This window comes from Planotetraspora kaengkrachanensis, assembly GCF_016862895.1.
GTDB lineage: Bacteria > Actinomycetota > Actinomycetes > Streptosporangiales > Streptosporangiaceae > Planotetraspora > Planotetraspora kaengkrachanensis.
On record NZ_BONV01000051.1, the window covers coordinates 1 to 90,579 of the forward strand.

At 69.7% G+C, this 90,579-nt stretch carries 82 protein-coding genes; 58 read left to right on the forward strand and 24 right to left on the reverse strand.

What is annotated here, in order from left to right:
- Window positions 1-189: 189 nt before the first annotated feature.
- The 4 genes from Pka01_RS37030 to Pka01_RS37045 are packed head-to-tail and all read right to left on the reverse strand — an operon-like array spanning window position 190 to window position 4,404.
- Window positions 190-885: a gamma-glutamyl-gamma-aminobutyrate hydrolase family protein gene (locus tag Pka01_RS37030; RefSeq protein ID WP_203887667.1), complete on the reverse strand. Its 696-nt coding sequence runs from the start codon at window positions 883-885 to the stop codon at window positions 190-192.
- A 27-nt stretch (window positions 886-912) separates the two neighbouring features.
- Window positions 913-1,677, reverse strand: a complete 765-nt coding sequence (locus Pka01_RS37035) for a 3-oxoacyl-ACP reductase (RefSeq protein WP_203887668.1) — start codon at window positions 1,675-1,677, stop codon at window positions 913-915.
- A 4-nt stretch (window positions 1,678-1,681) separates the two neighbouring features.
- Window positions 1,682-3,013, reverse strand: coding sequence for an aldehyde dehydrogenase family protein (locus tag Pka01_RS37040; protein WP_239116087.1), 1,332 nt, complete (start codon window positions 3,011-3,013; stop codon window positions 1,682-1,684).
- Window positions 3,014-3,057: 44 nt separating this feature from the next.
- On the reverse strand, window positions 3,058-4,404 hold the full coding sequence (locus Pka01_RS37045; RefSeq protein ID WP_239116024.1) for a glutamine synthetase family protein: 1,347 nt from the start codon (window positions 4,402-4,404) through the stop codon (window positions 3,058-3,060).
- 131 nt (window positions 4,405-4,535) lie between these two features.
- Between Pka01_RS37045 and Pka01_RS37050 the strand changes: the two genes are divergently transcribed.
- From Pka01_RS37050 to Pka01_RS37195, 30 genes are all read left to right on the forward strand, one after another.
- On the forward strand, window positions 4,536-5,264 hold the full coding sequence (locus Pka01_RS37050; RefSeq protein ID WP_203887671.1) for a FadR/GntR family transcriptional regulator: 729 nt from the start codon (window positions 4,536-4,538) through the stop codon (window positions 5,262-5,264).
- Window positions 5,265-5,310: 46 nt separating this feature from the next.
- Entirely contained in the window at window positions 5,311-6,117 is an 807-nt protein-coding gene (locus tag Pka01_RS37055) for a hypothetical protein (RefSeq protein ID WP_203887672.1), read from the forward strand.
- An 85-nt stretch (window positions 6,118-6,202) separates the two neighbouring features.
- Complete coding sequence (locus Pka01_RS37060; RefSeq protein ID WP_203887673.1) at window positions 6,203-6,364, forward strand: hypothetical protein; 162 nt, start codon at window positions 6,203-6,205, stop codon at window positions 6,362-6,364.
- Window positions 6,365-6,503: 139 nt separating this feature from the next.
- A complete protein-coding gene (locus Pka01_RS37065; RefSeq protein ID WP_239116026.1) occupies window positions 6,504-8,282 on the forward strand; it encodes an ABC transporter ATP-binding protein in 1,779 nt (592 codons plus the stop codon).
- A 388-nt stretch (window positions 8,283-8,670) separates the two neighbouring features.
- Window positions 8,671-10,014, forward strand: a complete 1,344-nt coding sequence (locus tag Pka01_RS37070) for a formimidoylglutamate deiminase (RefSeq protein ID WP_203887674.1) — start codon at window positions 8,671-8,673, stop codon at window positions 10,012-10,014.
- A 68-nt stretch (window positions 10,015-10,082) separates the two neighbouring features.
- Window positions 10,083-11,231, forward strand: a complete 1,149-nt coding sequence (hutI, locus tag Pka01_RS37075; RefSeq protein ID WP_203887675.1) for an imidazolonepropionase — start codon at window positions 10,083-10,085, stop codon at window positions 11,229-11,231.
- A gap of 233 nt (window positions 11,232-11,464) precedes the next feature.
- Entirely contained in the window at window positions 11,465-12,400 is a 936-nt protein-coding gene (locus tag Pka01_RS37080) for a sigma-70 family RNA polymerase sigma factor (protein ID WP_203887676.1), read from the forward strand.
- Between the two features lie 293 nt (window positions 12,401-12,693).
- On the forward strand, window positions 12,694-14,010 hold the full coding sequence (locus Pka01_RS37085; protein ID WP_203887677.1) for an ammonium transporter: 1,317 nt from the start codon (window positions 12,694-12,696) through the stop codon (window positions 14,008-14,010).
- Window positions 14,007-14,345, forward strand: coding sequence for a P-II family nitrogen regulator (locus Pka01_RS37090; RefSeq protein ID WP_203887678.1), 339 nt, complete (start codon window positions 14,007-14,009; stop codon window positions 14,343-14,345). Before Pka01_RS37085 ends, Pka01_RS37090 begins: the two co-directional genes overlap by 4 nt.
- A gap of 4 nt (window positions 14,346-14,349) precedes the next feature.
- Window positions 14,350-16,662 carry a [protein-PII] uridylyltransferase gene (locus Pka01_RS37095; RefSeq protein ID WP_239116028.1) on the forward strand — a complete coding sequence of 771 codons (2,313 nt, stop codon included), beginning with the start codon at window positions 14,350-14,352 and terminating at the stop codon, window positions 16,660-16,662.
- Between the two features lie 243 nt (window positions 16,663-16,905).
- Window positions 16,906-19,926, forward strand: a complete 3,021-nt coding sequence (locus tag Pka01_RS37100) for a sensor histidine kinase (RefSeq protein WP_203887679.1) — start codon at window positions 16,906-16,908, stop codon at window positions 19,924-19,926.
- Window positions 19,923-20,342, forward strand: coding sequence for a roadblock/LC7 domain-containing protein (locus tag Pka01_RS37105; RefSeq protein ID WP_203887680.1), 420 nt, complete (start codon window positions 19,923-19,925; stop codon window positions 20,340-20,342). The genes Pka01_RS37100 and Pka01_RS37105 overlap by 4 nt, the downstream gene beginning before the upstream one ends.
- An 18-nt stretch (window positions 20,343-20,360) precedes the next feature.
- A complete protein-coding gene (locus tag Pka01_RS37110) occupies window positions 20,361-20,720 on the forward strand; it encodes a DUF742 domain-containing protein (RefSeq protein ID WP_203887681.1) in 360 nt (119 codons plus the stop codon).
- Complete coding sequence (locus Pka01_RS37115) at window positions 20,701-21,285, forward strand: GTP-binding protein (RefSeq protein ID WP_373318233.1); 585 nt, start codon at window positions 20,701-20,703, stop codon at window positions 21,283-21,285. The genes Pka01_RS37110 and Pka01_RS37115 overlap by 20 nt, the downstream gene beginning before the upstream one ends.
- A gap of 424 nt (window positions 21,286-21,709) precedes the next feature.
- Window positions 21,710-24,640 (forward strand): sensor histidine kinase, encoded by a 2,931-nt coding sequence (locus Pka01_RS37120; protein WP_239116030.1) that lies wholly within the window; start codon window positions 21,710-21,712, stop codon window positions 24,638-24,640.
- Window positions 24,637-25,059: a roadblock/LC7 domain-containing protein gene (locus Pka01_RS37125; RefSeq protein ID WP_275414539.1), complete on the forward strand. Its 423-nt coding sequence runs from the start codon at window positions 24,637-24,639 to the stop codon at window positions 25,057-25,059. The genes Pka01_RS37120 and Pka01_RS37125 overlap by 4 nt, the downstream gene beginning before the upstream one ends.
- A 101-nt stretch (window positions 25,060-25,160) precedes the next feature.
- Window positions 25,161-25,604 carry a DUF742 domain-containing protein gene (locus Pka01_RS37130; RefSeq protein WP_373318234.1) on the forward strand — a complete coding sequence of 148 codons (444 nt, stop codon included), beginning with the start codon at window positions 25,161-25,163 and terminating at the stop codon, window positions 25,602-25,604.
- Window positions 25,605-25,611: 7 nt separating this feature from the next.
- Window positions 25,612-26,175, forward strand: coding sequence for a GTP-binding protein (locus tag Pka01_RS37135; RefSeq protein ID WP_203887739.1), 564 nt, complete (start codon window positions 25,612-25,614; stop codon window positions 26,173-26,175).
- Window positions 26,176-26,305: 130 nt separating this feature from the next.
- A complete protein-coding gene (locus Pka01_RS37140) occupies window positions 26,306-27,778 on the forward strand; it encodes a glycosyltransferase family 39 protein (RefSeq protein ID WP_203887683.1) in 1,473 nt (490 codons plus the stop codon).
- Between the two features lie 214 nt (window positions 27,779-27,992).
- The gene (ffh, locus tag Pka01_RS37145) at window positions 27,993-29,522 is read left to right on the forward strand and encodes a signal recognition particle protein (protein WP_203887684.1); all 1,530 of its coding nucleotides are present in this window, start codon (window positions 27,993-27,995) and stop codon (window positions 29,520-29,522) included.
- Between the two features lie 244 nt (window positions 29,523-29,766).
- Window positions 29,767-30,219 carry a 30S ribosomal protein S16 gene (rpsP, locus tag Pka01_RS37150; protein WP_203887685.1) on the forward strand — a complete coding sequence of 151 codons (453 nt, stop codon included), beginning with the start codon at window positions 29,767-29,769 and terminating at the stop codon, window positions 30,217-30,219.
- A gap of 1 nt (window position 30,220) precedes the next feature.
- On the forward strand, window positions 30,221-30,463 hold the full coding sequence (locus tag Pka01_RS37155) for an RNA-binding protein (protein WP_203887686.1): 243 nt from the start codon (window positions 30,221-30,223) through the stop codon (window positions 30,461-30,463).
- A 109-nt stretch (window positions 30,464-30,572) separates the two neighbouring features.
- Window positions 30,573-31,091 carry a ribosome maturation factor RimM gene (gene rimM, locus Pka01_RS37160; RefSeq protein WP_203887687.1) on the forward strand — a complete coding sequence of 173 codons (519 nt, stop codon included), beginning with the start codon at window positions 30,573-30,575 and terminating at the stop codon, window positions 31,089-31,091.
- Between the two features lie 12 nt (window positions 31,092-31,103).
- Window positions 31,104-31,928: a tRNA (guanosine(37)-N1)-methyltransferase TrmD gene (gene trmD / locus Pka01_RS37165; RefSeq protein WP_203887688.1), complete on the forward strand. Its 825-nt coding sequence runs from the start codon at window positions 31,104-31,106 to the stop codon at window positions 31,926-31,928.
- A gap of 172 nt (window positions 31,929-32,100) precedes the next feature.
- Window positions 32,101-32,463, forward strand: a complete 363-nt coding sequence (gene rplS / locus Pka01_RS37170) for a 50S ribosomal protein L19 (RefSeq protein ID WP_203887689.1) — start codon at window positions 32,101-32,103, stop codon at window positions 32,461-32,463.
- A gap of 111 nt (window positions 32,464-32,574) precedes the next feature.
- The gene (gene lepB, locus Pka01_RS37175) at window positions 32,575-33,423 is read left to right on the forward strand and encodes a signal peptidase I (RefSeq protein ID WP_373318235.1); all 849 of its coding nucleotides are present in this window, start codon (window positions 32,575-32,577) and stop codon (window positions 33,421-33,423) included.
- Between the two features lie 10 nt (window positions 33,424-33,433).
- Complete coding sequence (lepB, locus tag Pka01_RS37180) at window positions 33,434-34,027, forward strand: signal peptidase I (protein WP_203887690.1); 594 nt, start codon at window positions 33,434-33,436, stop codon at window positions 34,025-34,027.
- A 78-nt stretch (window positions 34,028-34,105) separates the two neighbouring features.
- The gene (locus Pka01_RS37185) at window positions 34,106-34,831 is read left to right on the forward strand and encodes a ribonuclease HII (protein WP_203887691.1); all 726 of its coding nucleotides are present in this window, start codon (window positions 34,106-34,108) and stop codon (window positions 34,829-34,831) included.
- 39 nt (window positions 34,832-34,870) lie between these two features.
- The gene (locus Pka01_RS37190; RefSeq protein WP_012888569.1) at window positions 34,871-35,194 is read left to right on the forward strand and encodes a DUF2469 domain-containing protein; all 324 of its coding nucleotides are present in this window, start codon (window positions 34,871-34,873) and stop codon (window positions 35,192-35,194) included.
- A 78-nt stretch (window positions 35,195-35,272) separates the two neighbouring features.
- Window positions 35,273-36,187 (forward strand): murein hydrolase activator EnvC family protein, encoded by a 915-nt coding sequence (locus Pka01_RS37195; protein WP_239116032.1) that lies wholly within the window; start codon window positions 35,273-35,275, stop codon window positions 36,185-36,187.
- On the opposite strand, the gene Pka01_RS37200 is transcribed toward Pka01_RS37195, so the two are convergent.
- From Pka01_RS37200 to Pka01_RS37215, 4 genes are read right to left on the reverse strand one after another with little or no spacing between them, the layout of a single operon-like run.
- Complete coding sequence (locus Pka01_RS37200) at window positions 36,150-37,073, reverse strand: tyrosine recombinase XerC (protein WP_239116034.1); 924 nt, start codon at window positions 37,071-37,073, stop codon at window positions 36,150-36,152. The two genes, Pka01_RS37195 and Pka01_RS37200, sit on opposite strands and share 38 nt — an antisense overlap.
- A 10-nt stretch (window positions 37,074-37,083) precedes the next feature.
- Window positions 37,084-38,295, reverse strand: coding sequence for a DNA-processing protein DprA (gene dprA, locus Pka01_RS37205; protein WP_239116036.1), 1,212 nt, complete (start codon window positions 38,293-38,295; stop codon window positions 37,084-37,086).
- Window positions 38,295-39,947, reverse strand: a complete 1,653-nt coding sequence (locus Pka01_RS37210; protein ID WP_203887693.1) for a YifB family Mg chelatase-like AAA ATPase — start codon at window positions 39,945-39,947, stop codon at window positions 38,295-38,297. Before Pka01_RS37210 ends, dprA begins: the two co-directional genes overlap by 1 nt.
- A gap of 1 nt (window position 39,948) precedes the next feature.
- Complete coding sequence (locus tag Pka01_RS37215) at window positions 39,949-40,302, reverse strand: YraN family protein (RefSeq protein ID WP_239116057.1); 354 nt, start codon at window positions 40,300-40,302, stop codon at window positions 39,949-39,951.
- Between the two features lie 280 nt (window positions 40,303-40,582).
- Between Pka01_RS37215 and Pka01_RS37220 the strand changes: the two genes are divergently transcribed.
- Complete coding sequence (locus Pka01_RS37220) at window positions 40,583-41,995, forward strand: CoA transferase (protein ID WP_203887695.1); 1,413 nt, start codon at window positions 40,583-40,585, stop codon at window positions 41,993-41,995.
- On the opposite strand, the gene Pka01_RS37225 is transcribed toward Pka01_RS37220, so the two are convergent.
- Window positions 41,880-43,190: an MFS transporter gene (locus Pka01_RS37225; protein WP_239116060.1), complete on the reverse strand. Its 1,311-nt coding sequence runs from the start codon at window positions 43,188-43,190 to the stop codon at window positions 41,880-41,882. The two genes, Pka01_RS37220 and Pka01_RS37225, sit on opposite strands and share 116 nt — an antisense overlap.
- Window positions 43,191-43,271: 81 nt before the next feature.
- On the opposite strand from Pka01_RS37225, the gene Pka01_RS37230 reads away from it, so the two are divergent.
- The 6 genes from Pka01_RS37230 (at window position 43,272) to Pka01_RS37255 (ending at window position 48,730) form a co-directional block, all read left to right on the forward strand.
- Entirely contained in the window at window positions 43,272-44,036 is a 765-nt protein-coding gene (locus Pka01_RS37230; RefSeq protein ID WP_203887696.1) for a helix-turn-helix domain-containing protein, read from the forward strand.
- Between the two features lie 322 nt (window positions 44,037-44,358).
- Window positions 44,359-45,306 carry a 30S ribosomal protein S2 gene (rpsB, locus tag Pka01_RS37235; protein WP_203887697.1) on the forward strand — a complete coding sequence of 316 codons (948 nt, stop codon included), beginning with the start codon at window positions 44,359-44,361 and terminating at the stop codon, window positions 45,304-45,306.
- A gap of 118 nt (window positions 45,307-45,424) precedes the next feature.
- On the forward strand, window positions 45,425-46,258 hold the full coding sequence (gene tsf / locus Pka01_RS37240; RefSeq protein WP_203887698.1) for a translation elongation factor Ts: 834 nt from the start codon (window positions 45,425-45,427) through the stop codon (window positions 46,256-46,258).
- A gap of 124 nt (window positions 46,259-46,382) precedes the next feature.
- Window positions 46,383-47,081 (forward strand): UMP kinase, encoded by a 699-nt coding sequence (gene pyrH, locus Pka01_RS37245; RefSeq protein ID WP_239116096.1) that lies wholly within the window; start codon window positions 46,383-46,385, stop codon window positions 47,079-47,081.
- A 9-nt stretch (window positions 47,082-47,090) separates the two neighbouring features.
- Window positions 47,091-47,648 (forward strand): ribosome recycling factor, encoded by a 558-nt coding sequence (gene frr, locus Pka01_RS37250; RefSeq protein WP_203887699.1) that lies wholly within the window; start codon window positions 47,091-47,093, stop codon window positions 47,646-47,648.
- Window positions 47,649-47,863: 215 nt separating this feature from the next.
- Complete coding sequence (locus tag Pka01_RS37255; protein WP_203887700.1) at window positions 47,864-48,730, forward strand: phosphatidate cytidylyltransferase; 867 nt, start codon at window positions 47,864-47,866, stop codon at window positions 48,728-48,730.
- Between the two features lie 53 nt (window positions 48,731-48,783).
- Here Pka01_RS37255 and Pka01_RS37260 read toward each other — a convergent pair whose 3' ends face one another.
- The gene (locus tag Pka01_RS37260) at window positions 48,784-49,827 is read right to left on the reverse strand and encodes a suppressor of fused domain protein (protein ID WP_373318236.1); all 1,044 of its coding nucleotides are present in this window, start codon (window positions 49,825-49,827) and stop codon (window positions 48,784-48,786) included.
- A 76-nt stretch (window positions 49,828-49,903) separates the two neighbouring features.
- Here Pka01_RS37260 and rlmN point away from each other — a divergent pair, with 76 nt between their 5' ends.
- Window positions 49,904-51,022 (forward strand): dual-specificity RNA methyltransferase RlmN, encoded by a 1,119-nt coding sequence (gene rlmN, locus Pka01_RS37265; RefSeq protein WP_203887702.1) that lies wholly within the window; start codon window positions 49,904-49,906, stop codon window positions 51,020-51,022.
- A 157-nt stretch (window positions 51,023-51,179) separates the two neighbouring features.
- On the opposite strand, the gene Pka01_RS37270 is transcribed toward rlmN, so the two are convergent.
- The 3 genes from Pka01_RS37270 to Pka01_RS37280 form a co-directional block, all read right to left on the reverse strand.
- Entirely contained in the window at window positions 51,180-53,312 is a 2,133-nt protein-coding gene (locus Pka01_RS37270) for an HNH endonuclease signature motif containing protein (protein ID WP_203887703.1), read from the reverse strand.
- A 207-nt stretch (window positions 53,313-53,519) separates the two neighbouring features.
- Window positions 53,520-54,182 (reverse strand): hypothetical protein, encoded by a 663-nt coding sequence (locus tag Pka01_RS37275; RefSeq protein WP_203887704.1) that lies wholly within the window; start codon window positions 54,180-54,182, stop codon window positions 53,520-53,522.
- Window positions 54,179-55,063: an ATP-binding cassette domain-containing protein gene (locus Pka01_RS37280; protein ID WP_203887705.1), complete on the reverse strand. Its 885-nt coding sequence runs from the start codon at window positions 55,061-55,063 to the stop codon at window positions 54,179-54,181. The genes Pka01_RS37275 and Pka01_RS37280 overlap by 4 nt, the downstream gene beginning before the upstream one ends.
- 136 nt (window positions 55,064-55,199) lie before the next feature.
- Between Pka01_RS37280 and Pka01_RS37285 the strand changes: the two genes are divergently transcribed.
- The 3 genes from Pka01_RS37285 (at window position 55,200) to Pka01_RS37295 (ending at window position 57,665) form a co-directional block, all read left to right on the forward strand.
- Window positions 55,200-56,063: a DivIVA domain-containing protein gene (locus tag Pka01_RS37285; RefSeq protein WP_203887706.1), complete on the forward strand. Its 864-nt coding sequence runs from the start codon at window positions 55,200-55,202 to the stop codon at window positions 56,061-56,063.
- 88 nt (window positions 56,064-56,151) lie between these two features.
- A complete protein-coding gene (locus Pka01_RS37290) occupies window positions 56,152-56,982 on the forward strand; it encodes a nitrilase-related carbon-nitrogen hydrolase (protein ID WP_203887707.1) in 831 nt (276 codons plus the stop codon).
- Window positions 56,979-57,665 (forward strand): cyclase family protein, encoded by a 687-nt coding sequence (locus Pka01_RS37295; protein ID WP_239116074.1) that lies wholly within the window; start codon window positions 56,979-56,981, stop codon window positions 57,663-57,665. The genes Pka01_RS37290 and Pka01_RS37295 overlap by 4 nt, the downstream gene beginning before the upstream one ends.
- Here the strand turns inward: Pka01_RS37295 and Pka01_RS37300 are convergent.
- The gene (locus Pka01_RS37300; RefSeq protein ID WP_203887708.1) at window positions 57,644-58,132 is read right to left on the reverse strand and encodes an Lrp/AsnC family transcriptional regulator; all 489 of its coding nucleotides are present in this window, start codon (window positions 58,130-58,132) and stop codon (window positions 57,644-57,646) included. The genes Pka01_RS37295 and Pka01_RS37300 overlap by 22 nt on opposite strands.
- Window positions 58,133-58,346: 214 nt before the next feature.
- Here Pka01_RS37300 and Pka01_RS37305 point away from each other — a divergent pair, with 214 nt between their 5' ends.
- From Pka01_RS37305 to Pka01_RS37330, 6 genes are read left to right on the forward strand one after another with little or no spacing between them, the layout of a single operon-like run.
- Window positions 58,347-59,780 (forward strand): gamma-aminobutyraldehyde dehydrogenase, encoded by a 1,434-nt coding sequence (locus Pka01_RS37305; RefSeq protein WP_203887709.1) that lies wholly within the window; start codon window positions 58,347-58,349, stop codon window positions 59,778-59,780.
- A gap of 49 nt (window positions 59,781-59,829) precedes the next feature.
- On the forward strand, window positions 59,830-60,978 hold the full coding sequence (locus tag Pka01_RS37310; protein WP_203887710.1) for an ABC transporter ATP-binding protein: 1,149 nt from the start codon (window positions 59,830-59,832) through the stop codon (window positions 60,976-60,978).
- Between the two features lie 31 nt (window positions 60,979-61,009).
- On the forward strand, window positions 61,010-62,269 hold the full coding sequence (locus Pka01_RS37315; RefSeq protein ID WP_203887711.1) for a polyamine ABC transporter substrate-binding protein: 1,260 nt from the start codon (window positions 61,010-61,012) through the stop codon (window positions 62,267-62,269).
- A gap of 34 nt (window positions 62,270-62,303) precedes the next feature.
- Window positions 62,304-63,167 carry an ABC transporter permease gene (locus Pka01_RS37320; protein WP_203887712.1) on the forward strand — a complete coding sequence of 288 codons (864 nt, stop codon included), beginning with the start codon at window positions 62,304-62,306 and terminating at the stop codon, window positions 63,165-63,167.
- A complete protein-coding gene (locus Pka01_RS37325) occupies window positions 63,164-63,952 on the forward strand; it encodes an ABC transporter permease (RefSeq protein ID WP_203887713.1) in 789 nt (262 codons plus the stop codon). The genes Pka01_RS37320 and Pka01_RS37325 overlap by 4 nt, the downstream gene beginning before the upstream one ends.
- Before the next feature lie 19 nt (window positions 63,953-63,971).
- Window positions 63,972-65,366 (forward strand): NAD(P)/FAD-dependent oxidoreductase, encoded by a 1,395-nt coding sequence (locus Pka01_RS37330; protein ID WP_203887714.1) that lies wholly within the window; start codon window positions 63,972-63,974, stop codon window positions 65,364-65,366.
- A gap of 18 nt (window positions 65,367-65,384) precedes the next feature.
- On the opposite strand, the gene Pka01_RS37335 is transcribed toward Pka01_RS37330, so the two are convergent.
- The 4 genes from Pka01_RS37335 to Pka01_RS37350 all read right to left on the reverse strand — a co-directional run bounded on the left by Pka01_RS37335 (window position 65,385) and on the right by Pka01_RS37350 (window position 69,321).
- Window positions 65,385-66,257: a phosphotriesterase family protein gene (locus tag Pka01_RS37335; RefSeq protein ID WP_203887715.1), complete on the reverse strand. Its 873-nt coding sequence runs from the start codon at window positions 66,255-66,257 to the stop codon at window positions 65,385-65,387.
- Window positions 66,258-66,297: 40 nt separating this feature from the next.
- Window positions 66,298-67,536 carry a glycosyltransferase gene (locus Pka01_RS37340; RefSeq protein WP_203887716.1) on the reverse strand — a complete coding sequence of 413 codons (1,239 nt, stop codon included), beginning with the start codon at window positions 67,534-67,536 and terminating at the stop codon, window positions 66,298-66,300.
- Window positions 67,537-67,597: 61 nt separating this feature from the next.
- Window positions 67,598-68,401 carry a DMT family transporter gene (locus tag Pka01_RS37345; RefSeq protein ID WP_203887717.1) on the reverse strand — a complete coding sequence of 268 codons (804 nt, stop codon included), beginning with the start codon at window positions 68,399-68,401 and terminating at the stop codon, window positions 67,598-67,600.
- Window positions 68,402-68,595: 194 nt separating this feature from the next.
- A complete protein-coding gene (locus Pka01_RS37350) occupies window positions 68,596-69,321 on the reverse strand; it encodes an SDR family oxidoreductase (protein WP_203887718.1) in 726 nt (241 codons plus the stop codon).
- Window positions 69,322-69,403: 82 nt separating this feature from the next.
- On the opposite strand from Pka01_RS37350, the gene Pka01_RS37355 reads away from it, so the two are divergent.
- Window positions 69,404-69,859, forward strand: a complete 456-nt coding sequence (locus Pka01_RS37355) for a nuclear transport factor 2 family protein (protein ID WP_203887719.1) — start codon at window positions 69,404-69,406, stop codon at window positions 69,857-69,859.
- An 81-nt stretch (window positions 69,860-69,940) separates the two neighbouring features.
- On the opposite strand, the gene Pka01_RS37360 is transcribed toward Pka01_RS37355, so the two are convergent.
- On the reverse strand, window positions 69,941-70,594 hold the full coding sequence (locus tag Pka01_RS37360) for a VC0807 family protein (protein WP_203887720.1): 654 nt from the start codon (window positions 70,592-70,594) through the stop codon (window positions 69,941-69,943).
- Window positions 70,595-70,859: 265 nt separating this feature from the next.
- On the opposite strand from Pka01_RS37360, the gene Pka01_RS37365 reads away from it, so the two are divergent.
- Window positions 70,860-71,711 (forward strand): TIGR03619 family F420-dependent LLM class oxidoreductase, encoded by an 852-nt coding sequence (locus tag Pka01_RS37365; protein ID WP_203887721.1) that lies wholly within the window; start codon window positions 70,860-70,862, stop codon window positions 71,709-71,711.
- Window positions 71,712-71,725: 14 nt separating this feature from the next.
- On the opposite strand, the gene leuE is transcribed toward Pka01_RS37365, so the two are convergent.
- Window positions 71,726-72,388 carry a leucine efflux protein LeuE gene (gene leuE / locus Pka01_RS37370; protein ID WP_203887722.1) on the reverse strand — a complete coding sequence of 221 codons (663 nt, stop codon included), beginning with the start codon at window positions 72,386-72,388 and terminating at the stop codon, window positions 71,726-71,728.
- 119 nt (window positions 72,389-72,507) lie between these two features.
- Here leuE and Pka01_RS37375 point away from each other — a divergent pair, with 119 nt between their 5' ends.
- The 4 genes from Pka01_RS37375 (at window position 72,508) to Pka01_RS37390 (ending at window position 78,554) form a co-directional block, all read left to right on the forward strand.
- Window positions 72,508-73,896: a selenium-binding protein SBP56-related protein gene (locus tag Pka01_RS37375; protein WP_203887723.1), complete on the forward strand. Its 1,389-nt coding sequence runs from the start codon at window positions 72,508-72,510 to the stop codon at window positions 73,894-73,896.
- On the forward strand, window positions 73,893-74,513 hold the full coding sequence (locus Pka01_RS37380; RefSeq protein WP_239116076.1) for a hypothetical protein: 621 nt from the start codon (window positions 73,893-73,895) through the stop codon (window positions 74,511-74,513). Before Pka01_RS37375 ends, Pka01_RS37380 begins: the two co-directional genes overlap by 4 nt.
- Before the next feature lie 84 nt (window positions 74,514-74,597).
- Window positions 74,598-75,332 carry a siderophore-interacting protein gene (locus tag Pka01_RS37385; protein ID WP_203887724.1) on the forward strand — a complete coding sequence of 245 codons (735 nt, stop codon included), beginning with the start codon at window positions 74,598-74,600 and terminating at the stop codon, window positions 75,330-75,332.
- A 69-nt stretch (window positions 75,333-75,401) separates the two neighbouring features.
- On the forward strand, window positions 75,402-78,554 hold the full coding sequence (locus Pka01_RS37390; protein WP_203887725.1) for an AfsR/SARP family transcriptional regulator: 3,153 nt from the start codon (window positions 75,402-75,404) through the stop codon (window positions 78,552-78,554).
- Window positions 78,555-78,563: 9 nt separating this feature from the next.
- Here Pka01_RS37390 and Pka01_RS37395 read toward each other — a convergent pair whose 3' ends face one another.
- Entirely contained in the window at window positions 78,564-79,328 is a 765-nt protein-coding gene (locus Pka01_RS37395) for an ABC transporter permease (RefSeq protein ID WP_203887726.1), read from the reverse strand.
- The gene (locus Pka01_RS37400; RefSeq protein ID WP_203887727.1) at window positions 79,325-80,302 is read right to left on the reverse strand and encodes an ATP-binding cassette domain-containing protein; all 978 of its coding nucleotides are present in this window, start codon (window positions 80,300-80,302) and stop codon (window positions 79,325-79,327) included. Before Pka01_RS37400 ends, Pka01_RS37395 begins: the two co-directional genes overlap by 4 nt.
- A 396-nt stretch (window positions 80,303-80,698) precedes the next feature.
- On the opposite strand from Pka01_RS37400, the gene Pka01_RS37405 reads away from it, so the two are divergent.
- From Pka01_RS37405 to Pka01_RS37425, 5 genes are all read left to right on the forward strand, one after another.
- Complete coding sequence (locus Pka01_RS37405) at window positions 80,699-82,039, forward strand: cellulose binding domain-containing protein (protein ID WP_203887728.1); 1,341 nt, start codon at window positions 80,699-80,701, stop codon at window positions 82,037-82,039.
- A gap of 4 nt (window positions 82,040-82,043) precedes the next feature.
- The gene (locus tag Pka01_RS37410; protein WP_203887729.1) at window positions 82,044-83,477 is read left to right on the forward strand and encodes a carbohydrate binding domain-containing protein; all 1,434 of its coding nucleotides are present in this window, start codon (window positions 82,044-82,046) and stop codon (window positions 83,475-83,477) included.
- Window positions 83,478-83,849: 372 nt separating this feature from the next.
- Window positions 83,850-85,442 (forward strand): chitinase, encoded by a 1,593-nt coding sequence (locus Pka01_RS37415; protein ID WP_203887730.1) that lies wholly within the window; start codon window positions 83,850-83,852, stop codon window positions 85,440-85,442.
- A 25-nt stretch (window positions 85,443-85,467) separates the two neighbouring features.
- Window positions 85,468-87,084, forward strand: a complete 1,617-nt coding sequence (locus tag Pka01_RS37420) for a cellulose binding domain-containing protein (protein WP_203887731.1) — start codon at window positions 85,468-85,470, stop codon at window positions 87,082-87,084.
- Window positions 87,085-87,362: 278 nt separating this feature from the next.
- Window positions 87,363-88,691 carry a putative hexosyltransferase gene (locus tag Pka01_RS37425; RefSeq protein ID WP_203887732.1) on the forward strand — a complete coding sequence of 443 codons (1,329 nt, stop codon included), beginning with the start codon at window positions 87,363-87,365 and terminating at the stop codon, window positions 88,689-88,691.
- 15 nt (window positions 88,692-88,706) lie between these two features.
- Here Pka01_RS37425 and Pka01_RS37430 read toward each other — a convergent pair whose 3' ends face one another.
- Both Pka01_RS37430 and Pka01_RS37435 read right to left on the reverse strand, forming a co-directional pair.
- Window positions 88,707-89,117, reverse strand: a complete 411-nt coding sequence (locus Pka01_RS37430) for a hypothetical protein (protein ID WP_203887733.1) — start codon at window positions 89,115-89,117, stop codon at window positions 88,707-88,709.
- A 35-nt stretch (window positions 89,118-89,152) separates the two neighbouring features.
- Window positions 89,153-90,259, reverse strand: coding sequence for an AI-2E family transporter (locus tag Pka01_RS37435; RefSeq protein ID WP_239116085.1), 1,107 nt, complete (start codon window positions 90,257-90,259; stop codon window positions 89,153-89,155).
- Between the last annotated feature and the right edge of the window lie 320 nt (window positions 90,260-90,579).

The window sequence follows — 90,579 nt, forward strand, 5'->3', positions numbered from 1 at the left end:
AGGAAGGTCGAGCGGAGGGCGAGGCTGCGGCGATCTTGGCTGTGCTCGATGCCCGTGGCCTGGAGATCTCCTCTGACACGCGCGACCGGATCACTCGCTGCGACGATCTGAAGGTGCTGGAGACCTGGATCCGCCGGGCGGTCACGGTGAACTCGGCGGACGAACTCTTCGCGTGAAGCGAGCGCCAGGTCAGTCGTCTCGCTTGGCGGCGGTGAGGAGCGCGTCGAACAGGGGGCCATCCTCGTCGGCCTCGGGATGCCACTGGACGGCCAGCGCGAACGGATGACCGACTAGTTCGACGGCCTCGATCGTGCCGTCCTCCGACCGGGCGGTGACCTCCAGGCCGTGCCCCGGCCGATCGATCGCCTGGTGGTGGTAGTGCGCCGGGAGGAGGCGGTCGTCCCGGTAGATCTCGGCCAGCGCGGGCGAGAGCCGTACGGGGACGCGGCCGAAGGTCCCGGGGGCGGGCGAGTGGCCGGCGTGGCCGACCACCTCGGGGAGATGCTGGTGGAGCGTGCCCCCCAGGGCCACGTTGAGGACCTGGAGTCCGCGGCAGATGCCGAGGAACGGCAGGTTCGCCTCCAGCGCGGCCCGCATCAATCCGAACTCCGCCTCATCACGAAATTTCCGTACGTATCCGGTTTGCTCGTGCGCGGTGGAGCCGTAGCGGGCGGGGTCGATGTCGCCGCCGCCCGCGATGATCAGGCCGTCGAGCCGACCGGCCAGCTCGGCGGGATCGCCCGCGGGCGGGATGATCACCGGCTGGCCGCCGGCCCGCGCGACGTGCTCCACGTACGCGTACGGCAGCAGCGCGGTGGTCATGTCCCAGACCGTGAACTGGGCGGGCTCCACGTAACACGTGATGCCGATGACCGGTCGTGACATGACCACCTCCTCGAGCGGGACCGTCGGTTACAGGGGGGTGACGTACGCCCCGGAGATGCCGCCGTCGACCAGGAACTCCGACGCGGTGATGAAACTCGAGTCGTCGGACGCGAGGAAGGCGACGGCGGCCGCGATCTCCTCGGCGCGGGCGAACCGCCCGATCGGCACGTGGACGAGCCGGCGCTGCGCCCGCTCGGGGTCCTTGGCGAACAGCTCGCGCAGCAGGGGAGTGTCCACCGGCCCCGGGCAGAGCGCGTTCACCCGGATGCCCTCGCGCGCGAACTGCACGCCGAGTTCGCGGCTCATCGCGAGCACGCCGCCCTTGGACGCGGTGTAGGAGATCTGCGACGTCGCCGAGCCCAGGACCGCCACGAACGACGCCGTGTTGATGATCGAGCCCTTGCCCTGCCGCCGCATGTACGGAAGGACGTGCTTGCAGCACAGGTAGACGCTGGTGAGGTTGACCTCCTGGACCCTGCGCCACGCCTCGATGCCGGTCTCGAGGATCGAGTCGTCCTCCGGCGGCGAGATCCCCGCGTTGTTGAAGGCGACGTCGACGCTGCCGTAGGTGTCGAAAGCGGTCTGGTACATCCGCACGACGTCGTCCTCGTTGGCCACGTCGGCGCGGACGAACAGTCCGCCGACCTCGTCGGCGACCTTCGACCCGGCCGCCTCGTCGAGGTCAACGGCCACGATCTTCGCGCCCTCCTGGGCGAACCGCTGCGCGGTGGCGAGGCCGATGCCGCTGCCCGCCCCCGTGATGACGGCGACGCGGTCTTGCAAACGCTGCATGTCTCTACTCCGTGGAAATGAAGACGTTCTTGGTCTCGGTGAAGGCGGCCAGGGCGTCGGGGCCGAGCTCCCGGCCGAGGCCGGACTGCTTGAAGCCGCCGAACGGCGTCCAGTAGCGGACGCTGGAATGGGAGTTCACCGACAGGTTGCCCGCCTCGACCGCCCGGGCGACCCGCAGGGCGCGCCCGACGTCCCGCGTCCAGATCGACCCGGACAGGCCGTACGCCGTGTGGTTGGCGATCCGAACGGCATGGGCCTCGTCGTCGAACGGGACGACGGACACGACCGGCCCGAAGATCTCCTCGGTGAACGCCCGGTGGAAGGCGCCGGATCCGTCGGCCAGCGGGTCGAACCCGGCGGGCGCGGCCAGAACGGTGGGGGCGAACCAGAAGCCGGGTCCGTCCGGGCACGACCCCGTCGTGTGCACGCCCTCGGCGGCCACGAACGACGCCACCCTTTCGCGGTGCTCGGCGCTGATCAGCGGGCCCATCTGCGTGGCGGGGTCGAGCGGGTCGCCGACCTTCACGTCGCGGACCGCCCGCGAGAGCCGTCCGAGGAAGTCGTCGTAGACGGAACGCTCCACCAGGATGCGCGACCGGGCGCAGCAGTCCTGCCCGGAGTTGTCGAAGACCGCCATCGGGGCGGACGCCGCCGCCCTGTCCAGGTCGGAATCGGCGAAGATGATGTTGGCGCTCTTGCCGCCGAGCTCCAGCGTCAGCCGCTTCACCTGGGCGGCGGCCTGGGCCGCGATCAGCTTGCCCACCTCGGTCGAACCCGTGAACACGATCTTGCGCACGTCCGGGTGCCCGACGAGCCGGGCGCCCGCCACCTCGCCCGCACCGGGGACGACCTGCAGCACGCCCTCGGGAATGCCGGCCTCGAGGGCCAGCTCAGCCAGCCGCAGCGCCGTCAGCGGGGTCCACTCCGCGGGCTTGACGACGACGGTGTTCCCCGCGGCAAGGGCCGGAGCCACCCCCCAGGTCATGATGACCATGGGGAAGTTCCACGGCACGATGACGCCGACGACACCCAGCGGCTCCTGGAACGTGATGTCCACACCGCCCGCGACGGGGATCTGCCTTCCGTGGTCGCGCTCGGGCGCTCCCGCGTAGAAGTTCAGGACGTCACGGACGTTTCCGGCCTCCCAGCGGGCGTTGCCGATCGTGTGGCCGGCGCCCGCGATCTCGAGCTGGGCCAGTTCCTCCGCGTGGTCCTCGACCACCTGGGCGAACCGCCGCAGCAGCCGAGCCCTCTCGCCCGGGGCGACCGACCGCCATGCGGGGAACGCCCGGCGCGCCCGCTCGACCACCCGGTCGACTTCGGCGGCGTCGGCCATGCCGACTTCGGCGACCACGCCCTCGGTCGCCGGATTGAGTACCTTCACAGCCTCTCGAACCCCCGATAGAGCTCCCAGTCGGTGACCGCCGCGTCGTAGGCGGCCAGCTCGACCCGTGCGTTGTTCGCGTAGTGCTCGACCACATCCTTGCCGAAGGCCGCCTCGGCGAGGTCGGACCCCTCCCACAGGGACAGTGCGTCGCGGAGCGTGGCCGGCACCGTCTCCGCCCCCGCGGCGTAGGCGTTCCCCGCGTAGGGCTCCTCCAGCGGCAGTTCCTCCTCGATCCCGCGCAGGCCCGCCGCGATCAGGGCGGACACCGCCAGGTACGGGTTCACGTCGCCGCCGGGCACGCGGTTCTCCACCCGGAGCGAGGGCCCGTGGCCGACGAGGCGCAGCGAGCAGGTCCGGTTGTCGATGCCCCACTTCACGGCGGTGGGGGCGAAGCTGCCCGGGACGTACCGCTTGTAGGAGTTGATGTTGGGCGCGTAGAAGAGGGTCAGCTCCCTGAGCGCGGCGAGCTGGCCGGCGATGAAGTGCTCGCCGACCTTGGAGAGCCCGTGCGGCTCCGTCCCCGCCATCACCGGCCGGCCCTCGGAGTCCCGCAGGGAGATGTGGATGTGGCAGGAGTTGCCCTCGCGCTGGTTCGGCTTGGCCATGAAGGTGATCGAGCTCCCCTCCTGGGCGGCGATCTCCTTGGCCCCGTTCTTGTAGATGACGTGGTTGTCGCACGTCGTCAGCGCGTCGGAGAACCGGAAGGCGATCTCGTGCTGGCCGAGGTTGCACTCGCCCTTGGCCGACTCCACGTACAGGCCGGCACCCTCCATGGCGAGCCGGATCCTCCGCAGCAGCGGCTCGATCCTGGCGGTGCCGAGCAGGGAGTAGTCGACGTTGTAGAGGTTGGCGGGCGTCAGGTCGCGGTAGCCGCGCCGCCACGCGTCCTCGTAGGTGTCGTTGTAGACGCAGAATTCCAGCTCGGTGCCGACGAAGGCGGTCCATCCCCGGTCGGCCAGCCGGGCGATCTGCCGGCGCAGGATCTGCCGGGGGGAGGGGACGACGTCGGACCCGTCCTCCCAGACCAGGTCGGCCAGCAGCAGCGCGGTTCCCTCCTGCCAGGGGACCCGGCGCAGCGTCGCGAGGTCGGGCCGCATCACGAAGTCGCCGTAGCCGCGGTCCCACGACGACATGGCGTAGCCGTCCACCGTGTTCATGTCGACGTCGACCGCGAGCAGGTAGTTGCACCCCTCCGCCGCGTGGCCCAGTACCTCCTCGAGGAAGTACCGCGCCGACAGGCGCTTGCCCTGCAGCCTGCCCTGCATGTCGGTGACCGCGAGCAGGACGGTGTCCACGCGACCGGCCTCGATGTCGCCGCGGAGCTGCTCAACGTCAAGCACGGCGCCTCCTGTCAAAAGTCTGGAAACAGACCATTGAAGGGCATGCAAGCACCAGGGCTGCCCCTGAGTCAACAACGCTCCGTGGGTTAACCTCGGCCCACGGGGGCCGATTCGCGAAGGGACGGTGGAGCATGGACGGGTCCGCGACAGGGGCCGTCTCGCTCCTCAGGCCGGTTCGGGCGGGCAACGCGTTCGAGGAGACCGTCGAACGGCTGTTGCAGGCCATCAAGCTCGGCGTCGTCGCCCACGGGGAGAAGCTCCCGCCGGAGCGTGAGCTCGCCGCTCAGCTCGGGATCAGCCGCGTCACCTTACGTGAGGCGATCCGCGCGCTCCAGGAGGCCGGCTTCCTCGACGTACGGCGAGGCCGTTACGGCGGAGCGTTCGTCGTCTACCGGCCGCCGAGCCCGCGCAAGGGAGACCTGCGCCGCGCCGTCAACGAGATGGGGGCGGGCGGCCTGGAGGACGCGCTGACCTTCCGGATGGCGGTCGAGTGCGGCGCGGCCCAGATCCTGGCGGGGACGGAGCTCACCGACGGGCAGCGGGAGACGCTCGCCGCCCGTCTGGCCGGGGTGAACGACGCGGCGCCGGCCGACTACCGGCGGCTGGACACCGCCTTCCACCTCTCCATCGCCGAGCTGACCGGATCGCCCCTGCTGGCCGCCGCGTGCGCGGACGCCCGTCTGCGCGTGACCGACCTGCTGAACGCCATCCCGGTGCTCCGGCCCAACATCGAGCACGCCGCGACGCAGCACGCGGCCATCGTGGAAGCGATCCTGGAAGGCGATCCCGAGGGCGCTCGGCGTGCGGTGGCCGAGCACCTGGAGGGGACGGCCGCGCTGCTGCGCGCCTTCCTCGGCTGACCCGCCCCCCGCCTTCACCCGCAGTTCCGCCGATCGAGGACTCATCATGGCCGACTGGTACCTGGCTGGCGCGTCGCTCCACGAGGGTGCGCGCAGGTTGCCGCTGTTCTGCTTCTTCGTGGCGCTGATCGTCGCCTTCGTGGGCACGCGCGTGAACGTCCGGCTGATCCGTTCGCGGGTGCGCTGGTTCGGCAACGTCAGCGTCGGGGAGACGCACATCCACCACGTCGTGTTCGGCGTCGTGCTCATGTTGCTCAGCGGGGTCGCCGGTCTGATCCTGTCCAGCGTCTCCATCGGGTGGTACGCCTTCTCCGCGGCGCTCTTCGGCGTCGGGGCGGCGCTCGTGCTCGACGAGTTCGCCCTGCTGCTGCACCTGCGCGACGTCTACTGGCAGGAGGAGGGGCGCACCTCCGTCGACGCCGTCTTCGTGGCCGTGGCGGCGACCGGTCTGCTGCTGCTCGGGCTGCGCCCGCTCGCCTGGGGCGGCTCGGACGGCGCCTTCGGCGGCAGAGGGACGGCGGTGGCGATCCTCGTCGTCAATCTCGTCTTCGCCGTGATCACCCTGCTCAAGGGGAAGATCTGGAGCGGCCTCATCGGGTTGTTCGTTCCGCCGTTCGTCTACATCGGCGCCATACGGCTCGCCCGCCCCGGATCGCCGTGGGCCCGGTGGTACTACTCGGAGGTCGCCAGGAGGCCCAAGCCGCGCCGGATGGCGAAAGCCGTTCATCGTGAGGAACGGTGGCGCAGGCCCGTCATCCGCGTGAAGATCGCTTTTCAGGAGTTCGTCTCCGGACGCCATGACGTTCCGTCGTCACACCGCCGATCCCGCCGCCATGAATCAATAGATAACTGAAATACGGGTATTTATCCATGCGAAGTCGTTTCCGGGGTGGGGAGTCGGCGGCATGGAATCGAAGGGGCATTTCGAATTTCAGGAAATGGCGGCGCGGTTGAAACGGGAAGCCGCCCTGCTGACGGGCGACGGACTGCTCGCCGCCGAGGCACGCACCGAGGAGGCGGAGGCGAGGTTGTGCCTGACCTGGCACGCCGTCGCCGAGACCGCCAGGGAGATGCGTCAGCTGTACGGCGTGGCGGGCTGACCGCCGTGTCCCCCGACCTCCCCGACCTCCCTGACCTGGACTGATCGGATTGCCCGCTCTGGGCGCGCACACGGCCGCCGTCGGCGACCTACGGTCGCAGTGAACCGACGAAACGGCGTGGCCGCGCACAGGGAGTGTCATGGGGACGGACGACGCGGAGCCGGGGGACCGGCCGGCAGGCATGGTGCGCGACCGGGGGTCCTGGCGGCTTCTGCTCGGCCAGGTGCGACCGAACAGGAAGGCGCTGGTGCTCGGCGCCTCGCTCAGCCTGATCGGCACCTTCGCCGGGCTGGCCATGCCCGTTCTCGCCAAGTCGGTCATCGACGCGTTCGGCCGGGGCGCCGCCCTGGCCGGGCCGCTGGCGGGGTTGTCGCTGGCCGTCCTGGCGGGCGCACTGATCGCCGCCTGGGGCCGGTTCGTGCTGGAGCGGATGGGCGAGGGCATCGTGCTGGCGACTCGCAAGAGCCTCGTCGAGCGCATCCTCCGCCTCAAGGTGCCGGACGTGGACAGGCTCAAGCCGGGAGACCTGCTCTCGCGGGTCAGCGCCGACACGACGCTGCTGCGCGCCGTCTACACCGACGCGCTGGCAGGCACGGTGGGGTCGGTGTTCATGTTCCTGGGCGCCGTGGTCCTCATGGCGATCATGGACGGTCTGCTGCTCCTGGTCACCCTCGGCGTGGTGGCCCTGGTGGGCCTCATGGGCCTGGCGGTCGCGCCCAGGATCCGCCGCGCTTCCCTTGAGGCGCAGACGGCCCTCGGGGAGATGGGCTCCGTCCTCGACCGCGCGCTGCAGGCGTTCCGCACGGTGAAGGCCAACGGCGCGGAGTCACGTGAGATCGCCGTGGTGTCCGGCGCGGCGACGCTCGCGCGCGACCGCGGCGTCACGGCCGCCGCGTGGACCTCCGTCGCGGGCACCGGAGCCTGGACGTCTGTCCAGCTCGCGTTCATCGCGGTGCTCGGCGTGGGCGGCGCGCGCGTCGCGAGCGGGGCGATGGAGGTCTCCGCGCTCATCGCGTTCATGCTGTACCTGTTCTATCTGGTCGCCCCGATCGGGCAGCTCATCCAGAGCCTCACCCAGCTCCAGGTCGCCATGGCGGCGGTCACCCGGATCCAGGAGGTGACCGCGCTCGACGCCGAGCCCGCGGCCTCCGTCGGCGCGGCGCGGCCGCTGGACCGCACACCCGTCGGCGTGCGCTTCGACGGCGTGGCCTTCCGATACGGCGAGGACCGCCCGGTCGTCCACGACCGGGTCAGCTTCGAGGTGGCCGCGGGCGGCATGACGGCCCTCGTGGGACCGTCCGGAGCGGGCAAGTCCACGGTCTTCGGGCTGATCGAGCGCTTCTACGAGCCGCAGGCGGGGACGGTCCTCGTCGGTGGGCGTGACGTCAGGGAATGGCCCCTCGGCGAGCTGCGGGCCGCGCTCGGCTATGTGGAGCAGGACGCGCCGGTCCTGGCCGGCACGCTCAGGGAGAACCTCGTCTTCGGCGCCCCGGAGGCCACGGACGAGGAGATCGCGCGGGCCCTCGCGCGGACCCGGCTCGACGACCTGGTCGAGCGGCTGCCCGCAGGCGTGGAGACCATGGTGGGCCATCGCGGGGTGCTGCTCTCGGGCGGCGAGCGCCAGCGGGTCGCCATCGCCAGGGCGTTGCTCCGCCGGCCGTCCCTGCTCCTCCTGGACGAGGCCACCTCGCAGCTCGACGCCGTCAACGAACTCCGGCTGCGCGAGGTGGTGGCCGAGGTCGCCAGGGAGACCACGGTGCTGGTGATCGCCCACCGCCTGTCCACGGTGACCGGCGCCGACCGGATCATCGTGATGGAGGCGGGCAGGGTGCGCGCCACGGGCACGCACGAGGAACTCGTCGACTCCGACGACCTCTACCGGGAGCTGGCGGCGACCCAGTTCCTCGTGTCGTCCTGACACCGGGCGTCGTCACACCGGGCATCGTCGCGTGGCCGTGGACGCCTGTGCGGCCGGAGGATCCGGTGACGTACGGCGACCGTGATGGCAAAGCCGTACGCAGCCTTTACGCCGGTCCACAGCTTGGCGGCTCAGGAAATCGGGAACTCCCGGAGTGCGGAACCTCTCCTTCACCTCAGCCGGAGTCGCCGGGTCCAACGCGCGTGCGGGCGCGTCCGGGGACGAAGGCCGAAGACGGGGCGTCCCGGGGGGTGTACCCCGGGGCGCCCCGTCACCAGAAGACTCGCCAGGAGAGCCGCGCCTGCGGACGCGTTCACTAGAGTGTCGGGGTGCCGCCCGGCCCCGGCCGTAGCGGGCCGGACGAGTGCGGCGCTGCCCTGGAGGATCTGTGCGCGTGACCTACTGGTGCGAGATGGCGTGGCTGCCGCCAGGTGAGGTCGTGGAGAGCGTGGCCGTGATCGTCGACGGCGCGCGCGTCGCCGAGGTGCATGCCGGCGTCCCTGCCCCGCCCGGAGCCGTGCTGCTGACCGGGCTGACCCTTCCCGGACTCGCCAACGGCCACTCGCACGCGTTCCACCGGGCGCTGCGCGGTCACACGCAGGTCGGCAGGGGCAGCTTCTGGACGTGGCGCGAGCAGATGTACGGCGTGGCGGCCCGGCTCGATCCTGACACCTACCTGGACCTGGCCAGGGCGGTCTACGCGGAGATGGCACTGGCCGGGATCACCTGTGTCGCCGAGTTCCACTACCTGCACCACGGCCCCGGCGGCGTGCCGTACGACGACCCCAACGTCATGGGCCACGTCCTGGTGCGCGCGGCCCGGGAGGCCGGTCTGCGGATCGTGCTGCTCGACACGTGCTATCTCACCGGCGGAATCGGCAACGCCCTCACCGGCCCCCAGGTGCGCTTCGGCGACGGCGACGCGGACGGCTGGGCGTCGCGGGCCGAGGAACTGGCGCTGGCGTACGAGGGGCAGGAGGACGTGGAGATCGGCGCCGCGATCCACTCCGTGCGCGCGGTGCCGCCGGAGCAGATGCACGTGGTCGTCGACTTCACCCACCGGCACTCGGGGCCGCTGCACGTCCACGTGTCCGAGCAGCGCGCCGAGAACGAGGCGTGTGTCGAGGCCTACTCCGCCACTCCCGTGCAGGTGCTGCATGATCACGGCGTCCTCGGGCCGCGCTCGACCGCCGTGCACGCGACGCACCTGTCGGACGTGGACGTGGCGCTGCTCGGCGGCTCGACCACGCACGTGTGCATGTGCCCGACGACCGAGCGCGACCTCGCCGACGGCATCGGGCCGGCCCGCCGCCTGTTCGACGCCGGGTCGCCGATCACGCTGGGCTCCGACAGCCAGGCGGTGGTCGACCTGTTCGAGGAGGCCAGGGCCGTCGAACTGGACGAGCGCCTGGCCACCATGGAGCGCGGGCACTGGCGCGCCGCCGACCTGCTGAACGCCGCCACCGCCGCGGGCCACGCGTCGCTGGGCTACCCCGACGCGGGCAGCCTGGTCCCGGGAGCCTGGGCCGACCTGGTGTCCGTCCGCCTCGACTCGGTCCGTACGGCGGGGGCGACCCGGCCGACGGCCGCGGAGTCCGTGGTGTTCGCGGCGACGGCGGCGGACGTCCACTCGGTGGTCTCGGGCGGCCACGTGATCGTGCAGGACGGACGGCACGTGCTCGGCGACGTCGGCGCCCTCCTGCGTGACGCCGTCGCACGGGTCCGGGCGTAGATCGTCCGGAATCAGCGGTTTGCGCCCCGCGTACGGTGGCGAGGATAGGGAATCGTGGAGCGAGGCCGATGACTTCAACGGTGTTCGACGGGATCGGGCTGCTGTACACGGCGGACCCGTCCCGCGAGGAGATCGAGGACGCCGCGGTGGTGGTGGAGGACGGCGTCGTCCGATGGATCGGGCGGTCCGCCGACGCGCCCGCGGCCGACGAGCGGGTGGACGCGGAGGGACGCGCGGTGATCCCCGGGTTCGTGGACAGCCACGCGCACCTGGTGTTCGCCGGAGACCGCACCGCCGAGTTCGCCGCGCGGATGGCCGGGCAGCGCTACTCGGCCGGCGGCATCCGCACCACGGTCGCCGCGACCAGGGAGGCGACCGTACCGGAACTGGCCGCCACCACCGCGCTGCTGGTGACCGAGATGACCGCGCAGGGCACGACGACCTTCGAGATCAAGAGCGGTTACGGCCTGACGGTCGAGAGCGAGCGGCGCTGCCTGGAGATCGCCGGCCAGTTCACCACGGAGACGACCTACCTCGGGGCCCATGTGGTGCCCCCGGAGGTGTCGCCCGATGACTACGTCCGCACCGTGACCGGCCCCATGCTGGACGCGTGCGCGCCCCACGCGCGATGGATCGACGTGTTCTGCGAGCGCGGCGCGTTCGACGAGGAGCAGAGCAGGGAGATCCTGGGCGCGGGGATCAAGGCAGGCCTCCGGGCGAGGATCCACGCCAACCAACTGGGTGAGGGCCCGGGCGTGCGGGTCGCCTGCGAGATGGGAGCGGCGTCGGCCGACCACTGCACCCATCTGACCGACGCGGACGTCGCCGCCCTGGCGGACTCCGGCGTGGTCGCGACACTGCTGCCCGGAGCGGAGTTCTCCACGCGGTCGCCCTATCCGGACGCCCGCCGGCTGCTCGACGCCGGGGTCGCCGTCGCGCTCGCCACCGACTGCAACCCGGGCTCCTCCTTCACGACGTCCATGCCGTTCTGCGTGGCCCTGGCCGTGCGGGAGATGCGGATGACGCCGCTCGAGGCCGTACGCGCGGCCACCCGCGGCGGGGCGCAGGCTCTGCTGCGCGACGACGTCGGCACGCTGCGGGAGGGCGCCCAGGCCGATCTCGTGATGCTGAACGCGCCGTCCTACGTCCATCTCGCCTACCGGCCGGGGGTTCCTCTGGTGGCCCAGGTGTGGCGGTCGGGCCGCAGAGCCGTTTGATCATCCTCTACCGGGGTAATCGGTCTTTTTCTGGGGATCACATCCTCCTTGGGGATGAATCCGAAACCATTCCGCGGGCGTATTAATTTAGGGAATCTTTGCCCCGCATAAACCGTTGTCAGGTTCAGGACGTCGAAGTCGAGGAATCCGTGTTCACTCGCGGGGGAACCGGCTCCGGGGGCCGGCTTCTAACACGGTGCAGACTGCGGCGCGGCGGAACGAGGTGCCATCGAATGGCGACGGGGAATCGGACGCAGGATCAGCAGGTATCCGACCGGGATCTGTTGGGGACATATCTCGCCGAGATCGGGCGGGTGCCGCTTTTGACCGCGGAGCAGGAGGTCGAGCTCGCCAAGCGCATCGAGGCCGGCCTGCTCGCGGAGCACCTGCTCGACGGCGGCCGGGCGGAGCCCAAGGTCTCCGATGCGGCCGATGAGGAGCTTGAGCGCATAGCGATTTCCGGCAGGCGGGCCAAGGACGAGTTCATTCAGGCCAACCTGCGTCTCGTGGTCGCCGTGGCGAGGAAGTACTCGGGGCGGGGGATGCCCCTGATCGATCTCGTCCAGGAGGGGAACCTGGGCCTGGTCCGGGCGGTCGAGAAGTTCGACTACCAGCGGGGGTACAAGTTCTCGACCTACGCCACGTGGTGGATCAGGCAGTCGGTGGGCCGCTCGATCCACGAGCAGGCGCGCCCGGTGCGCCTCCCCACGCACGCCGGGGAGCAGATGACACGCCTGATGCGCGTCCGCAGGGACATGCTGGCCGAGTTCGACGCCGAGCCGACGGACGCCGATCTGGCGGCGGTGCTCGACCTGCCGATCGAGCGGGTGCAGGAGCTGCGCCGGTGGGCCTCGGATCCGGTGTCCCTCCAGCTCGGCGTGGGCGACGAGGACGAGACCGAGCTCGGCGACATGATCGCCGATGAGACGTGGGCGGATCCGGAGCAGCAGGCGCTCGCGACGCTGGAGAAGGAGCGCCTCGAGGAGTGGCTGACCGGGCTCGAAGGCCGGACCCGCGAGATACTCCGCTGGCGTTACGGCCTCGTCGACGGCCGTGAGCACACCCTCACCGAGGTGGGCGAGCGCTACGGCATCGGCCGTGACCGGGCCAGGAGGCTGGAGCGGGACGCGCTGTCGCGGCTGCGGAAGATGGCCACCGCGGCGGCCTGACGTCCGGCCGGGCCGTGGCCGGAAACCTCCGCGACGCACGGGGGCAGGTTTTTTCCCCGAACGCGCACCCTTAGGGGTGCGCGTTTTGCGTTCGCCGGAGCTGTCCGAAACCTCCCTGTAACGCTCGTTCCCTGTGTTTCACAGATGTGAAACACGAAGAGGCGTGACCTGAAACGGCGGAAGAACACGCTGTCGCCAACGTCAGTGCGCCCGCCGGCCGATGATGCCCCGGACGAAGCCACTGCGGGAGTGATAACCGGCCACACGGCAAATTTGTAAGGAGGGCCGCGTCGATGAAGATCGATACCGGCACCACCGCCTGGATGATCACAGCCACCGCCCTGGTGCTGCTGATGACTCCCGGCCTCGCGTTCTTCTACGGGGGCATGACCAGGGCCAAGAGCGTCCTGAACATGATGATGATGTCGTTCGTCAGCATCATCACAGTGACAATCGCCTGGGTTCTGTATGGGCATTCGCTCGCTTTCGACACCTTCGGCGACGGCAGTGGTTTCCTGAACAAGATCATCGGTGGTGGTGACGCGCTCGGGCTGCAAAGCCTCGTCGACACGGCGACCAAGGACGACGGCACCGGCATGCCGAGCCTGGTGTTCTCGGCCTTCCAGCTCACCTTCGCCATCATCACGGTCGCCCTCATCAGCGGCGCCATCGCCGACCGTGCCAAGTTCGGCGCGTGGGTCGTCTTCGGCGTCGCGTGGGCGACGCTGGTCTACTTCCCCGTGGCGCACTGGGTGTGGGGCGGCGGCTGGCTCGCCGGGCTCGGCATCGAGGACTTCGCCGGCGGCACCGTCGTCCATGTGAACGCCGGAGCCGCGGGCCTCGCACTCGCCTTCGTGCTCGGGAAGCGGACCGGCTGGCGCAAGGACCCCATGCGCCCGCACAACCTGACCCTGGTCCTCCTCGGCGTCGGCCTGCTGTGGTTCGGCTGGTTCGGCTTCAACGCGGGCTCGGAGCTGGCGGTCGACGGCACCGCCGGTCTGGCCTTCATGAACACCCAGATCGCCACCGCTGTCGCCGCGGGCGCCTGGCTTCTGGTGGAGAAGCTGCGTGACGGGCACTCGACGACGCTGGGCGTCGCGTCCGGCGCCGTCGCCGGTCTGGTCGCCATCACCCCCGCCTGTGGTTTCGTCGACCCGTGGGCGGCCGGAGTGCTGGGCGCCATCGCCGGTACGGTCTGCGCCTACGCCGTCGGTCTGAAGTACAAGTTCGGGTTCGACGACTCGCTCGACGTGGTGGGCGTGCACCTGGTCGGCGGTGCGATCGGCGCCGTCTCCCTCGGCATCATCGCGGCCTACCCGTTCGCGGACGGCCAGGAGAAGGGTCTCCTGTACGGCGGTCCGATCTCCCAGCTCGGTGTCCAGGCGCTCGGCCCTCTGGTCGTGGGTTTGTACTCCTTCGCCATGGCGTGGATCATCGGAAAGATCATCGACAAGACGATGGGCTTCCGCATCGACCAGGAGGAAGAGGTCACCGGCATCGACATCACCACCCACGCCGAGACCGGGTACGACCTCGGCACCGTCCACTCCTCGGGGGTGGCCTCCGTCAACGGGCCCGTCCCCGCTTCGGCGAAGAAGGTTGACGCATGAAACTCATCACGGCAGTGATCAAGCCCTTCAAGCTCGACGACGTCAAGGCGGCGTTGGAGCAGTTCGGCATCAAGGGCATGACGGTCAGCGAGGCCAGCGGCTACGGCCGGCAGCGCGGCCACACCGAGGTGTACCGCGGCGCCGAGTACCAGGTCGACCTGGTGCCCAAGGTGCGCCTCGAGGTCCTGGCCGAGGAGGACGACGCCGAGGACGTCATCGACGTGATCGTCAAGGCCGCGCAGACAGGGAAGATCGGCGACGGCAAGGTCTGGTCCGTCCCCGTGGACACGGTCGTCCGGGTCCGCACGGGGGAGCGCGGGCCAGAGGCCCTGTAACCGGATGATGAGGGGGGAAGCCCGTTCGTTCGCCGCGGCCCGCAAGGATCGGGCCGCGGACATCGACAGGTGGCTCACCGATCTGTTCCGCACTGCGGGTGCGCAGCCGTACGCGCGTGAGGGACGGGCCGGTTCGGGCGGCAAGGGCGGACTCCCCGACGAACGAGGCACGCCCGGTCCCAACGGGATCGGAGGCGTCGCCCTCATGGCGGTCGGCAGCCTGGGGCGAGGAGAACTCGCCCCAGGCAGCGACCTCGACCTGGTGCTGCTCCACAACGGCCACGACGACGTCGCGCGGATCGCGGACCGTATCTGGTACCCCATCTGGGACTCCGGGATCGGGCTGGACCATTCGGTCCGCACGGTCGACGAGGCCGTGAAGGTCGCACGCGAGGACCTCAAGGCCGTGCTCGGGCTCATCCAGGCGCGCCACATCGTGGGCGATCCCGAGCTCACGCGCGCGGCCCGCGAGGCCGTCCTCGCGGAATGGCGGGCCGACTCCCGGCGCAGGCTCGGCGAGCTCAGGAGCGCGGTCGACCAACGCGCCGAGTCGAGCGGTGAACTGGCCTTCCTCCTCGAGCCCGACCTGCGGGACTCCCGGGGCGGCCTGCGCGACGTGCAGGCGATGCAGGCCGTCGCCGCGGCCTGGGTCGCCTCCGCTCCGGGCCCGCGCGTGCGTGAGGCCTACGAGTTCTTGCTGGACATCCGCCACGGCCTGCAGCTGGTCACCGCACGCGGCGCGGACCGCCTGGTCCTCCAGGAACAGGACGCCGTCGCCGGGACCCTCGGCCTGCTGGACGCGGAGGCGCTGATGCGCCGGCTCGCCGAGGCCGGCCGTACGGTCTCCCACTCGTTCGACGCCACCTGGCGGACCGTCGACCGGCTGCTTTCCGGCCCCGTGCCGCGCGGCCGGCGTCCGCTCGCCGACGGCGTGGTGGAGCACGGCGGCGAGGTCGTCCTGGCCCGCGGGGTGAGCCCGCGCAAGGATCCGACGCTCGTGCTCCGCGCCGCGGCCGCCGCCGCGGAGGCCGGGCTGCCCCTCGCGCCCGCCACCGTCTCCGTGCTCGCCGGGCAGTCGGCTCCCATCGACGTGCCGTGGCCCGAGGAGGCCCGTGCCGCTCTCGTGGCGTTGCTCGGTGCGGGCCGCGCCGCCGTACCGGTGTGGGAGGAGCTGGACCAGGCGGGCATCCTGGTGCGCCTGCTGCCCGACTGGGAGCGCGTACGGCACCGCCCGCAGCGCAATCCCGTGCACCGCTACACGGTCGACCGGCATCTGATCGAGACCGCGGCGGGGGCCGCGGCGTTCACCCGCGAGGTCTCGCGGCCCGACCTGTTGCTGATCTCCGCGCTCCTGCACGACATCGGCAAGGGATGGCCGGGCGACCACTCGACGACGGGCGAGGTCGTCGCCCGCGACATCGGCGTCAGGATGGGCCTGCCCCCGGCCGACGTCGAGATCGTGGCCACCGTCGTCCGCCACCACCTGCTGCTGCCCGAGACCGCGACCCGGCGGGACCTCGACGATCCGGTGACCATCGCCCGGGTGGCCGAGGCCGTCGGATCGCGTGAGGTCCTCGAACTGCTCGCGGCCCTCGCCGTCGCCGACGGGACCGCCACCGGCCCGGCCGCGTGGAACGCCTGGAAGGCCTCCCTCGTGTCCGACCTGGTCCGCCGGGTCAGGTCGGTGTTGTCCGGCACTCCGCCGACGCCCGCGCCCGTCCTGTCGCCGGAACAGGCTGCGCTCGCTCGGCACGGCGGCGGTGCCGTACGGGTCAACAAGGGCGCCGTCACCGTGGTCGCGCCCGACCGGCCCGGTCTGCTGTGGCGGGCGGCGGGCGTGCTGGCCGCGCACCGGATGGTCGTGCGGTCGGCGTCCGCCGCGTCCGCGGGGTCCACCGCGGTGATCGAGTTCGTCGTCGTGCCCGAGTACGGCACACCCCCCGACCCCGCGACGCTGGAGGCGGACCTCCGCCTGGTGCTCGCCGGGCGGCTCGACATCGAGGCGAGGCTGGCCAGGCGGACGAGGTCGATGCGGCCGCCCCGGGTGCCGGTTGCGCCTCCCCGCGTCACGCTCATCGACGACGCGTCCAACACGGCGACCGTGGTCGAAGTACGCGCGCACGACCGGCCGGGGTTGCTGTGGAAGATCGGGCGGGCCTTCGGCGAATGCGGTCTTGACGTGAGGGCTGCTCGCGTAGAGACTCTCGGCGCAGAGGCCGTTGACGTCTTCTACGTGGTGGACCGGACCGGCCAACCCATCGCTGACGAGGGACAACGCGCCCAGGTACGCGAGCACGTGCTGGCCGCCCTGCGGTGAGGAGAGCGACGATCGGCTTTCCTGTTGGTAACGATTGGGTGAGCCGACATGCGTACGGCCTCCGGCGCCCTTGACCTTGTGGTCGAATTGTCCCCGCCTGTATAGCTATGTAACTTCATGCTGTCCAGACGCATGAAGACATGCCGAAAGATGGCGGGGCCGGTGAGCACGGAGCAGTCGAAAAGCGATAAACACGCGCGGAAGAGGCGTTTCGCGCCGCGTAACTGGCGCGTACCCACCCGCGTGACGGCCCTCATCGTCGCTCCCACACTCGTGGCCGTGCTCCTCGCCGGCATCCGCGTCGTGGGGTCGATCGAAAGCCTCAACGGATATCAGCAGGTGAGGCAGAGCGCCGAGTACTCCGTCCGGCTGCGGGACCTGATCCAGCAGCTGGGCCTAGAGCGGGACATCTCCGTTTGGGGACCCAAGAAGAAGATCAAGCTGGGCACGGGCAAGTCCATCACGCTCGCCCAGCAGACACCGGTCGTGGACGGCCTGGTCAAGCAGGTGAACGCCGATCTCGATGAGATCGACGCCGGCTACGGAGTCCGCGCCGAGCAGGACGCCGAGCAGGCCGCCACAGGGCTGGCGGGGCTGGGCAACCTGCGGAAAAAGAGGGTGATCGACGGATACACCGCTCTCATCGCCACGCTCCTGCGACTTCACGACGAACTCGCCCAGACCAGCGACGACCCTGAAGTGGTCGGCGACGCGCGCGCGCTGACCGCGCTCGCCCACGCCAAGGAGGAGGCGTCCGAACAGCGGGGGACCCTCACCAGGGAACTGCTGGAGCGCAGGCAGGGGTTCGTCGGCACCGAGCTGACGGACTTCATCGCCTCCCAGTCGCGGCAGCAGTCGGACACCGACACCTTCATCACCGAGAGTCAGCCTGAGCAGTCCAAGCAACTGGTGACGCTGCTCAGCGACCCGGACGTCGTCGACGCCGAACTGGCCAAGGCCTGGGCGATCCAGCTCGGGACCCGGAACACGCCGCTGTCCACGTACAACGCGACGACCCGTTCGGAGACCCTGCAGCGCTGGTTCCAGCACAGCACCAAGACCATCGACCAGATGGCCACCGTCGAGCACCAGGTCTCGGCCGCGGTACTCGACCGGGCGCGGGACCTGCAGTCGTCGGAACAGCGCAACGTGCTGATCGCCGGTGGCCTGATCCTCGCGCTGCTCCTCCTCGTCCTCGCCACCACCGTCCTCATCGCGCGCTCGATGGTCCGGCCGCTGCGCCGCCTGCGCGTCGAGGCCCTCGAGATCGCGGGCCTGCGCCTGCCGGACATGGTCCGGCGGATGCGCGAGTCGGACGACACGAGCGAGCCCCATGTGCGGCCGATCTCCGTCGGCACGGAGGACGAGATCGGTGAAGTCGCCCAGGCCTTCGACGAGGTCCACCGGCAGGCCGTCCGCCTGGCGGCGGAGGAGTCGCGCCTGCGCGCCAACGTCAACGCGATGTTCGTGAACCTCTCACGTCGCACGCAGACGCTGGTGGAACGGCAGATCGCCCTGATCGACGGTCTGGAGCGAGGTGAGGAGGACGGACAGCGTCTGTCCGACCTGTTCAAGCTCGACCACCTGGCCACCCGCATGCGCCGTAACAGTGAGAACCTCCTGGTCCTCGCCGGGCACGAACCCGCGCGCAAGCGAAGCCAGCCCGCCCGACTGGTGGACGTGGTCCGCGCCTCCCTGTCGGAGATCGAGGACTACGAGCGAGTCACCGTCAAGGTCCACCGCAGCATCGCGATCGCCGGGCACGCGGCGAACGACATCGTCCACCTGGTCGCGGAGCTCGTCGAGAACGCCATCGCGTTCTCGCCGCGCAACACCCGGGTCATCGTGTCGAGCAACCCCGTCGAGGGCGGCGCGGTGATGCTGGGCGTGAGCGACGCCGGCATCGGCATGTCGCCCGAGGAGGTGGCGGACATCAACCACCGCCTCGCCGAGCCGCCCACCGTCGACGTTTCGGTCTCCCGGCGAATGGGCCTGTTCGTGGTCGGCCGCCTGGCGCTCCGCCACGGCATCCGGGTGCAGATGCGCCGCGGCGAGCAGGGCGGCATGATCGCCATGGTGCTGTTCCCCACGGAGATGATCTCCAACGCGGACCAGCCCGCGGCGGCCCAGCCGGCGACGGCCACGGTCGGGGCGTTCTCCGACCAGCCACAGGCGGGCGGCTCGTCGACGAGCGGCTTCCAGCCGTGGAGCGCGACTCAGTCGACGCCGGAGGCCCCCGGGACGTTCGCACCGTGGACCTCCTCCGCTCCGACGCCGCCCTCCAACGGCCTGCCCTCGCGCAGGTCGCCCGGGCGCGACGGCGGGCCGCTCGCGGCTCGAGGGGGAGCGGGTTCCGACCTGTCCTCGGACTCGGGCGCGTTCACACCCTCCGACTCGGGAGCCTTCTCGAGCAGCGACTCGGGCAGCTTCACCCGTACCGACTCGGGCAGCTTCTCGAGCAGCGACTCGGGAAGCTTCGCGCGTACCGACTCGGGAAGCTTCGCGCGTACCGACTCGGGAAGCTTCACGCGCACCGATTCGGGAGCTTTCGCACCCTTTGGCGCGCCGCCGGAGGAGACCACGGCCAGCTTCCCCGCGGTGGGCGACACCAACGGCGGACTGCCGGGTCGCCAGCGGCCGGGGCGTCCCACGTTCACCGAGCACTCCGGGGCGTTCCCCATCATGGAGTCCGGAGCGGCGACGGGACCTCTGCCTGTCGTGGAGGACGCGCCGCTCGAGCGTGGTGACGAGTACCTGCCGATCTTCGCGGCCGTCGAGTCGGCCTGGTTCCGTCGTCCGGCGCCCAACGGCGCGGGCACCGCGCCGCCGGCCCGGAACGACAAGACGGGTCAGGCGGGGAACGGGACGGTGCCGGATCCCGGCGCGTCGCGTCCCGCGGCCGCGGGGACTCCCGGAAGGGAGACGGGTCCCGTCCAGGGGTCGCCCGATCCGCTCGGCGCGAGTCCTGGCCAGGGAGCCTGGTGGTCCCGTGCGGACAGCGGCTTCGAAAAGGCGGCCGGTGTGGCGAAGGATCCCTCGCAGGGCGGGGTGACGGCGGCGGGTCTGCCGAAGCGGACGCCGAAGGCCAACCTGGTTCCGGGTTCGGTGGGCGGGGAAACCCCGGCCGCCGCGCCGCGGCCCCCGGTGTCGGCCGACGCGGTCCGCAGTCGTCTGTCGAGCTTGCAGCAGGGTGTACGGCGGGGCCGGGCCGATCTGGCCGGCGGGTCCGTCGATGGCTTGGGTAATGAGGAGGAGGGCTCGTGACTGAGCTCAGCGTGGAAGCACGCAGGTTCGACTGGCTGATCACCGAGTTCGTCGGTTCCACACCTGGTGTGGCACACGCGGTGGTGGTGTCGGCCGACGGTCTGCGGCTGGCACAATCCGACGGCTTCCCGGCTGACCGTGCCGACCAGTTGGCGGCCGTCGCCGCGGGTCTGCTCAGCCTCACGATGGGCGCCTCCCGGGTGTTCGAGGGGGGCGCGGTCACTCAGACCGTCGTGGAGATGCAGCGCGGACTGCTGTTGGTCATGGCGATCAGCGACGGTTCGTGTCTGACCGTGCTGGCCGCCCCCGACTGCGACATGGGCCTGGTGGCGTACCAGATGACTCTGCTTGTGGAGCGGGCCGGTCAGGTGCTCACGCCGGCGCTGCGCGCCGAGCTTCAGGTGTCTCGCCGATGACCACCGCAGGAGAGGGGTATGCGCGGGTCTGACGGGACAGAGGACGAGCCTCTGTTCCGTCCGTACGCCGTCACCGGTGGGCGTTCCGAGCCGCGCTACCACATGGCGATGGAAACGCTCGTATCATCGGTGACCTTGATGAGCGACGAATATTCTCTGCTCACCCCTGAGCAGGAATCGATCATGATGTTGTGCCGTTCCGTACGATCGGTCGCGGAGATCTCGGCGTTGCTGCGGGTCCCGCTCGGCGTGGCCAGGGTGCTCATCGCCGACATGGCCGACGAGGGTCTGGTCCGGCTGCACATGCCGCAGCTCAGCCAGGGACAGCCAGACCTCAACCTGCTCGAAAGGGTGCTCAGTGGACTACGCAGGCTCTAGCCGTGGTCTGACCTCGACGAAGATCGTCGTCGCGGGTGGGTTCGGCGTGGGGAAGACGACCTTCGTCGGGGCCGTCTCGGAGATCCTTCCCCTGACGACCGAGGCCGTGATGACCGACGCCAGCGCGGGAATCGACGACCTCGGGCTCACACCGAACAAGACGACGACCACCGTCGCCATGGACTTCGGCCGCCTCTCGCTGGACCAGGACCTGATCCTGTACCTGTTCGGTACTCCCGGCCAGCACCGGTTCTGGTTCATGTGGGACGACCTCGTCCGGGGTGCCATCGGGGCCGTCGTGCTCGTGGACAGCCGCCGGCTGGCGGACTGCTTCCCGGCGATCGACTACTTCGAGGAGGCGCAGCTGCCCTTCCTGGTCGCGCTGAACGGCTGGGACGGCAGCTTCGTCCACACGGAGGACGAGGTCAGGGAGGCGTTGTCGCTTCCGCCGCACGTTCCCGTCGTCCGCACGGACGCGCGTTCGCGGGATGCGGTTAAGACGACGCTCATCAGCCTGGTGGAGTACGTTCTGACAGTTCGTGCGGCGTACGGCCGGGCCCTCTGACGGTTTCCGGACGATTTCCGCGCCATGGGCGCGGTGGGTTTTCGAGGGCGGCGCCTGACAAGGCGCCGCCCTCTTTCAATGTCGGAGGAGTGACCTCCTTGCCGACGGGGCACAATTTGCTAATAAAGACAGCCTGATATTTGACCAATTAACGCCATACACCTCCCCCTTTAGGCTATTTGGGGCCGGGTGTTCGGTTGGCCTCGCTGGTGTCGGTGTGTTGCAATTACCCTCGCCCGCGGGAAGTCTCTGGTGTCTCGTCTGTCACACTCGTGGAGAGGCTTCCCACCGCGCGCACATACGGCGAGAGGTTCGAAAGCCTGTGAGGACCAAAGACCCCCGGAGTGACCAGCGCCCGAGGACTGGAGTTCCGGCTGAGCGCGAGCCTGGCGAGGGCAGCCGCTTCCGGTTAAGGAACTGGCGTGTGCGGTCCCGCCTCGTCGCCCTGATCCTGGTCCCCACTCTGGCGGCGCTCCTGCTCGGCGGCCTCCGCGTGCTCACCTCGGTCAGCACGGCCTCCGACTACCAGCAGGTCAACGACCTCGCACGGCTCGTCGACTCCGTGGCCGTGCTCACCCACGAGCTTCAGTCAGAACGGGACCGGGCGGCGTGGAACGCCTCCATCGGCCGGACGGACAAGTCCACCGCGACCGTGACCACCCAGATCGCCAAGGTCGACCAGGCGGCGACGTCCGTCAGGCAGCTCGCCACCGGTCTGCGGTCCAAGGTCGAAGGGCGCGCCGGCGACGAGATCGAGCACATCATCGGCAAGCTCGACAGCCTCGACCCGCTCCGCGCCCAGGCCGTGCGGGGCAGCCTGCTGCCGGGCGCGGTGATGACCCAGTACACCCTCGTCATCGACGACCTTCTGGCGCTGCAGGACGAGCTGGCCAAGGGCACGCAGGACGACCAGCTGGCCGCGATGTCGGTCACCCTGGCCGCCCTCGCCAAGGCCAAGGAGAACCTCTCCGTCCAGCGGGGCCTGCTGACGACCGTCCTGCCGGTCCACCGGTTCGACCAGACGCAGCTGCAGGACTTCCTCGGTGCGGTGTCCGCCGAGAACAGCGAGCTGAACGCCTTCCGCAAGAGCGCGACGACGCAGGAGCGTGCTGACTTCGACAACACGGTCACCGGTAACAAGGTCGACCAGGCCGAGTTCCTCCGCACCCTCGTGCTCGACCGGGCCAACGCCGGTTTCCCGCTCGACAACCTCGACTACACCACCAAGGACGAGACCCGCGAGTGGTACGACGCCGTGTCGGACCCCATCAACCGCATGCGGACCGTCGAGACCAAGCTGACCGCCTCCATCGTCGCCAGGAGCGCGACGCTGGGCGACGACGAGCAGCAGCGCGCGGTCATCGTCGGTGTCGCCGTGGCCGCGCTGCTGATCGCGGTCCTGCTCTTCACCACGGGCGTCGCGCGGTCGCTCGTCGGCCCCCTGCGCCGACTGCGCAGGGAGGCCCTGGAGATCGCCGGACGGCGTCTGCCGGACATGGTCCAGAAGCTGCGTGAGGCCGGTGAGGCGAGCGAGGCCCCGGCCATCGCCCCGATCGGCGTGGTCAACCGCGACGAGATCGGTGAAGTCGCCCGGGCCTTCGACGAGGTCCACCGCGAAGCCGTGAGGCTGGCCGGTGACGAGGCCCGTCTGCGCAGCAACGTCAACTCGATGTTCGTCAACCTGTCGCGCCGCACGCAGACTCTGGTCGAGCGGCAGCTCTCGCTGATCGACGGCCTGGAGCAGGGCGAGCAGGACGAACAGCGGCTCGGCAACCTCTTCAAGCTCGACCACCTGGCGACGCGCATGCGGCGCAACAGTGAGAACCTCCTGGTCCTCGCCGGTCAGGAACCCGCACGGCGCTGGGGCCAGCCTGTCCCCGTCGTCGACGTGGTCCGCGCCTCGTTGTCCGAGGTCGAAAACTACGAGCGGGTCGACATCCAGGTGCAGTCCGGCGTGGCCGTGGTCGGACAGTCCGTCAACGACGTCGTCCACCTCGTGGCCGAGCTGGTCGAGAACGCGATCGCCTTCTCGTCGGGCGAGACCAAGGTCACCGTATCGAGCAACCTCATCGACGGCGGCGGCCTGATCATCTCGGTCAGCGACGTGGGCATCGGGATGTCGGCCGAGGAACTGGTCCAGGTGAACCACCGGCTCGCCAACCCGCCGGTCGTGGACGTCTCGGTCTCCCGCAGAATGGGCCTGTTCGTGGTCGGCCGGCTGGCGCTGCGTCACGGCATCCGGGTGCAGATGCGCTCGCAGGAGTCCGGCGGTCTCACCGCCATGGTCCTGCTGCCCGAGTCGTTGCTCGCCAGCGCGGGCCCCGCGTACCCGGGAATGCCCCAGCCCGAGCTGACCAGCCCGATGCCCGCCCTCGGCGGCACCGGCGGCACCGGTCAGTTCGGCGCCCCATCGTTCGGCGCGCCGGCGCTCGCCAGCCCCACCCCGTTCGAGGCGATGCCGCGGACGCCGGTGTTCGGAGCCGACGAGCCCAGCGCGGCCAGGAGCGGCGGCCCCGAGCGAGGGCCGTTCGAGACCTTCGCCCACGACCCGTTCGACCCGGCTCCGTTCCAGCGCGACCAGAAGGACGCGCTCCCGCGCGACCCCTTCGACCCCGCTCCGTTCCAGCGTGGTCCGGAGCCGGATCCCTTCTCGCGCAACCCGCTCGATTCCGGTGCATTCGACCGGGGCTCATTCGAGCCGAACACCTTCGGGCAGGCCAGGATCGGCGAGGCTCCCGTCGACACGCCGTGGCCGGGGCACCTGCCCTCGCCGGGAAGTCAGTCGTGGCCGGGACAGAAGCAGCAGAACGGCGGCTGGCCGGGACGGTCCGGCCGAGGCCCCTACGAGGGCGACATCGACAACACGGGTCCGCTGCCGGTGGTGCGGAACTCGCCAATGGAGGCGGAGGAGGAGTTCTTGCCGATCTTCGCGGCTGTCGAGTCCGACTGGTTCAAGAAGGTCGACCCGCAGGTCGAGAAGACGGACTCCGACGAACAGGCGGAGACCAAGGCGTGGTCGTCGCCGGCCGACGTCGGTTGGCAGGCGGCCAAGGCGGCCAGCGAGCCGGCGCTCGGAGGGGTGACCGCTTCGGGACTGCCCAAGCGCGTGCCCAAGGCGAACCTGGTGCCCGGCTCGGCCACCGGCTCCGCTCCCGAGGCCGCCGCGGCTCCCGTGGCCTCCCCGCCGCCCACGCTCTCGCCCGATCGGGTGCGGAGCAGGCTCTCCAGCTTCCAGCAGGGAGTCCGGCAGGCGCGGGCGGCCGCCAAGGAAGACGCGAACGAGGAAATGGGCTACCCCGGGGCGGTGCCACTGGGCGAGAACGGTGCCCACGGCACTGAGAAGGAGGACCGATGAGGGAAATGAGCCAGGCCGCGCGCGGCATCAACTGGTTGATCACCGATTTCGTCAACAACGTGCCCGGAGTGGCGCACACCGTCGTGGTGTCGGCGGACGGGCTGCCCCTGGCGTACTCCGACGGGTTTCCGAAGGACCGCGCGGATCAGCTGGCCGCGGTGTCCGCCGGATTGATCAGTTTGACCCAGGGAGCCTCCCGGGTCTTCGAAGGCGGCCCGGTGACCCAGACGGTCGTCGAGATGCAGCGGGGCCTACTGTTGATCATGTCGATCAGTGACGGCTCTTGTCTCGCGGTGCTGGCGTCGGCCGACTCCGATATGGGTTTGGTGGCCTATCAGATGACGTTGCTGGTCGAGCGTGCTGGACAGGTGCTGACGCCGGCGGTTCGCGCCGAGCTTCAGGCGTCTCATCCGCGGTGACGAGAAGTTCGAAGCAGTCGAGCCTAGGGCGGAAGACGGCCTGACAGCGAGGCGGCCAGGGGGGTCAGGGAGTTCCCGAGCGAACAGGTCAGGAGGACGTTGTGGCAGGCGGCGGCTGGAGCAATGAGCCATATCCGCCGGTGGACGACGCCCACCGGTACTACGGCGGCACGAACCCGGTTCCATCGGCTCCGCCCCCCGCACCGGAGCGCAGTTCGCTGGTGCGCCCATACGCGGTGACCGGGGGGCGGACGGCCCCCCGCCTCCAGCTCGCCATGGAGGCCCTCGTGTCCTCCGCCACGTCGATTCACCAGGATCTGTCCATCCTCACTCCGGAGCGTCAGGCGATCAGCACGCTCTGCCGTCAGGTGCGGTCGGTGGCGGAGATCTCCGCCCTGCTACGGATGCCGCTGGGTGTGGTGCGTGTGGTGGTCGGGGACATGGCGGCGGAAGGGCTGGTGCACGTGCACCAGCCGCAGCTGGACGCGGGTAAGCCGGATCTGAACTTGCTGGAAAGGGTGCTCAGTGGACTTCGCAGGCTCTAGTCGGGGGCTGACCTCGACGAAGATCGTCGTTGCGGGTGGTTTCGGTGTCGGCAAGACGACGTTCGTCGGAGCGGTGTCGGAAATCGTCCCCCTGACGACCGAGGCGGTGATGACGGACGCCTCCGCGGGCATCGACGATGTCGGACTGACGCCGCACAAGACCACGACGACGGTGGCGATGGACTTCGGCCGCGTGTCGCTGGACCAGGATTTGATCCTTTACTTGTTCGGAACCCCTGGTCAGCACCGATTCTGGTTCATGTGGGACGACCTGGTCCGTGGGGCGATCGGCGCCGTGGTGCTGGTGGACACGCGGCGGCTCGCCGACAGCTTCCCCGCGGTCGACTACTTCGAAGAGGCCCGGTTGCCGTTCGTCGTGGGCCTCAACGGCTTCGGCGGTCATTACCCGCACAGTGAGAACGAGGTGCGCGAGGCGCTCACGCTGTCGTCGCACATCCCGGTCGTCCGGACCGACGCCCGCGACCGGGACTCGGTGAAGGGCACGCTCATCACGCTCGTAGAGCACGCGCTGACCATGCGGGTGGCCGTCCCCGACGCGAACCGCGCGTAATCGTCACCCGAACCGTCACCCGAACCGTCACCCGACGTCCGGGCCGAGGGAGCCCGCGCCCGGGCACGACGTCTCCGCTCACCTCCGGGGGTGTCCAGGTAGGGGCGATCTTGTCCGCTATTGTTCCCGCATGACAAGCCTCCGAGGCCCGCTTCCGGGCGCTCCCGCCGCCGGGACCCCGCCGCGGGAGAGCGCGGACGGCCCATCACTTGACGGGTCGCGTCGGCGCCGCCTGAGAGCGGCCGTCGTGTGGCTGCCCGCCCTCGCCGCCCTTGCGATCGGTGGGTGGGGGATCACCGTTCCCTCCCTGTGGCGAGACGAGTCCGTGAGCGCGGTCGTCGCTCGTTCGCCGTTGTCGTACATGCGGCAGTTGATGGGAGAGATCGACGCCGTCCACGCCCTTTACTACCTGCTTCTGCGACCGTTCGCCGCCTTCGGGGGATCCGAGTTCCTGCTACGCCTTCCTTCGCTGATCGCGTTCGTCGCCACCGCGTACGGGATCGCGGTGCTGGGCCGCAGGCTCGTCGGACCGATGGCCGGGTTGTACGGCGGCCTCCTCTACGCGCTGCTGCCCATGGCGAGCCGGTACGCCCAGGAGGTCAGGAGTTACGCGATCGTCAGCTTCGTCGCCGTTTTGGCGACATGGCTGCTGCTCAACGCGTTGGACAGTCCTTCGAGGTGGCGGTATGTCGCATATGCGGCGAGCGTTGCCGTGCTCGGATGGTTCCACCTCTATGCTCTGCTGCTGGTCGGCGTCCATGCTGTCGCCGTATGGACGGCCCGGCCCCGTCGAATCCTGCCGTGGGTCCTGGCCGTCGCGGGGGCAGGGATCATTCTCTTGCCACTCGTGGCCGTGGCCTCAGGTCAGCGCGATACGCAGTTGTTCTGGCTTCATCCGCCGGGTTTCGAGGACCTGACCGCGTTCCTGGAGGAGATCGCCGGAAACGCCGCGGCGGCTGTGGTCCTGTTGGCGCTGGCGGCTTGTGGTGTCTGGTGGTCCCGCCGGACCCCGATCGTGGCCCTATGGGCGTTCGCTCCGATTCTGGCGTCATTCCTGATTTCGCAGGTGTATCCGGTCTACGACCCGCGCTATGTGCTGTTCGTGGTCCCTGCGATCGCGCTGCTCGCAGGGATCGGCGTGCATGCGGTCACCACGTCGCTCCGTGGACACATCGCCGTCCCGATCATCGCTTTCGCGCTGGTCGGGGCGTTGACCTTCAGCGCTCACGTGGCGATCAGGCAACCGGCGAGCCGCCCGGACGACCTGCGGTCACTGTCCGCGGTGCTGGGTGCGGAGCAGCGGCCAGGTGACGGCGTCCTGTACGTCCCGCAGCGGTACCGCTTGTTCGTGAGCGTGTACGGGGAGCCCTTCCAGAAACTGACCGATCTGACGAACGCGCCCGGGACATACGAGCCGCGAACGGCTGCTCAGCTCACGGCGGCGGCCGCAGGCCTGGATCGAGTGTGGCTGGTCGCGCCCCCTGTCACGCCGAGGAACATCGGGGACCCGCGTTTCGTCGAGCTCCGCCGCACCTTCAATCTGGTGTCGTCCAGATCGTTCGGCTATACCCGTCTGGCCCTTTACGTCAGAAAAGGCCGCTGATTCCGGAGGCATGCTCCTGCTCGTGGCTGGTCGCCGCCGTCGCGATTTTCTCTCCGTTGAGGCCTCGTCAGACCGTGCCGGTCCCCGTCCCGGGCGGTCCCGGCCGACGATGTGATCGCGACGGCTCGGGCGCGCAGGCCGTCCGGACGGATAGGCTGGGGGACGCGACGCATAGTCCACCGACCGTTCACTTGCTTCGAGGCTGGCCAATCACGTGTTCGAGACCCTTTCCGACCGGCTGACTTCGGTCTTCTCCTCTCTTCGGTCCAAAGGCAGGCTTTCCGACGCCGACATCGACGCGACCTGCCGCGAGATTCGCATCGCGCTGCTCGAGGCGGACGTCTCACTGGCGGTCGTCAAGGACTTCGTGGCGCGGATCAAGGAACGGGCGCGCGGAGCCGAGGTCTCCCAGGCGCTGAACCCCGCCCAGCAGGTCGTGAAGATCGTCAACGACGAGCTGATCGAGATCCTCGGTGGCGAGACGCGGCGGCTCCGCTACGCCAAGACGCCGCCGACCGTCATCATGCTGGCCGGCCTCCAGGGCTCAGGTAAGACGACGCTCGCGGGAAAGCTGGCCAAGTGGCTGCGAGACCAGGGGCACGCGCCGCTGCTCGTCGCGTGTGACCTTCAGCGTCCCAACGCGGTCCAGCAGTTGTCGGTCGTGGCCGAGCGCGCGGAGGTCGCCGTCTACGCCCCCGAGCCGGGCAACGGCGTGGGCGACCCGGTCGCGGTCGCCCGGCAGTCGATCGACCACGCGCGGCGCCAGCAGCATGACGTGGTCATCGTCGACACCGCCGGCCGGCTGGGCATCGACCAGGAGCTGATGAAGCAGGCCGCAGACATCCGCGACGCGATCAGCCCCGACGAGGTGCTGTTCGTGGTCGACGCGATGATCGGCCAGGACGCCGTCAGCACCGCCCAGGCGTTCATGGACGGGGTCGGCTTCGACGGCGTCGTCCTCACCAAGCTCGACGGCGACGCCCGCGGCGGCGCCGCCCTGTCCGTCCGGCACGTCACCGGCCGCCCGATCATGTTCGCGTCGACGGGTGAGAAGCTCGCCGACTTCGACGCGTTCCACCCGGACCGCATGGCGGGCCGGATCCTCGACATGGGTGACATCCTCACCCTGATCGAGCAGGCGCAGAAGACGTTCGACGAAGAGCAGGCCGCCAAGATGGCGGAGAAGCTCGTCGCCGGGGACGGCTTCACGCTCGACGACTTCCTCGAGCAGATGATGATGGTCCGCAAGATGGGCCCCATCAAGAACCTCCTCGGCATGATGCCCGGCATGGGGCAGATGCGGGACCAGCTCAACCAGGTCGACGACCGCGATCTCGACCGCATCGCCGCGATCATCCGCTCGATGACCCCGGGTGAGCGCCAGGAGCCGAAGCTCATCAACGGCTCGCGCCGCGCCCGCATCGCGAAGGGCTCCGGCGTGAGCGTCACCGAGGTGAGCGGCCTCGTCGTCCGCTTCTTCGAAGCGCAGAAGATGATGAAGCGGATGAGCCAGGGCATGGGCATTCCGGGCCTTCCCGGGGGTCGCAACAAGGCGCAGAAGGCGCAGAAGGCCAAGAAGGGCCGTCGCGTGAGCGGTGACCCGCGCAAGGCCGGTCAGCCCAAGTCCGGAGCGGGAGCCGGAGCCGGGGCGGAGGAGACGGCTCAGCCTCGGGGCGGGGCGCTCGGCAACCTGCAGCTTCCGCCCGGGTTCGACCCGTCCAAGTTCAAGCTGCCCGGTCAGTAAGCGGGGGTCCGGCGGCGGTTCCGGCCGCCGGCCCGCACAACGATCACGAATTCGTCGACGTCACATCGGCGACGATTGGCCGAGCACCCGCATGCGTCTGGCAGAATGTCTAGCTGGAACATCGTGACCAGGCGGGTGCCCTCTCACCCCCGCCGGTCGCGTCTGTCCCTCGGGCGGGCTCCCATCGTGCCCCACTCGATGAGACACCGCTCACCCACGCTCTAATGCAGGAGAGACCACACCCGTGGCAGTCAAGATCAAGCTCAAGCGGCTCGGCATGATCCGCAACCCGCAGTACCGCATCGTCGTCGCCGACAGCCGCACCAAGCGTGACGGCCGTGCGATCGAGGAGATCGGTCTGTACCACCCGAAGGAGAACCCCTCGCGCATCGAGGTGAACTCCGACCGGGCGCAGTACTGGCTGGGCGTCGGCGCGCAGCCGACCGAGCCGGTCCTCAAGCTCTTCAAGCTGACCGGCGACTGGCAGAAGTTCAAGGGCGAGCCCGCTCCGGCGCCGCTCCTGGTCGCCGAGCCGAAGGCCGACCGCCACGCCGCCTACGAGGCGGCGGCGAAGGAGACGCTGGCCAGCGACGCCGGCGCCGCCACCACGCCGAAGAAGGCGAAGAAGCCGGCCAAGTCCGAAGAGACCGCTGAGGCGCCCGCCGCCACCGAGGAGAAGCCGGAAGGCGGGTCCTGAGGTGCTCGAGGAAGCCCTCGAGCATCTGGTGAAGGGCATCGTCGAACATCCCGACGAAGTCCAGGTCCGAGCCCGGCGCATCCGCACCGGGCGCGTCCTCGAGGTTCGGGTACATCCCGAGGACCTCGGCAAGGTCATCGGCCGCGGGGGCCGTACGGCCAAGGCGCTGCGCACCGTGGTGACAGCGCTGGCCGACGGCAAGTACGTCCGGGTCGACCTGGTCGATCTGGACGAGGCCCGCTGAGTAGAACCGCACGGCCGGGGGACCCTCACACGAGGGTCCCCCGGCTCGTTTCCGGGGGCGTGACGACGTCGCGGCCGGGGTTCCACAGACGTTCGGAGGAAGGCGACAAGTGCAGCTAGTCGTGGGCAGGATCGGCCGGCCCCACGGAGTGCGGGGCGAGGTCACGATCGAGGTGCGCACCGACGACCCCGACCTGCGGTTCGCCCCCGGTACGGCTCTCGCCACCGATCCTCCGGGCCGCGGGCCGCTCGTCGTCGAGCGGGCTCGCTGGAACGCGGGCATCCTGCTGCTTGCCGTCGCCGGCGTGCACGACAGGGACGCCGCCGAGTCGCTGCGCGGGACGTTGCTGGTGGTCGACTCGGCCGACATCCCCGCGCTGGATGATCCGGACGAGTTCCACGACCACGAACTGGTCGGCCTCTCCGTGATCACGGCCGGCGGGGAGGGCGTGGGGGAGGTCGCCGAGGTCCTCCATCATGGACAGGACCTGCTGGTGGTGCGCCGCCCGGGCGGGGACGAGGTATACGTGCCGTTCGTCAAGGCGCTCGTGCCCGAGATCGACCTCGAGAAGGGCCTGCTCGTCGTGGACGCCCCGCCGGGCCTGCTGGACCTCGGCGAGACGGAGTAGGAGGCCGGGACCGTGCGCGTCGACATCATCTCGATCTTCCCGGAGTACTTCGCACCGCTTGACGTGTCGCTCATGGGCAAGGCCCGCGAGCGCGGCATCCTGGACATCCGGCTCCACCAGCTCCGTGACTGGACCCGAGACGTCCACAAGACCGTCGACGACACTCCGTACGGCGGCGGCCCCGGCATGGTGATGAAGCCGGAGATCTGGGGCGAGGCGATCGACACCGTGGTCGAGCGGGGCCGGTCGGAGGGCGACACGTCCGCCCTGCCGCGGATGATCGTGCCGACGCCGAGCGGCCGGCCGTTCACCCAGGAAGTGGCCCTGGACTACGCCAGGGAGCCCTGGCTGCTGTTCGCCCCCGCCCGATACGAGGGCATCGACTCCCGCGTCATGGCCGAGTACGGCTCCCGCCTGCGCGTCGACGAGGTGAGCATCGGCGACTATGTTCTGGCGGGGGGAGAGGCGGCCGTGCTCGTCATCGTCGAGGCCGTCGGCCGCCTGCTGCCGGGGGTCCTGGGCAACGCGTGCTCGGTCGCGGACGACTCCTTCGCCCCCGGGGCGATGGCCAACCTGTTAGAAGGCCCCGTCTACACCAAGCCGCCCGTGTGGCGCGGCCACGAGGTCCCGGAGATCCTTCTGTCGGGCCACCACGGCAAGATCGCCCGGTGGCGCCGCGACGAGGCGTTCCGCCGGACCCTGGCCAAGCGGCCGGAACTCATCGCGAGACTCGACCCCGAGGCCCTGGACAAGCACGACAGGCGGGTTCTGGATGAGCTGGAACGTAAGGCTTCCGGCGACGCGTTTCGCGCGGGGCCGGAAGATATGGCAAACTGAGTCGCTGCTGCCGATTTTCGTTGTGGCGGTGTGATCCGGGCGCGGCCCGGTCCACAATCAGTACGCAGTAAGTCAGACGTATCAAGCCAAGCGTGCGCGTCCCCCTCGCTGCCGACCCTTCCGGATCGGCCGGGCGGACCTCCGCGCGCCCATGTCAAGAGGAACCGCTGCCATGCACACGCAGATCCAGGAGCTCGAGAAGGCCGCTCTCCGGAGCGACGTACCGGCGTTCCGCCCCGGTGACACGCTGGAGGTCCACGTCCGCGTCGTCGAGGGCAACCGGTCCCGTATCCAGGTGTTCAAGGGATTCGTCCTGCGCCGCCAGGGCGGTGGCGCCCGTGAGACGTTCACCGTGCGCAAGGTGAGCTACGGCGTCGGCGTCGAGCGCACCTTCCCCGTGCACAGCCCGGTGATCGAGAAGATCACCGTGGTCACCCGCGGTGACGTCCGCAGGGCGAAGCTGTACTACATGCGCGACCTGCGCGGCAAGGCCGCCCGCATCCGCGAGAAGCGCGAAGCGCTCCCCGCCAAGTAGACCAGGCGATGACGATGGCCCGTGCCCGGTGGCGCGGGCCATTTTCTTTTTGCCGGTGAAGCCGAGTCCCCCGGCGGTGACTGCCAGGGACATCATTTAGGCTCAGCAGCATTGACTAACGAGGGGCGGGGGTTCGAAGTGCACCTGCCTGCCGAGGACGGGGTGGACGTGGTCGCGGAAGACACCCAGCAGGCCGCCAAGGGCGGCGAGGGGAAGAAGGGCTCTTTCTGGCGGGAATTGCCCGTTCTGGTCGTGGTCGCGCTACTCCTCGCGCTGCTCATCAAGTCGTTCGTGGTGCAGGCCTTCTACATCCCGTCCGAATCGATGGAGGACACCCTGCTCAAGAACGACAGGGTGCTCGTCAACAAGCTCGTCTACCACGTGCGCGACATCGAGCGCGGCGACGTCGTGGTCTTCAGCGGCGTGGACTCCTGGGATCCCGAGATCCAGCTGGAGGAGCCGACGAACCCGGTGGCGGCGTTCTTCCGCTGGGTCGGCACGGCGTTCGGCGTCGTCCCCGGTGAGAAGGACTACATCAAGCGGGTGATCGGCGTCCCCGGGGACAAGGTCAAGTGCTGCGACGCCAAGGGCCGCGTCACGGTGAACGGGACCCCGATCGACGAGCAGGGCTACCTCTACCCGGGCGACCAGCCCTCCCAGAGCGACTTCGAGGTGACGGTGCCCCCGGACCGGCTCTGGGTGATGGGCGACCACCGGTCGGTCTCCCTCGACTCCCGGTCGCACGTCGGCGACCCGGGCGGAGGGACCATCCCCATCGACAAGGTGATCGGGCGGGCATTCGTGATCGTCTGGCCGTTCGACCGCGCGAAGATCCTGCCGATCCCCGACACCTTCTCCCAGCCCGCTCTCCAGACCGCGGTCAGCGCCGCCCCGCTGGCCGCCGGATTCGTCGGAGCGGTGCCGCTCGTCCTGCTGCGCCGTCGCATGACCAGGCGATAGCCGGCGCGTCATGGCCGAAGAGAAGGATCCTCCGGCCGCGAAACGCTCAGGAACGCTTGAGACGATCCTGTTCCTGCTGGGCGGTGTCGCCGTGGCCGTGCTCGTCCACATGTTCGCGCTGCAGTCGTTCTACATCCCGTCCGAGTCCATGGAGAACACCCTCCTCGTCAACGACCGCGTGCTGGTGAACAAGCTCGCCTACCGCTTCGGCGACGTGGAACGCGGCGACATCGTCGTCTTCAAGGGCTGGACGGGTGAGGACACCATCAAGCGGGTGATCGCGAAGGGCGGGGACACCGTCCGGTGCTGCGACGCGCGTAACCGGATCACGGTCAACGGCACCCCGCTCGACGAGCAGGGCGGCTACGTGTACCCCGGCGCCTCTCCCTCGGACCGGCCCTTCGATGTCACGGTGCCCGAGGGCCGCCTCTGGCTGATGGGTGATCATCGTGACGACTCCCAGGACTCCCGGGCGTTCATCCGGGACGGCCACCAAGGGACGATCTCGGAGGGCGATGTGATCGGCCGGGCCTTCGTCCTGTACTGGCCGTTGTCCCGAGGGACGTTGCTGTCCCCTCCCGAGACTTTCGCGGCGATTCACTGAGCCGACCTGCCGCTGCTCCGATCGAGTGTGCTCTGGCCGTACCGTGAGGCCCGAATGGAGCGTAATCTGCTTGTCGTCATGACAGCTGCGTATCGCCCGCGTCCCAGTGTCGTACGGCGGGATTCGGGACTCTACGGCTACGAGCGTGCTCTCGCCCGACGAGGGTTCACGCCGGTCGCCGGGGTGGACGAGGCCGGGCGTGGGGCCTGCGCCGGGCCGCTGGTGGTCGCCGCCGTGGTGCTGGGCCGGGAGATCGACGGCCTGACCGACTCCAAACTCGTGGCGGAGCCGACACGCGAACGCCTGTACGATCAAGTGCTCGCCTCGGCCAAGGCCGTGAGCGTCGTGGTGATACCTCCGGAGGAGATCGACTCACGCGGCCTGCACAAGTGCAACATCGCCGGAATGCGCAGGGCGGTGGCCGGTCTGGAGATCGACCTCGGGTACGTGCTGATCGACGGTTTCCCCGTCCCCGGCCTTCCCGCCCCGTCGCTCGCGGTGTGGAAGGGCGATCAGGTCGCGGCCTGTGTGGCTGCGGCGTCGATCGTGGCCAAGGTGACCAGGGATCGCATGATGCACGCTCTGGACGGCGTCCACCCGGAGTACGGCTTCGCTGAGCACAAGGGGTACGTCACCCCCGCTCATCGGCGGGCTTTGGGCGTACACGGACCGACCCCGCATCATCGGTTCTCGTTCGTGACGGTGGCGAGGGTGACTCGTGGCTCGCCGCTCCGGGATGCGAGCCCATGGGCCAGGCAGGATGGGGACATGCGCGAGAATGAGGTAGGGGCCGGTGTCGTCTGAAAGGGCGATCTCGACGGGGAGTGGAAGAGGAGGACCGGGATGAGCGCGGAGGATCTCGAGAAATACGAGACCGAGATGGAGTTGCAGCTCTACCGGGAGTACCGCGACGTGGTCGGGCTGTTCACCTATGTCGTGGAGACCGAGCGGCGCTTCTACCTGACCAACTCCGTTGATCTCGACGTCCGAACGGCTGAGAACGGGGATGTCTTCTTCGACGTGAAGATGCAGGACGCCTGGGTCTGGGACATGTACCGCCCGGCCAGGTTCGTCAAGAACGTCCGGGTCGTCACCTTCAAGGACGTCAACGTCGAAGAGCTGGCCAAACCCGATCTGGAGATGCCCAAGGAGGGCTTCTCCAACTGACGTCCCCGCTCGGGCCGGTTTTCCACAGAGCGGGGTTCGGCGGCTTCCGGCCGCGGCCGTTCGCCGCAGACTTCCGTCATGCGTCGTGCTTCATCCGCCGGCTCCCTGAGCGTCCTTGATCCGCCGACCTTTTGTGCCGCCGCGGCTCTGGTCCTGGTGACGGTCGGGCTGGTGGCCTTCTCGGCGGTGCCGGCGGCCGCCGACGCCGACCCGTCCGCCTGGCGCTGGCCGGTGGCGGGCGGGCGAACGGTGATCAGGCATTTCGATCCGCCCGCTCAGCCCTGGCTCGCCGGGCACCGGGGGATCGACGTCGCGGCGCTGCCGGGCGACGAGGTCCGTGCGGCCGGGGCCGGGACGGTCGGATTCGCCGGTTCGGTGGGCGGCAGGGGCGCCGTCACGATCGTCCACCCGGGCGGCCTGCGGACCACCTACCTGCCGATCCAGCCCACGGTGCGGCCGGGCCACGTCGTCGTGGCGGGCCAGGTGATCGGCGTCCTGGATGGCGGGCCAGGTCACTGCCGGGTGGCATGCCTGCACTGGGGGCTGCTGCGGGGGAACATCTACCTCGATCCGCTCGTCCTTTTCGGCTCCGGCCGGGTGCGTCTGTTGCCGAGATGGGGTGAGGACCCGCCCTTCCGGCCCGCTCTTCGAGCCTGGGGACATGCGGGCCCGAGCGACGCTCAGCGGCCGCGGCCGACGTCCCCGTCGGCAGCATGGCCGGTCTCGTCTCCGTCGGCAGCGCCGCCGGGCTTGCCAGGCCGCCGTGTGGGGGTTGCGAGGATGTCGGCGGTGTCGGATCTGCGAGATTCTGATGTCCTGCCGACTGTCCTGCCGACTGTCCTGCCGACTGTCCTGCCGACTGTGCTGCCGGCCGGAGCGGTGGTCGCCCTCCTGACCGGACTCCTGGCCATGCGCCGAGCCCTGCGCCGTCGGAGGGCCGGACCGCAGGGGCGAGTCAGGCCCGGGGGTGCGCCTGGCGGTAGGCGGTCCTGAGCCGCTCGATCGAGACGTGGGTGTAGACCTGGGTCGTGGCCAGAGAGGCGTGGCCGAGCATCTCCTGGACACTGCGCAGGTCGGCGCCGCCTTCCAGCATGTGCGTCGCGGCCGTGTGACGGAGGCCGTGCGGTCCCATGTCCGTGCTCTCGGCCCGGTTCAGGCGGGCGTGCACCACACGCCGGACGGTGCCCTGGTCGATGCGGCCTCCTCTGACGCCGAGGAACAGAGCCGGGCCGGTTCCTTCACGGATCCACAGCGGGCGTCCCCGGACGCACCAGGCGTCCAGGGCGTGGAGCGCCGGGAGTCCGAACGGCACCGTGCGCTCCTTGCGTCCCTTGCCCATCACCCGCAGGGTCGTGCGCTCCCGGTCGACGTCGTCGACGTCGAGGCCGCACAACTCGCTCACGCGGACGCCCGTGGCGTACAGCACCTCCATGATCGCCCGATCGCGCAGGTCCTTGGGGTCGCCCGGCCCGTCGAGGGCGAGCACGGCCTCGGCCTCGGCCTGGTCGAGGACAGCCGGCAACGACCGGGTCGACTTCGCGGTGCCCAGGAGCAGCCCGGGATCGGCGGCCAGCCAGCCGCGCCGATGGCAGAACGCCGTGAAGACCCGGGCACAGGCGGTGCGGCGGGCGAGCGTCGCGCGGGAACGGCCCGCCTGATGCTGGTCGCCGAGCCATTCCCGCAGGGCGGCGACGTCCAGGGTGCCGAGAGTGTCATGAGCGGTGGCACGGAGGTGGCCGAGAAGCGATGTGACGTCACCGATGTACGCCCGCACCGTGTGCGGCGAAAGGTCCCTCTCCAGGCGCAGATGACGCTCGAACAGGGTCAGGACGGCCTCCGCCGTCTCGCCTGTGCCGTGGACCACGATGTCGCCGGTCATGCCCTCCATGCTAACGACCGTGATCTCCCCGGCCGCGGAGATCGTCCTGCCGCCGCAGGCGCCATCCGCGGTCGACCGGCTCGACGAAACCGGCCGCCGCGAGGCCGCCGAGGCAGCCGATCGCCGTGGTGAGGTCGACTCCGGCCTCGACGGCGATCACGGCGGTGCCCGCGCCTCCGCGCGCGGGCACGGCCTCGAGCACACGCAGGGTCTCGTCGTTCAGCCCGTCGCGGGGGCGGGCGGGCCCGCGGCGCTCCGGCGCGAGGTCGTCGCCCAGCGAGCCGACGAGATCGATCACCTCGTCGGCCGAGGTCACGCACACCGCCTTGCCTGAACGGATCAACATGTGGCATCCCTCGGACGTCTCGGCCGTGATCGGCCCGGGCACGGCCATCAGGTGCCTGTTCAGCCCGGCCGCGTGGGTCGCGGTGTTGAGCGCGCCGCTGCGCAGGGCCGCCTGCACGACGACCGTGCCGCGCGACAGCGCGGCGATCACCCGGTTCCTGACCAGGAAACGCGGCCGCGTCGGATGGGCGCCGGGCGGCCACTCGCTGACGACCACCCCCTGGAAGCGGATCACCCGGAAGAGGTCCTCGTGGGCGCGGGGATAGCACTGGTCGACCCCGCAGGCCAGCGTGGCCACCGTGGGTGAGCCGCCCCCGAGGGCACCGCGATGCGCCGCCGCGTCGATGCCGTAGGCGCCGCCGCTCACGACCGTCCACCCGCGGGCGCTGAGCTCCGACGCGAGCTGGGCGGCCACCTGGACGCCATAGGGCGTCGCGGCCCTCGCGCCGACGATCGCCACCGATCGGAGGCAGGCGAAGCGCAGGTTCGCCCGGCCGTCCGCCCACAGTCCGAAGGGCCGGGCATCACCGAGATCGTCGAGCTGGGTCGGCCACTCGGAATCGCCGGGAACGATCAGCCGGGCTCCGCCCTCCCGTCCCGTGGCCAGATCGGCATGCGGGTCGGCGTAGCGGGCGGCCCAGGCCGCGACCATTCGCGTCAGATCCGATCGCCGCCCCGATCGGTCGGCTATCTCGGCCTCCTTCGCGGCGAAATCCGAATCCAGCGATCCTCGGCGTACCTGCTCCAGGGCTCGCCGTGGCCCGCACCAGGCGATCAGGCGGCCCATGACCGCATCGCCCGCCTCGGCCATCCGCATGAGCGCGACCCTGGCCGTGCGCTCGTCCTCCGGCGTCCCGGCGCCGGGTGTCGTCTCCATCACTCCGCCCCCAGCCACATGCCCAGCGCCGCCGACGTCTCGGCTTCACCGGGAAGGTCCTTGCCCTCGAGGTCGGCGAGCGTCCATGCGACGCGGAGGATCCGGTCCAGCCCGCGGGTGCTGAGCGTGCCGGTGTCGAGCCCGCGATGCAGGGGCGCGAGCGCGCCGCCCGGCAGCCGGAACTCGTGGTGCAGCGCCGCGGACGACACCTCCGCGTTGGTCTGCCACGGAGTGCCCGCCAGACGTTTGGCGGCACGCTCACGGGCGAGGAGCACCCGCTCGGCCACTTCGGCGCTGGACTCGGCGAACCTGCGATCGGCGAGCAGTTCGGCCCGGGTCGCCCGCCCGACCCGGATCTTCACGTCGACGCGGTCCAGCAGGGGGCCGGACAGCCGGGCGAGGTAGCGCCGTCGCATGGCCGGCGTGCAGTCACACGCCCTCTCCGGCGAGCCGTTCCGCCCGCACGGGCAGGGATTGGCGGCCAGCACCAGCATGAAACGAGCGGGGAAGGTGACCGTGTTCATCGCCCGGGAGATCGTCACCGTGCCTGATTCGAGGGGCTGCCGGAGCGAGTCGAGCACGCCGGAGCCGAATTCGGGGGCTTCATCGAGAAACAACACTCCGCGATGAGAGAGCGACACGGCGCCGGGCCGTATCAGGCCGCCCGCGCCGCCGCCGACGACGGCCGCCACGGTCGCCGTGTGGTGCGGCGCCATGAAGGGGGGCCGGGTGAGCAGCGGGCGGCCACGGGGGAGGGTGCCCGCGACCGAGTGGATGGCGGTGACCTCCAAGGCGTGATCCCGGCTGAGCGCCGGCAGGAGCGTCGGCAGCCGTTCCGCGAGCATCGTCTTGCCGGTGCCCGCCGGACCGAGCATCCACAGGTTGTGCCCTCCCGCCGCGCACACCTCCAGAGCCTTGCGGCCCATCGGCTGGCCCGCGACGTCACGCAGGTCGACCTCCGGTGCGCCGGAGGGCGTCCCGCCGTGTACGCCGGTCTGGATGGTCCCGCCGGCCCTTCCAGACCTTCCGCGAGCCGTTCCGCGGGCCCCTCCACCGGACATCTCGGGACCGCCGCCCGCGTGCGGATCGCCGTCGTCCAGGGTGGCGGCGTCGGCGACGACCGTCAGCCTGTGGAGGTCGCCTGAGCGCAGCCAGCCCACCAGTTCGGACAGGGTGGCGACCGGTACCACCGTCAGGCCGGGCACCAGGGACGCCTCGGCCGCGTTGAGCGAGGGCACCACGACGGTGCGCGCTCCGGCCTCCACCGCGGCCAGCACGGCGGGCAGCACGCCTCTGACCGGCCGCACGCGGCCGTCAAGTCCGAGCTCGCCGAGGAACACCGGCTCGGCGACCCGCTGAGCCGGTACGGCGCCGGCCGCGCCGAGCACCGCGATCGCGATGGCCAAATCGAAGATCGAGCCCCGCTTCGGGAGGCTCGCCGGGAACAGGCTGACCGTCACCCGCGCGTCGGGCCATTTGAACCGGCTGTTGATCAACGCGGAGCGGACCCGCCCGCGAGACTCGCTGATCGCGGTGTCCAGGAGCCCGATGAAGTGCGTGCCGACCGTTCCGGGACCCACGTCGGCCTCGACCTCGATGATGTGCCCGGCGACGCCCACCAGGGCGACGCACCGCGTCTTCGCCACGGTCATGTCAGATCACCCCGCGTTCGTGACGGAGGGAGAAGTCGCCCGCGAACCGCTCCAGGGCGATCACGTCGACCCGCACCGTGTCGAACCGCTCCGCCTGGGTCGCCAGCCACAGCCGCGCCAGCGAACGGAGCCGCATGAGCTTGTCGTGGGTCACCGCCTCGAAGGCCGTGCCGTGGCGCCGGCTCGAACGGGTCTTCACCTCGACGACGACCATCGCGTTCCCGTCCCGTGCGACGATGTCGATCTCTCCCTCGGGGCAGCGCCAATTGCGCGCGAGGACGCTCATGCCCCGCGCCACCAGAAAGTCCGCGGCGAGCTGTTCGCCGTACCTGCCCAGCTGATCTTTCGCGGCCAATGGGACCACCTCCGGCCCCAGACCTTCCTGCAGGAAGCCCAGGCCGAGACGAACCGAAACGGATTCTGTGGATACGGGTCTCCGTCCACAGGCGTGTATCTCGGTACGGACGCCGGAAGGGGCGGCCCATGTCCTGCCCTTCACCGATCCCGGCACCATGTGGGGCGTGGACGGACATGCGGCTGTGGACGGATCTGGCTGTGGACAGATCTGTGGGTAACCGGGGAACGCTGTGGACGACGCCGGGGATCTTGTGGATGTCGAGGGAGGAGAGGTGCCTGTGATCACGAGCTTGATCAGGCAACTGGGGGAGGACGTCGGGGTCGTCCTCCCGGAGGTGCGGGTGACCGGCGACGATCCCGTGTTCGCCTCCGTCTTCCGCGTCGACACGGCCGCGGCCGCCTCCGTCGGCGCCGCGACCGCGGCCGTGGCCGCCTACTGGAAGCGACGCGGAGGCGCTCCAGCCGTCGATCCCGATGTGAGTGTGGACGTCCGGCACGCGGCGGCGGCCTTCCAGAGTGAGCGCCATTTCCGGATGGACGGGAAGCCGGCCGTCCTCTGGGCGCCCCTGTCCGGGGACTACCGGACCTCGGACGGCTGGATCAAGCTGCACTGCAACTTCGACCATCATCGCGACGCCGCCCTCCGTGCGCTGGGTCTCGCCGCCGGCGCGGTAAGGGACGACGTCGCCGCCGCCTGCGCCGGCCGTACCGGCATCGACATCGAGGAGGCCGTGACCCGCGAAGGCGGATGCGGGGCCACGATGCGGACCAGACGGGAATGGCTCGCCCATCCACAGGGGCGGGCGGTCGCGGAACTGCCGCTCGTCGGGCTGTCGCGCCTGACCGTGTCGGCCGCGCCCGCCCCTGGTGAGGGGGGCGAAGCGGCCGCCGGCGGGCCGCCGGAACCGGTGCACGGGCCGCGACCGCTGAGCGGCGTGCGGGTCCTCGATCTGACCAGGGTGATCGCGGGACCGGTGGCCGCCCGCTTTCTCGCCGCCCACGGAGCCGAGGTCCTGCGCGTGGGCGCCGCCCATCTCCCCGAGGTGCCGGGGCTGGTCGTGGAGACGGCGTTCGGCAAGAGGTCGTGCCACATCGACCTCACATCGGAGCCCGAAGTCCTGCGGGACCTCGTCAGGCGGGCCGACGTGGTGATCCAGGCCTATCGGCCCGGGGCCTTACGGGAAAGGGGGTTCGGCCCGGAGGATCTCGCCGCCCTCCGGCCGGGGATCGTCTGCGTGGACGTCTCCGCGTACGGCTCCCGCGGCCCCTGGGCGAGCAGGCGGGGCTTCGACAGCCTGGTGCAGATGGTCTCCGGCATCGCTCACGAGAACGGGGACGGCTCCCGCCCCGTGCCGCTTCCCGCGCAGGCACTCGATCACGCGACCGGATTCCTCGCCGCCTTCGGCGCCGTCGCCGGGCTGCTGCGCCGTACGGACGAGGGCGGCTCCTGGCTTGCGGAGGTCGCGCTGGCGAGGACCGCGGCGTGGCTCGACGGCCTGGGGCGCTCCGCCGGTGACGCCCCCGAGCCTCGGGTGGACGACCTCCTGGCCGGCGTGGACAGCGCGTTCGGCGCCCTCACGTACGTGAGGCCGCCGGGACGGATTCAGGGCGCCGAGCCGTACTGGGCGAGCGCTCCTCCCGTGCCCGGTGGGCATCACGCCGGATGGGAGACAACCACAGGCACGGGATGACGAGCAGCGAGGCCGCGGTGCACACCCACAGGGCGGGCCGGATGCCGAGCGACTCGCCGAGCACGCCGCCGAGGAGCCCGCCCAGGGCCATCACACCCTGGACGGCGAACTGGGTCGTGGCGTTCACCCGGCCGAGCAGGCCGTCGGGGGCCTCGCGCATCGTGGTGGCGCCCGCGCAGACGCTGTAGCTCACGACGGCCACCCCGGTGATCACCTCGGAGAGGCCGAGCTGGCCGATCACGAGCCAGACCGGGCCGTGGGCGGCCGCCGTGCCGACGAATGCCACCGGGAAGAACAGCACGGAGCCGAGCAGCACCCGGCTCTCGCCGTACCGGCGGGTCAGGCGGGGGGCGAGGAAGGCGCCCAGCAGGCCGCCGACGCCGAAACCGGTCGCCGCGATGCCGACCAGGCTGCCGGGAAGGCCGAGGACGCGAACGGCGAAGACCACGTAGAGCGCGAGTTGGGCGGCACCGAGGGCGTTGACGGTCATGCCGGTGAGGCTGAGCGTCCGCAGCACCGGATGCCTGATCAGGATGCGCAGGCCCTCGGCGATCTCACGGCCGAGCCCGGGCCCGCGGGTGCCGGCCTCGCGCTCAGGCGTACGGATGGCCCGCAGGCACAGGGCGGACGTCAGGAAGGACAATCCGTTGACCACGATCGCGACGGGGGCGGTGAGCAGGGCGACGAGCAACCCGGCGAGGCCCGGGCCTCCGATCTGGGCCACCGAGAAGACGGACTGGAAGCCGGCGAGCGCCGCCGTCCGCTGCGGCTCCGCGACCACGGTGGCCAGATGGGGCGTGTTGAACGTGCGGAAGATCACTGTGCATACGCCGACGACGAAGGCGGCCGTGATCAGCCAGGTAATGGTCAGCAGTCCGGCCAGCCACGCCACGGGGACCGAGAGCATGACGAGGCCGGAGACCGCCTCGCAGGCCGTCATCACCGGCCTGCGCCGGCCCACCCGGTCGGCCAGCGCCCCCGACGGCAGGCCGACCAGCAGGTAGGGGAAGGTCGAGGCGGCCGTGAGCAGGCCCATCTGGATGGGGGAGGCGTGGAGCGCGGTGGCCGCGGTCAGCGGCAGCGCGAGTCGGGTGACCTCGCTGCCGGTCTCGGAGACGGCACGGGCGGACCAGAGGAGCCGGAAGTCCCGCTGGCGCCGGAGGGGGATCAGGCAGTCGTGAAGCATCTCCTTCATAGTTATGAAACTAATACTTCGTAACTGTGAAGGCAATACTTCATTTTTTGCCGAGGGGTGCCGCGGAGTAGCGTGTGCGGCATGACCACCTCGAAGACGGAGGATTACCGGCAGGTCACCGATGTCGGCGTCCTCCGTGCGCTGGCGCATCCCGCGCGGCTGGCCATCCTGTCCCGGCTCCAGACGGAGGGGCCCGCGACGGCCACAGAATGCGCGCAGGTGACGGGGTTGTCTCCGAGCGCGTGCAGCTACCACCTGCGCACGCTGGCGAAGCACGGGCTCGTCGAGGATGCGCCGCCAAGGGGCGACGGCAGGGAGCGGGTGTGGCGGGCCCTGCAACGGGGGTGGGGATTCGCCTCCGAGGACGAGGGCTCCCCGGAACTGCTCGAGGCGCAGAACGCGGTGATCGAGACGGTTCTGACCGACGCGGCCCAGCGGTTGAACGCCTACCTCGCGCAGTCGCACCGGGAGTCGCGTGAATGGCGGATGGCCACCTGGCTGACCCATGCCACCCTCCTCGTCGACGCCGAGGAGTTGAGGGCCCTCGCGGAGCGGATCAGCGAGCTGATCGTCCCGTATCGGGCCACGGAACGTACGGCGGAGGACGCGCCGACGGGGGCCCGCCTGGCGGAGTTCCAGCTCCGGCTCTTTCCTCAGGCGCCACGTGGCGCCGGCGTACCGGCCTCCGCTCCCGCAGGTGCCGCTCCCGTAGGATCCGTGTCAGCCGGTTCCGTGGAGTCAGGTTCCGCGTCGGCCGGTTCTGTGGGGCCGGGCTCTGAGCGGCCCGGGTCTGAGGGGCCTGACGGTTCTGAGGGAGCTGGCGGTTTCGCGGATCCGGTTGCCTGAGGCCGGTTTCGAGGGCCTGGTTCGGGCGCTGGTTTCTGGGCGGGCGACACACCGGACGGTCATCGAGGCCACCGATCGCGCATAGGTCGGTGACGGCGTGAGCCGCACGGTCACGTCGCCGGTCATCGGCGGGGACGGATCCGGGTAGACTGTACGACGGCCTGCGCTAGCGGGCCGAATTCACACGCCCATTCACGAGCCGTCACCTCGGTCCGGACCTTGTCCGGCGGAGACGGCCCGGGGCGTCAGGGTGCGAGCCACGTGGCTCGTGCGACCAACCGAGACCGTGCCCCTGGGCACACGACCATGGAGGGACCACACCATGGCCCCTGTCGTCACCATGCGACAGCTGCTCGAGAGCGGCGTTCACTTCGGCCACCAGACTCGCCGGTGGAACCCGAAGATGAAGCGCTTCATCTTCACCGAGCGCAACGGCATCTACATCATCGACCTGCAGAAGTCGCTGTCCTTCATCGACCGCGCCTACGACTTCGTGAAGGAGACCGTCGCCCACGGCGGTTCCATCATGTTCATCGGCACGAAGAAGCAGGCCCAGGAGTCCATCTCCGAGCAGGCGTCTCGCGTCGGCATGCCGTACGTGAACCAGCGCTGGCTGGGCGGCATGCTCACCAACTTCTCGACGGTCCACAAGAGGCTCCAGCGTCTGAAGGAGCTCGAGGAGCTCGACTTCGAGAACGTGGCCGCGTCCGGGCTCACCAAGAAGGAGCTCCTGATGCGCCGCCGCGAGAAGGAGAAGCTCGAGCGCACCCTCGGCGGTATCCGTGACATGGCTCGCGTTCCGAGCGCGATCTGGATCGTGGACACCAAGAAGGAGCACATCGCGATCAACGAGGCCAAGAAGCTTGGCATCCCGGTCGTCGCGATCCTCGACACCAACTGCGACCCTGACGAGGTCGACTACCCGATCCCGGGCAACGACGACGCGATCCGCGCCGTCAGCCTCCTCACCCGCGTGATCGCCGACGCCGTGGCCGACGGTCTGATGACCCGCGCCGGCGCCGGTCGCGGCGAGGAGAAGCCCGCCGGCACCACCGACGCGGAGCCGCTCGCCGAGTGGGAGCGTGAGCTGCTCGAGGGCTCCGCCGCCGAGGCTCCGGCCGAGGCCCCCGCTGACGAGTCCGCTCCGGCTGAGACCCCGGCCGAGGCTCCGGCTGAGGAATCCGCTCCCGCCGAGGCCGCCGCCGAGGAGGCCGCGCCCGAGGCTCCGGCTGAGGCTCCGGCCGCGGACGCCACCGAAGAGCAGGCCTAAGCTCAGCGCCCGTACGGAGTGCCGTGCGGATCTCAAGCTCGACCGTGGTGGGCGTGCGCGCCCGGCGCCCACCACGAGACATCTGACTCACCCGGGTTCCCGAAGAGGAAATAGGACAATGGCTTCCGTGAACATGGCCGACGTCAAGCGGCTTCGTGAGCTGACCGCCGCCGGCATGATGGACTGCAAGAAGGCCCTCGAGGAGTCCGACGGCGACTTCGACAAGGCCGTCGACTTCCTGCGCCTCAAGGGCGCCAAGGACGTCGGCAAGCGGGAGGCCCGTACCGCCTCCAACGGCCTCGTCGCCGTCAAGCACGAGGGCGAGTCGCTCGCGGCCCTGCTCGAGCTCAACTGCGAGACCGACTTCGTCGCGAAGGGCGAGCGCTTCCAGCAGCTCGCGGCCGGCATCGTCGCGCACATCGTGGCGACCAAGCCCGCCGACGTGCCGGCCCTGCTCGAGTCCGACCTGGACGGCAAGTCCGTCAAGGAGCACCTGGACGAGGCCAACGCCGCTCTGGGCGAGAAGATCGAGATCCGCCGGTTCTCGGTGCTGGAGGGTGGCTTCATCACCTCCTACATGCACAAGACCGACCCTCAGCTTCCGCCGGCCGTGGGCGTGCTCGTCCAGCTCGACCAGGACAACGCCGCGGTCGCCAAGGACATCGCCCAGCACGCCGCCGCGATGGCGCCGAAGTACCTCAGCCCGGCCGAGGTGCCCGCCGACGTCGTCGAGAAGGAGCGGTCGCTCTTCGAGCAGATGACTCGCGAGGAGGGCAAGCCGGAGGCCGCCGTCGCCAAGATCGCCGATGGTCGTCTCAACGGCTGGTTCAAGGACTTCACGCTGCTGGAGCAGACGTTCGTGAAGGACAACAAGAAGACGGTCGCGAAGGTCGCCACCGAGGCGGGCGTGAAGGTTCTTGCCTTCACCCGCTTCAAGGTCGGCCAGGCTTAGGCTTACAGCCAGGAGCCCGTTGACGCGTAGACATATCGAGGAGGCCGCCGCCGTGCAGGAGAACACCAGACCCGCCACGCCGGCGGCTTCGTCGCATGATGGGCGACTGCGCTGGAAGCGCGTGATGTTGAAGCTGTCCGGCGAGGCCTTCGCCGGCGGCGAGCCGCTCGGGATCGACCCCTCGGTGGTCGCCCAGCTCGCCGACTCCATCGCCGAGGCCGTACGCGAGGGCGTGCAGGTGTCCGTGGTCGTCGGCGGCGGCAACATGTTCCGGGGCGCCGCCCTGTCGGAGCGCGGGATGGACCGGGCCCGGGCCGACTACATGGGCATGCTCGGCACCGTGATCAACTGCCTCGCCCTCCAGGACTTCCTGGAGAAGCGCGGCATCGACACCCGGGTCCAGACCGCCATCACGATGCAGCAGGTGGCCGAGCCGTTCCTGCCCCGCCGCGCCATCCGCCACCTGGAGAAGGGGCGTGTGGTGATCTTCGGTGCGGGGCTGGGCTCGCCGTTCTTCTCCACCGACACCTGCGCCGCGCAGCGGGCGCTCGAGATCGGGGCGGAGGCGTTGCTGAAGGGCACGCAGGTCGACGGTGTCTACGACTCCGACCCACGGAAGAACCCCGACGCGGTCCGCTTCGACCAGCTTGATTACGGCGAGGTGCTGACGCGCGGTCTCGGGGTCATGGACTCGACCGCGATCAGCCTGTGCATGGACAACGGCCTTCCCATCGTGGTCTTCGACCTGATGGGGGATGGCAACGTCCTGCGGGCGGTCCGCGGTGAAAAGATCGGCACGCTGGTGAGTCCGGCAGGGAAATAGGGAGCCGCAGTGATCGACGAAACGCTCTTCGAGGCCGAAGAGAAGATGGACAAGGCGGTGACGGTCGCCAAGGACGACTTCGCGGGCATCCGTACCGGCCGTGTCACACCCTCCATGTTCAACAAGATCAACGTGGACTACTACGGATCGCCCACCCCGATCCAGCAGCTGGCGTCGTTCCACGTGCCCGAGGCACGCATGGTCCTGCTGCAGCCGTACGACAAGGGTGCGATGAGCGCGATCGAGAAGGCCATCCGCGACAGCGATCTCGGCGTCAACCCCGGCAACGACGGCCAGGTGATCCGCGTGGTGTTCCCGGAGCTTTCCGAGGAGCGCCGCAAGGAGTACATCAAGGTCGCCCGCACCAAGGCGGAGAGCAGCCGGGTCTCGGTGCGGAACATCCGCCGTCACGCCAAGGAGACGCTCGACAAGCTGGTCAAGGACGGCGAGGTGGGCGAGGACGAGGTCCATCGCGCGGTCAAGGAGCTCGACGATCTCACCCAGAAGCACGTCGCCAAGATCGACGAGCTGCTGAAGCACAAGGAAGCCGAGCTGCTCGAGGTCTGAGACCTCAATCCTCGATGTGAGGCAGTGGCACGACCGTGATCCTTGTGCCGCGCTGTCCGGTGAGTACAGCGCGGCACAAGGATCACGTGTATAGGGAGTAGGACGCTTTGGACGGAACGGCTGCCGCTGGGGACCGGTTTTCCGCGGACGGAGTGACCGGCGCCCATGGTGATGATGATCATGGCGACGGCCCCGGTGGCGGGCGCGGTGACGGCATGAACGGTGGCGCGGACTCCGGCCCGGCCGGCCCCGGGTCCGGCGGGGTTTCCGGCGGCGGAAGCCGTACCGGGCGGAACCTTCCCGCGGCGGTGGCCGTCGGCGTCGCGCTGGGCGCCGTGGTCATCGCCTCGCTCTATACCGTGAAAGTCGTCTTCCTCCTCGTCGTCCTGGCCGCGGTCGGCGTGGGCGTCCACGAGCTGACCAAGGCCGTCGCGGCCCGCGGGATCCGGGTGCCGATGCTCCCGTTGCTCGCCGGCATGACCGCGATGGTCGTCGGCCCCTACTGGGGCGGTCCGGCGTTCCTCGTCGGCGCCTTCTCCGTCACCGCGATGGTGGTTCTGACCTGGCGGATGTTCCAGGGCGCGGACGGGTTCGTCCGGGACGCCACGGCCGGGGTCTTCATCGCCGTCTACCCCTCGCTTCTCGCGGGTTTCGTCCCGCTGCTCCTCACCGTCGACGACGGGTCCGACCGCGTGCTGATCTTCATCGCGGTGACCGTCTGCAGCGACATCGGCGGCTATTTCGCCGGCATCCTGTTCGGCAAGCACCGGATGTCGCCCCTCATCAGCCCGAAGAAGACCTGGGAGGGCTTCGCGGGGTCCGCGCTGGCCTGCGTGGTGGCGGGTGCGTTACTGGTCCACTTCCTGCTGGGCGGCGCGTACTGGCAGGGCGCCGTCCTCGGCGCCGTGGTCGTGGTCTGCGCCACGCTCGGCGACCTGATCGAGTCGGTCATCAAGCGTGACCTCGGCATCAAGGACATGGGGACCCTGCTCCCGGGCCACGGCGGCGTGATGGACCGGCTGGACTCGCTGCTTTTCACGCTGGTCCCCATCTGGCTGCTACTCACGCTGTTCGTGCCCTAACCGTCCGGCTCGGGTCCAGTTCGCGTCCGGCCCAGGTGCGGCCCCGGCGCGGCTCAGATCCGGCTCTGTACTGCCAGGCGGTCGGAGAGCACCTGGTGTCCCTGGTCTTGGGCCAGCCGGAGCTCGGTGTCGGTGAGCGGAAGCAGCCACAACCACCGCACGGATTCCCCGCCGAACGCGAACCCGGACAGGTCAGGCACTCCGACCGGGTCGGCCAGCATGATCACTCCCTGGTGGCCGCCGTTCAGCGGGAACGTGCCGGGCCCCTGGAACCAGCGGGCCGTGTGGCCGTGTCCCAGCCAGGTCACCGACCGCCACGGGTACTGGCCAAGCCAGAGCAGCACCCGGGTGGCCACCCCAGGGTCCTGCCGGGTCGCGATGGCGAGCTCTATACGGCAGGCGGTGTCGTAAAGCTCCGCCGTCGGCATCCGCTGGCAGCTCATGCCGACGGTCGACAACACGGTGTAATCCCTGCCGAAGCCGGCCGGCCGCTCGGTCACTCCGACCACAGGGAGTCGGGCTCCGCTGACGTCCCAGTAGCGTCCGGGCGGCCCGAGCCGGCTGTCGAGATGGCCCATGACGAACTGCTGGAACGACGCCCAGCTGCCCTCGGCCTCCCGCCACTGCCAGTACGCCCGGGCCTTGGCCACACGGGGCGACAGCCCTTCCATCGCCTCGCTGAGCGACCAGGCGAAGGGTGACTCGCCGACGGCGTCCCTGGCGTAACCCGGCATGCCCCGCTCGAGATCCGACCAGCCAGGAATGACGGCAAGCAACTCGCCGTTCTCGAAGATGGCGACGCCGTCCCCCTCCTCGAACCAGAGCACGGACAGCGCGGCGGCGTCGAGCGGAGCCGTACCGGAAGGGTTGATCGTGTTCACGCGAGGCATCACCGGCGGCAGCCCGGCATTGGCGCGAGCGAGATCCACCGTCTCCGGAGCCGGGCCGTGGTTGGCCAGCCAGACGGCTCCGTGGACGGTTCCCTTTGATCCGCGCAGGTAAGCTACTGAGGATGCCCGGTCGCGTTCGATGGTGAGAGTGCGGCTCCCGTAGGGGTTGGGGCTGGTGAGCACGACGGATGCCCTGTCCAATCTCACCTCCGGAATCACCGTCAGAATAAGGCTGCTTCGGGCAGTCGTTAAGACCACATCTGCAGGAGATCGGAAGGTTTGTGTGAGCGACCAGCCCAAGCCCGGACAGCTGACCCTTGTCGCGCCGCGCCGGGGTAAGCCGCAGCGCCATCTGGCCGACCTCACCATGGCGGAGCGCAGGGCCGCCGTCGCCGAGCTCGGCGAGAAGCCGTTCCGCGCCGACCAGCTCTCCCGGCACTACTTCGCCAAGCTCACGGGTTCGCCGGAGCAGATGACCGACCTGCCGGGCGAGAGCCGCGACCGGCTGGTATCCCAGCTCATGCCGTCCTTGCTGACCCCCGTCCGGGAGATCACCTGCGACGACGGCATGACCCGGAAGACGTTGTGGAAGCTGTTCGACGGGTCGCTCGTCGAATCGGTGCTGATGCGCTACCCCGACCGGGTGACGATGTGCGTCTCCTCCCAGGCCGGCTGCGGGATGAACTGCCCGTTCTGTGCCACCGGCCAGGCCGGGCTGACCCGGAACATGTCCACCGCGGAGATCGTCGAGCAGGTCGTCGCGGGCGCGCGGGCGCTGGCCCAGGGTGACGTCCCCGGCGGCCCCGGCCGCGTGAGCAACATCGTTTTCATGGGCATGGGCGAGCCGATGGCCAACTACAAGGCCGTGATCGGCGCCGTCCGCCGCCTCGTCGACCCCGCCCCCGAAGGTCTCGGCATCTCCGCCCGCGGCGTGACCGTGTCGACCGTCGGCCTGGTGCCCGCGATCAAGAAGCTGTCCGACGAGGGACTTCCCGTCACGCTGGCCGTCTCGTTGCACGCTCCCGACGACGAACTCCGCGACACGCTCGTCCCCATCAACACCCGCTTCAAGGTCGCCGAGGTGCTCGGCGCCGCCTGGGAGTACGCCGCGAAGACCAAGCGCCGCATCTCCATCGAGTACGCCCTGATCAAGGACATCAATGACCAGGAATGGCGTGCCGACCTGCTCGGACGCCTCCTCAAGGGCAAGCTCGTGCACGTCAACCTGATCCCGCTCAACCCCACGCCGGGGTCGAAGTGGACCGCCTCCCGTCCTGAGGATGAGCGCGCCTTCGTCCGCAGGCTCGAGTCGCACGGCGTCGCGGTCACCGTTCGGGACACGCGAGGCCGCGAGATCGACGGCGCGTGCGGTCAGCTCGCGGCCGCGACGCCCGCTTCCTGACGCTGCCCGGTTCGTGACGTCGCCCTGTTCGTGACGTCGCCGGCTTCGTGACGTTGCTCGGGTTCTGGCATCGTCCGCGTCCTGCCAGCGGCGCGTTGTCTGGCATCGCCTGGTCCCAGTGCCGGTGATCTGCGGGAGTCTTTCGTGCTTCCACGGATCAGAACGGAGGAGTGTCCGTCGCCGGCTCGTCCAGGGGACCGGTCGGTGAGGGCGATGGGGCGCATGCCTGGGTGCGTTCGTCGGATGGGCACTCCTTTCCGCATGACTCCGGATCGTTCGGCTGCCGCCTGTTCCGCTGAGGCCTGCTCATCTGAGAGCCGGGCGGAAGGTTCGGCGCTGAATTGTGTGGCTTCAGGCCCGCCACCAGGGGGTGGGCGTCGTCGGCGATGGCCTCGGGCTGAGGAACCGACCAGTCGCGGGGCTGCGGATCGACGACCCTGAACATGACCGGCGGGAGCCGGGTGGGATAGGTGTGGCCCAAGGGGCTGTCCCACAGAATCAGCTCGGAATCGGGCATGGTCACGCTCCAGCCGCCGTCGTGTTTGGCGCGGTGGTCATGGCGACAGGCCAGATGCAGGTTGTCCTCAGTGGTCGATCCTCCGCTCGCCCAGTCCGCCACATGGTCCTGATCGGTCCGTGTGGCGGGCGTGCGGCAACCGGGCCATGAGCAGAAACGGCCCCGTATCTGGATGTAGCGACGTAAAGCAGCACCCGCGTGTCTGCGCCCACTGTCTGCGCCGCTCTTGATGGTGGCGTCGGTGGTACTGAGGTGGCGCGAGGTTCGCTGGGCCAGGTCGGAGATGAGCGCGGACCAATGCCCCAGGGATTCCTTCGCAACGGCGAGCTCGGCCAGACGAGACCTGGTGATTTGAAGCTCGACGATTCCGCCGTCCCGGATGTTCCGTGCGGGGCGTAGAGAGGGAGCACAGGGGCGGTGGCGCGTGAGCCCGCTGTAGAGGAGCCGGCCGTCGTCGGTGCAGACTGCGAACCGCCACTGTCCGGCGAGCATGCCAGAGACCATCTCGCGGGCCAAGCCGGCGTGGACGACCCCCCAACCGGGCACCTCGGCCGGGTGTTCGTCGAGCCCGAGAAGCGTGGTCACCTCCACCCGGATTTCACGAACCGCCCGGCGGGCGGTGCCGGTCGGTGGGCGATTCCCACGAGGCCCACTATTCGGCGGTGATCCGACAGGTCCATCAGAAGGACCAGAGGAGGACGTGCCCTCGTCGGGTCCCTCGCGTTCACGCGGGGTGGGGTTGTGCGGTGCTGGCTTCGTCTTGGCCGGCTGCTCTGCGGGGTCGGCGGCGCGGTCTGCGACGGCGTCGCCCGTTACCTTGCCGGCCCGTTTGCCAGGCTGCCCAGTAATTCGCTCGCCAGCCTGGTCGCCCTTTCGCTCGCCGATCTGGTCGTCGTTCTGGTCGACGAACGGGTGGTCGAGGACGTGAGCGACGATCTCCTTGTCCGTCAGGCCCTCGAATGATCCGTCCAGAGAGCCGAGGAACAGGTCGGTCCGGATGTGGTCGATCGGGCGTTTGTCTCCGGCCCGCTTGCAAGCGCGTGCCAGGTCGTCGATGCGTTCACACCCGGCGGCCGCGCGGTCCAGCGGCAGGTCCAGGCCGGACACGTTCGCTGTGCCGTCCTCGTTCCGGGTGCCCACGACTCGGCGGCGGCGGACCGCTTCGGCGTAGCGCTTCTGCGCCCACTCGGGATCGATCGCCAGAACAAGCCGTTGGATCTGTTCGATCAATGCGCCGACGGTCAGGCGGTCGACGCCGGGCACCAGTTGCGAGCAGACCGTCTCGGCCTGCTGAGGGGTCAGGCCCGCGGTCCATCGGAGGAACGCCGCAGCCCGCGGCTCATCCAGGTCGCCGCGCAGCATGGCCTCACCCAGCCGGGGCAGTCGGCGGAGCACGCCCCATGCCAGTTCGAAGGTGGAATCGGCGCGGCGGCGCGACCACACCAGTGCCGCTCGGGCCTCGTCGGGACTGAACTCGTCGGGCACCTCAAGCCGCCGAACCGAGTCTCCGGAGAAGTGCTCTCGCAGCCCGACCTCCAGCAAGACCGCGAGAAACCGGGCCCGATCGTGGCACGACTGCCGGTACGCGGCCTTCAGCACCTCGACCGTGTCGAACCCTGAGACTCGGCTCTCGTCGATGTTCGCCAGGGCCTCGGCCAGTTCCGGGCCGGGTGGGAGCGAGGCCAGGCCGTCAGGGATCGGCAGCGGACGATCCGAAGTGGCGGAGAAGGGCCCAGCGGCCAGGTCACTATCTGCGGACGCGCATGTGGGCACGATGGGACCTCCTCCCCGGAGACGAAAGCGACCGAATTCCCGATCGAACGGAGATCGGGGACCCACTTCATGGAATCGACTGCTTCATCACGGGGCGTACGGCCCGAACGGCCCACCCAGCCAGGCTCACCTGTAACGGCTACATCGAGCATACCTCGAACACGCGATCGAAAACAAGCCCAGCGCCCTCACTCGCCGGGAAAACGCTCAGGGGCGGGTGCGGCGCAGCCATGCGTACGCCGCGAGGCCGACGAGCGGCCAGATCAACGACTGCACGGCGAGTAGCGGCAGATTTCCCAGGAGGACGTCATGGTGGCCGTCCTTCATCCAGCTCATGACGGGAACCGTCAGCCACCGGGCTCCTGACGCGCTGATCAGCAGAATTGCCAGATAGCCGAGGATCAGGGCGAGACTCGACACGGCGGGGGAAGGAAGGACCGGACGGCTGGTCAGTGCCCCGAGCGCGACTCCGGCGAGGACGGAGAACAGGTGCAGGCACACCCCGACCATGATCGCGCCGATGCCAGGGTCGGCGGACAGGCGCGCGAGCAGCGCGAGTTCGGCGATCACGGTGAGGCCCAGGTCGAAGACGCAGGCCGCGATGAGCCCGCTCAGCAACTCCCCACGGCGGTGAGCCGCGATGGAGATCATCCGCTGCTCGTCCGGTTCGCTGTCGAGCAGCCCGCGGGCCGCCCAGGCGAACACGGGGAGGAGGATCCCGGCCGAATCGGCCATCGCCCCCAGTTCCTCGCCGGCGGGGATCGGTGTCGCATACAGAATCGCCAGCAGAGGGAGCAACCCGATGAGCGGCTGGATGGCCCGATGCGAGCGCGCGTATCCCGCGAGCCGGAACCGTATCAACGCGATCATTCGGCGGCCTCCCGCGCGACTCGGACCACATGTCCCTCGGCCCGCAGGCGGTCGGCCAGTTCCTCTGCTCTCGATGTCGTCACCGCGACCTCGAGGACGGTGACGGACCGCGAACTCTCTCCTGGCCGGATGCCGTCCTGCGTGGTGATCCGGTGCCCGGAATCGTTCAGGGCGGTGACGCCCTGTGCGGGGACGCCGCGCGCGACGCCGGCGGTGTCATGCGCGGTGTTTCCGGGAAGCCCGTGAGCGGTGTTCCCGGGAAGCTCCTGAGCGGTGTTCCCGGGCAGCTCTCGAATCGTCCTGTCCCTGACCTCGTGCCGCCGGAGGTCGGGCAATGTGCGCAACTCGCCCTGATGGTCGCTGGCGACGACGATGCCGCCTCTCGCGGCGACCTCGCCGATGATCGTCGGCAACTCGGCTCGGGTCGCGGTGTCCAGGCCCGCGAACGGTTCATCGAGGATGAGCAGCCCCGGCTCGCAGAGCAGAGCCTGGGCGAGCCCGACTTTGTGGGCGCTGCCCTTCGAGAGGTCGGGCAGCCGATGACCCATCAGATGATCCATGCCGAGCCGCTCCGTCCATTCGCCGATCCGCCGGGGATCGGCGCCGCGAATGGCGGCCATGTGGCGCAGGTACGCGGCGACCGTGAACGGCTGGGCCGCCGGGAACCGTTCGGGCGCGTATCCGACGACACTTGGACGATCTTCGATGGTGCCCTCGGCCACTCTGAGGAGCCCGGCGAGCAGGCGTAGAAGGGTGGATTTACCCGCGCCGTTGGGCCCCAGGATCTCGGTCACGTCGCCCGGACGGAGAACAAGCGTGGCATCTGACAACACCCAAGGATTCCGCCTTCCGTAACGGAAGGACAGATTGGTCATCCGCATAGGGTCCGCAGCTTATCCAGACAGATTCTCGGTGTCCTGTACGTAACCCGTCCTACAGCGGGCAACGGGACTCCCTTCATCATCGATTCATCGACACAATGGATCTGCTCGATCACACGACGGACAGGAGAGGTGTGTGAATCGTTTTCCACGCGTCATCGGTGTCCGGCTGGGCTACGACCCCGAGCAGGTCGACGAGTTGATCTCGAGGATTGAGCGCACGCTTGGCCGCGGCCGGCTCGACGGCCCGCCGGTCACCGCCGATGAGATCCGGGGCGCCAAGTTCGGCGTGAAGCTCGGCGGCTACAACGAGACGGCTGTGGACTTCGCCCTCGACGCGTTCATCGTGGCAGTTGAGGCCAGGACTACGGCGGTCGCCGATCAGCTCCCTGGTGAAACCCCCGACCCCGATTCCGTACTGCGGGCAGCCGAGGAGCAGGGCGAACATGCCCGCCCGGATGAAGCCCGCGAGCATGGCGAGATCGGTGACGCACAGGTCGAGGAGAGCGAGGGCCCGAAGGGGGAGCAGACCGGGGAAGCGCGGTTCAAGGAGAGCGGGCAGGCCAGAGTAGAGCTCGAGGAGAGCGGGGGTGCGCGCGCCGAAGTCGATAAGAGCGGGAGCACGCAGGCGGCCGGCAGCACAGATGCACAGGCTGAGTACGGGAAGCAGGGCGAGGCGGGGCGTCGCTCGTCCGTCGACGCCGCGCCGGGAGACGTGTGGGAGGGCGAGGCCGCGCGCGTGGAACAGAAGGCGTTCCGGCCCGGACGCCTCGGCCTGGGCTATCGGGAGCAGGACGTCGACGCCCTGCTCGATCGGGTCGTCGCCACACTGCGCGGCACCACCGATCAACCGGTGACGGCGGAGCAGATAAGGGCTGCCACGTTCACTACGGTGGTCTTCCGGTCCGGATACGCGATCGGCGAGGTCGACCGCTTCCTGGCCGACATGGCCGATGTCCTGGAGCGCCGACGCACAGTACTCGAGGAGAACCCCGCATGATCCCTGACGGCATCGCCCCCGCCGTGAACGCCGTGGCCGGCGTGACTGCCGTGAGCCCTGGGACCGCTGCCGATGGGTACGGCCCGCGATGACGAGGGTGGCCGTAGCCCAGCTCGCCCTCCAGGTGGGAAGGGCCGAAGAGAACCGGGCGGCGGCTTCAGCGGCCGTGGTCGAGGCGGCCGCGGCCGGAGCCCGGCTCGTGGTGCTGCCCGAGCTGGTCAACAGCGGCTACGTCCTCTCCGGCCCGGCCGAGGCGAGGGCGCTGGCCGAGCCCGTCGACGGCCGGACCGTGTCGGAGTGGGCGCGGCTGGCCCGGGCCCATGACCTGGTGATCGTGGGCGGATTCTGCGAGCTCGCCGGAGGGCGGGTCGGCAACAGCCAGGCCATGGTCGACGCCGGGGGGTTGCGGGCCGTCTACCGCAAGGTCCATCTCTGGGACGCCGAGCAGGACGTGTTCGTGCCGGGCGAGGATCCCGCGCCCGTCGTCGACACCGTGATCGGCCGTGTCGCGATGATGGTCTGCTACGACCTGGAGTTCCCGGAATGGGTGCGCTCGGTGGGGCTGCGAGGGGCCGACGTGCTCGCCGTCTCCACCAACTGGCCGGCGTCGCCGGTGCCGCAGGGGGAGCGGTCCGTCCTCATCGCGTACGCCCAGGTCGCGGCGGCCTCGAACCGGATGTTCGTCGCGGTGGCCGATCGTTGCTCCGCCGAGCGCGGGGTGGGCTGGGTGTCGGGATCGTCGATCATGGGGCCGCACGGTTACCCGCTGGCCGGGCCCGTGCTCCAGGACCGTCCCGCCGTCCTGGTCGCCGACTGCGACCTCTCCGCGGCGCGGGACAAGACCAGCGGCCCGCGCAACGACGTGCACAGGGACCGGCGGCCGGACCTGTACGCCGCGGGGGAGACGGTGAGTGCGTGATCGTCGATCTGTCGGTGCCGATCACGACCGGGATGCCGGTCTATCCGGGTGACCCCGAGGTGGAGCTTCGCCCGGCGCTCACCGTGACGGGAGAGGGCGTCAACGTCCTCGAGGTGCATCTCGGTTCCCAGTCGGGTACACACGTGGACGCTCCGTACCACATCGACGACTCGCTTCCGCGGCTCGACGACCTGCCGCTGGAGCGATTCCTGGGCGAGGCCGAGATCGTCGACGTCAGGGGCCTGCGGCCGCGTGCGCCGATCACTCCCGACCTTGTGGCGCCGCATCTCCGGCCGGGAACGATTCTTCTGATCGCCACTGGATGGGCGTCCATGTGGGGGAGCGAGGACTACCTGCGGCATCCGTGGCTCACGGCGGAGACGGCGGAGCTCATCGTCGAGTCGGGGATCCGGACCGTCGGCATAGACGCGCTGAGCGTGGATCCGACGCCCGCGGAGGATCTGCCGGCGCATCGGGCCCTGTGCGGCGCGCACGCCGTGATCGCGGAGAATCTGCGGAGCCTCGATCTGCTCGTCGACGCCCAGGCGGACGGCCGTCCGATCGAGGTGTCACTCCTGCCCCTGCGCCTGGAGGGCGCCGACGGCGCTCCGGTCCGGGCCGTGGCCCGTGTCGGCCCCGCGCGCCGGCGGGAACCCGTGCGTCAGCGGGTTCCCCACGAATAGGTCTGCTTGTGCAGCTTGAGATAGACGAACGTCTCGGTCGCCCGGACGCTGGGGATCGCGCGGATCTTGCCGAGGATCTCCAGCAGGTGCGTGTCCCCCTCGCAGACGACCTCGACCATGATGTCCACGGAGCCCGCGGTCAGGACGACGTAGTCGATCTCCGCGATGGACGACAGTTCGTCGGCGACGCTCTCCAGGTCGCCTTCGCACTTGATGCCGATCATCGCCTGCCGGGGGAATCCGAGCGTCAGCGGATCGGTGACGGCGACGATCTGCATCACGCCCATGTCCAGAAGACGTTGCACCCGCTGGCGTACCGCCGCCTCCGAAAGGCCGACCGCCTTGCCGATGGCGGCATACGGTTTGCGGCCGTCCATCTGGAGTTGCTCGATGATCTGCTTGGAGATCTCATCGAGGACCACGGTCCCGCTCTGGGCGGTCGCGCGTGCCTTCGGCGGTGTCGTCATCCTCGGGGGGATCCTCTCTTCGAGTCGCCTTAGCGGCCCTGTGTTACGCGCCGGTTTTTGACATGTTGCCGATCAGGTCTGACATGTTGTCAGCTCCGAGGCCCTTGTCAAGCGATTTCGTAGCGATTTGGTATCTTAACCACGAAATCACTTGTAGTTGGTTTTTTTGTCTGCCAGAGTCGCGACATTCAGCTACCTCGACAGGAGGGCAACGGTGACCACCCGTCTGCAGAACTTCGTGAACGGGAAGTTCGTCGACGCCGTCAGTGACCGGTTCTCGGATGTGGTAGATCCCACGACCGGCGAGGTCTACGCCCAGGCGCCGGTGTCCGGACCGGAGGACGTCGACGCGGCCTACGCCGCCGCGGCGGCCGCTTTCGAGACGTGGGGACAGACGACCCCCGGCGAGCGTGCCGGTTTCCTCCTGAAGATCGCCGACGCCATCGAGGCGCGCGCCGACGAGATCAACGAGGCGGAGTGCCGCAACACCGGCAAGCCTCGCGCGCGGATGGCGGAGGACGAGACTCCGATCGCCGCCGACCACTTCCGCTTCTTCGCCGGGGCGGCCCGCACGCTGGAGGGCCCGACGGCCGGCGAGTTCCTCGCCGACCACACCTCGATGATCCGGCACGAGCCGATCGGCGTCATCGGCCAGGTCACGCCGTGGAACTACCCGATGATGATGGCCGTGTGGAAGATCGCGCCGGCCCTCGCCGCGGGCAACACGATCGTTCTCAAGCCGTCGGACACCACTCCGGTCTCCACGATCAAGCTCGCCGAGATCATCGGCGACGTCCTTCCCGCAGGCGTCTTCAACGTCGTCGCCGGCGACCGTGAGACCGGCGCTCTCGTCGTCGGTCACCCGACGGCCGACATGGTGGCCATCACCGGCTCGGTCGGCGCGGGCATGGCGGTGGCCAGGTCGGCCGCCGACGACCTCAAGCGCGTCCACCTGGAGCTGGGCGGCAAGGCGCCGGTCGTCGTCTTCGACGACGTCAAGGACATCAACGCCGTCGCGGAGGCGATCGCGGGCGCCGGCCTCTACAACGCGGGCCAGGACTGCACCGCGGCCTGCCGCGTCATCGTCCAGGAGGGCATCCACGACGAGTTCGCCGCGGCGCTCGCGCAGGCGGCCGCGAACACCAGGATGGGCGGCCTCGACGACGAGGAGGCCTACTTCGGCCCGCTGAACAACCCCAACCAGCTCGCGCGGGTGCAGGGCTTCTTCGAGCGCGTCCCCGAGCACGCGACCGTCCTCACCGGCGGCCGGCGGGTCGGCGACCAGGGCTACTTCTTCGCTCCGACCGTCGTCGACGGGCTCCGCCAGGACGACGAGATGATCCAGGACGAGATCTTCGGCCCGGTCATGACCATCCAGACGTTCACCGACGAGGCCGACGCGGTGGCCAAGGCCAACGGCGTCAGGTACGGACTTTCCGGCTCGGTCTGGACGTCGGACCACGGCCGGGCGATGCGGGTCTCCAAGCGGCTCGACTTCGGCGTGGTGTGGGTCAACACGCACATCCCCTTCGTGTCGGAGATGCCGCACGGAGGCTTCAAGCATTCGGGCTACGGAAAGGACCTTTCGGTCTTCGGGCTTCACGACTACACCCGGGTCAAGCACGTCATGCACTACATCGGCGAATAGGCGGCGGCAGGAGCCGTACGACCTATTGATAAAGAGGGATAAGCCTGGAATGACAGAAATCCAGGCGGGCCCGGGGGCAGCCGCTTCGGCTGCCCCCGGTTCACACCAGACGCCCGCCATCGAGCTCGACAATGTCGTGAAGGAATACACCTCGCACGGCGAGGTCGTACGGGCCGTCAAAGGCGTGAGCCTGGCCATCACGGAGGGCGAGTTCTTCTCCCTCCTCGGCCCCTCTGGGTGCGGCAAGACCACCAGCATGCGGATGATCGCCGGATTCGAGGACCCGACACAGGGCGTGGTCCGGCTCCACGGGCAGGACGTCACGAGCGTCCCCCCGAACAAGCGTGACGTGAACATGGTCTTCCAGTCCTACGCCCTCTTCCCGCACATGAGCGTCTGGGAGAACGTGGCGTTCGGGCTCAAGCGCAAGAAGGTGGAAGCCGCCGAGATCCAGCGGCGCGTAGGGGAGATCCTCGAGGTCGTCGACCTCACCGGCCGGGAGAAGCGCCGTCCCAAGGAGATGTCCGGCGGTCAGCAGCAGCGCGTGGCCCTCGCCCGCGCCCTCGTCAACCGGCCCCGTGCCCTGCTCCTGGACGAGCCGCTCGGCGCGCTCGACCTCAAGCTGCGGCAGGCCATGCAGATCGAGCTCAAGCGCATTCAGCGCGACGTGGGCATCACGTTCGTCTACGTGACCCACGACCAGGGCGAGGCGCTCACGATGAGCGACCGCATCGCCGTCATGAACGACGGCCTGGTGGACCAGCTCGCGGCTCCCAGGGAGATCTACGAGCGGCCGGCCACCAAGTTCGTCGCCGGCTTCATCGGCACGTCGAACCTGCTCAGCGGGTCCGTCGACAAGGTCAACGGGTCGACGGCCGTCCTGGCGCTCGGGCCGAGCGACCGTATCCTGGCGCCCATCGAGGGAACGGTCTCCGTGGGTGACACCCTGGAGCTCACCGTGCGCCCGGAGAAGATCACGATCTCGACCGCGAAGCCGGAAGGCGACCTCAGCGTCGTCCAGGGCACCGTCTCCGAGGTCGTCTATCTGGGCACCTCCAACAGTTACGCCGTGGTTCTCGCCGATGGCGCCGAGATCACCGTTTTCCAGCAGAACGCGCACGACAGCACCATCACGGCCGAGCGAGGCGACACGGTCTGGCTGTCCTGGCAGCCCCAGCACTCCTACGTGCTGCGGTAACTCCCTCCGAATTACCAGGAGCACGAACCCCATGAACGACTTCCGCAATCAGGACCCCGCTCTCCTCCGCGGCATGACGCAGCGCCGTCTCGGCCGCCGTGACGCGTTCCGCCTCGCCGGCATGTCGGCGGCGGGTCTCGCGCTGGCCGCCTGTGGCGTTCAGGGCAAGCGTGTGGCCCAGCCCACCTCCTCGGCCCAGGCGCAGTCGGCGGTCCAGCAGTACTGGTCGGGCAAGGTCAAGAACGGTCACGTCGACTTCGCCAACTGGCCTCTCTACATGGATCCCAAGCAGCCCGAGCTCAAGCAGTTCACGCAGGCGACCGGGATCACGGTGACCTACAGCGAGGTCATCCAGGAGAACGCGAGCTGGTTCGCCAAGATCCAGCCGCTGCTGGCCGCCGGTCAGTCGATCAACTACGACCTCATGGTCGTCACCAACGGCATCCAGTTCAGCCAGCTCGTCGAGCTCGGCTACCTCGTGCCGCTCGACCACGGCAAGCTGCCGAACTTCGCGGCGAACGCGGGGCCGCGGTACAAGTCCGAGGCGTTCGACCCGGGCAACGTCTACAGCGTCCCGTGGACGTCGGGCATGACCGGCATCGCGTACAACCCCAAGTACATCGACACGCCGCCCACCAGCTACGCCGCTATGTGGGACCCGAAGTACAAGGGCAAGGTCGGCATGATGGCCGACTCCCAGGAGATCGGCAACTTCGCCATGTTCCTGCTGGGCATCGACCCGGAGAAGTCGACGCCCGCCGACTGGGAGAAGGCCGCCGCCAAGCTCAAGGAGCAGCGCGACGCCGGAATTGTGCGGAAATATTATGATCAGTCGTATGTTGACCCGCTGAGCAAGGGCGACATCTGGATGTGCCAGGCGTGGTCGGGCGACATCTTCCAGAAGAACGTCTCCGACGGCACGGACCTGAAGTTCGTGATCCCGGACGAGGGCGCCACGATCTGGACCGACAACATGATGATCCCGAAGACCGCGGCCAACCCCGTCGACGCGATCACGCTCATGGACTTCTTCTACGACCCCAAGGTCGCCGCGAGCCTCGCCGAGTACATCAATTACGTCACGCCCGTGCCCGCGGCCCAGGCCCTCATCAAGCAGGACGCGGACGCGGCGTCGGGCGACGACAAGAAGACCCTCACGGAGGTCGCCGACAGCCCGCTGGTGTTCCCCTCGGAGGCGGACTACGCCAAGCTGCGCAGCTACCGCAACTTCAAGAACACCGACGAGCAGAAGCAGTACGAGAACATCTTCCAAGCGATCACCACGGCATGAGCGGGCTCGACGTTCCCTTGGCTGAGGAGGAGGCATGAGGACGCTCAGGGCCAGGCTGACGCCGTACGCGCTGATCTTCCCAGGCGGGCTCTGGCTGGCGATCTTCTTCGTCGTCCCCACGCTCGTGATGTTGTCGTTGTCGCTGCAGTCGGGCAACGTGGTCGACGGCTTCGCCTTCACGTTCAACTGGCACAGCTACGTCGACGGGGTGACCACCTACCACGACCAGATCGTCAGGTCCCTGCTGTACGGCCTGACCGCCACGGTCGTCCAGATCGTCATCGGCTTCCCCGTGGCGTACTGGATCGCCTTCAAGGGCGGCGCCCGCAAGTCGGTGTACCTCTTCCTGGTCCTGCTGCCCTTCCTGGTGTCGTTCGTGCTGCGGACGATCTCCTGGCAGTTCCTGCTGTCGGACAACGGCATTCTGTTCGGCCCGCTGAAGGACATCGGGCTCCTGCCGCAGGACTTCCGCGTCCTGGCCACGCCGTACGCGGTGATCGGCGGCCTGTCCTACAACTTCCTGCCGTTCATGATCCTGCCGATGTACGTGGCGCTGGAGCGGATCGACCCCCGGCTCCTCGAGGCGGCCCAGGACCTCTACGCGAGCAGGGCCCAGACGTTCCTGCGCGTCGTGCTGCCGCTGTCGCTGCCCGGCGTGTTCGCCGGGGTGCTCATGACGTTCGTGCCGGCCACCTCTGACTATGTCAACTCGTCCGTCCTCGGCGGCACCAACACCACGATGATCGGCAACGTCATCCAGAACCAGTTCCTGGTCAACCAGGACTACCCGGTCGCGTCGGCCCTGTCGTTCACGCTCATGGCATTGCTGCTGATCGGCATCTTCGTGTACGCGAGAGCCCTCGGCACCGAGGACGTGCTGGAGGTGGCCGCGCGATGAACCGCGGACTGTTGCGGGGGCGCGGCCTCCAGATCTACACCTGGCTGGTCATCGCCTGGCTCGTGGTCCCGATCGCGGTCATGATCCTGTTCGGGTTCAACGACACCAAGGGCCGGTTCAACACCACCTTCCAGGGGTTCACCCTCAAGTGGTACGGCCGGCTCTTCGAGATCGACGCACTGACCCAGGCCCTGGTGAACTCGCTTCTCATCGCGCTGCTCACGATGGTGATCGCCGGCGCGCTCGGATCGCTCATCGGACTGGCCCTCGGCCGCTACCGCTTCCGCGGGGCGGCGCTGCTGACGCTGGTGATGTTCGCCGCGATCTCGTGCGCCGAGATCGTGATGGGCGCCTCCCTGCACTCGCTGTTCATCACGCTGGGCATGCCGGAGGGGTTCCCCACCATCCTCATCGCCCACGTCATGTTCTCGATCTCCTTCGTGGCCGTGACGGTGCGGGCCCGGGTGATGACTTTGGACACCTCGCTCGAGGAAGCCGCCAGGGACCTCGGCGCGAGCACGTGGGCTACCTTCCGGCTGGTCACGCTCCCGATGATCTTCCCGGGCGTCCTGGCGGGCTCGATGCTGGCGTTCGCCCTGTCGATCGACGACTTCGTGATCACCAACTTCACCGCAGGCGGCACGACGACGTTCCCGCTGTGGATCTGGGGCGTCACCCGTGTGGGCATCCCGCCGCAGGTCAACATCATGGGCACGCTCATCTTCGCGGGCGGTCTTCTGATCGCCGCCGCCAACATCATCAGCGCGCGGCGCCGCCGCGCGTGATTCCTCGGGGAAGTGGAATGTGAACCCGCAGAAGGCGCTCGCTGACGCGGAACGCAAGCCGTACTGGCTGGACCGGGCGATCGCGCCCGCTCCGTCGCCGCGACTGACCGGCCAGGTCTCCGCGGACCTGGCCGTCGTCGGGGGTGGTTTCTCCGGTCTGTGGACCGCGCTCATGGCCAAGGAGCGCGACCCGTCCCTCGACGTCGTCCTGCTGGAGGGGCGGGAGATCGGCTGGGCCGCGTCAGGCCGCAACGGCGGCTTCTGCGCGGCGAGCATCACCCACGGACTCGGCAACGGGATGGAGCGGTGGCCGGAGGAGATCGGCCGGCTCGACCGCCTCGGACGGGAGAACCTCGACGAGATCGAGGCCACCCTCGCCCGGTACGGCATCGACTGCTCCTTCGAGCGGACCGGCGAGGTGCGCGTCGCCACGCGGGACTGGGAACTCGACGGCCTCGACGAGGAGGCCGCCGTCGGCGCGTCGCTCGGGCTGAGGATGGAGCGCCTCGACCGCGAGCAGGTGCGGGCCGAGGTCGACTCCCCGACCTACCTGGGCGGCCTGTGGGACCGGGACGGGGCGGCCATGGTCGACCCCGCCCGGCTGGCCTGGGGGCTCAGGGACGCCTGCATCCGGCTCGGCGTGCGCGTCTTCGAGCGGACCCCGGTCATGTCCCTGCGGGACGGCGGGAGTCTTCTGGAACTCGTGACGCCTCTCGGCGCGGTGCGGGCGAGCACGGTCGCCCTGGGCACGGGCGCCTTCGCTCCGCTGCTCGGCAGGCTGCGGCACTTCCTCGTGCCGGTCTACGACTACGTGCTGATGACCGAACCCGTGCCCGCGGACCGCCTGGCCGAGGTCGGCTGGCGCAACCGGCAGGGGTTCGGCGACTCGGGCAACCAGTTCCACTACTACCGGCTGACCGACGACAACCGGATCCTGTGGGGCGGGTACGACGCGGTCTACTACAACGGCGGCCTCATCACGGCGGAGCACGATCAGCGCGACACCACGTTCGAGATGCTCGCCGAGCACTTCTACGAGACGTTCCCGCAGCTCGAAGGGGTGAGGTTCAGCCACAGGTGGGGTGGGGTCATCGACACCTGCAGCAGGTTCAGCGCCTTCTTCGGCACCGCGTACGGCTCTCGCCTCGCCTACGCGGCCGGGTACACGGGCCTCGGGGTCGGGGCCACCCGTTTCGGGGCCAACGTGATGCTCGATCTGCTCGCCGGGGAGGAGACCGAGCGGACCCGGCTGCGCATGGTGCGGCGCAAGCCCGTGCCCTTCCCGCCCGAACCGCTCAGGTCGGGCGTCATCCAGCTCACGCGCTGGTCGCTGGCCAGGTCCGACGAGCACGAGGGGCGTCGCAACGCGTGGCTGCGCACGCTCGACGCGTTCGGGCTCGGCTTCGACTCGTGACCCCTCGGCCGGGGTGCGTCACCCGGCCAGCCAGCGCAACGGGTTCTCGTGGGTGATCAGGCGCCGTGTCTCGTCGTCGACGCCGGCCTCACTCAGGGCAGGCAGGATCGTGTCGAAGAGCCTGCCGTACCCCGGCCCGCCGTAGCCGAGCAGATGTTCACGGCGGGAGACGCCGCTGCTGAGCAGCACGCGTTCGGCGTGGCCGGCGTCGAGCAGCGCCAGGACGTGCTCGGCGTCGTCGACGCTCACGTAGGCGCCGGTCTCCGCGATCTTCCGCTGGGCCGGCGCGTCGGCCGTGCGCGCGCTGAGCCGCCGGGCGGGCACTCCGTGGGAGAGCAGGAGTTCGAGCAGGCCCAGGCCCTCGGTCGCCACCGGCAGGTCGGTGCGCAGGCAGGCGCGGGCGGCGGCGATGAGCGCGCGCTCCTCCGCCGCGGTCGGGGCCTCGTCCCAGGCGGTCGCCACGATGAGTCCGGGCCGCGCCCCCGCGCCGTCGAGCCCCGCACCGATCTCGTGCAGGAGGTCCGCCGTCAGGTCGTCCACGCCGTACCGCCGGACGGCGTCCCCGCAGAACGGCTCGGGGGCGAATCCGGTGGCGGCGACGACGGCGACCCTGCTGCCCGCGGCCATGCGGCCGAGCGACGACGGGTCGCGGGCCATGCCGATGCAGGTGTGCTCGACGACCAGGCTCAGCCCGCGACCCGACGCCAGTTGCTTGAGCTCGGCGACGACGTACCTCTCCTCGTCGAGCCAGCGGTACGGGTCGGAGCCGACGCCGATTCCCCACCGGGTGTCCGTGCGCAGGTGTTCACGGGCGAGCACCGGACCGTCGATCTCAGAGACGGGGACCGCACCCGAGACGGTCTGGATGCGGGGAAAATAAGCGCCGGGCATGAACGGACATTAACTGATTTCTTGCGAAAATAGGGTCTTTTTACGCGAGGAGCTCCGTGTAGATCTCCTCGAACCGGTCGAGAGATCGCTGGTGGTCGTGGGTGGCGGCGATGGCGAGGCTCGCTCTGGACATGGTGGCGTGTGTCTCGGCGGACGTCAGGATGGCGACCAGATGCCTGGCCATCTCCTGGGCGTCGCCCGGCCGGTAGAGGAAGCCGTTGCCGGACACGAGATGGGGCAGCGCCATGGCGTCGGCCGCCACGACGGGCAGCCCGGCGGCCATCGCCTCGAGCGTCGCGATGCTCTGCAGTTCGGCGACGCCCGGCATGGCGAACACGTCGGCCGCCGAGTAGACCTGCGGCAGGTCGGCGTCGGGGATGAACCCGAGGAAGCGGACACGCTCGCCCACCCCGATCCGGGCGGCGAGCCGTTCGAGGTCCTGGCGCCTCGCGCCGGTGCCGACCAGCACCGCCTGGGCGTCGACGTGGTTCAGCACGTGCGGCAGGGCCCGGATCAGGTCCTCGAGCCGCTTCTCCTCGTCAAGACGGCCGACGAACAGGACGGTCGGCCGGTCGGCGACGCCGAACCGCCGCCGCGCCCACTCCTGCGGCTGGCGCTGGAACCGCTGCAGGTCGATGCCGCAGGAGACCGCCTCCACCTCGTGCGGAAACCCCTTGTCGACCAGCAGCCGGGCGGCGATCCGCGTGGGCGTGGTGACCCGGTGGGCGCGGGCGAAGACCCGGGCCAGGTCCTGCCAGGCCAGATGCCCGGCGCGGGCCCGCAGCGCACCCGGGACGCGGGCGAACTGGAAGAGGTTGTCAGGCATGAAGTGGTTGGTGGCCACCACGGGCAGGCCCGCCCGGCCCGCCGCCCCGAGGGCCGCCCGGCCGATCATGAAGTGCCCCTGGACGTGGACGACGTCCGGCCGGGCCCGGCCGATCAGGTGCTCCATCGTCCGCTTCAGACCCGGAGGAAGGGTGATCCGCATCGTCGGATGCACCGGCAGCCGGGCCGACCACAACCGGTGGACCACCACACCGCCCACGACCTCCGTACGCGGACGGCCCTCGTCGGACGAGCACACCACGTGGACGTCGGCGCCACGCGCGACCAGCCCGTCCGCGAGGCGGTGGGTGAAGTACGAGGCGCCGTTCACGTCGGGCGGGTAGGTGTCGGTGGCGATCAGCACCCGGCGGCGGCGCGCGGGGGCCGCGGCCACGGCGAGGGACGGCTGCGCTCCTGCGGGGTCCGGGCTTGAGGGGGCGGGGACGGCGTTCATCGGGCTCCGATCTGCGTCATCCGGTGCGGGGGGTCGTCCGGTGCGGGGTGCATTCCAGGGTTCATCCGGTGAGAGGGCTGGTCCGGGCGAGTGCGACGGTTCCGGCTCCGGCGATCAGGGCCGCCACCACCGCGGCCGTCAGATTCGTCGGCAGGGGCTCGCCGAGCAGCAGGGCCCCGCAGGCGACCGCGGTGACCGGGTCCGTCAGCTGCAGGGTGGCGTAGGCGACCGCGAAGTGGCGGCCGGCGTAGGCCCGTTGCAGCAGGCCGAGCGCCGCCAGCACGGGGATCGGCATGACGGCGAGCAGCCAGAGGTGCTCCCCGTCACCGTCGACGATCACGCGGGTGACCGTCGCGCACGAGCCGTACATCACCCCCGCCGCCACCGCGAGCAGCGCCGTACGGCCGGCGCCGCCCATGCTCGTGGCCAGCCCGAAGCAGACGAGGGCCGCGAGAACGGCGGCGGCGAGCAGCGCGAGCGCGCCGGCGTCGTCCATGCGGGGCGTCGGCGCGGTGGCGGGGACGAGCATCACAAGGCCGATCAGGCCGGCGCCGACGACGGCCGCGGCGACGAGTTCGCTACCGGTGGGCCTGCGGCCGTGCAGCGCGGCCGCGATCGGCAGGGCGAACAGGAGGCTGGCGACGCCCATGGGCTGCACCACGATCAGCGGGCCCGCGCTCAGGGCGACGATGTGCAGCCCGCCGCCCAGGGCGACCGCGCCCGTGCCGATCAGCCAGCGCGGCCGCCGCAGCAGCCCGAGCATGCCGGGTCCGGCCGCGCCCGAGGCCTCGTGCTGCTGGAACGCCGCGCCCAGAGCGAAGAAAAGTGAGCCGAGCAGCGCCAGGGCCGCCGCGAGCACAATCATGCGCCCTCCTTCCAGCTGAATGAAGACACGGCGTCATGGCCGAAATGCCTCATGTCAGCGACTGGAGGTCGAACGCGGGACTAATGCCCGCCGCGCGCGGGGCCGATCAGCTCAACTTCGGCTGACCTTCAGCGGGTGGTCGGCTCGCCGTCGACTGGTCGACAGACGGTTCTCCCACGGGGACCGGATCCGGCTCAGGTCATCGTCCTGCCGCCGTTGACGGCGAGACGCTGTCCGGTGATGAACCGGGAACCGGGGGAGGCGAGGAAGGCGACGGCCTCGGCCACGTCGATGGGCACGCCCATGTGGCCGAGAGGCAGGTGCGTGATGTACTCCTCGTACTCCGCCGCCGGAGTGCCCTCGTGACGTTCCACGGGGATCCAGCCCGGCTCGATCGTGTTCACGGTGATGCCGTACGGGCCGAGCTCGCGGGCCCACGACCGGGTGAGGCCGTGCATCGCGGCCTTGGCCGACACGTAGTGCCCGTAGTCGGGGTTGCCGAGGTCGGTGACCTCGCTTCCGACGTTGATGATCCGGCCGGATCCGGCCGCGCGCATGGCGGGCAGCACGGCCTGCAGGATGAGCAGCGGAGCCTTGACGAAGAAGTGCAGCTGGTCGAGGTGGTCGTCCCACGTCTGTTCCTGAACCGGCATGAGCGGCTGCGGCCCCGTCGCGTTGTTGACCACCACGTCGACCGCCCCGATCTCGGCGACTGACCCCCGTACGGAATCCTCGTCGGTGACGTCGAACCTGGCCAGGCGCGCGGAGCCGCCGGCGGCCTGCACGCGCTCGACGACGGCCGAGGCCCCCGCGGTGTCGTGCGCGTAGTTGACGGCCACGTGCCAGCCGTCGGCCGCGAGCCGTTCGGCGATGACCGCGCCAAGACCTCGTGAAGCTCCGGTGACCAGTGCCGTTCCCATGGTTGTTCGTCCTATCACGCTGGTTCGCCTGCCCGGTAGGCGGGCAACGCGAGGACTTCGCGCATGGTGCATAGTGATCCGCATGGATGAGATCGCCGCACTGGTCGACCGGGCCGAGATCGAGGACGTCGTGACCGCCGTCTTCGACACGACGGACGCGAAGAACTGGGCCGTCTGCCAGGAACTCTTCGATGACGAGGTCGCCGTCGACTTCACCGGCCTGAACGGCGGGGAGCCTTCGAGGGTGACCTCCGCGCAGCTGGTCGACGGCTGGAACAAGGGACTGCACGCGAAGAAGCAGAGCTTCCACACCGTCAGCAACTACGCGATCAACGTCGACGGCGCCGAGGCCGGCGTGACCGCGAAGGGCTATGCCTACAACCTGCTCGACGCCGACCTCGGCGGGGGCATCTGGGAGGTCTGGGGCGTCTACCGGCTCAGGCTGGTACGGCAGGCCGAGGGCTGGAAGGTGACCGCTCTGGCGTTCGAGGCCAAGCACAGCCGCGGCGACGCCTCCGTCCGCACCCACACGCTGTAGGCGCAGTGCGCCCACGTGGGGTAGCGGCCCCGCGAAGGCGCGGTAGACCCGAGCCGCTCCGGCCGGACACGGCCGGAGCGCTCAGGGCGCGACGGGCGCGGCCGAGGCCGGAGTCTCGGCGTGCAGGCGCTGCAGCACCCGCCGGAACGCCCACGCCGATCCGAGGAACGCGACCGTGCTGATGGTCGCGACGGCCGCGGTCCTGACGAGCAGGTAGGTCTCGATCGACTGGTGCAGCAACAGCCAGATGCTGACGGTCGAGTTCATGAGCAGGACGAACGCCCACAGCAGCGTGATCTGCGCGAAGAACCTGCGGATCCGTTCGTGACGCAGGATGAACGACGGCAGATGGATGTAGTCGAGGGTGAGCTTCTGCACCAGCGGGCGCCGCAGCCGCACCGAGGCCAGGAAGGCCATGCTGATACAGATCGTGCCGAGTTCGGGCTGGATGAAGTAGACGACCGCGCTTCCCGACCACAGGCCGACGGCCGCGCGGCAGGTGATCGCGATCGCGGCCAGGAGCATCGTCCCCGGGATCGGGCGCCGTCTGATCAGCCGCCACAGCAGCCCGAGATAGACCCATGACACCGCCGCCACCAGCGCGCCGTTCAGGCCGAGCAGCGTAAGCGCGGCGTAGAAGACGGCCAGGGGAGCGACCACGCCTTCGAGGAGCCGCGGCACCGCCTGCTTGAGCATCGCGGTGAGCCGTGGCAGGACGAAAGGCGTATGGTTCATGACACTCCATCGGGCCGGGCGTAGGGACTCCATCTACCCGTGGCCCCTGCCGGAAACACGAGGGCTGGCCTTTACCGGTGGCCTAACGTACCCGACCCCCACATGATCCGGTGCCCATCCGGAGAGGGTCGCTCTCGCCGTCCATGCCCGTACGGCATGGCGTCGTAATGCCGCGAACGCCGCGAACCGGGCGGTGGCCAGGTCTTTACGACGGCGGGGCGGGTGTCTCCCGGGACACGGAAGAAATGCCGATTAATTTGGCGGAATGGAATCAGGCTTCGGCTACTTCGCCACCCACGACACCGTCGGCCCGGCGGCGCTCGCCCGAATGGTCGAGAAGCGGGGGCACGCGGCGCTGCTGTTCACCGAGCACACGCACATCCCGGTTCCCGAGCCGGGGACGCGGGTGCAGTCCGAACACGGCGGAGACCTGCCGTCCAAGTACTGGCACGTCTACGACCCCTTCGTGGCGGCCACCGCCGCGGGAGTGTCGACCACGCGACTGCGGGTCGGCACGGGGATCTGCCTGGTGCCGCAGCACGACCCCATCACCCTGGCCAAGACGGTGGCGAGCGTCGACCACCTGACGGGCGGGCGCTTCGAGTTCGGCATCGGGCCCGGGTGGAACGAGCCCGAGATGCGCGACCACGGCGTGGACCCCCGGCGCCGGTTCGCCGTGATGAAGGAGCACGCCGAGGCGATGCGGGAGATCTGGACCCGCGACGAGGCGGAGTACCACGGGGAGTTCGTGTCGTTCCCGCCGTTGTGGTCGTGGCCCAAGCCCGCCCAGCGGCCGCATCCGCCCGTGCTCGTCGGAGGCACCGGGCCGACCGTGTTCGATCGTGTGCTGTCGTACGGCGACACCTGGTTGCCCAACTACACGCCGGGCGTCCTGGAGCGGATCCCCGAGTTGCTCAGCAGAGCGGCGGACGCGGGCAGGCGTGTGCAGGTCTTCATGAGCGCGACCCCCGCCGACCCTCGCGTGATCGAGGAGTGCGAGCGGGCGGGGGTCGCCCGGGTCATGGCCTACCTGCACACGGCGGGGATCGACACGATCCGGCGGGAGATGGACGCCTTCGAGGCCGCCCTCGCCGAGGTGCGCGGGGAGACTCCCTAGTTCAGGGTGGCGGTCTAGTTCAGGGTGGCGGTCGCGAGCTTGGCCCCGAAGCCGAGGAAGAGCGCGCCCACCCCGGAGGTCAGGCCGGCCGAGAGCCTGCGGCGACGCCGGAACTGGCCCGCCAGATAGGTGCCGCCGAAGATCAGCGTGCTGAGGTAGACGAAGCTGAACACCTGCGCGATCAGCGCCAGGATCAGGAACGACAACACCGGGGCGCCGTACGACGGCTCGACGAACTGCACGAAGAAGGCGACGAAGAACAGGATCGCCTTCGGGTTGAGCAGGCTGATGCCCAGCGCCTTGCGGAACGGGTTCACCTGGCGGGGCGCCGCGGCGGCCTCGACGTCCGATCCGGTGCCCGCGGCCGAGGTCGAGCGCCACGACTTCCAGGCCGAGCGCAACATGCCGAAGCCGATCCAGGCGAGGTAGGCGGCTCCGGAGTACTTCACCACCGTGAACAGGATCGGGGTGGACTTCAGCAGCGAGGCGGCCCCGGCTGCCGACAGGAACATCAGCACCGAGTCGCCGAGGAAGACGCCGCATGCGGCCTGGTAACCGCGCCGCACACCCCGCTGGGCGGCCGTGGAGAGCACGAACAGCGAGTTCGGGCCGGGCAGCAGGATGATCAGAAATGTGCCGACGACGTAGGCCCAGATATTCGTGATCCCGAAGAACATCTTCCGCTCCAAAAGTTACGACATACGCCGATATAGTGCCTTACTTGTCTTGGTCTCGACAGGTGAGGGCATGTCAATGCCTATTGACCTGGTGGGAAATAACGACTGATTCTGAGCGCATGACGCTCTGGAAGCCGGATCCAACGTTCTATCCGTCTCCGCGTGACGCCGCCGCGGCCCCGGCGGAGAAGCTCGCCTACGTCGCCGCGTTCGACCGCTCGGCGAGCAGGCCCGACGCGCTGGCCGTGCTGGACGCGGACCCCGGCTCCGCCTCCTACGGCGCGGTCGTCGGCTGGACGGATCTTCCCTACACCGGCGACGAGCTGCACCACTTCGGCTGGAACGCGTGCAGCAGCGCGCTGTGCCCCTCCGCGCCGCATCCCCACGTCGAGCGGCGCTACCTGATCGTCCCGGGGCTGCGCTCGTCCCGGATCTACGTGTACGACACCAAGGACGTGGTGAGCCCGCGGCTCGTCAAGGTGATCGAGGCCGAGGACCTGGGCAAGCGCGCGGGCTACTCGCGGCCGCACACCGTCCACTGCGGTCCCGGCGGCCTGTACGTCTCGGCGCTCGGCGGCTACGGCGAGGACGGCCCCGGAGGAATCGCCGTGCTCGACCACACGTCGTTCGAGGTGCTCGGCAGGTGGGAGGCCGACCGCGGTCCGCAGTACCTCGCCTACGACTTCTGGTGGCACATCAACCACGACGTGATGGTCACCTCCGAGTGGGGCACCCCGTCGATGGTCGAGGACGGCGTGGTGGGCGAACTCCTGCTCGGGCGCAAGTACGGCCACCGGATCCACTTCTGGGACATGCGCAGGCGCAGGCACATCCAGGAGGCCGACCTCGGCGACCAGCACCAGATGGTCCTCGAACTGCGCCCGGCCCACGACCCCACGAAGAAGTACGGCTTCGCCGGGGTGGTCACGAACGTGGAGGACCTGTCGGCCTCGATCTGGGTCTGGTACGAGGACGGCTCCCGCTGGGCCGTGCGGAAGGTCGTGGACATCCCGGCCGAGCCCGCGTCCGCCGGCGACCTGCCCGACGTGCTCAAGCCCTTCGGGGCGGTGCCGCCGCTGGTCACCGACATCGACCTGTCCGTGGACGACAGGCACCTCTACGTCTCGTGCTGGGGCACGGGCGAGCTGAAGCAGTACGACGTGTCCGACCCGTTCAACCCGGTCGAGACGGGCTCGATCCGTCTCGGCGGCGTCGTCAGGCGGGCGGCCCACCCGGCCGCGCCGTCCGAGAGACTGGCCGGGGGCCCGCAGATGATCGAGGTCAGCCGTGACGGCGAGCGGGTCTACATCACGAACTCGCTGTACGGCTCGTGGGACGACCAGTTCTATCCCGACGGCGTGGGCGCCTGGATGGCCAAGGCCGACACGGCGGCGTTCACCCTCGACGAGCGGTTCTTCCCGCACGGAGACGACTTCCGAGGGTTGCGCCCGCACCAGACCCGGCTGCAGGGCGGGGACGCCTCCTCCGACTCCTACTGCTACCCGTGACGCTGACGGCGGTCATCCTGCTCGGGGCCTTCCATGGCATCAACCCCTCCATGGGCTGGCTCTTCGCGGTCGCCAGGGGCCTGCAGGAGCGCAGCCGCGACCTGCTCCTGCAGTCGCTTCCGGTGATCGCGCTGGGGCATCTGGCGTCGGTGGCGATGGTGGTCCTCATCGTCAGCGCCACCGGCTCGCTGGTCACCGGCACGGTGCTCAGCATCGCCTCGGGCGTGCTGCTCGTGGGCTTCGGTCTGTGGCACCTGCTGTCCAAGCGGCACTTCCGCTGGGTCGGCATGCGGGTGTCGCTTCCGCAACTCGCCGCCTGGTCGTTCCTCATGTCGTCGGTGCACGGCGCCGGCCTCATGCTGCTGCCGGTCCTCACGCACATGCCCGCCGGGACGGCGGCGGGGGCGCACCACCACGGCGGCGGCGCTCTGACGGGCGGCATGGTCGTCGCGGGGATCCACACCCTGGCCATGTTCGTGACGGCCACGATCATCGCCCTCGTCGTCTACGAGTTCGCCGGGCTCACGATTTTGCGCAAGGCGTGGTTCAACCTCGACCGGATGTGGGCGATCGCCCTGGTCGGCGCGGGGGTGATCACGCTCGCCACGGCCTGGTGAGATCCGTCTCCTCCCTCGGGAGGAGTCGAGATGCGATATATCTCGATAGGGTATGGGCAGCCGCCGTACCAAGGGAGGTCCGCCATGGCCCGCGCCCGAGCCCTTCGGGAGATGTTGTTCCTCGTGGGCGTGATCGAGGACGTGCGTCTGCTCACCCCGCGGATGCGCCGCGTCCGCATCTGCGGCCCGGCGCTGAAAGGCCTGTCCTGGACACCGGGCCAGCAGGTCAGAGTGCACGTCACCGACATGTTCGCCGCGCGCACGTGGCTGCGCGGCGCGGTGGGCGACGTGCTGCGCACCTATTCGATCTGGGCGGCCGACGCCGACGCCGGCACCCTCGACCTGATCGTGTTCGACCACGTGGGCGACTCGCCCGGCAACGCCTGGGCGAGGTCCGCCGTCCCCGGCCAGGAGGTCACCTTCTCCCGGCCCCAGGGCGACTTCGTCGTACGGCCCGGCGGATACCACCTGTTCGCCGGGGACGAGACGGCGTCCGTCGCCTTCGGCCCGATGCTCGGGGCGATCCCGGAGACCACCCCGGTCCACGGCGTGGTCGAGGCCGGCGCGGCGGAGGACCACCTTCCGCTCTCCCGCGACCTCGTGCGCGTAGAGCGCACGGGTGACGCCGTCCCGTCGGAGGCCCTGATCAAGGCCGTGCAGGCGCTCGACCTTCCGGAGGAGCCGGGAGTCGCCTACCTCGCCGGCGAGGCCAGGACCCTCCAGGCCGTCCGCCGTCACCTGGTCACCGAGCGAGGCTGGCCCCGCAGAAGCGTCGTCACCAAGCCCTTCTGGACCCCCGGCAAGCGGGGCATGGACTGAGCCGCCGCGGAAACGTCGGCGGAAACATCGGCTGAAACATCGGCTGGGGCGTCGGGCAAGATGTCGGGCATGTGGGTCAGCCTTCTGGGCGCGATGGAGGTCACGGACGACGACGGCGAGCGGATCGACGTCACCGGGCCGCGCGTGCGGGCGCTGCTCGCCGTTCTCGCCGCGCGGCCCCGGCAGGTCGTGACGGCCGACGCGCTCGTGGACGCGCTGTGGGGCGACGATCCGCCCGCGATGGCGGCCAACGCCCTGCAGACGCTGGTCAAACGGCTGCGGGCGGCGCTCGGCCGTCCGGACGCGGTCCTCTGGCGTGCCGGGGGCTACGCGCTCGACGTGGACCCCGCGCAGGTGGACCTCGAGCGCTTCGCCGTCCTGCGGCACGCCGGAGAGTCGGCGACCCACCCCGCCCGGGCGGCCGACGCGCTCGACGAGGCGCTCGCCCTGTGGCGTGGCCCCGCCTTCGGCGGCCTGCCCGGCCTGCCGTACCTGGCGAACGCCGCCACCTCCCTCGAGGAGCAGCGGCTCACGGCCGTCGAGAGCCGGGCCGAGGCCTACCTCGCGCTCGGGCGCGACCTCGACCTGTCAGCTGAGGCCGCCGCCCATCCTCTGCGGGAGCGGCTCTGTGCCCTCGCCATGCGCGCCCTCGCACGCGGCGGCCGGCAGGCCGAGGCCCTCGCGTTGTACGACAAGACCCGGCAGGCGCTCGCCGACGAACTCGGCGTCGACCCCGGATCCGATCTCCGCGACGCCCACCTCGCCGTCCTCAGGGGAGAGATCTCCGCCGGACGGCGCAGGCCGGGCTTTCGCGCCCCCGCCCTGCGCGCACCCCTTACCAGTTTCGTGGGACGCGGCGACGAGGTCGTCCACCTCGGCGGGCTGCTGAAGCGGTCGCGCCTGGTCACGATCATCGGACCGGGAGGTGCGGGCAAGACCAGGCTCGCGATCGAGACCGCGCTGCGCGCGCCGGCGGAACCGTACGGCGGGTCGGAGCCCGGCGGCCCGTGGATGGCCGAGCTGGCCTCCGTCACCGACGCCGTCGACGTCCCCCACGCCGTGCTGAACGCTCTCGGGATCATGGGCGAGCGCGCGGTCACGGGGGAGTGGCGGGAGGAGGCGAGGGATCCGGTGGATCATCTCGTCGCCTCGCTGAACGGCCGGGCGGCCCTCCTGGTGCTCGACAACTGCGAGCACGTGATCGAGGCGGCCGCCGCGCTTGCCGACCGCCTGCTCGCCGAGTGCCCCGGAGTGCGGGTGCTCGCCACCAGCCGCGAGCCGCTCGGAGTCCCGGGGGAGACCCTCGCCGCCATCTCGCCGCTCGGGCTGCCGCCCGCCGGGGCGACGGCCGCCGACGCGGCGGGCTACCCGGCCGTGCGGCTGCTGGCCGACCGGGCCGCCGCCGTACGGCCGGGCTTCACGCTCGACGAGGACAACGCCGACGCCGTCGTCACGATCTGCCGTCGCCTCGACGGGATGCCGCTGGCCATCGAGCTCGCCGCGGCCCGGCTGCGCGCCCTCGGTCCCGCTCAGCTCGCGGCCAGGCTCGACGACCGCTTCCGCCTGCTCACCGGCGGGAGCCGTACGGCGCTGCCGCGGCAGCGGACGCTCCGCGCGGTGGTCGAGTGGAGCTGGGACCTGCTCACGCCCGGCGAGCGGGCCCTGGCCGGGCGGCTCGCCGTCTTCGCGGGCGGGGCCACGCTGGACGACGCAGAGTCGGTCTGCGGCGACCCGGCGGAGGTGCGGGAGACCCTTCCCCCGCTCGTCGACAAGTCCCTGGTCGAGGTGACAGAAGACGGGCGTTACCGGATGCTGGAGACGATCCGCGCCTACGCGCTCGAGCGGCTCACAGAGGCGGGGGAGTCCGGCGAGTTCCACGCCCGGCACGCCCGGCACTTCCTGGCTCTCGCCGAGGAGGCGGAGCCGCGCCTGCGAGCCGCCGGTCAGGAGCGCTGGATCGCCAGGCTCACCGCGGAGCAGGACAACCTCCACGCCGCCCTCCGGTGGGCGATCGACTCCCGCGACGTGGAGATCTCCCTGCGGCTGTGCGGAGAGCTGAGCTGGTACTGGTGGATGCGGGGATACGAGGGCGAGGCGGCGGTCTGGGCAGGCCGGGTCGTCGAGCTCGTCGGCGACCGTCCGCCCGCCGGCCTGCTCCGCCACTACGCCGCGTGCCGGATCGTCCTCGCCGTCGTCCAGCTCGGCCACGCGATGGCCGATCGCGAACGGATCGGCGCCCTGTTCCACGAGATGGAGGCGCTGATAGCCGCGGCCGAGAGCGAGGGGCCGGTCCATCCGATGTTGCTGATCATGCGCGTGGTCATCGCGGCCATGTCCGGTCAGGACGAACGCGCCCGCATGCTCCTGGACGAGTACACCGTCTCGGGCGACCCCTGGCTGGCCAACTCCGCGCTGATGATCCGCGGTGGATCGCTGGGACTCTCCGACGACCCCATGCGGGACATCGAGGCCGCGGTTGCGGGCTTCAGGACGACGGGGGACCGCCGGGGTCTGAGCGAGTCGCTGCTGTCGCTCGCCACCCTCCGCGCCAGGCGCGGCGACCTGCCGTCCGAGCTCGTGGACGAGATCATCGCCGTGACCGGCGAGTGGATGAGCCCGCAGGACGTGATCTCAGCGCTGACCAGGCTGGCACACCTCAGGCTTGGGGCCGGCGACCTCGAGGGCGCGATGAGCGACCTGTCCGCGGCGCGCGCCCGGCTGTCGGACGCCATGCCGCCGCACACCCTGCTCCAGCTCGGGATCGCGGAGGCCGAGATCGCGCGCCATGGCGGAGACCTCGACGCGGCCCTCCTCGCCTACGAGCGCGTCGTGGCCCTGCTGGACGGCGTCACCGTTCCGCAGCAGGCCGCGATGGCGCGAGGCGGGTACGGCAGGGCTCTGCTGGCCAGGGGCGACCTGACCGCCGCACGGCGCGAGCACCGGGCGGCGGTCGAGGTGCTCGGCACCCAGCCCGACGTGCCCGTCCTCGCCCTGCTCGTCGCCGGCTGCGCCATGGTCGCCCTCGCGGACGGCGACCCCGAGCAGGCGGCCGTCCTGTTCGGCGCGGCGGACGCCGTCAACGACGGGTGGCGTGCCGACCCCGACGCCGTCGCGGCGATGGAGTCCGCCAGGGCCGGGGCGCGCGCCGCGTTCGGTGAGGCTTACGAGCGGGGACGCGCCCTGTCGCTCGACGAGATCCGCCGGGTGACGACGGGCGGGTGAGCCCGCGGTTCACCTGATCCTGCGCGCGTAGGTCCGTACGGCGAGCGGGACGAAGCAGGCCGTGATGGCGACGATCCAGCCCAGGGTGATCCAGACGTTCGCTCCCACGGGACCGCCGGTGAACAGCGAGCGCAGCGAGTCGGCCAGGTGCGAGACGGGGTTCAGGCGCGCCCACCACTGGAGCGCCCCCGGCATGTTGGCCGCGGGGATGAGGGCCGTGCTGCCGAAGGACAGCGGGAGCAGGACGGCCGTCGCCAGACCCTGCATCGAGGCCGCGGACCTCGCCCGGAGACCGAGCCACGCCGACACCCAGCCGAGGGCCAGTGTGAACGCCAGCAGCAGCGCGACGCCTCCGAGTGCCTCCAGCGGCGAGGTGCGGATCCGGAAGCCGACCACGGACCCGACGAGCAGCGCCACCGCGACGGTCAGGGTCATGGTGGCCGTGTCGGCGAGGATCCTGCCCATCAGCGGCGCCGATCTCGCGATCGGCATGCTCCTGAACCGGTCGAACACGCCGTTGCCGATGTCCTCGGCGAGCCGCAGGCCGGTCGTGATCGTCTGAGTGAGGGCGACCTGCGTCAGCACGCCTGGGAGCAGACGCTGCACGGCCCCGCTCTGGTCGCCGGACATCGCACCGAAGACCACGACGAAGATCACAATCATGAAGATGGGCTGGAGGAGCAACTGGATCAGCTCCCCGGGCTGGTTCCTGAGCGGCACCAGGCTCCGCCACGTCAGCGTCATCCCCTGCGCGAAGGTGTTGCGGGCCGTCATGCCGATCGCCTTTCCGCCGCGTTCGCGGCCGTATGGTCCGTAAGCCCTTCCGCGGGGGCAGCGACGAGCGCGAGGAACGCCTCGTCGAGCGTGGGCCGTCTGAGCGCGTGCTCGGTGAGGACGATCCCGGCGTCGTCGAGCCTGCGGAGCGCCGCGGGCGGCAGCGCGGGGTCGAGGACCGGCACGCTGATGACCCCGTTCTCGCCGCGGTGCGGGCGGAGCCCGGTGACCTCGGCGAGAATCCGCTCGGCCTTCTCCGCGTCGTGCTCGGGCCGGATCTCCAGGCGCCTGTCCCCCGCGCGGGCCTTCAGTTCGTCGGGGGTGCCCCGGGCGCTCACCTTCCCCCGGTCGATGAGCACGATCTCGTCGGCCAGTTGGTCGGCCTCCTCCAGGTACTGCGTCGTCAGGAGCACGGTGGCGCCCCGTGCGATCTGCTCGCGGACGACGGTCCACAACTCCGCCCGCACCTGGGGGTCCAGGCCGGTGGTCGGCTCGTCCATGAAGATGATCGACGGCTCGCCGACCAGGCTCACCGCGAGGTCGAGCCGGCGCCGCATGCCGCCCGAGTAGGTCTGCGCGGCGCGGTCCGCGGCATTCTGAAGGCCGAACCGGCCGATGAGATCCTCCGCTCTGGCCCGCGCGGGAGCCCTGCCCAGGCCGAGCAGGCGGCCGATCATCATGAGGTTCTGCCTGCCGGTCAGCTTCTCGTCGACCGACGCGTACTGGCCGGTGAGGCCGATCAGTTCGCGAACCTTCGCGGGCTCCCTGGTCACGTCGTGGCCGCCGACCCTGGCGACGCCCCCGTCCGGGCCGACGAGCGTCGCGAGGATGCGGACGGCCGTCGTCTTGCCCGCGCCGTTCGGCCCGAGGACGCCGAGAACCGAGCCGGCGCGCGCCTCGAGGTCGACCCCGTCCAGGGCCGTCTTGTCGCCGTACCTCTTGACCAGGCCCTCGGCTTCGATCGTGTTGCTCATGCCTTGAGGATCGGCGCCCTCGCTGGCAGGCGCCTGGCAGAACGGTGTCAGCGACGCGGTCGGGCTTGAGGCGGAGATAAGGGCCGCTTAAGGTCGCGCCCTTGCAGGCGGGAAAAGCCCGCGATTACGCTTCCCGCCAGTCGTGAAACCTCTGACAGAGCTCGTCAGAATTCCCTTCAGTTTGGGCCTTGCCGCCGTAAGTCGGCCGGGCTACGATCCGATCAACTCTTAGGAAACTTTCCTAAAAAAGACCTAGCTCACCTCACGAAACTGCGTCCCGTCACCAGACGCCCAGAAGCGCCGTACGGCTGGCGCCGTCTTTACTCGGCCGCCTCCGTGAGGCGTCAGCCGTACGGGTTTCCATGACCTCCCTTCTCACTCCCCAGAGGTTGTGACATGCAGATCAGGTTCGTCTGGCGTGTGCTGGCGGCGGTGGCCGCCGTCGCGCTCGCCCTCGTCGCCCTCCCCGCCCAGGCCGCCACAGCCACGGCCGTCTTCTCCAAGGACTCCGACTGGGGCTCCGCGTACCAGGGCAGATACACGGTCACCAACACGGGAAGCGCCGCGCTATCCGGCTGGACGGTCGAGTTCGACCTCCCGTCGGGGTCGTCGGTCGGCTCCTACTGGGATGCGTTGCTGACCAAGTCGGGCAACCACTACACGTTCAAGAACCGCGAGTACAACGGCACCCTCGCCCCGGGGGCCGCGGCGAGCTTCGGCTGGGTGAGCGGCGGGAACGGCGTTCCCGCGAACTGCAAGCTCGACGGCGGCCCGTGCGGCGGCGGCGGATCCACGCCGACCCCGACTCCCACGCCGACGCCCACACCCACGCCGACGGGCACACCGCCCCCGCCGTCCCCAGGGAACCTGAGGACCGCGCCGTACGTGGACATGGGCGCGTGGCCCACCCCGAGCCTGAGCGCGATGGCCTCGGCCTCCGGCCTGAAGAACTTCACGCTCGGCTTCGTGACCGCGTCGAGCTGCAAGGCCATGTGGTTCAACGCCTACGACCCGAGGCAGCAGTGGGGCAAGGACCAGATCGACGCGATCCGGGCCGGCGGGGGAGACGTGAAGGTGTCCTTCGGCGGCGCGACCGGCATCGAACTCGCTCAGGCCTGCACCGACGTGACCGCGCTGTACAACGAGTACAACGCCGTGGTCAACGCCTACGGCCTCAACTACATCGACCTCGACATCGAGGGCGCCGCCACGGCCGAGCCCGCGTCTGTCGCCCGCAGGTCGCAGGCGCTCGCCCGGCTCCAGCAGGCCCACTCCAACCTGAAGATCTCGCTCACCCTGCCGGTCCTGCCGAACGGCCTGACCGCCGACGGACTGAACGTCGTCAGGTCCGCCCGCGACGCCGGGGTCAAGCTCGACGTCGTCAACGTCATGGCCATGGACTACTACCAGTCGGTCGACTACGGCGACGCGGCGGTCCAAGCGGCCAACAGCACCTTCTCCCAGCTCAAGTCGCTGTACCCGAGCCTGACCGACGCCCAGGTGTGGCGCATGGTCGGCGTCACCCCGATGCTCGGCCAGAACGACGACGGCCGGATCTACAACCAGGACGACGCCCGCCAGCTCGTGACCTTCGCCAAGGGCAGGCACCTCGGCCTGCTGGCCTTCTGGGAGACCACCCGGGACCGCAACGCCTGCAACGGCGCGCTCTACATGTGCACCAACATCGCCCAGTCGCCCTACGAGTTCTCCAAGATCTTCGCTTCGTACACGGGATGACGTCATGAAGAAACTGATCACCCTGGGCGCCGTGGCGTGCGTCGCACTCGTGGGCGTCCTGACCGGCACGGCGTACGCCGCCAACATCGCCGCCAATCCGGGATTCGAGTCCGGCCTGTCCGGATGGACCTGCTCGGGATCGTCGGGGGCGCAGGCGGTCTCCACCCCCGTGCACTCGGGCGGCAGAGCCCTGTCGGCCACCCCGGCCGGCAGCGACTACGCCCGCTGCCAGCAGACGATCACCGTCAAGCCGTCGACCAAATACACCCTGTCGTCCTGGGTGCGCGGCAACTACGTCTTCCTCGGCGCGACCGGCAACGGCGTGAGCGCCGAGACGTGGGGCGCTCCGGGCGCCGCCTGGTCCCAGCTGTCCACCTCGTTCACCACCGGGGCCTCCACCACCAGCGTGACGATCTACGTCAACGGCTGGTACGGCCAGGGCACCTACTACGCGGACGACATCGTCTTCGACGGACCGGGCACGGTTCCGCCCTCGCCGACCCCCACCCCGACACCGACGCCCACCCCGACACCGACGCCGACACCGACCGGGCCGCCCCCGAACCCGGGCGCCATCACCTTCGCGCCGTACGTCGACATCACGATGACCACGCCGTCACTGGCCGCCGCGTCCACAGCGACAGGGGTGAAGAACTACACGCTGGCGTTCGCGCTCGGGGACAGCACCGGCTGCAACCCCGCGTGGGGCGGCACGATCCCGATCAACGACTCGAGGATCATCAACGACGTCAGGGCGCTCCAGGCCAAGGGCGGTCAGGTGATCGTCGCCACCGGCGGGGCCGTCGGCCCGTACCTGGAGCACAGTTGCGGCACCTCGGCCGCGCTGCTCGCCGCCTACAAGAAGGTGCTCGACACGGTCGGCACCAACTATCTGGACGTCGACGTGGAGGCGTCCATCGACGCCAACAAGGTCAACACGGCGCTCAAGCAACTCCAGACGGAGCGCGGAACCACCATCAGCTACACGATGCGGATCCTTGGCCAGGACTACGGCATGGACCCGTCGTCGGTGCAGATCCTCCAGGACGCCGCGGCCAAGGGCCTCAACGTCATGGTCAACCCGATGCTGATGGACTTCGGCTTCTCCGGCAACTGGGGAGACGCCATGGTCTCCGCGGCGAACGCGACCGCGTCGCAGATGAAGCAGATCTGGCCGTCGAAGAGTGACGCGCAGATCAAGCGGCTGCTCGGGCTCACCCCGATGATCGGCAAGAACGACACGGGCCAGACGACCTTCCAGGCCGACGCCCGCAAGCTCCTGTCGTACGCGCAGACCAACCACGTGGGCCGGATCGGCTTCTGGTCGGTCGGGCGTGACAACGGCGGCTGCCCGAACGGCACCGTCTCGCCCACCTGCAGCGGCGTGGCCCAATCCGCCTACGAGTTCACCAACATCTTCAAGCCCTTCACCGGCTGAGGCCTGTCCTGGACGTGATCCTTTCCGGGGCGTGATCATGCACAGGTTCGGCTGCGGGCCGTCTGACCAGCGCAAACCCCAGTCGTGATCATGCACGGATTCGCGCGAAGGCCGTACGGCCTGCGGAAACGCTGTTCGTGATCATGCACGGCCGGTCGGCGTGCATGATCACGAACAGCGGACACCCAGGTCGGCGGGGTCGGAGCCGAAGGTGCGCATGATCACGAGAGGTGAACGGCCAGGTCGGCGGTGCCTCCGCCGAAAGTGTGCATGATCACGGCCAAAGAAGCGGGGGGCGGGTGATCACTTATGAAAGTGGGTCTCATGTCTGGGCGAATGTCTGCGCCAATAACTGGACGAATAACTGGGCGAATGGCTGGGCGCGCTTCCGTGCGCAAGTGGGCGGCCGCCGTCGCGGTGGTGCTCGGGGCGACCGCCCTGTGGGGCGGCACCGCGTCCGCCGCCAACATCGTCACCAATCCCGGGTTCGAGTCCGGCCTGTCCGGATGGACCTGCGCGTCGACCGCCGCGGTGGTGTCCGCACCCGTCCACGGCGGAACCAGGGCCCTGTCGGCCACCCCGGCGGGGAGTGATTTCGCCCGCTGTCAGCAGACGATCAGCGTCAGGCCGTCCACCGCCTACACCGTGTCCGCATGGGTCCAGGGCAACTACGTGTTCCTCGGCGCGACCGGCACCGGCACGACGGACGCGCAGACCTGGGGGACGCCCGGCGCGACGTGGAAGCAGTTGACCACGTCGTTCACGACCGGTCCTTCGACCTCCAGCGTGACCGTCTACGTCAACGGCTGGTACGGCCAGGGCACCTACTACGCCGACGACGTCGTCCTCGACGGGCCCGGCGGGACCAACCCGACCCCGACCCCCACGCCCACGCCGCCCGTGACGCCGACGCCCACCCCGACCCCGACTCCCACGCCGCCCACGTCGAACGGCAAGCGCCTGCTGGTCGGCTATCTCCACGCGTCATTCGCCAACGGATCCGGATATATCCGGATGGCCGATGTGCCCAACGACTGGGACTTCATCGATCTGGCCTTCGGCGAGCCGACCTCCGTCACCTCGGGAGACATCCGGTTCAACCGCTGCCCGGCCACCGAGTGCCCCAACGTCGAAAGCGACGCCGACTTCATCGCGGCCATCCGCGCCAAGCAGGCGGCCGGCAAGAAGGTGCTCATCTCGATCGGCGGGCAGAACGGCCAGGTCCAGCTGACCACGACCGCCGCACGCGACAAGTTCGTGCAGTCCGTCGGCGCGATCATCGACAGGTACGGCCTGGACGGCCTGGACATCGACTTCGAGGGCCACTCCCTGTCGCTCAACCAGGGCGACACCGACTTCCGCAACCCGACCACCCCCGTGGTGGTGAACCTGATCTCGGCCATCAGGTCGCTCAAGGCCAGGTACGGCTCGAAGTTCGTCCTCACCATGGCGCCGGAGACGTTCTTCGTCCAGCTCGGTTACCAGTTCTACGGCTCAGGCCCGAACGGCTCGGCGGATCCGCGGTCAGGCGCCTACCTGCCCGTCATCCACGCCCTGCGGAACGACCTCACCCTGCTCCACGTGCAGGACTACAACTCCGGGCCGATCATGGGCCTCGACAACCAGTACCACACGATGGGCGTGGCCGACTTCCACGTCGCCATGACCGACATGCTGCTCACCGGCTTCCCCGTGGCGGGCGGCGTGACCTTCCCCGCGCTCCGGCCCGACCAGGTGGCGATCGGCCTGCCGGCCGCGCCGTTCGCCGGAAACGGCTTCACTACGGTGGCCGAGGTCCAGAAGGCCTTCGGCTGCCTCGCCAAGGGGACGAACTGCGGCACCTACCGCCCGCATGGCGTCTTCTCCGGCCTCCGCGGGCTGATGACCTGGTCCGTCAACTGGGACAAGTTCAACGGCTCCGAGTTCTCGCGCAACCACCGGGCGTACCTCGACGCGCTCGGATGACACCCCCCACACCCTGCGAGGAACCATGAAACTACGGTCAGGCTCCGGCCTGCGCGTCCGTGCGGTCATCGCCGCCGCGGCGCTCGCCATCCTCAGCGGCATCGTCGGCGGCATCGTCGCCGTCGCACCCGCGTACGCGGCGTCCGCCACCGCGGTGTTCACCAAGACCCAGGACTGGGGCACCGGGTTCGAAGGCAAGTACGTGATCACCAACGGGACGTCGTCGGCGATCAACAGCTGGCGGGTGGAGTTCGACCTGCCGTCCGGGGTCAGCATCGGCTCCTTCTGGGACGCCGCGATGACCAGGAACGGCCAGCACTTCACCTTCACGAATGTGGGCTGGAACGGCACCATCCCCGCGGGCGGCACCGCGAGCTTCGGCTTCAACGGCGGCCCCGGCGGTTCGGGGGCGGTCCCGGCCAACTGCACGCTGAACGGAGCCTCCTGCGGCGGCGGCGGTCCGACCACGTCTCCCACGCCGACCCCGCCGGCGGGCGCCCCCGGCAAGCCGGGCAACCCCACCGTCACCGGCACGGCCAACACGTCGATCTCGCTGTCGTGGGGGGCGTCGAGCGGCACCGTCACCGGCTACCGGGTCTACGAGGGCACCACCGTGCGGGCGACCGTCACCGGCACGAACGCCACGATCTCCGGCCTGGGCACGTGCACCACGCACACCTACACGGTCAAGGCGTACAACGGCCAGGGTGAATCCGCCGCCAGCGGCGCGGCGACCGCGTCCACGACGGGCTGCCCGACCGGCGGCGGAAAGCTGCCCGGTGCGCCGTACCTCTATGAGGGCTGGGGCAACCCGCCGAACCCGGCCACGGTCATGAACGCCACCGGCGTCAAGGCCTTCACCATGGCGTTCATGCTCTCCGGTGGCGGATGCACCCCCGCGTGGGACGGCTCACGCCCGCTGACCGGAGGCGCGGACGCCGCGGCGATCTCGCAGATCAAGGCCGCCGGCGGCAACGTGCAGATCTCCTTCGGCGGTTACTCGGGCAACAAACTCGGCCCGAACTGCTCGTCGCCGTCCACGTTCGCGGGGGCCGTGCAGCAGGTCATCAACGCCTACAACCCCGCCGCCGTCGACTTCGACATCGAGAACAGCGACGAGTTCGAGAACGAGGCGGTCCAGGACCGCATCCTCAACGGCCTGAAGATCGTCAAGCAGAACAACCCGAACACCAAGGTCGTCATCACCTTCGGCACGAGCACGACGGGCCCGACCTACTACGGCACCCGCCTGATCAACCAGTCGAAGGCGCTCGGCCTCAACGTGGACAACTACACGATCATGCCGTTCGACTTCGGCGGCGGGGCGAACATGTATCAGAACACCGTCAACGCGGCCGAGGGTCTGAAGAACGCCCTGAAGGCGGCCTGGGGCTGGACCGACGCCCAGGCCTACGCGCACATGGGCATCTCGGGCATGAACGGCCTGTCCGACCAGCAGGAGCTGACGTCGGTGGCGACCTGGACCGAGATCCGCGACTACGCCAAGTCGAAGGGACTCGGCAGGCTCGCCTTCTGGTCGGTCAACCGTGACCGCGGGTGCCCGGGCGGCGGCGTGGTCTCCAACTGCAGCGGCATCGCTCAGAACGACTGGGACTTCACCAGGATCACCGCCGGCTTCTGAGCGACGGACCGGCCGGTATGACTCGGCGGCCGGTGCGACGGGATCCCCCCTAACCGTCGCGCCGGCCGCCGCTCCGCGTCGGGGCCAGCAGGCCGATCAGCATGCCCACGACCGTGGCGATGGCAAGAGTGATCCACAGGCTGATCTTCATCGAAGTCTCCCATTTGTTACGCTGGGTAACAAGAATACAACTAACCGTGACAGACGGTAGTGGGGGACGATGAATTCTGGAGCCGGGTCGCGTCTTTAACGGTTTGTCGGGCAGGCTTGGCTGCGTCATGGACTACGCAATCCCGACGGGCATCGTCCTCGTCACCGGTGTCGTGCTCGCCATCGTCGCGCAGTGGAAGGGCTGGAAGCCCTCACTCGCCGTCACGCTGGCGATCGGCGTGGGCTTCCGCGTGCTGATCCTCGTGCTCTCGGCCAAGGACAGCTGGCAGCCGATCGACTTCGTCAACAGCTTCAGACCGGCCGGCGAGGCCATCGTGCAACATCACGACCCGGTCCTGGAGAGCAACGGCGGCTGGCACTTCCTGCCGACCATCCCCTACGTGTACGGCCTGCTGCTGTGGCTGGGCATCCCCTGGGAGGTCGCCGGACGCCTCGTCACGGTCGTCGCCGACATCGTGCTGATCCCGCTGGTCGGCAAGCTCGCCGGAGGATCCGCCCAACGGCTCCGCGCGTTCCAGTACGCGTGCAACCCGCTCGCCATCCTCGTCGCGTCGGTGCACGGGCAGGTCGAGCCCGTCTCGCTGGTATTCGGCGTCGCCGCCTACGTCGTCGCGCGCGGCCCGGGCGGCTGGCAGCCGTCGGCCGTCCTCCCGTGGCGGCGGCCGGGTGACCTGTTCCGGCGGTTCATCCATCCCGTCGACGTCGACCGGGCGGCCACCTCGAGGGCCATCTGGGCGGGGCTGCTGATGGGCATGGCGCTGTGCGCGAAGAGCTGGCCGGTGATCCTCATCCCCGGCATGCTCATGCTCCTCCCGGGGCCGCGCTCCCGTCTGATCTCCCTGATCGCCGCGGGAATTCCGCCGGTCTTCTTCCTGCTCACGCTGCCCATCGGCGGCTGGACGGCCTGGGGACAACTGCCCGAGGTCCTCAAGACGATCGGACTGCGGCCCGGTGACGTGCGCCCGATCACCGGCGACTGGGGATGGACGGCGATCCTCAACGGCGGCGACTGGGTCCTGAACCCCACGGCGCTGAAGCTCGGCCAGTACATGATCTACGCCGCGGTGGTGTTCTGCCTGATCTGGTGGCGCAAGGCCGATCCCATCGATGTGACGATCGCGATCGTGCTGGCCTTCATGATCTTCACGCCGCGACTCGGGGCGCAGTACCTGATGTGGTTCATGCCGTTCCTCGTCGCGCGCCCCACCCGTTGGGCATGGCCCGCGATCATCGGCTGCGCCGCCTGGTCGGCGGTCGGTTACCTCGTGCTGACGCAGTTCACCGGCGAGAAGTGGGGCGAGTTGCACTCGCCCTGGGCGATGAGCTCGATCATCCTGTTCCCCGTGCTCATCGCCGCGATGCCGTGGGGTCGCAGGAGGTCCGACGGCGTCACGTCCATCCCCGCCGACGTCAAGGCCGCCCGCGTGGACGCCTGACGAAGGCGGCCCGCGCTATCTGACGATCAACCGGACCAGGTGGCCGTGGCTCTTGAAGCCGGGCGGGTCGCCGTCCAGGACGCCGGTGACGCAGTCGAACACGCCGGGCTCGCTCTGCCGTACGAAGAAGGCGGGCTCGGCGATCGCGGACAGCAGGCGGATCGCGTCACGGTGGATGTGCACGCCCTCCCGGTCGCCGGAGAGCGAGACCGTGACCTCATAGACGCCGTCGTCGAGCAGGCGCTCTCCGAGCAGGAGCCATTCGGACCCGCACGCACGCCGCAGATGCGGGAGCAGGTGCGCCTCAGGGTCCTCGGTCACCCAGCCGTCCCGCCGCATGGCCTCAAGCAGTCTCCGCACCTGGGGCTCCATCGCGGACGCGTCGGTGATTCCCGTCAGGCGCTCGTCGGTGTCCCATCGCCGCATGCTCAGACACTACGCGCGAGGTGGACGTCGCGCCTTCACCTGTGTACGTCCGGGCGCGGCTCCGCGGGAGTCGCTTGTGACGGTTCGGCAGGAGCCGTCGAGGGTTCGTCCGGCAATCGGCCGGATATGAGGGCGGCCGTCCACTTGCTGTCCGGATCGCTGTCGATCAGCAGCGCGCGGACCAGGAGGCTCAGCGGAATCGCGAGCAGCGCGCCGAGAGGGCCGAGCACCCATGCCCAGATGATCAGTGAGAGGAACGTGGCCGTGGTGGAGAGCCCCACGGCGTCGCCCAGGAACTTCGGCTGGATGAACGACTGGATCACGACGTTGATCGCGATGTACGCGACGATCACCAGGATCATCGTCTTCGGGCCGCCCTCGAGCAGGCCGAGCAGAGCGGGGGGAACGAGCCCGAGGATGAAGCCGATGTTCGGGATGTAGTTCGTGATGAGCGCCAGCACGCCCCACAGCAGGGGGAGGGGGACGCTGAGGATGGCCAGGACCGTCACGTCGAGCGCCGAGCAGATCAATCCGAAGATGGTCGAGACCACCAGGTAACGGCGGGTGCGGGACGTGAACGACTTGAGCGCCACGGCCAGTTGCGGCCGCTCCTTGGCGGCGGCGTCGACTATCCGGGAGAACACCGGCGCGTCCAGGCTCATCGCCAGGAGGAGCACCACGATCAGGAAGAGGCTCGACAACACCCCGAGGAGGCTGCTCAGCACGCCCTGCGCGACCTCGATCATTTTGCCCGGATCGAACGAGGACAGCGCCTTGTTCAGCTGCTCGCTTCCGTAGCCGAGACCCGCGGCCCAGTGCTGGAGATCGGCGACCATCGTGTTGAACTGCGTCGAGTACGTGGGCGCGAGGATCGCCAGTTGCGCGGCGGCAAGGGAGAGGACCGCCACCATGCCGGCCAGAACGAGCAGGACGACCGCCAGTGGGACGGCGACCTGTACCCATACCGGGGCTCGATGCCGGGAGAGCCACCCGCGAAGGGGGGAGACCGCGATGACCAGGGTGAGCGCCAGGATCACCGGGCCGACGATGGACCCGACGGCCTGAATGCCGGCCAGGGTGACGACAGCGGCTGCTGCGCCGAGCATGGCGACGAGTGCGCGAGGGATCCGCTGTGGAGGCACGTTTCGGTTTCTACCCCTTCTTTGAGGAAAGATCCGACAATTGGATCAGACGTTGGCGCCGGTCCTTCCGCTGTTTTCCAGCAGCTCTTCCGGCGGTTTCCCAGCTTGCCGTGTCGGTACGGATGCCGCACCGATACACGGATGCCAACAGCCGGGGAGGCCGATGCGTTCCTGATCCGGCCCGCGCCGTCCATCGCGGAACTCGTCCGACCCGGCGGCGCAGGGGCCGTGCGTGGCATCGGGGGTGAGCCAGGAGTCGGCTCCCGGCGTGCATCGTGTTTCGGATCAAGCTGGTCTCAAGGGCTGCTAATCTTGTGGTT

Coding starts and splice junctions, on each gene's coding strand:
- Pka01_RS37030 (WP_203887667.1), bottom strand. CDS start 885: ATGTCACGACCGGTCATCGGCATCACGTGTTACGTGGAGCCCGCCCAG.
- Pka01_RS37035 (WP_203887668.1), bottom strand. CDS start 1,677: ATGCAGCGTTTGCAAGACCGCGTCGCCGTCATCACGGGGGCGGGCAGC.
- Pka01_RS37040 (WP_239116087.1), bottom strand. CDS start 3,013: ATGGCCGACGCCGCCGAAGTCGACCGGGTGGTCGAGCGGGCGCGCCGG.
- Pka01_RS37050 (WP_203887671.1), top strand. CDS start 4,536: ATGGACGGGTCCGCGACAGGGGCCGTCTCGCTCCTCAGGCCGGTTCGG.
- Pka01_RS37055 (WP_203887672.1), top strand. CDS start 5,311: ATGGCCGACTGGTACCTGGCTGGCGCGTCGCTCCACGAGGGTGCGCGC.
- Pka01_RS37060 (WP_203887673.1), top strand. CDS start 6,203: ATGGCGGCGCGGTTGAAACGGGAAGCCGCCCTGCTGACGGGCGACGGA.
- Pka01_RS37065 (WP_239116026.1), top strand. CDS start 6,504: ATGGGGACGGACGACGCGGAGCCGGGGGACCGGCCGGCAGGCATGGTG.
- hutI (WP_203887675.1), top strand. CDS start 10,083: ATGACTTCAACGGTGTTCGACGGGATCGGGCTGCTGTACACGGCGGAC.
- Pka01_RS37080 (WP_203887676.1), top strand. CDS start 11,465: ATGGCGACGGGGAATCGGACGCAGGATCAGCAGGTATCCGACCGGGAT.
- Pka01_RS37085 (WP_203887677.1), top strand. CDS start 12,694: ATGAAGATCGATACCGGCACCACCGCCTGGATGATCACAGCCACCGCC.
- Pka01_RS37090 (WP_203887678.1), top strand. CDS start 14,007: ATGAAACTCATCACGGCAGTGATCAAGCCCTTCAAGCTCGACGACGTC.
- Pka01_RS37095 (WP_239116028.1), top strand. CDS start 14,350: ATGATGAGGGGGGAAGCCCGTTCGTTCGCCGCGGCCCGCAAGGATCGG.
- Pka01_RS37110 (WP_203887681.1), top strand. CDS start 20,361: ATGCGCGGGTCTGACGGGACAGAGGACGAGCCTCTGTTCCGTCCGTAC.
- Pka01_RS37125 (WP_275414539.1), top strand. CDS start 24,637: ATGAGGGAAATGAGCCAGGCCGCGCGCGGCATCAACTGGTTGATCACC.
- Pka01_RS37140 (WP_203887683.1), top strand. CDS start 26,306: ATGACAAGCCTCCGAGGCCCGCTTCCGGGCGCTCCCGCCGCCGGGACC.
- rplS (WP_203887689.1), top strand. CDS start 32,101: ATGCACACGCAGATCCAGGAGCTCGAGAAGGCCGCTCTCCGGAGCGAC.
- lepB (WP_203887690.1), top strand. CDS start 33,434: ATGGCCGAAGAGAAGGATCCTCCGGCCGCGAAACGCTCAGGAACGCTT.
- Pka01_RS37185 (WP_203887691.1), top strand. CDS start 34,106: ATGACAGCTGCGTATCGCCCGCGTCCCAGTGTCGTACGGCGGGATTCG.
- Pka01_RS37190 (WP_012888569.1), top strand. CDS start 34,871: ATGAGCGCGGAGGATCTCGAGAAATACGAGACCGAGATGGAGTTGCAG.
- Pka01_RS37195 (WP_239116032.1), top strand. CDS start 35,273: ATGCGTCGTGCTTCATCCGCCGGCTCCCTGAGCGTCCTTGATCCGCCG.
- Pka01_RS37200 (WP_239116034.1), bottom strand. CDS start 37,073: ATGACCGGCGACATCGTGGTCCACGGCACAGGCGAGACGGCGGAGGCC.
- dprA (WP_239116036.1), bottom strand. CDS start 38,295: ATGGAGACGACACCCGGCGCCGGGACGCCGGAGGACGAGCGCACGGCC.
- Pka01_RS37210 (WP_203887693.1), bottom strand. CDS start 39,947: ATGACCGTGGCGAAGACGCGGTGCGTCGCCCTGGTGGGCGTCGCCGGG.
- Pka01_RS37225 (WP_239116060.1), bottom strand. CDS start 43,190: ATGAAGGAGATGCTTCACGACTGCCTGATCCCCCTCCGGCGCCAGCGG.
- Pka01_RS37230 (WP_203887696.1), top strand. CDS start 43,272: ATGACCACCTCGAAGACGGAGGATTACCGGCAGGTCACCGATGTCGGC.
- rpsB (WP_203887697.1), top strand. CDS start 44,359: ATGGCCCCTGTCGTCACCATGCGACAGCTGCTCGAGAGCGGCGTTCAC.
- tsf (WP_203887698.1), top strand. CDS start 45,425: ATGGCTTCCGTGAACATGGCCGACGTCAAGCGGCTTCGTGAGCTGACC.
- pyrH (WP_239116096.1), top strand. CDS start 46,383: ATGTTGAAGCTGTCCGGCGAGGCCTTCGCCGGCGGCGAGCCGCTCGGG.
- Pka01_RS37255 (WP_203887700.1), top strand. CDS start 47,864: ATGAACGGTGGCGCGGACTCCGGCCCGGCCGGCCCCGGGTCCGGCGGG.
- Pka01_RS37275 (WP_203887704.1), bottom strand. CDS start 54,182: ATGATCGCGTTGATACGGTTCCGGCTCGCGGGATACGCGCGCTCGCAT.
- Pka01_RS37280 (WP_203887705.1), bottom strand. CDS start 55,063: ATGCGGATGACCAATCTGTCCTTCCGTTACGGAAGGCGGAATCCTTGG.
- Pka01_RS37290 (WP_203887707.1), top strand. CDS start 56,152: ATGACGAGGGTGGCCGTAGCCCAGCTCGCCCTCCAGGTGGGAAGGGCC.
- Pka01_RS37300 (WP_203887708.1), bottom strand. CDS start 58,132: ATGACGACACCGCCGAAGGCACGCGCGACCGCCCAGAGCGGGACCGTG.
- Pka01_RS37310 (WP_203887710.1), top strand. CDS start 59,830: ATGACAGAAATCCAGGCGGGCCCGGGGGCAGCCGCTTCGGCTGCCCCC.
- Pka01_RS37315 (WP_203887711.1), top strand. CDS start 61,010: ATGAACGACTTCCGCAATCAGGACCCCGCTCTCCTCCGCGGCATGACG.
- Pka01_RS37320 (WP_203887712.1), top strand. CDS start 62,304: ATGAGGACGCTCAGGGCCAGGCTGACGCCGTACGCGCTGATCTTCCCA.
- Pka01_RS37325 (WP_203887713.1), top strand. CDS start 63,164: ATGAACCGCGGACTGTTGCGGGGGCGCGGCCTCCAGATCTACACCTGG.
- Pka01_RS37335 (WP_203887715.1), bottom strand. CDS start 66,257: ATGCCCGGCGCTTATTTTCCCCGCATCCAGACCGTCTCGGGTGCGGTC.
- Pka01_RS37340 (WP_203887716.1), bottom strand. CDS start 67,536: ATGAACGCCGTCCCCGCCCCCTCAAGCCCGGACCCCGCAGGAGCGCAG.
- Pka01_RS37345 (WP_203887717.1), bottom strand. CDS start 68,401: ATGATTGTGCTCGCGGCGGCCCTGGCGCTGCTCGGCTCACTTTTCTTC.
- Pka01_RS37350 (WP_203887718.1), bottom strand. CDS start 69,321: ATGGGAACGGCACTGGTCACCGGAGCTTCACGAGGTCTTGGCGCGGTC.
- Pka01_RS37355 (WP_203887719.1), top strand. CDS start 69,404: ATGGATGAGATCGCCGCACTGGTCGACCGGGCCGAGATCGAGGACGTC.
- Pka01_RS37360 (WP_203887720.1), bottom strand. CDS start 70,594: ATGAACCATACGCCTTTCGTCCTGCCACGGCTCACCGCGATGCTCAAG.
- Pka01_RS37365 (WP_203887721.1), top strand. CDS start 70,860: ATGGAATCAGGCTTCGGCTACTTCGCCACCCACGACACCGTCGGCCCG.
- leuE (WP_203887722.1), bottom strand. CDS start 72,388: ATGTTCTTCGGGATCACGAATATCTGGGCCTACGTCGTCGGCACATTT.
- Pka01_RS37375 (WP_203887723.1), top strand. CDS start 72,508: ATGACGCTCTGGAAGCCGGATCCAACGTTCTATCCGTCTCCGCGTGAC.
- Pka01_RS37385 (WP_203887724.1), top strand. CDS start 74,598: ATGGCCCGCGCCCGAGCCCTTCGGGAGATGTTGTTCCTCGTGGGCGTG.
- Pka01_RS37390 (WP_203887725.1), top strand. CDS start 75,402: ATGTGGGTCAGCCTTCTGGGCGCGATGGAGGTCACGGACGACGACGGC.
- Pka01_RS37395 (WP_203887726.1), bottom strand. CDS start 79,328: ATGACGGCCCGCAACACCTTCGCGCAGGGGATGACGCTGACGTGGCGG.
- Pka01_RS37400 (WP_203887727.1), bottom strand. CDS start 80,302: ATGAGCAACACGATCGAAGCCGAGGGCCTGGTCAAGAGGTACGGCGAC.
- Pka01_RS37405 (WP_203887728.1), top strand. CDS start 80,699: ATGCAGATCAGGTTCGTCTGGCGTGTGCTGGCGGCGGTGGCCGCCGTC.
- Pka01_RS37410 (WP_203887729.1), top strand. CDS start 82,044: ATGAAGAAACTGATCACCCTGGGCGCCGTGGCGTGCGTCGCACTCGTG.
- Pka01_RS37415 (WP_203887730.1), top strand. CDS start 83,850: ATGGCTGGGCGCGCTTCCGTGCGCAAGTGGGCGGCCGCCGTCGCGGTG.
- Pka01_RS37420 (WP_203887731.1), top strand. CDS start 85,468: ATGAAACTACGGTCAGGCTCCGGCCTGCGCGTCCGTGCGGTCATCGCC.
- Pka01_RS37425 (WP_203887732.1), top strand. CDS start 87,363: ATGGACTACGCAATCCCGACGGGCATCGTCCTCGTCACCGGTGTCGTG.
- Pka01_RS37430 (WP_203887733.1), bottom strand. CDS start 89,117: ATGCGGCGATGGGACACCGACGAGCGCCTGACGGGAATCACCGACGCG.